This window comes from Serratia sp. CY43202 (assembly GCF_052168755.1).
Taxonomy (GTDB): domain Bacteria; phylum Pseudomonadota; class Gammaproteobacteria; order Enterobacterales; family Enterobacteriaceae; genus Serratia; species Serratia bockelmannii.
The window spans coordinates 1-113,822 of the sequence record NZ_JBJNMB010000005.1; the positions used below are offsets into that span (position 1 = coordinate 1).

Consider the following 113,822-nt stretch of genomic DNA (forward strand, 5'->3'; position numbering starts at 1 on the left):
AGCGGCGCGCTGTTCAGATCGGTGTGATACCAGTAGATATCCGCCGAGCGGCTGTCGCCCGCCTGCTCCAGCGCCGCCAGTGGGCTCCACGGGCTGGCCGGATCGTAGCTCCAGCTGCGACGGCTGCCGTCGTCGCGCTGCTCCTGCAGCAACCGGTAGCCCTGCCACAGGAAACGGGTCGTCTGTGCGGTTTTGCCCTTGTAGCGCACCGCCTTGCGGCTGCGGCGGCCCAGCGCGTCGTAATGGTACTGCGCCTCGAACTCGCCCTGCGGGCCGCGGCCGTGCGCCTGCACTAGCCGATTGTCGGCATCGTAGCGGTAGTGCTGTTCATACAGGCCGTTGCGCCGGCTGATCAGGTTGCCCCAGGCATCGTAACGGTAAAACAGTTTTTGCCAGTGCGTCAGGCGATTGTCGGCGATCGGCGCCAGCGGCAGGTGCGCGTCGATATCGCTCTGCGGGCTGCGCTCGCCCAGCAGGTTATCCGCCAGATCGTACACCAGCCGCGCGCCCGGTTTGCCCTGATTGGGTTCGCGGTGTTGCAGCAGGCGGCCTTCGGCGTCGTAACCGTAGTGCACTTCGCCGCGCAGCGCGTCGCTCACCCCGGCCAGCTCGCCGCGGCCGGTGTAGCGATAAGCGCGCCACAGCACGCCGTCTTCCGGCCGGGTCAGTTTGTCGTGGCCGAAGGCGCTGCTCTGCCAGCTGCGGCGGCCCATGGCGTCGTAACGCCGCTGCTGCTGCAGCGCGCCCTGGCTGCGGCCGGTTTCCCGGTGCAGGCGATCGCGGGTGAATTCGCTCACCACCTGCTGGTTGAATTTAATGGCGCTGGCGTGGCCGGAGCCGTAATACAGCCACTGCAGGCGATCGCCCTGCGGCAGCGTCAGCGCCTGCAGGTTGGCCAGCGCATCCCACTGGTATTGCAGCTCGCCGTTCACGCCCTGCTCGCCGAGCAGCCGCCCGGCGGCGTCATAGCGCATCTGCACGCTGTCCGGCTCGATGCCCAGCGCCGCGCCGCTCGCCGTCGGCAGGCGGTTCAGCTCACGCAGCCGCCCCATGGCGTCGAAACGGTAATGCCATTCCGCGCTGGCGTTGCCGCGCCAGACCAGCTGCCCGGCCTCGTCGAAGCGGAAGCGCTGTTCGCGCTGCGTCAGCTCACCCGCGCTGCCCGGCAGGCCGACCTCGCGGTGCTCCTCCAGCAGCCCGGCCGCGCCGTAGCGATAATAGTGGCGGGTGTCGTCCGGGCGCTCTTCGGCCAGCACTCGGCCGACCGCGTCGTAGCTGAAGCGGTATTCGCCGCCGTTGCCGTTCTCCAGCCGCGTCAGCCAGCCCTGCTGGCTGTAGTGATAGCGCCGGGTGCGGTTGATGCGGTCGGTAATGCTGACCGGCAGCCCCAGGGCGTTGTACTGCCAGCGGGTCAGGCTGCCCAGCGCGTCCTGATGTTCGGCCAGCTGGCCGTGCGCATTCCAGTTAAAACGCTCTTCGCCGCCGTCCGGGTGGATCAGGGTGTGCAGGCGCCCGCCGTTATCCCATAGGTAGCGCGTCTGGTGGCCTTCGGCATCGGTCTGCGCCGTCAGTTGCCCCAGCGCATCGTAGGTATAAGCCGTGACGCTGCCGGAACAGTCGGTGTAGCGCGTCAGCTGGCCGCGGGCGTCCCACTCCAGCTTCACTTCCCCGCCCAGCGCGTCGATCACACTGGCCGGCAGGCTCTCTTCGTCATCCGGATAGCGGTACAGCGTGGCATTGCCCAGCGCATCGACATAACGCGTCGGGCGCCCCAGCGTGTCCCAGTGCTGCGCCTCGCTGCTGCCATCCGGGTACGCGACGGCGAACAGCCGGCCGCTGTTGCGCGAATATTGATAGCGCGTCACGCGGCCGAGCGGATCGGTCTCCGACAGCAGGCGGCCATAAGGATCCCATTCGCTCTGGCGCTGCGCGCCGCCGGGCAGCAGCACGCTGCACAGCTCGCCGCGTTGGTAGATAAAACCGTAGCGGCGCTGGTCGAAATCGGTGTACTGCGCCACGTTGTCGTCGTCATCCAGCCGCCACTCCGCGCGCTTGCCGTCGCCGCGCACCGCGCTGCGGCGCCCGCCGGCGAAGTCGTAACCGAACTCAAGGGATTCTCCGGCGCTGTTGCGGTAGGCCGTCACGCGCGGCACGCCGTCGATCTCTTGCCATTGGTATTCGTTCAGCAGCCCGGCGGCGTCCTGGTGGCTGATCATCAGGCCGTCGCGCCAGCCAAAGCGGCGCGTCACCTCACCGGCGCGGTTGCTCACCGTCGTCAGTTGGCCCTGCTCATCGTAACCGTAGCGCGCCAGCGTCCGTTCGCCTTCGGCGGTTTGCAGCGCCACTTCGCGCAGGCGGCCCTGCGCATAGCGGCACATTAGGCGCTGCCCGGCGCTGTCCACCAGTTCGCTCAGCAGCCCCTCGTCGTCGTAAAACAGCGAGGTGGCGTTGCCGATGGCGTCGGTGATCATGCTGAGCCGGCTCGGCTGCTCGCCCGCCAGCGGCGGGTAGTAGAAAATCTGTTCGCCGACGTCAAACAGCTGCCAGCTGCCGTCATCGTTGTGCATCAGCCAGCATTTTTCGGCTTCGCAGTAAGTTTTGTGGCCGCGCGGCACCATAGGGAAAGCGACGAAGTCGCCGGAAGGCGCGCGCCACACCAGGCCGTCCTGATACGGCTGCAGGCTGCTCTCCCAGAACAGATTCCAGCCGCGGCCCAGTACGCTGTCGCCGGGGTTGCCGCTGCGCCAATAGCGCTGCCAGGCGACCGGCAGGCGCGATGGCAGCACGAAATCGAGATCGTCTTCGCCGTCGAGGAATTTCTGGCCGCTGACGATATCCACCGGCCGGGCGATAATGCCAACCGCGGCGGTCGCGGTCATCAGGGTGCCGGCACGGCAGGCGATGCGCGCCAGTTTGTTGATGCCGGGCAGCTTGCCCAGCAGTTTGCCGAGCGCCCCCAACTTGCCGGCGGCGCCGCCCACGCCGCCCACCAGGCCGGCGAACAGCAGCGTCAGGTCAGAGACCTTGTACAGCCAATCCGGCACTTCGGGCTTGATCGGCAAGGTGGTGACGGTGCCGCCGCCGATAAACACGTTGGGTGAGCCTTCCATCACCTGCGCGTCGCAGTTGGTTTTGTCCCCCACGCGCGAGGCGGGCTGGCCGTTGATGCTGACCTTGTCTGAGCCCTGCGCCATCTGCATGCTCGGGCCGTCGTCGCTGCAGGCCACCTGGCTATTGGTGGCGAGCGCGGCGGGTTTGCCGTTGATGAAAACGTTGGGGGAGCCGGTGACGATATTGCCTTTGGGGGTCAGGCTACCGGCACCGGCGTCGGCAATGCCGTCGCGCGCCGCGGTGGCCGCCTCCCCGGTGAGATATCCCACCGCCAGGCTGGCGCCGATGAGCAGTACGCCGACGCCGATACAGGAAGCCGCCAGGCCGGCGACGAACAGCGCCCCCGCCGCCACCGCGCCTGCGGCGGCGATCAGGCCGCCGACAAGGGTGCCGGCAATCATGCCGGCCAGGGCATGGGAATGCCCGATAATATCGCCGACGCGAGCCGCTTCGGTCATCGTAAGATCCTTTTACGTGAAGAGTTCATCGTTAGGCCGCCCGGTAGCTGCTCAGCACCTGCAACAGCAGCGCGTCGTCTTGCGGCGTCAGCTTGCGCGCCATCGCCAGGGTGAACACCAGCACCCGCCCCTCCGCCAGCGCGAACACCGCCTGGTTTTGCCAGATGCGCTTGCCGTCGCGCAGGTAGCTGGCGCGCACCCATTCACCGGCGGCCAACCCGTCACCCAGCGTCGCCGGTTCGCGGCTTTTGAACGCCCAGCCTTTCAGCCCCTGCGCCAGCGCATCGAGCTGGCGGGTGACGTAGCCTTCCAGGTTCTCCGCCGGCTGCAGCGCATCGCGGGAAATATTGACTGAGGGGGAAACATCATCGCCGGCCAACAGGACGTTGACCGTGCGATCGGCATAGCCTTCCGGCAAAGCGACGCTGCCTTCGCTGAAAGCGCAGCGGGATAAAGCGGACATGCGAGGATCCTTTTGCATAAATAATGCTTAAGCATCGCATAACTTAGCCTTGAAATAAAACCATCAGGCGCCGCCAATGTTGCGCGGCGTGACCGCGTTCACTGTGAAAAAGAGCGTGGCCGGAATCTGGCCGGGAATCAAACCGTCATATTACAGAATTATCTGAAACCACTGGCGCGCCGACGCCCTGATTGTGGCTATACTCGGCTATCGCCCTTTTCAGGAGATCAGGATGCTGAGATTCACCCGCAGCGCACTGCTGTGCGCCACGCTGGCCGCGTTCCCCGCCGCCGCCGAAACGCCGAAGTTCGGCCCGGAACTGCAGGGCTTTCACTACCCCTACCCGTTGCAGCAATTCAGCTTCACCTCACAGGGGCAGACGTTAAAGATGGGCTATATGGACGTGCCGCCGGAAGGCACCGCCAACGGCCGCACCGCGCTGTTGCTGCACGGTAAAAACTTCTGCGCCGCCACCTGGCAGGACACCATCAAGGCACTGAGCAAGGCCGGTTATCGCGTCATCGCGCCGGATCAAATCGGCTTTTGCGCCTCCACCAAGCCGGCGCATTACCAGTACAGCTTCCAGCAGCTGGCGCAAAACACCCACGGCCTGCTGCAGAACCTGAAAATCAGCCGGGCCATCGTCATCGGCCACTCCACCGGCGGCATGCTGGCCACGCGCTACAGCCTGATGTATCCGCAGGCGGTGGAACGGCTGGTGATGGTCAACCCGATCGGCCTCGAGGACTGGAAGGCGAAAGGCGTGCCGTGGCGCAGCGTCGATCAATGGTTCGCACGCGAGCTGAACACCTCCGCCGAGGGCATCCGCAACTATGAGCAGCGCACCTACTACGGCGGCCGCTGGAAGCCGGAGTACGATCGCTGGGTGGATATGCTGGCCGGGCTGAACAACGGGCCGGGCCACCGCCTGGTGGCGTGGAATTCGGCGCTGATCTACGACATGATCTTCACCCAGCCGGTGTATTACGAGTTCAAGGATCTGCAAACCCCCACCACGCTGATGATCGGCACCGCCGACACCACCGCCATCGGCAGCGATATCGCCCCGCCGGCAGTCAAGGCCAAAATCGGGCATTACGCGGTGCTGGGCAAACAGGCGGCGAAACTCATCCCGCACGCCACGCTGATCGAGTTCGCCGGGCTGGGCCATGCGCCGCAAATGGAGGAGCCGGCGCGCTTCCATCAGGCGTTGCTCAAGGCGCTGCAACCCTGAGCGGCCGGTTGGCGCGGCCGCCGCACGGCGGCTAAACTTTCAGCTGGCACTCAATTGCAGGAGACAGCCATGCGACAGATTATTGCCAGCGCGTTCGTCAGCCTCGACGGCGTGATGCAGGCGCCCGGCGGGCAGGACGAAGACCGCAGCGGCGGCTTTCGCTTCGGCGGTTGGACCGCCCCCTACTGGGATGACGCCGTCGCGGAAACGATGAGCGATCTTTTCTCTGCGCCTTTCGATCTGCTGCTCGGGCGGCGCACCTACGATATCTTCGCCGGCTACTGGCCGCATATCACCGACGAGGCCGACCCGTTTTCCGCCGACATCGCCCGCGTGTTCAATCAGGCCACCAAGTACGTCGCCACCCACCACGGCGAGACGCTGACGTGGGAGAACAGCCAGTGGCTGGGGCAAGACATCCTCGCCCGGCTGCGCGAGCTGAAGCGCACCCAGGGGCCGGTGCTGCTGGTGCAGGGCAGCAGCACGCTGATGCAACAGCTGCTGGCCAACGATCTGGTGGATGAACTGCGCTTGCTCACCTACCCGGTGCTGCTCGGCGGCGGCAAGCGGCTGTTCGATGACAACGCGGCGCCGGCGGCCTTCACGCTGACCCACTCGGTGATCTCGCCCGGCGGCGTGATCGTGGCCCACTACCGCCGCGCCGGCGAGGTGACGACCGGTTCTTTCGTAGCGGAAAGCGCGGCGGCGGCCGGGTCAGTGTAAATGAAGTAGTTGTCTTGCAACCGGCTGGCATCCTTCTCGGCGTCAAGTGTCAGACAAAGCTCAACGTCTTTGGCAAAGCCGCGTTCTATCAGCTCCCGGGCAGAACTGCACTCGAACAATATGTTAATCGGTAGCGTTCGATAGCAAGCTACGGCCGCCAAGGCTTCTGGGGACAGTGTTTTCCCCGAGAACAGAGAGGCTATGCCGCCTGCAACCACCCAGTCCTCTAGCGCCGGACGCAAACTGCCGTCCGGCCACTTCTCGCCCCCAGCAACGATCAATATTTTTTTGTACCCGTTGCAAGCATCCGCCGTCGCCGTCAGATTTCTCAAACAGCCGGCGTACACCACGGCTCCTGACTCACGAGCCTTAAACGCCAGTGCAGAGCCATTAGGTGATGGCAGCACTAATTTTGTGCCCGGATTCAACGCGGCCAGTGAAGCAGGTGAAAGAGAGTAGCCTTCTCCGGCGAAGCGTCGGTTGGCATTGGCAACTACCGCCCCGAATGTTTCGGCATACTGCTGTACCCTGTCATCTTTCCATGGATAAGGGTAAACCACCGCACCTCGAGATAATGCAACGCTCACACAGGTTGCGAAAGACATCACATCGACGATAACGACGCAATCCACATCCTGCGCCATCAATTCAACCGCCTGAATTCCCCATTCAAGACGAACATCGAATCTTGATTGTGAAAAAAAACCGCTCATGATCACGCTCCCAAAAAAGGGCCGTCAGGCCCTTGTATAATGAGACGATTTGCTCAGTTTATCAGGCAAACAAGATATCGCTCTGCTCGACCTGCCCGACCACATGGATCTTGAAGTCGGCGGCGTAGCTGTTGCTCTGGGTGTTCATCAACAGATCGGTGGTGCCGTTGAAGGCGTCGAAGTTGAGCTGGATCTCGCCTTTCTGGCCGCTGAAGGCGCTGCCGCTGTCGATAAAGCGCAGCTCGCTCAGGCTGTTGTTGAAGCGCAGGCCGGAGAGATCGATCTTGTCGATGCCGTGCTCGAAGTCTTCAATCACGTCGAACGCCGCCACCGTGGACTCTCTGGCGTTGAGATAGACGAAATAGTCGGTGAAGTTATTGGCGTCTTTGCCGCCCCACAGATGATCCGCCCCCAGGCCGCCGTACAGGATATCGGAGCCGGCGTTGCCCGCCAGCAGGTTGTCCTGATCGTTGCCGATGATCACATCGCGCCCGCTGCCGCCGATGGCGTTCTCGATGATCGCCCCGCGCGCGATGGCGACGTTCTGCGTGCCACCGCCGACGCTGGAGAACGCGCCGTCGTTCAGGTTGATCATCTGCTGCTGGCTGTAGCCGGAGAAGTCCAGCGTGTCGTTGCCGCCGGCGTCCCACACCGCGAAGTTGACCGGTTTGCCGTTGTCCGCCGTGGCGGTCAGGAAATCGCGCCCGGTGTTGGAGTTGAAGCCGTACACCGTGTCGCCGGTGCGGGTGCTCATGTTGGCGCCGTACAATTTTTGGATCGCGGCGATGTCATCCACCATCGGGCCATAGCCGTACACCCCTTTGGTGTCGGCGCCGGTGTAACCGGCGTTGAAATAGCTCATGATCGAGTATTGCAACGAATCCTGATAATAGGCGGCATCGTTCTGGTAGCTCGGGTTGCCCAGCGACGCGTCATAAGATCCCGGGTGCGCCAGCCCCAGGGCATGCCCCAGCTCGTGGGTGAAGGTCTGGCTGCTGAAGTCGCCGCTAACCGGCGCCTGATGGGTGGCAAAGTTCTTGTTGAACCACACCGTGCCCGCAAAGGCGTTATCGCTGCCCGATTTGGAACTCGGCGGGTAATAGGCGTACGCGTTGATGGCATTCGGGCCGCTGCCGGCGGCGGTGCTGCCGTCGGCGCGCTGGGTGAAGTAAGCGAAGGTGATGTCCGCGCGGTGGTTGATATCGGTGGACGCCGCCTCGGTAAAGGTCACGTTCGCCACGTCGGCCCACGCCTGCATCGATTTCAGCGCCTGAGCCTGCGCCGCCTGGGTCAATGGCTGCAGCCCCTTGTCGCCGTCACCGGTCTGGCCGATGCGGTTCAGCGCGCTCTGCGTCAGGAAGGAATAGGTCAGCGCGACCGGCTGGTGATACACCTGGTCGCCGTTGTGCGTCAGGCCCGGCCGCGTCAACTGATCGGCGGCGCGATCGAAGCTGAAGTTATCGCGGATTTTACCCAAATTATTAATCGCCGCCCCGCCGCGCTGGTTGCTGTACAGATTAGCGTTGTCCAGCGTGAACAGCGCGCCGTAGCCCAATCCGTCATAGGGGCTGCCGGGCTGGTGATAGTAAAACTGATAGTTATGATCGTTGGGGGATGTGGCGGCCAGGCTGGTGAACTCATCGTCATCTTGCAAAATGTCGTTGTGGCGACTGCGCATTGTATTCTCCTTTTACACAATAGGAACCCACTCGCTTTGTAAGACTATTCATCAGTCGTTCTAATCTAAGCCAAGGCTTAGGAATGACCAGTATAGTGACTCACCCCGCTGGCGCGAGCCCACCCGGCCTGGCCTCACCGCGCCGGGCATAGAGATGGAGATACGCATAACAATTTGTATTCTCACTATATTAATGAGAAAAATGAGCGCATTAACGGGTTAATTATTCGTCTTTTTGCGTATTTTATCGCCGATCAGATCAGAATAATCGAGGATTAAAAAACCTAATCCTTCCCTCATCATCAAGATAGGTACGTGCTAAAGTGTGAACGGACAGCCGAAAGGAGTGACCCGATGCCAACCCATTTCCTTATGCGCGCCTTGCGCCGCGCCAGCCTGACAGGAGTCGTTATGAGCATATTGTGCAGCAGTGCCCTGGGCAGTTCACTGCCGTTGCTGGAACCCGCCGCGCTGAAGGGCGACTGGCAGCTCGCCGCCATCGGCGACGGTAAAACCGTCTGCGAGGTGCAGCTGAGCGACGAAGCGGTGGCCAACACCAACGCTTTCCGTTTCAGCGCCTCCGCCCAATGCCTGCAGCCGCTGGCGCTGCACGCGCTGCCGGTCGCCTGGCGGCCGACGCCGGACGGCATGACGCTGACCGACGCCGAAGGGAGCATGGTGGCGTTTCTGGCCCTGACCGCGCCGAAGCGCTATGAGCTGATCGACCGCAACGGCCCTTCGCGCTTTGTGCTGATCCCGCGCTAACCCTTCAGGCGAACAGTAACCCGAGCAGCGCGCCGCCCGCCAGCACCCACAGCGGATGGAGGCGCTTGCTCATGCTCAACCCCGTCGCCAGCGCCACGATCGCCGCCAGCCGCCAGCTGGGCGCGGAAGCCTCGGCGATCAAGATACCGCTGGCCGCCACCAACCCCACGGTCAGCGGCACCAGTCCGGCCTGCACGATGCGGCGCCACGGGCGATCCTTAAAGCGCCGCCAGGCGCCCATCACCAATAGCGTAACGATGGAAGACGGCCCGAACTTGGCGATCGAAGACACTAACAGCCCCGCCCAGCCGGCGACGTGCCAGCCGACCAGCGGCACGATCATCATGTTCGGCCCCGGCGCGGCCTGCGCCATGGCGAACAACGCGCTGAACTCCTGGGCGCTCATCCACTGATGCACCTCAACCACCTGCCGCTGCATTTCCGGCAGAATGGTCATGCCGCCGCCGAACGCCAGCAGAGAGAGTTCGGTGAAGATCAGCGCTAACGCCATCAACACCCCGCTCATGACGGGCACCGCCACATCAGCAGAATGCTCAGCGGCGCCAGCACCAGCATGGTCGGCAGCAGCGGCAGGCGCAGCCAGGCGATAGCGATCAGCGCCAGCGCGACGATCGCCAGCGCCGGCCATTTACCGCGCAGCGGCAGCAGCATCTTGATCCCGGTCGACAGCAGCAGCCCGGCGGCGGCGGCGGCCAGCCCGGCGAACACATGCTGCACATGCGGATCGTTTTGGAAACGGGCGTAGACCATACCCAGCCCCACCACGATCGCCGTCGGCGCGCTGATGAGGCCCAGCAAGGCGCACAGCGCGCCGCGCAGCCCGCGAAACTCCATCCCCACCGCCACCGACAGATTGATCACATTGCCGCCGGGCAGGAACTGGCACAGCCCGAGCAGCTCGGTGAACTGTTCGCTGCTCAGCCAGCGCCGGCGCTCCACCAGCATACTGCGCGCCATCGGCAGCACGCCGCCGAAGCCGATCAGCCCCAGCCACAGAAAGCCCAAAAACAGCTCCGCATTACCCGGCGCTGCCGCCGGGTGCGGTTTTAACGTATTGATATCTGACATGACATTGCCGTTCCACATCGCTTGTTTTGATATCTGGTATCATGCGCGCCGCCGTGCCATGATGTCTAATGCATTCCGGAGAAACTAACAATACCTTTGAGGTATGGCTATGATCGAACTGCGTCGCCTGCGGGCATTCGTCACCGTGGTGGAAGAAGGCAACATCACCCGCGCCGCCGAGCGGCTGTTTATCCAACAGCCGCCGCTGACCCGCCTGCTGCAGGGGCTGGAAGACGAACTGGGTGTAACCTTGTTGCAGCGCCTGCCGCGCGGCGTGCGCGTCACCGAAGCAGGGGGCGTGCTGTTTGAAGAGGCCCGTGCCCTGCTGGCGCGCGCCGAACGCCTGCGCGAAGCGGTACAGCGCGCCGCCCGTGGCGAGCAGGGCCACATCGCCATCGGTTTTACCAGCTCCGCCGCGCTGCATCCGTTCGTGCCCAACCTGCTGCGCCGCTACCGCGACATCCTGCCGGGTATCACCACCCAGTTGGAAGAAGCCGGCAGCGGCGAACTGATGGAGGCGTTGCTGGAACAGCGCCTCGACGCCGCCTTCGTGCGTTCGCCGGCCAACGGCATTCCCGGCCTGAGCGTCGAGCCGGTGCTCAGCGAGCCGATGATCGTCGCCCTGCCGCTGGGCCACCGGCTGGCGCAAGAAACGCAGCAGCCGCTGCCGCTGGCCGAACTGGCCCACGAGGCGTTTATTCTCTATCGCCGCCCGGCCGGCCAGGGGCTGTACGACGCCATCCTGGCCGCCTGCCACCGCGCCGGCTTCAGCCCGCGCATCGTGCAGGAAGCGCCACGCCTGCCGGCCACCCTCAGCCTGGTCGGCGCCGGGCTGGGGTTGTCAATCGTGCCCGGCTCGATGCGGCGGCTGGGCGGCGACGGCATTGTCTACCGCACCCTCGCCGAAGAAGCGCAGCTCAGCGCCCCGCTTTACCTGGCGCTGCGCCGCAGCCCGGCCTCGCCGATCGTCGAGCGCTTTCGCGAACTGGTCGCCGAGGCGGTTCAGGCCTCGGGCTGATCGGTGATGCGCGTCAGGTGGATCATCAAATACAGCAGCTCATCGTTCGACATCTCCATTTGCAGCAGATTCTTCACGTAATCGCGGATCAAGAGCGCGCCGCGATAGGCATGCGGGTACTCGGCCATCATCTGGGCAAACAGAAAGTCGGCCTTCGAGGTCATCTGTTTGCCGTCGAGCATGCGCTGGATAAAGAACTGCATATGCACTAAAAAGCGCGCGTAGTTCAGCGAATCGGTGTCGATATTGAGGCGAAAGTGATACTTGATGATATTGAAAATATCTTTCAGCATCTTCACCGCCAGCAACGTGTGCTCCATGTTTTGCACTTCGGTCTGGCCGTTGACCAGGTGAAAGGCGATATTGCCCGCTTCCTCTTCAGGCAGTTGGATACTCAGCCGCTGGTTAATGTAGGCCAAGGCTTGCAGCCCCACCGCAAACTCTCGCGGGTAGAAACGCTTCACCTCGAACAGCAGGCGGTTTTGGATGGCGATACCCTTGTGATGACGTTCGATAGCAAAACTGACGTGATCCACCAGCGTAAAGAAAATCTGTTCATTAATGTTGCCGTTCAGTTGGCGGTTGGCCTCACTGAGGATCATCTGCACAATTTCGATGTGTTCCGTCGGGGCAGTTTCAATCAGCCGCAGGTAATCGCGCCCCTTTTGCCCCTCCTGCACCACATACACTTTCTCAATGGCGGCCGGGTTGATCTCGTCTCCGGTTTTGCTGTTAAAACCAATTCCCTTGCCCATGACGATAACCTCACGGTTATCGTCGTCCGCGGTTAACACCAGACTGTTGTTGAGCACCTTAATGACTTTCATCGTCTCGGCCGTCACCTTGCTTATTTGCCTAACCGGCCATTGGCGGCGATAAGCTGCCGATACCAGTCAAAACTGCGTTTTTTGATGCGCCGCAGATCCTTAAGATCCCGTTCTCCGCGGTTCACGTAGATAAATCCATAGCGCTTGGCGTAGCCCTGATGCGTGCTGACGACGTCAATCGCCGCCCACGGGCAATAACCGAGCAGCTCGACGCCATCGTTGATCGCCAGCCGCATCTGTTCGACATGCTGCCGCATGAATTCAATGCGATAGTCATCGTCGATGGTCTCATCCGCCCGCAATTCATCCGGCGCGCCAATGCCGTTCTCTGTGATCAGTATCGGCAGGTGATAGCGTTCGAAGGTCTTGCGCAGCGTTAAGCGCAGGCCAACCGGATCGATCACCCATCCGTAGCGCGTCTTGCCGACAAACGGGTTTTCCGCCGCACGATACACGCCCGGTTCGCCGAGCATGATTTGCTGATCGCCGGCGCGTGCGCTCACGTCTGCACCGTCGCCGCGGCTGGCGGCGATCGTGGCGGTGGAATAGTAATTGATCGCCACATAATCCGGTCGTGCCGCCAACAGCAGCGCCGCGTCCTCCGGCTTCCTGTCCGGCGCCCACCCCCGATCCTCGAGATAACGCCAGGCCAGGGCGTTGTAGCGGCCATGCACCGCCACATCGAGAAAACTCCAACAGCGTAACGTCTCCCAGTTATGAGCGGCAATGGCATCCAGCGGATTGCAGGTCTCCTGATACATCGAGGTGGTATTGATCGCCGGGCCAATTTTCCCGCCGGGACAGCGCTGATGGCATAATGCCATGACTTTGGCCTGAGCGACCAACATATGATGACTCTGCTGATACAGCGTCCGTTTGTCAGGCAACGCACCGCCTTTGGGCGTGCCGATAGCGCCGGGGTGCAGGATCATGGTGTTCTGTTCATTGATGGTGAGCCAATACTTCACCCGATCGCCGAAGGCGTCGAACAGCACGCCGGCGTAAGTGACAAAAGCCTCGATGGTGGCGCGATTGGACCAGCCGCCCTGCTGCTCCAGCACATAAGGCAGATCGAAATGATACAGCGTCACCACCGGCTCGATGCCGTGCGCCAGCAATTCGTCGATCAACTGCCGGTAAAACGCCAGCCCCGGCGCATTGACTTCGCCGACGCCATCGGGCAACACGCGCGTCCACGCAACCGAAAACCGGTAGGCCTTTAACCCCAGTTCTGCGAACAGCTTCACATCCTCGCGAAAGCGATGATAGTGATCGCTGGCCACCGTAAAATCCGCCGTGCCTGCGGGATGTTCAAGCATATCGACGATCGACGGGCTTTTGCCGTCTTCATTCCATGCGCCCTCCACCTGATAGGCGGAAGTCGACGCGCCCCAGAGAAACTCGGCGGGAAAATCGTGCAAGCGTTGATAAATCATGCCGGCTCCTTATTGGCCTTCAGCGCCATAATCGTCTCACCGGCATGAACGCCATGCGGCTTAGGTAACACCTGAACCTGAAACGCTTCGCTGTTGACGATCAATACCGGCGTCGTCAGATCGAAGCCCAATGCGGCGATCGCGCCGATGTCAAAACGCACCAGCTCGTCGCCGACCTTCACGCGATCGCCAATCTGCAGTCCGGAGTCAAAGTGTTGGCCACCCAGGTTTACCGTGTCGATGCCGATATGCAGCAACAGCTCCGCACCGTTGTCCCCCTTGATGCCGACCGCATGTTTTGACGGCAGGAAAGTCACGATCTCGCCGTCCAGCGGCGCACGCAGCACCCCTTCCGACGGTATGATCGCCATGCCCTGGCCCAACAAGCCCTGTGAGAAGACGTCATCGTTGACCTGATCCAACGTCACGGCTTTGCCAGTCAGCGGGCTGAAAACCGGCGATACCTCGTCGGCCGCCACCTGAGTCACTTCGGTCGCCTCCTCGACCGGATCGTCGAAGCCAAGGATCCAGGTCAGGGCAAAGGTCACGACGATGGCAATGGCGCAAGTGATCAGCGCATGCACGATATTCATCGGGTTCTCACCGATAAACGCCGGCAAAGCAGCCAGGCCAGGAGAAACGAAGGCATAGCGCACCAACCCGCTCAACCCGGCGTAAATGCCGGCGCAGCCACCGCCGATCATCGCTGCGATCAACGGCTTGCGCAGTTTCAGCGTCACCCCGTACAGCGAGGGTTCAGTGATCCCCAACAACGCGGTAAAACCGGCGGAGGACGCCAACTGGCGCAAATTCGTGTTCTTGGTGCGGAATGCCACACATAGCGTCGCCGCACCTTGCGCAATATTGGACGCCAACATGCCCGGCCCGTTAATCATCTCAAAACCATTCTTGGTCAATTGGCCGGTGGCGATCGGTGTCATCGCCCAGGCGGTGCCGGTGATCACCAAAAATGGCTGCAGCCCGCCCATCAACATAGGAATCAGCCAGCTAGCCCTACCATCGACGATCGCCGCACCGGCGGCCACCATGTCATTGAGGAAAATGCCGAACGGCCCGACCACCACCAATGCCAGCGGCGCGGTGACCAGCAGCACAATCATCGGTTTGGTGAAGAACTTGATCATCGTCGGCGAAACCTTCTCGGCAAACCGCTCGATATAGGACATCAGCCACACGGTAAAAATGATCGGCAACACCGAGCCGGCATAATCCGCCAGCCGCACCGGCATGCCGAGAAAATCAATCGCGGTGCCTGCCGCCAGCATCTGAGCCAGATTAGGGTGCAGCAACGCGCCGGCGAGGGTCATCGCCAGGATGGGATTGCACTCGAATTTTATCGCGGCACCGTAAGCCAACAGTACCGGCAGGAAGAAAAACGCCGCATCGGCGACGGTATCCAGCAATCGATAGGTCGTGCCGGCGGGATCTATCGCCCCGGCCAGCTTGAGGATCGCCAGCAGCGCCTTGATCATCCCCGCGCCGGTAATGGCCGGGATCACCGGGGTAAAGGTCGTGGAAATCACGCTGATAATCCGTGACACCACGCCACCTTTCGGCTGCTGCTTTTGAGCGCCGGTTTGCGGCTGGCCAATCTCCTTTTGCAGCACGCGGAACGTTTGCTGCACGTTATTGCCGACCACGATCTGAAACTGGCCGCCGCGCACCACCACGCTGATAACGCCCGGCAGGGCTTCGATCGCCTTCGAATCCACTTTAGCGTCGTCGTTGAATTCCATACGCAAACGGGTCGCGCAGTGCGTCAGCTTGCTGACGTTGCCTTTACCGCCGACCCGCGCCAATATTTCTAAGCCAAGTTTCTGATAGTCCATTGTTTTCCCCGGTAAAATGCAAAAAAAAGACCAAAATGGAAATGCGCCTCGTCACAAGGAGAAGTGCATTCCTATTTTGGTCTTGCCTGCTTTAGCAGTAACACGCCGCAATAAAAATGGTGTGCGGTCTTCTCGACCGCGCTAAAAGTATCACCATACTCGCGAATACTCGGCAATAGCCATACGTCAGCGTTGTGAAAGGCGTCACGATTTAGCGTAAATGCACTGCAATGTCGCCGCTGCACGCTTTTTGCGCACACCCATAGCGCAATCGGAAGGAAATAACCCAAAATAATGCGCTTTATTGTCACTTTGTTTATTTAATTACAGGGAAAGATTAATTCAGATTCATGACTATTCAACTTCCGGGCAATTAATTAAACCTGCACTCACTTAGTAACAAACGCAAACAAATAAGCGCCTACGCAATACATTCCAGCCGCTAGGATTTAAGGGTCACAGCCTATTCCCGCCGATGACAAAAAATCATTTCAATGGCGATCGCGCCTTCCCCGTCGCCTGCTGCTGCAGGCGCACGGTTTATATTGGAGAAAATGCTATGCTATCGCGTCGTGATATATTGAAAGTCTCCGCCGTCAGCGCGGCCGCCGCCGGCATGATCGGCGGCATCGCCAAAAATGCCGCTGCCGACGACCATCGTAATATCGTGCCTCCCAGCAGCTATCAGCCGCCTGCCGATGCGCAGCATCTCTATAAATACAAATTCACCGACAGCAAAAAACGCAGCCTGCCCAGCGGCTGGGCACGCGAAGCCACCGTCGAGCAATTCCCGATCTCCGAAGGCGTGGCGGGCGTCGACATGACGCTGGAGCCGGGCGGCGTGCGCGAACTGCATTGGCACGCCATCGCCGCCGAATGGGCATTCATGCTGGAAGGCCATGCGCGCATCACCATCCTCGATCCCGAGGGAAAATGTGAGGTGGCGGATTTCGGCCCTGGCGACGTCTGGTATTTCCCGAAAGGCTATGGCCATTCCATTCAGGCGCTGGCGGACGGCGCGCATTTTATTCTGGCATTCGATAACGGGCATTTCTCCGAATTCGGCACCTTCAGCATCACCGACTGGGTGGCGCATATGCCGAAAGAGGTATTGGAAAAAAGCGTCGACATGCCGGCGGCGGTATTTTCCAAGGCCAAACAGGGTGAAGCTTATATTGTCGGCGGCGCCGTCCCGCCCACATTACCATTGCCGAAAAACGACGGCGGATTAAATAATTCCCCGCTGACCCACCGCTATGAATTAATGAAGCAAAAGCCGTTCTTTGAAAATGATGCGGGCAGCGTCCATTTGGTGTCATCGAAAGAATTTCCTATTTCCACCACCATGACCGGCATCATCGAGATCGTGAAACCCGGCGCGATCCGGGAATTGCACTGGCACCCCAACGCTAACGAATGGCAATACTATATTGCCGGCAAAGGCCGGATGACGGTGTTCAGCTCGCACGGCCACGCGCAGACGGAAGAGTACGCCCCTTCAGACGTCGGTTACGTGCCGCAGGGCTTCGGCCATTACATCGAGAACATCGGCGATGAGGATTTGAAGGTACTGATCGTGATGGACAACGGCATTTATCAGGATATTTCGTTGTCCGACTGGCTGGCGAAAACCCCGGCTTACCTGCTGGCGGACAACTTCAATAATCAGGTTGAGGACTGGCAGGATAGACCGAAAGACAAACGGGTGATGTCGCGGCGCAGCCGCTGACGCTGCGGCGAGGGAGAGACTCCCTCGCCGCTTTCTTTACTGCTTGCGCTGCTCCGCCACCTGTTTGGCGGTGACCTTGCCCTGCTTGTCGCCAAAATGGCCGACCACGAAGTTGGCGACCGCCGCCACTTCCTCGTCGGAATAGGCGCTGCCGAACGACGGCATCATCTCATGCCGCTCGCCGACGCTGATGCTCGTCCCCTTCAGGATAGCCTGCACCACGCTGCGCCCCTGCGGATCGTTCACCGCCGTGCTGCCCACCAGCGACGCGTACTCGCTCTGGCGGCCCGGCCCGTTCCACTGGTGGCAGCCGCTGCAGTCGTTGGCGAACATCCGCCGCCCGAGCGAGCTGTCTTGCCCGCCCGGCAGGATCGGGGTGGAAGCCCCCGCGCCCTTCGGCTGCAGATTCACCGCAGCGGCGCCATCGCCGGCAATCGGTTCGATGTCGCGCAGGTATTTCACCAGCGCCAGATTATCTTCCGGCGTCAGGAACTGCAGGCTGTTTTCCACCGCTTCCGCCATCGGGCCGGCGGCGCTGCTGCGCCCCGGCGCATGGCCGGTGGCCAGATATTGCGACAGCTGCTGGTCGCTCCAGCCGCCGATGCCGGTCTGTTTGTCCGGCGTGATGTTGGCGGCGAACCAGCCCTGCACCACTTCACCGCTCAGGTGCTTGCTCTGGTTAAGACCGAACCCCAGATTGCGCGGCGTATGGCACTCGCCGCAGTGGCCGAGCGCCGTCGCCAGATAGGCGCCGCGATTCCACTGTTCATCCTTGTTGAGATCCGGCGCGAAACGCTGCTCCTGGAAGAACGCCAGGTTCCAGAATTTCATGCCCCAACGCTGGTTGAACGGGAACGACAGCTCGTTTTGCGGGTTGGCCTGTTTCACCGGCGGCAGACTGAACAGATAATCCTTGATCGCCAGCACGTCATCGCGGCTCAGTTCGGTGTACGAGGTATAAGGCATCGCCGGATACAGATTGCCCTGTGGGCCGATTCCCTCACGCACCGCGCGTACGAACTGATCGTCGCTCCAGTTGCCGATGCCGGTTTCCTTGTCGGCGGTGATGTTGGTGCCGTAAATGGTGCCGAACGGCAACTTGAAGGCGAAGCCGCCTGCATAAGGCGCGCCGCCCGGCGCGGTGTGGCACGCCACGCAGTCGGCGGCACGCGCCAGGTACTCGCCGCGCGCCAGTTTGTCGGTGATGCCGGCCGGCGCCCCGGCGATCGGCGCCGCAGGCTCAGCGCCGGTGGGCCGCAGCAGCGTATACAGCGCGTATCCTCCCGCCAACACCACCACGGCGATAATCAGCCATAACAGCCCTTTCAAGGCATTGCTCATCGCATCTCTCCCTAACCCAACGCCTTGGCGGCCTGGTGGATGGCGGCGCGAATGCGCACATAGGTGGCGCAACGGCAAACGTTGCCGCCCATCGCCGCGTCGATGTCCGCATCGCTCGGGTTCTTGCTTTGCGCCAGCAGCGCGCTGGCGCTCATGATCTGGCCGGACTGGCAGTAACCGCACTGCACCACGTCCAGATCAAGCCAGGCTTCCTGCACCGCCTTGCCTTCCGGCGTGGCGCCCACGGCTTCGATGGTGGTGATTTTTTTGCCGACGGCGGCGGAGACCGGCGTCATGCATGAACGCACCGGCACGCCGTCCAGATGCACGGTACAGGCGCCGCACATGGCGATGCCGCAGCCGAATTTGGTGCCGGTCAGGCCGGCTTCGTCACGCAAGAACCACAGCAGCGGCATGTGCGGATCGCCCTCGAAGGTCAGCGGCTGCTCGTTTACGGTTAATTGAATCATCAGGTTCTCTCCTTGTCAGACGCCGGATTCGCAGTGGGATTATGCAGCGGCAGGCTCAGCGAGGTGCGCGGCCGCCCGAGCAGCGCCAGCGCGTTGCCGACTGCCGGGGCAATGGTCGGCACCCCCAGCTCGCCCACGCCGGTCGGTTTCTCGGTCGAGGGCACAATGATCACCTCGATCTCCGGCATCTCATCGATGCGCAACGGGCGGAAGTTATTGAAGTTGGACTGTTCGACCACGCCGTCTTTCAGCGTGATATTGCCGTACAGCGCCAGGCTCAGGCCGTAACCGATGCCGCCCTCGATCTGCGCGCGGATCACGTCGGGGTTCACCGCCACGCCGCAATCCACCGCGCACCACACTTTATGCACTTTCGGGATGCCGCCTTCGCCGATCGACACCTCGGCCACCTGCGCCACATAGGTGTCGAACGCCTTGGCGACGCCCACGCCGCGCGCGCGTCCGTCTACCACTTTAGCGCCCTGCCAGTCAGCGGCTTTCGCTACCGCCCGCAGCACGCCCGCCGCGCGCGGCGCATCGCCCATCAGCGCCAGCCGCCCTTCGACCGGATCCTGGCCGGTTTCCTGCAACAGCTGATCGATAAAGCTCTCCACCGCGTGGCCGGTGTGGGTGCTGGCGACCGACCGCAGCGAGGTGGTCGGCACCTTGCCGGGCACGATATGCGCATCGCAGCGGAAGGCTTCGAAAGTGTATGAGACCTCGCTGGCGCCTTCGACCATCATCTGATCGAGGCCGTTGACCACCAGCGCATCCATCGCGCTGTGGCGCGTCCAGGAGTGACCGACCACGGTATCGGTCCAGCCCACCACCTTGCCGCCCCGAATGGCGCCGCGCAGGCGGTGCAGGATCATCGGGCGATACCAGCCGTTGCGGATGTCGTCCTCGCGCGTCCACACCACCTTCACGCCGTGGCCGGGGCCGATGCCCTTGGCCGCCGCCGCCATGTCGGCCGCCAGATCCGGCCCCAGCGTCGGGTTGCCTAAATCGATGCGCCGGCCGAAGCTGCCGCCCGCCAGAATGGTTTCAATCTGCACCTTGTCCGGCGGCAACTCGAACAGATCGCACAGCTGCTTGTGGTCGAGCGTTTGGATTTGGCAGCCGTAGCGCGCCTTGACGCTCTCGCCGTCCCAGAACAGATAGCCGTCCAGCGGCTCCATCGGCGCGTGCGCGACGTACGGGAAGGTGTATTCGGCCTCGATCACCTTGTCGGCCTTGTCGAACACCTCGTCCGGCTTGCCAAGACTCTTCGCCACCACGCCGGTTTTCTGCGCCACCTGACGGAATTCGGCGTAGATTTCCTCGGTGTTGCGCCGTTCGGCCTGCGCGTCGTCCCAGGTGACCCGCAGCCGGTCCCGCCCCTGGATCGCCGCCCAGGTATTGTTGGCGTAAACCGCCACGCCGGTGGCAACCTGTTTCACCGCCACCACACCCGGTACCGCCAGCGCGCGTTCGGCGTCAAACGTCGCCACCTTGCCGCCGAAACGCGGCGGTTTTTTGATGGTGACGGTCAACATGCCCGGCTCGTGGATATCCTGCGAGAACTGCGCGCTGCCGTTGGTTTTCGCCAGCGAATCGACGCGGTGCAAACCGCGCGTTTTGCCGATCAGGGTGAAATTGGCCGGATCCTTCAGCGTCAGGCTGGCGGGATCGGGCGGCGGCAGCGTGGCGGCCAGCGCGGCGAATTCGCCGAAGCCCGCTTCGCGCCCGCTGGCGGCATGGTGGATCTTGCCCGCCTGCACGGTGATTTCCTGCGCCGAGGTTTTCCAGCTCTGCGCGGCGGCCTGCACCAACAGCGCGCGCGCCATGGCGCCCATGCGCCGCATTTGCTCATAGGCATTGGCCACCGAGCTGGAACCGCCGGTGCCCTGGAATCCGAAGGCCAGGTTTTTGTAGACATTGGTGTCCACCGGCGCGGCCACGACCCGCACCTGTGCCCAGTCGGCATCGAGCTCTTCGGCGACCAGCGTCGCCATGCCGGTATAGACCCCCTGGCCCACTTCGGTGTGTTTACTGATGACGGTGACGACGCCGTCGGCGCCGATCTGAACGAAGGCGTTGGCGTCTAACGCCGCCGCGCCGGAGGCGATCGGGGCAGCCGAACGCGCCAGCGCGCCGGTGGATGGCAGATAGGCGCCGATCACCAACGCCCCGGCGCCGACGATAAACCGCCGCCGCGAAAGCGGAACTTGGGATATGCTCATTGCTCATGACTCCAAAAAAACCGAAGGCGTCACTGCCTTCGGCGAAACAAATCTTGTTATGGGAATGGCTTGTTGCGCCCGTCAGGTGATATAGCGCAACAGAGCAATAATTAGCGTAGCCTATTATCCAGTAGACTTAATGTTGAAGAGGGTTTTTCTATTGGAGAATCGTGCGGTGCGGGCAGGCACCCGCACCGGGGTCAACTCTGCGTCGTCGCCAGATAGGAGAAGACGCTGAGCAGGTTGATTTGCGCCGCCATGTTGTCGCTGTCGAAGGCCACGGTCAGCGCGTCCTGGCGCTGCACGCCAGGCACCAGGCTGAACAGATCCGCCAGCACCGGTTTGGCCGCCATCAGCGTCAGCCGGTAAGGCGGCATAAAACGGCGCTCCACCGGCAGTCTGGCGCCCTGGCGCACCTGTTGCATCGCCCGCTCGCGGATCTCCGCCCGCGCCCGCTGTGGGCTGAGCGATTCGGCGGCGGTTTGCGAGAGGGCGCGTTTTACGCAAACATAGCCAGATTGCGGATAACGTTCAGCGATCCAACGTTGCAGCTCGTCGTCACCGCTCACCAGCCACAACGGCACGTTCAACTCCGCCGCCATCGCCGCATACAGATCGCTTTCGCCTACCACTTCGCCGTTCAGGCTGACGCGATAAAAGGCCCGACCGTTGATGGTATGCGCCAGCACGCCGCGTTCGCCGGCGGCGCTGTGATAACCGATGCACATCAGGCCGTCGTAACGTTGATGCTGCAGCCCTTCCACCATCGACAGCCCGCGCGGTTTGCCCTGCACCAGGCGCGCCCGCGCATCAATGCGGTCGGCGCGCAGATTCTGCATCATGGCGTGGCTGTCGGCCACCGTCACCTCGGTAGCGCCGCCGGCAAAAGCGCCGTCGATGGCGGCGTTGACTTCCTGCTCCATCAGCTCGCGCGCCGCCGCATAGTCGGCGTGGGCCGGGTTGCACTGCTCCGGCCGCATCACGCCGGCAATACCCTCAATATCCGCAGAGATAAAGACTTTCACATCACACTCCCGTTATTCAATTTGCCGCCAGCCGATCGAGCAGCGGGCCCAACGCCATACGCGCGTGCTGCTGGAAACCGCTGACGCCCTCGGCGCTCAGCAACGCATCCAATACTGCGTATTCGGTGGCATCCGCGGCCGCCGCAAACAGCGGCTCCAGCCGTTCGTCCGGCAGCGTGGCCCCCAGCAACCGGGTGGAGAACGCCAGCGCGATGTCGCCGGAGCCGTGCCCCCAATGGCTGCCCACCCGCCCCAGACCCGCGCCCGCTCGGCGGGCGATGCGGTTCAGCTGCCGGCTGTCCAGCGCCCGATCGCAGGCGATGATGATGATGACCGAACCGGCGTCCACCTGTGGCGGTGGATCCGCCAACAGCTTGCCTAGCGCCGGGCCAACGCGCACGCCGCTCAGCGTCAACGAGTCGAGGGTACCGAAGTTGGCCAGCACCAGCACGCCGAGCGTGGTGCCAAGCCCCGGGCAATAACGCGAGGCGGTGCCGATGCCGCCCTTCAGGCCGAAGCTGCTCATGCCGCGCCCGGCGCCGACGCTGCCGCGCGCAAAGCGGGTGGAATGGTTATCCAGCGCGCTGAAGACGTGCTCCTCACGCACCGCCATCGCCTGAATATCGTTGAGGTAGCCGTCGTTGCACTCCAGCACCAGCGGGTTGATGGTGGCGCTGCCGCGGCCGATCTGCGGGTAGCGCAAGCAGCTGCGCCGCACCATGGCGTTGAATAGCGTGCCGACGGCGAAGGTGTTGCTCAGCAGGATCGGCGTTTGCAACTCCCCCAGCTCATTCAATTGCACCAATCCCAGCGGCTTGGCGAAGCCATTGAGCACCGCGCTGCCGCACGGCAACGGTTGGTTGAACAGATCGCCCGGCGGCACGATGGCGGTGACGCCGGTCTGGCATTCGCCGTCGGCCAAGGTGTGATGCCCGACGCTGACGCCCGGCACGTCACACAGGCTGTCTGTCGGCCCGGCCGGATAGCGCGCGCCCGGCAGGCGGCGATGGCGCCGCCAATAGCTCAGCAGATTGTCGAGGCTTTGTTGTTCAAACACCTGGCTGTCAATCATGGTTCCCTCATCCGCCGTTAGCCCATCAGAAAACCAGAATATCGCGCAATGCGCCGCGCCGTAAATTGAAAGCGGAAGCGGGCAGCAAAAATCGCCTTGCCCCATCGCCGTTCAGACCCACTCGCAGGGCATCGAAGACACCCTGCTGCGTTATCAAGATCTGGTGCTGAAAGCACGCAAACGCTGCGACGTGGCGCACGGCAAAGACATGGCTATCACCCACGGCGGGTATGAAGACTGAAGAGCGAAATCGGCAAACGCATTCTCGCCGGCATGTGGGAGACCATTTTGGGCGGCCCGCAGGCCTGAGCCTTATTGGGGTTTTAGCGGGCAATCGGATAGTATAAAAAAATGAATGATTCAAAACTGGATTATGGCTCAATTGAATAAATAAACCATGACCATAACAATGACGCAAACAGAGCAAAACAATAAATCACCGGAAAAATTTCTCAATGAGTCCAAATAGTCATTGCTGTTCTTATTTAGTTGGTTAATGGCATCATTTTCGTTCTCAGCTTCTACTTCAATATGATGCTTTCTGAACCCTTTCTGCTTCATATCTTTAATTATTTCTCGTGTAACCACTTCCTTTCTCTGCACCCTTGATTCATCGCTCTTTATAAAAACAACATATTTATTCATCATATACCCCATAAAAGCACAGAATTTTACTTCTGTGCTGGGATTGCAGCTGTTAATTAGCGTTTGGTTCTGGATTCTCTGGCCTCTCTCGGTCCAGTGCCATTGCCGCCATAACCATTTCCTGTAGAACTGCCATTCCCCAGAAACCACTGGCGCAGGAACCGCTGTCATAAGGGCTATTTTTTGACAAGAATGACTGAAGGTGTATTCTCACTGCTGAAAATAATCATATTGGAATAAAATCCAGAATAATATACCGAACCTAATTACACGCAGATGCTATCGATTCAATTAATTGAATCGCCAAATAATCTCAACGCCCAAGATTAATAACCCAATAAAGAAGAGGCGGCGGAACAGCTGCGGGCGACAATGACGACGCACCCTCTCCCCCAGCCACATGCCGGCAAGCGCCGGCAACAGCGCCAACAGCGAACCGCCGAGCAGCGTAGCGGGCAGCGCCTGATGCCAGGCTAATCCGGCGGCCAGCGCCAGCGTCGAGACGGTGAACGACAGCCCCAGCGCCTGCACCAGATCGTCACGCGCCAGGCCCAATGCGTTCAGATAGGGCACCGCCGGTATGACGAATACGCCGGTGGCGCCGGTCAGCACGCCGGTCACCAGGCCGCACAGCGGCCCCAGCCAAGGCTCTGCCGTGGCGGAAACACGCCAATCGAAACGGGTGAATCCCAACAGCGCATAGCCGATCAGGCAAACGCCCAGCGCCAGCGGCGCCAGGCGGCCGTCGGTGGCGGTGAGCGCGCCGGCGCTCAGCAACGTGCCCAGCGTGACGCACAGCATCATCGGCCAGAGTCGACGGCACAGCGCCCCCAACCTCGGCCCGCACAGCAACTGCCACAGATTGGTGATCAACGAGGGTAACAGCAGCAGCGCGGCGGCCTGCCCCGGCGGCATCATCAGGCTGAGCAGCCCCATCGAGACCGTCGGCAACCCCAGACCGATCGCCCCTTTGACCGTGCCGGCCAGCGTAAAAATGCCCGTCAGGGCGATAATCTCGAGTAACGTCAGCGACATGCGTCTATCCTTATGGCGAATCAACGGCTCGATTGTGGCCAGCGCCGCGCCGCAGCACAATGCGGCAATGGCAGAGCCTGCCTGCGGCAAAGACAGAGGAAGAACGCATGCATTTTGACTTTATCGATCTGCGGCTGTTGGTGGCGGTGCTCGAAACCGGCAGCATCACCGCCGGCGGCGAGCGCGTCGGGCTGTCGCTGGCCGCCGCCAGCGCCCGCATGCGCGGGCTGGAACAACAGGCCGGCGTGGCGCTGTTGACGCGCAATCCGCGCGGCGTCCAGGCGACGCCCGCGGGTGAGCGCCTGTTGCAACACGCGCGCGTGCTGCTGCAACAGCGCGACCGGCTGCGGGGTGATATGGCCGAGTTCGCGCCGGGCCAGCGCAGCCAGCTGCGCATCGTCGCCAATACCGTCGCCGCCGACGCTTTTCTGCCGGAGCTGTTGGCGGATTTTCTGGTGCTGCACCCGCACACCGACATCGCGCTGGAGGAGCTGCCCAGCCCGGCCATCGCGCTGGCGATCGCCGAACGGGCGGCGGATATCGGCATCGTGGCGGACCACGCCGATCTGCGTGGGCTGGCAAGCTACCCTTTTCGCCAGGATCGTCTGGTGCTGGCGCTGCCGCCGGGGCATGCGCTCAGCGGCCGCCGCTCGCTCAGCTTTGCGGACGCCCTGCCTTTTGATTTCATCGGCCTGCCGGAAGAGAGTGCGCTGCAACAGCATCTGGAACAGCTGGCGATACGCAGCGGCGGCCCGATGCGGCTGCGGGCGCGTGCGGCTAATTTCGACGCCATCTGCCGCATGGTGCTGCGCGGCGCCGGGCTGGCGGTGGTGCCGGAAGAGAGCGCCCAACGCCATCCGGAAATTCGACACGCCGCCCTGCCGCTGACGGACGAGTGGGCGACCCGGCGTTTATCGATCGTGGTACGTGAGCAGGCGCAGCTGCCGCTGCCGGCGCAGCGGCTGGTAGCGTTCCTGCGCCATGCCTGAGGCGGCTCAGTGCGTGCCAGGCTCTGCGCGCAACCGCGCCACCTGAGCCTCCACGTCGCGCCAGGCCGGTTTGTCGCCGGCATAGCGTTGGCGCAGATAATTCACCAGCGCCGTCACCTGCCGATCGGAAAAGCTGTCCTTAAAGCCCGGCATAAAGCCCAATTCGGCGGTGGCCGGCTTGGGGATCCCTTGCAGGATCACCTTGATCAGATTATCGGGGCGATCGCTGAAGATATTGGTGTTATTGGCCAGATCCGGGCTGACGCCGAACAGCTGCGGCCCGCCGACGGCGGCGCTGTGGCAGGCCTGGCAAGCGCCCTGGAACAACCGCTCGCCCGCCAGCTGACCCGCAGGCAACGCGCGGGCCGCCAACTGCGCCTGCGGTTCCACATTCAGCGTCGCCTTGGTGCTCAGCGACATCACATAATTGGCCATCGCCCGCAGATCGCTCTGCGGCAACGTCGCCAGTTCGCTGACCACCGGCCCCATCGGCCCGGCCGCCACGCCGTGCTCGGCGGAATGCCCGCTGCGGAAGTACTGAAACAGCTGTTCCTCGGTCCAGGGCTTGTCCGCATTGGCCAATTGATTCAGCGCCGGCGCTTCCCACCCGTCCACCATCCCCCCCGCCAGGAAAGCCGCGCCGCCCTTTTCCGCCCCCAGCAGATTGCGCGGCGAATGGCAGGCGGCACAGTGACCAAGGCCGTTGACCAGATAGGCGCCGCGGTTCCACTGCGCGCTTTGTTGCGGATCGGGTTGATATTCCCCCTGGCGCAGGAACAGCGCGTTCCAGCCGGCCATCAGCGGCCGCAGGTTAAACGGGAAACGCATCTGATTGGCCGGATTGCTCTGGCGCACCGCCGGTTGCGACATCAGATAAGCGTACAGCGCCTGCATGTCGCCGTCGGTCATTTTACTGAAGGCGGTGTAAGGAAATGCCGGATACAGATGGCGGCCGTCGCGGGCGATGCCCTGACGCATCGCCCGATCGAACGCGGTAAATGACCAGTTGCCGATGCCGGTTGCCACATCCGGGGTAATGTTGGTGCTGTAGAGCGTGCCGAACGGCGTCGCCATCGCCAACCCACCGGCGTTGGTCGCCCCTTCCGACGCGGTATGGCAAACCGCGCAGTCTCCGGCGGCGGCCAACTGACGGCCGCGCTCCAGCGTGGCGGCCGACCAGGTGCCGGCGCCAGGCGTCGCCACCGGCGCGATCTCCGTCCGCCATGGCAAGGCGCTGCCGGCGATGCCCAGCACCGCGCCGAACAGCCCCGCCGCGCCGCCGAACCACCATTTGCCGCGCTTCTTTTTCTTGAGCGGCGCGGCCTGCCGCTCGGCATCCGGCCCGTTCAGCGCTTCACGCAGCTTGTCCGAGGTGATCGGCAGCTCGCGAAAACGAATGCCGGTGGCGTCGAACACCGCGTTGGCGATGGCCGCCGCGCTGGGCACCGACGCCGACTCCCCGGCGCCCAGCGGCGGATCGTAAGGGCGCGGCATCATGACCACGTCCACCTCCGGCACCTCCGGGAAGGTCAGGATCGGGTAAGCCCCCCATTCTTTGGCGGAGACCGTCGATTCCTCAAAGGTCACGCGCTCTTTCAACACCCGGCTGGTCGATTGCAATACGTTGCCATGAATTTGGTGGCGCACGCCGTCCGGATTGACCATCATGCCCGCGTCGTGGCCGACCACGATGCGCGTCACCGCCACTTCGCCGCTGGCTTTGTCGATCGCCACGTCGGCCACCCAGGCGGCCCAGGCCGCGCCAAAGCCGGGAAACTTGCTGTGGATGTAACGGGCATAGGCAAAGCCGCGCCCGCGCAGCACGCCGTCTTCCGCCGGGGTCTGCATCGGTTCGGTGTGCGGCGTCCAGCCGGCGCGTTCTGCGGTGCTGCGCATCAGTTCACTGGCGCGTTCGTCATGGATATAGCGCAGCCGATATTCCAGCGGGTCGACGCCGGCGGCGTGGGCCAGCTCATCGATATAAGATTCGTGGGCGAAGGTGTTCGGCAAGGCGGAAACGCCGCGCATCCAGGAGGCGCGCACGATCGGCGCCATGTCCTCGATGCTGACGCGCAGCGCCGGATACGCATAAGGCGGCACCGAAGTGCGGTCGCCCATTTCATAGGCCACCGGCAGCGGTTCGACCCGGCCGGTCAGCAGCAGCGCCAGCGTCGGCGCGCCGTTGGAAGGGTAATAGGTGCGAAAGTCATAGGCGACCGGGTGCCCGGCGGCGTCCAGCCCGCCGTCCACCTCCATCAGCTGCGCCGTGCCCTTCGGTTCCCACACATGTTCTTGTTCGCGGGTCAGCTGCACCCGCACCGGCCTGCCCACCGCGCGCGACAGCAGCGCCGCGTCGGCGCAGACGTCATCGGCGCAATTGCGGCCATAGCAACCGGCCGCCTCCATGCGAACGATCTCGATCTGCGCTTCCGGGTATTCCAGCAGCCAGGCCAGATCGGCGCGCAGCAGGTGCGGGTTCTGGCTGCCTGACCAGACCTGCAGGCGCTCCGGCCGGTAATCCGCCAGCGCGCAGGAAGGGCCAATCGAGGCATGCAGCTGATACGGCCACAGGTAGCTGCGGGTGAAACGCCTGTCGGCCGCCGCCAGCGCCGCGTCCACATCGCCGGTATCGTGCACCACCCGGGTCGAGTGCGGATTGTCGCGCAGCGCCTGCGCCACGTCGGTCATCTGCGGCAAATTGCGGCGCCAGTCTTTCCAGCTGACCTGCAGCGCCTGCGCCGCCTTGATCGCCTGCTCTTCGCGCTCGGCGACGATGCCGATGAAATCGCCGATCACCACCAGTTTGACGATGCCGGGAATATGCGCGATCGAAGTTTCATCCACCGCCAACAGGCTGGTGCCGACAAATTCGCCGCTGTCGTACCCGGCATAGGGCGGCCGCACCACCCTGCCGTGCAGCATGTTCGGCAGGCGCATATCGTGTACGTAGGTGGTTTCGCCGGTCGCCTTGGCCGGAATATCGACGCGCGCGGCGCTGGTGCCCACCAGGCGATACTCCGCCTGCGGTTTCAGCGGCGCGTCGCCGGAAATCGACAGCTCGACATGACCGCCGGCCACCAGCTCGGCGTAGCTGAGCGCCTGCCCCTGCGGGCTGCGGATCACGCCCTCCTCCAGCGTCAGCTGTTCCACCGGCGCATCGAAGCGCTGCGCCGCCTGGCGCAACAGCCAACGGCGCGCTTCGGCGGCGGCGTTGCGCAGCGGCACGGCGGAGATCTGCAGCGTGGCGCTGGCGATGGTGGCGCCCTGATTCGGCGCGCGTTCGGTATCGCCCAACACCATTTGCACCTGATCCATGCGCAGGTACAACTCTTCGGCGACGATCTGCCCGAGCGCGGTGCGCACGCCGGTGCCAAGATCGACATGGCCGTTAAAGGCATAGATTTCGCCGCTGCCGCACAGGGCGATAAACAGCCCCTGCTCTTTGGGCTTCAGCACCGGCGTTTGCCCTTTGGGCACCAGCCCCGGCGGCGGTTGCACGCTGTCGACGATCAGCAGCACGCCGTCGCGCTGCAGCAAGTCGGCCTGGCTCGGCGATGGGGCACGGGAATCAGTCATGGGCGTGGGCGTCCTCATCGCGGCAGAGAATGATGGCGCGCTGAACCGCACGCAGGATTTCGAGATGGGTGCCGCAGCGGCACAGGTTGCCGGACAGCGCCTGACGGATCTCCGCCTCGCTCGGGGCGGGATTACGATCCAACAGGGCTTTGGTGGTCATGATCATGCCATTGAGACAGTAGCCGCATTGCGCCGCCTGCTCTTCGATAAAGGCACGCTGCACCGGGTGCGGGCGCTGGCGATCGCCAAGGCCTTCCAGGGTCACGATCGCCCGGCCGGACACGCCGAGCGCCGGGATCACGCAGGAGCGCGCCGCCACGCCGTCGATCAACACGGTACACGCACCGCATTCGCCCAGGCCGCAGCCGTACTTCGGGCCGTTGAGCGCCAGATCGTTGCGCAGTACCAGCAAGAGCGGCGTATCCGCCATCACCTGCGCATGAAGCTGTTCGCCGTTCACCGACAGCATCAGCGGATGCTCCGTCAGCGTGGTTTTCGCGCCATCCCTGAGCGATTGCACTTCAGATATCGCCATTGTTCGCGTCTCCGCCTGCACGTGATGATCTTATGGGCTGGCCTCTCGCCGCCGACCACCAGGCAACCGACGTTGCGCGGGCGAATCAGCCGGTGGGCGGATCTTCCAGCATTTTATTCAGCAGGAATATCAGCGCTATCCGTTCGGCCGGGTTGAGCGTTCCGAACGTCAGCTCTGTGATTTTCGCCGCCTGCGGCACCGTTTCCGTCAGCAGCACGGCGCCGGCGTCGGTCAGGCCGACCACCACCTTGCGCCGATCGATCGGATCCGGCGTCACCGTGATCAGATCGCGCGCCTTCAGCCGTTCGACGATACCGCGTATGGTGGCCTGATCCACCGCCGTCACCTGCACCAGCTCGGTCAGCGAGCTCGGCCCCATATCGCGCACCGCGCACAGGGTGATGAACTGCACCGCCGTCAGCTGCGAATCGCCGACGTTTTGCTGGAAAATCGCCAGGTGGCGCTGATAAACCTTGCGCAGCAGGTGCCCGACTTGCTCGGTAAAATGATAATTTTCGGGTTGGCCGCTCACGGCTGACGGGTATTCGGGGGGCGTCATTGCGTTACTCTCACCATCTATGGAATCCACGAGAATAGTACAAACCCCCGCCGTTGGCAGCAACGATTACGCCCGGCGCACGCGCGAGGCCTCCGGCGCCACCACTTCCCCGTCCGCCACCACCGTTTGCCCGTCGAGGCGGATGTCGCAGCGGCGCAGCGCGATGTCCATATGGCAAGGCGTTTTGCGCGTGCCGCCCACTTCGGTGTTCGGCCCGGTGGAGAACAGGAAGTTGCCGTAGAACGCGCGCGCGTCCATGCACATGCCGTCGTTCTTGTCGTGCAGACCCATCGCCGTCCACTGGGCGCGCGGCTGCAGGCCCCAGCCGATGTGCGAGATGCCGTACACCTCCGGATCGTCGAAGTATTTCATGTATTCGCGCAGGTATTCCGCCTCGAAGCCGCCGTGAATGCGAGTAACGAACCCTTGTTCGATCTCCAGCGTGATGCGTTCACGCGCATAGCTTTTGAACGGCAGCAAGATATCGCCGACCTCCAGCACCAGCACCCCTTCCGCCTGCTCCTCATTCGGCCAGGTGAACAGGAAACCGCTCGGCCAGTGATCCCAGCGCCCCGGTTCATCGGCATAGCCGTACTCGGTCACCGTCGGGTATTGCCCCAGCGGCGCGCGGAAATCGCTGCCGGCGGCGGAGGTCACCTGCATCAGCTTCGCCTGCTCCAGCACGGCGGCGGCGGCCAGCACCCGCGCCTTGTCCTCCGCGTTGGGCAACATGCGCGCCAGCACCTCCGGCGGCTCCACCGCCAGCAGGATGCGGGTGCCAGTTTTCAGGATCTGTTCCTGCTCCGGCGAATGCAGCAGCATCATGGTATCGACGATCAGGTCGGCGGCCTCCAGCGCACGCTGCGCCGCCAGATTGCCGGTCAGCGCGGTATCGCCGCAATAGGCGGTCATGTCGTTGCCCATCGCTCGCGGATGGTTGAACGCCGGCAGTTCGACGGCATACACCTTGGCGCCCAGCCTCAGCGCTGCGTCGGTCGCGGCGCGCACCGTGCGCGCATCGGAATAATGGCTTTTCAAAATCGCCACGCTCTGCGAAGCATCGACCTTCGACAGCGTAAGCACCTGCTCGAACAGCTGTACCAACTGGGTTTCATTGACCGCCATGGCCTGTCTCCTGTCTCGTCAAGGGTGACCGACGCCCGCAAGGCGGCGGTGTTTTTTCAAACAATTTAAAGTGAACACACTCATTTTATCTAAGTCAAAAAAGCAAAGGAAAGCAAGCTGCGAATATCCACCATAAGAAAGTCCTATTTCATCCCGCATCAATCCTGTGATTAACATGAGTTTAACAGTAATACGCCGTCAATTAGCGTGAGCAAGATCTGATTTAACACTTTTGCAACTTTGCGTTATCTAGTGCATACACTATAAATCGATCGTCCAGCCACGCGTTGGGCCTACGCTGAAAAAAGCCAACAGACAGGGGAAACATGATGAGCAAACAACCACGCATCGCCGTCGTCGGCGCCGGGCTGGGGGGCGCCGCCGCCGCCGGGCTGCTGCAAAAAGCCGGCTTTACCGTCGATCTGTATGAACAGAGCCCGGCGTTCTCACGCCTTGGCGCCGGCATTCACATGGGGCCGAACGTACTGAAGATTTTCCGCCGTCTCGGTATTGAGCAGCGGTTGGAGCAGATGGCGTCTCATCCCGATTTCTGGTTCAGCCGCGACGCCGAAAGCGGCGACTACCTGTCGCGCATCGAACTGGGCGCCTTCGCCCGCCGGGAGTACGGCGCCGCCTATGTGACGGTGCACCGCGGCGATTTGCAGGCGTTGCAGCTCTCCGCGCTGCAGCCCGGCACCCTGCACTTCGGCAAATGCCTGAGCAAAATTGAAGATCGCGGTGACGAGGTGGTGCTGAACTTCGTCGACGGCACCTCGGCCCACGCCGACATCGTGATCGGCGCAGACGGCATCAATTCGCGCATTCGTGAGCACCTGCTGGGCGCTGAAGCGCCGACCTACAGCGGCTGGGTGGCCCACCGCGCGCTGATCCGCGGCGAGAAGCTGGCGAAATACAACCTGACGTTCGAAGACTGCGTGAAGTGGTGGTCGGCGGATCGCCATCTGATGGTCTACTACACCACCCAACGGCGCGACGAGTATTACTACGTCAGCGGCGTGCCGCACCCGGCCTGGGATTTCCAGGGCAGCTTCATCGACAGCAGCCGCGAAGAAATGTTCGAGACCTTCGCCGGCTACCACCCGATCGTGCAGGCGCTGATCGAATCCAGCGAACAGGTCACCAAATGGCCATTGCTGAACCGCAAACCGCTGCCGCTGTGGAGCGAAGGCCGTCTGGTGCTGCTTGGCGACGCCTGCCACCCGATGAAACCGCACATGGCGCAGGGCGCGGCGATGGCGATCGAAGACGCCGCCATGCTGACCCGCTGCCTGCAGGAAACCGGCCTCGGCGACTACCGCACCGCCTTCCAGCTGTATGAAGCCAACCGCAAGGAGCGCGCCTCCCGGGTGCAGGCGGTGTCCAACGCCAACACCTTCCTGCGCACCCAGGAAGATCCGGCCTGGGTCTACGGCTACGACCTGTACGCGCAAGCGCTGAAATCGGAGAACGCCGCATGAGCACCTTCCTCTACGGCGCCCACGTTCACGCCAACGACATTCGCCAACACTATCTGCGCTACGGCGGCCACGGCCCGGCGCTGATCCTGGTCCCCGGCATCACCAGCCCGGCGATCACCTGGGGCTTCGTCGCCGAGCGGCTGGGGGAAAAATACGACGTCTACGTGCTCGACGTGCGCGGCCGCGGTCTGTCGTCCAGCGGCCCGGAACTGGCTTATGACGCAGAGACCTGCGCACAGGACGTCAACGCCTTCGCCGCTGCGCTGAACCTGGGCAGTTACGCCCTGCTCGGCCATTCGATGGGCGCCCGCTTCGCCCTGCGCGCCGCCGCTCTGCAGCCCGCCGGCGTGCGGCGGCTGGTGCTGGTCGATCCGCCGGTTTCCGGCCCCGGCCGCCGCGCCTATCCCGGCCAATGGCCGTGGTACGCCGACTCCATCCGGCAGTCGCTGCCGGGCATGAGCGCCGAGCAGATGCGCGCCTTTTGCCCAACCTGGAGCGAAGAGCAGCGCCGGCTGCGCGCCGAGTGGCTGCACACCTGCTACGAGCCGGCGATCCAACGCGCCTACGACGATTTTCATCAGGTGGACAGCCACCGTGACTACCCGCTGCTGACCATGCCGACGCTGCTGATGGCCGCGGGCAAAGGCGGCGTCATTCAGCCCGAAGACCGGGCAGAGATCCGCGCGCTACAGCCGGAGATCGCCATCGTCGAGGTCGAGAACGCCGGACACATGATCCCGTGGGACGATTTCGACGGCTTCTTCCGCGCCCTGGGCGATTTTCTGGATTAACTGAGGAACACCGACATGAGCAACCACTACCGCATCGGCCAGATCGTGCCCAGCTCCAACACCACGATGGAAACCGAGATCCCGGCGATGCTGGGCGCGCGCCAGCTGATACGCCCGGAGCGTTTCACCTTTCACTCCAGCCGCATGCGCATGAAACACGTCAATAAAGAAGAATTGGCGGCGATGGACGCCGAGTCCGATCGCTGCGCGCTGGAGCTGTCCGACGCGCGGGTCGACGTGCTCGGCTACGCCTGCCTGGTGGCCATCATGGCGATGGGGCTGGGCTATCACCGCGAATCGCAGGCCCGGCTGGCGCAGGTGACGAAAGACAATCAGGCCGCCGCGCCGGTTATCAGCAGCGCCGGCGCGCTGGTCAACGGCCTGAAGGTGATCGGCGCCAAACGCATCGCGCTGGTGGCACCCTACATGAAACCGCTGACCCAGCTGGTGGTGGACTACATCCAGCACGAAGGCATCGAGGTCAAGGTGTGGCGCGCGCTGGAGATCCCGGACAACCTCGAGGTCGGCCGGCACGATCCGGCCAGGCTGCCGGGGATCGTCGCCGAGATGGATTTACGCGAGGTCGATGCTATCGTGCTGTCCGCCTGCGTGCAGATGCCTTCGCTGCCGGCCGTCCCAACGGTAGAGGCCCAAACCGGCAAACCGGTGATCACCGCCGCCATCGCCACCACTTACGCGATGCTGACCGCGCTGGAGCTGGAACCGATCGTCCCCGGCGCCGGCGCCCTGCTGTCCGGCGCCTATTGAGGAGGCAGAATGAACGACACCCTCAGCGACAACTATCGCGGCGTCTGGGGCCAGCGTATCGGCTTCGGCCGGCGCCCGGCGCTGCTGGCGATCGATTTTATGCAGGCCTACACCACCGAAGGCGCGCCGCTGTTCGCGCCGGGCGTGGTGAGCGCGGTCGAGGAAAGCCGCGAGCTGCTGGCCTGCGCGCGCCGCACGGGAATTCCGGTGATCCACACCCATATCCGCTATCATGCAGGCCATTTTGCCGATGGCGGCCTGTGGGTGAAGAAAGCGCCGGTGATGAAAGACATGGTGGCGGGCAACCCGCTGGCGGCGTTCTGCCCGCCGGTGGCGCCGCTGGCCGATGAGGTGGTGCTGAGCAAGCAATACGCCAGCGCCTTCTTCGGCACCGCGCTGGCGCCGCTGCTGGTGGCGCAAGGGATCGACACGCTGCTGATGATCGGCTGCTCCACCAGCGGCTGCATCCGCGCCAGCGCGGTGGACGCGGTGCAGCACGGCTTCCGCGCCATGGTGGTGCGCGAGTGCGTCGGCGATCGTCACCCCGGCCCGCACGAAGCTAACCTGTTCGACATCGACAGCAAATACGGCGACGTGGTGCACAAACGGGAGGCGCTCGACTACCTGAACCGGTTATGAGTCAACGATTCACCTGCAACGACAATAACGAAGGCGCAGACAGCGCCTCACGCGACCGCCCGAAACAGGGCGGCGCCCATGCAACGCAAACACAACAGGCGCCTCCTGCGGAGGCCAACACGCACCACCTGGAGACAACATCATGGCCATTGTCGACACCCCGCTGGCGGGGAAAGCGGACGCAGAATCGCTGCTGCTGTACCGCAAAATCACCTGGAAACTGATCCCGTTTCTTTGCCTGTGTTACCTGGCGGCCTACCTCGATCGCATCAACGTCGGGCTGGCCAAGCTGCAGATGGCCGACGCGCTGCAGCTGAGCGAAGCGGCCTTTGGTCTGGGCGCCGGGCTGTTCTTCGTCGGCTATATTCTGTTCGAGGTGCCGAGCAACCTGATCCTGCAGCGCGTCGGCGCCAAGATGTGGATCGCCCGCATCATGATCACCTGGGGGCTGCTGTCCACCGCCACCATGTTCGTCACCACGCCGACCCAATTCTACGTCATTCGCTTTTTGCTCGGCGTGGCGGAGGCCGGTTTTCTGCCCGGCGTGCTCTTTTACCTGACGCTGTGGTTCCCGACCTATCGCCGCGGCCGCATCATCGCGCTGTTCATGATCGGCCTGCCGCTCTCCAGCGTGATCGGCGGGCCGCTCTCCGGCTGGATCATGGGCCATTTCGACATGCGCCACGGGCTGCACGGGTGGCAGTGGCTGTTTTTGCTGGAGGGCATTCCCAGCGTGCTGTTGGGCGTGTTGACCTTCTGGCTGTTGCCTAACACTTATCAACAGGCCAAGTGGCTGACGCCCGAGGAGAAACAACGCATCGCCGACGATCTGGCGCGCGACGACGCCGAGGCCGATCACGGCAAGCACAGCTTCCGCGACGGCTTCTTCAACCTGAAGGTGTGGATGCTCGGCGGCATCGACTTCGCTATTCTGCTCAGCGCCTACGCCATGGGCTTTTGGATGCCGACCTTCATCAAAACCGCCGGCGTTACCGACATCACCACCATCGGTTACCTGACGGCGATCCCCAGCGTCGCCGCCCTGCTCGGCATGCTGCTGATCGGCAGCAGTTCCGACCGGCTGCGAGAACGGCGCTGGCATATCATCGTGCCGTTTATCATCGGCGCGCTGGCGATGGCCGGCAGCACCTTCTTCACCCACAATGCGCTGGCCACGGTGCTGCTGTTCTCCATCGCCCAGGCGGCAATCATCGGCGCAGTGCCGGTGTTCTTCAGCCTGCCGGCCACCTTCCTGCGCGGCACGGCGGCGGCGACCGGCTTCGCGCTGGCCTGTTCTCTGGCCAACATCGCCGGGCTGGTAAGCAATTCGCTGATGGGGCTGGCGCTGGATCTGACCGGCAAGAGCGGTGGCGCGCTCTGGGCCTTCGCCGGCTGCCTGCTGCTCAGCTCGCTGCTGGTGGTGGCCCTGCCGGCCAAGGTGGTGAACCGCTGAATTAATGATGGGGGCGCAATATTTTGCGCTCCGACATTACCGCCCAGAATCTGAATAATAGGCGTCTATGTGTTCTTGAGCTTTCTTTCTAAGCCCGCAAGATGGGGGGAATGCAGCGATTGATATCAACAGAAATACCCCCCAGAGAACAAAAAGCGCGAATCCAAAAAGAGGATCGCTTCTGAGGTTAACAAAGGAAGCTATCAAGAAAGAAAACGAAAACAGCATCATCCAGAATGCATCTTTATATCTTCTTTTTATTTTCCCCTCATCGACAAAGACCTTCCCACTCTTCAATGACATGAAAAAATTAAATTTACTGAAGTACTTGGGGCCCAGTAACTCATGGGAGTTCATGATAATTTTAATCATTTCATTCTGTATGTGTGAATTACTGATTCCAATGATTTTTTTAATTGACGTGCGCTTTATTTCAAAATCAACAATCTCCGCATGCTCTTTTTCCGCAATGCCGTTTTTCTTCTCAGCAACCAGCCTTTTACGATAACGATCTGACATTAAACCAAAGAGTTTTATTGAGGAAATATCACGGAAAAGCCATCTAAAAATAAGAAAGATGGCGCCTAATGCCATGACATTTAAAGTCCCACTTTGGAACGTTGATAAAATCCAATTTCCAATTTTCAGTAGCTCCTGCATATCCATGTTCCTTTCATGTTTCAATCAAGATCGCCAAGTAAAAAGGCGCAATCTCCTGCGCCTTTTACTCTGCATGAACACACTCGCGGTTACTCGTCCTTCAGCCCGCGGTTGATCAGCATCGGTTCGATGCTCGGCTCTTTGCCGCGCCAGTCGATGTACAGCTTCTCCAGATCCTGGCTGTTGCCGCGCGACAGGATCATGTCGCGGAAGCGCTGGCCGTTTTCGGCGGTCAGGCCACCGTGCTCGGTGAACCACTGGAAGGCGTCGTCCGCCAGCATTTCCGTCCACAGATAGGCGTAATAGCCCGCGGCGTAGCCGTTACCCCAGATGTGCTGGAAATAGCTGGAACGGTAGCGCGGCGGCACGTAGCTGAGATCGACCTTGTCTTTTTGCAACGATTCGGCCTCGAACTTGTCCACGTCTTGCTGCGGCTGGTCGGCGGTCAGCATGTGCCAGTGCATGTCCAGCAGCGCGGCGGACAGCAGCTCGGTCATGCTGTAGCCCTTGTTGAACTTGTCGGCCTTCTTGATCTTGTCGACCAGTTCCTGCGGCATCGCCTCGCCGGTCTGATAATGCTTGGCGAAGTGGCTGAACACTTTCGGATCGCTGACCCAGTGCTCGTTGAACTGCGACGGGAACTCGACGAAATCGCGCGCGGTGTTGGTACCCGACAGGCTCGGGTATTCCTGATCGGCGAACATACCGTGCAGCGCGTGGCCGAACTCGTGGAACATGGTGATCACGTCGTCATACGACAGCAGCGCCGGCTGCCCCGGCGCCGGTTTGGTGAAGTTGGCGACGTTGTAGATCACCGGCTTGGTGCCGTTGAGCTTCGACTGATCGACGAAGTTGCTCATCCAGGCGCCGCCGCCCTTGTTGTCGCGCTTGAAGTAGTCGGTGTAGAACAGCGCCAGCGATTTGCCGTCCTTGTCGAACACTTCATACACCTTAACGTCCGGCTGGTAGACCGGAATGTCCTTGCGTTCTTTGAAACTGATGCCGTACAGCAGGTTGGCGGCGTAAAACACGCCGTTGTTCAGCACGTTGTTCAGCTCGAAGTAAGGTTTGATCTGCGATTCGTCCAGATCGTACTTGGCCTTGCGCACCTGTTCGGCGTAGAACTGCCAGTCCCAGGCCTGCACCTTGAAGTCGCCTTTCTGCTGATCGATCACCGCCTGAATGTCTTTGGCTTCACGCTCGGCGCGCGCGGTGGCCGCCGGCACGATGTTGCGCATAAAGCTCAAGGCGGCATCCGGCGTCTTGGCCATCTGGTTTTGCAGCTTCCAGGCGGCGTAGTTCGGGTAGCCCAACAGCTTGGCCTGCTCGGCGCGTACCTTGGCCAGACGGGAAAGGGCCTGGCGGGTATCGTTGCCGTCGCCCTTCTCCGCGCGCGTCCAGGAGGCGTCGAACAGCGCTTGGCGGGTGTCGCGATCTTTCAGGCTCTGCAGCAGCGGCTGCTGGGTGGTGTTCTGCAGCACCAACAGCCACTGTTTCTCCAGCTTGCGCTCGGCGGCCGCCTGCGCTGCCGCGGCCAGCTCACCTTCGGACAGACCGTCCAGTTTCGCCTGGTCAGTTATCGCCAGCGCGCCGTTTTTGCTCGCCGCCAGCAGTTTGTTGGTGAACTGGGTGCTCAGCGTCGCCGCTTCCTGGTTCAGCGTCTTCAGCTTGGCCTTGTCGGCGTCCGACAGGTTGGCGCCCGCCAGCTCGAAGTTCTTGTAGGTCACTTCCACCAGCCGGCGCGATTCCGGATCCAGCTTCAGCGCATCGCGATCCTGATAGATGGCCTTGATGCGCGCGAACAACTTGCCGTTGAGCATGATGTCGTCGTTCAGTGCCGCCAGCATCGGCGAGGTTTCTTCATCCAGCTTCTGCAGCGCATCGCTGGTGTTGGCCGAGGTCATGGCGCCGAACACGTTCATCACCCGCGTCAGCAGCGAACCGGCCTGCTCCAGCGCCACGAAGGTATTCTTGAAGTTGGGCTTGGCCGGGTTGTTGGCGATCTTCTCCACCTCTTCCCGCTTTTGCTTGATGCCCGCCTCGATCGCCGGCGCGTAGTCGCTTTCCTTGATCAGGTTGAACGGCGGCGCCTGGAACGGCAGACGGCTTTGATAGAAGAACGGGTTTTGGGTCTTTTGCTTATCGTGCTGATTGGCTTCACCGGTCACGGTAGCCTCCTTCGCCTGGCCGCTGGGCAGCGCACTATGGTCGGCGTGAGGTTGGGTTTCTGCTGCCTGTGCCTGCGAGCCCAGCGCCATGCCGATCGCCAGCACCAATGTGGATAAACGCATCAAATCGAAACTCCTCCATGTTCACGGAATAAGGTCTCGGGGAATGGCTCCCTCAGAGTCATCACCTAGCTTAGGCGCAGTTGGCAGTTTGAGCAAAAACAAGTGATTAGAAGTTAACCGCCTCGCCGACCGCGGCCAAACGCTTCTTTGACATCTTTATTTTTCATCATCGACACATAGTCACAAAAGGTAATCATTTTATGATTAATTAATTCAATACTATGATAAATAAAGAGGAATCATAAAATACCCTGTTGACTTATCAGGTTACCCAATGTAACTTGATGTAAATTTTGATTAATGGAGCTAATCAAATTGTATCTTATAACGGAAATAGTTCTTATTGTCATTTTCATCCTCATTATCAGTGCGATCTATAAAAACGCGAAGAAAAAAGGCGTGCGCACGTACCACATCGTTATGCTGTTCTTGATATTTCCCCTTGCCGTATTTTTAGACTACTGCCTGCAGCGCCAGGCGATCCTTTTGGATACGGCCGCCCTTAAAACCACGGCCAGTTATGGTTTGCCGATGGCGATTATTTTTTCGCTTGTTTTATCTATCACCTCTCGCAAGAAGGAGTTTAAATGAGAGCCTTAACGGAAGTTGAATTGTCATGTATTAACGGTTCTGACGGCAACGATTCTTATAATCCGACTTCGCTCATTGTCGGTAGCCTGAGCACAATAGCGAAATTACCCACCCCCGTATCCTTAGCCGTGGGCGTCGGGACGGAAATAGCTATTCAAGCCGCACCACACATGCCGGTTAACGTTGCTATTCCACAGGTTCCTATGGGCCCAACCTGGAATGGCAGTGGCGGTGGCCGCCCTTCACCTTCGTCTTCACTTTCAACACCGGATTCATCAAATTAAAAAAACAGTCTTATTATTCCTTGTGCAATAAGGCCGGGATTTAACTTACTCTGCACCAATAAAAATAACGATTAAAAAATGACAAAGCTCGCCATGCTTCACGAAAGCTTGATCCCTTTCGTCGCAAAAAAGACAGGTTCTCAATTACTCTGGCACAATGCATTAAGCCCTGCTGAACAAGACGAACTGAAAAAAGAGACCAGCTATCTCATCGAAGAAAATAATCGCCATGCTATTTTTGATGATGGTACGCCGCGCTTAAACGATGAAAAAGTCTTTTTCGCCGAACGTTATGGCGGCGGCGCTATTTCGCGCAACGGCGGCGGAGCACGCTGTGGCTTTGATGGGCGTTGGCAGGTTAAAGGTATTGGGGCTAATGCGTTAGTCGGTCAAGGGGCAAAGCATGTCGATGGCGAGTTGACGATGACCGGCGCAGTATTGGAGGCATTATGGGGGAACGTCATGGCCAAACTGCTGCCTTACGGTGCCGTGCCCAATAAAGCGATCTTGGTGACCGATAGCCCCTTAGCCGCCATTTCTCCTGAATCGGCGAGAAGTCCCCATAACCGTAAGGCGTTGCTGGTGCGTGAGCCCGTCGTGCGCCCTGCACATTTTTGCCGCGCACCCTACTATCATCCTCATGATGCGATGCAAAGGCAGCCTTCGGATATTCAGCGGGTCGAAAAGCTGATTGTCACCGCACCGGCTTTTCTGCCTCGTCCCCCGGAGTTTGACGCCGCAAGCTGGTTGGCATTGCCCCAGGAAGAACAAGCATTCTACGGACTCTGCGAGCTTGCCCGGCGTCTCGCGACGCAGATCGCGTACTGCCGCACCCGGCATTTGGTGATGATGACCTCACCCTCCAATTGCGATATGGCCGGTAGGCTGCTGGACTTTCATGGTGTTCGCAGTGTTTTTCCCGCAGAACGTCGCGAGCCCGGGCGCAGCTACATTCAACACAACAAGCTCAATGAAGACGCCCCTTTGTTGCTGAGAGGCTTGCAAGATCTCGCTTTTTATTTAGCCAAGCATCAATTCGGCCCGGCATTTCTCGCGGCAGCGCACCAAGGCATCGGTGCGGCCTTCAACATGGCCTATAAACGAGCCTGCCTGCTGGATAATCTCGGTATGGCGGGTTTTGACCCTGCATTTTTACAACGCCTGCCTCTCACCGCCGAGTGGTTCGCCTTAGGCGAACGCTTGCAAAAAATGTTCGATTTGGCTCCCGGCGTCTTTACCCGTCGACAAGGTCTTGGCCTGGGGAATGCTCATCCGGCGATTGCCCTATTGCACCGGCTCATCGACGCACCCGTAAGGGTTCCCGCCGAACAACAGGGTACGACCGCGGAGGAGAGATTTTCTCTGGCGTTCCGTCGGTTATACGCGCAATACCTTCAGGAAACATCAGCAGCTCAAACCTCCGCCGGATTACAACTGGCGATGAAGCAGACCGTCACCAGAAGGTTGGGTTCCCGCACGTTCATGCGCCGTGAAGTGATTTTTCAAGAAATTTCTGGCTGGCGCGGCGAAGTCAGCGAGATCACCGAACAATTGCAAACCTATCTCGACCGTTTCGAGCGCCAGGCGATCAACGTATTACAATAACAACGCTGAGGATATTTCGTGAGTTTTATCAAAGAAAACCAGCAGGGTAAAAGTAGGTTCAGTCAATACGAGAGCCTGGGCTTCGCCGTTAACTGTATGTTGATGAATAAAAATTACAGTTTGTACCATATAAAAACGTTGCAGCTATGGACTCAGGAAGCGATTAATCAAAACCAATTTAAAATATTATTCGACCATTTGGATAACCCGATAGGGTATATAACCTGGGCCTACCTGAAAGATGAGACGCTGAGTCGATTTATTAACGATCCGCAGTTTCTTCTCCATAACTCAGAATGGGATGAGGGCGGTACGCTGTGTATTTTAGATTTTTGCTGCAAGCCAGGCAGCGCGCATTTATGTTTGGAACACCTTAAAAGAGTTCACCCCATCGTAGAACGCCGCACGGTTGTGTGGCGCTCCCGCCGAACGGGCAGACTGATGACTGTAAAAAATAAAGAAAAATAATTGTCAGGGATGAGGCAATGAGCAAACATCAATTACTGGATTCACAGGCAGGATTTTACTATGGCACCAAGATCGGCGATGATAAATCGAGCTATAATATCGCGGAATATGTCGAAATAAATCACACTCTCGATATCGCAAGAATGAAACGTGCTATTCATCGTGTCATCAGCCAAACCCCTACGCTGCACGTTCTGTTTGATGAGAATAACGGCACGCCTTATCAATATTCCGTCACCGCCAATATCTCAGTGGAATGGGTAGATATTTCGCAGAGCGCCAACGATATGGCCACCGCTATCGAATTAATGGAAGCGGATGCTAAGCGCCCCTTCTCGCTGAACGCGGCGCCGTTATTCAGACAAAAAATCATCAGGCTGGGTGAGAAACGCTTTCTGTGGTATTTCTGCAGCCACCATCTGCTGCTTGATGGTTACGGCACTTATTTGCTGATCCATCAAGTGGCGCAGGCCTACCGAGACCAGACACAACAACCGCAAGACGTACCGGCGATCGATGCCTTGCTCAGGGCTGAATCTGAGTATAAACAGTCAGCCGCCTATCAAGCAGACCGACATTTTTGGCAAGCGGCCAGCGCCTCACTGCCAGACCCGATGACATTAGCCTGCGCCAATATTCCCTCGGGACAGACCATCCGCCATGTGACGTCGTTGCCCTATCCTGCCGAGCGCCTTGCGCTGCAAACCGAACATCCTTCCTGGCTGGCGCGCACTTTTGTAGCGGTGATGGCGTATTTGTACCTATGTACCGGCGAGAAGCAGCAAACGATCGGCGTCCCTATGATGGCGCGAACAGACGCCCTGTCGAGGCAGGCGCTAACCTGCAAGACCAACGTTGTTCCTTTGACTCTCGATATTGAGGACACCGCTTCATGCCGACAGTTGGCGCAAACCATTGAACACGCGCTCAAGCAACTCAAGAAACATCAAGCGTTTCGTTACGAAGAGATAAAAAGTCTGAGGAGCGTCGCCAGCCGCTCGCCGTTGTTCAACATCGTGGTCAATATCATTCCCTTTGAAGCGGCAGCCTCATTCTCTCCCGCTCAGCGTAGTGAAATCCGTAACTTACGCTCAGGAGGCGCGCAGGATCTGGTCTTCAACATGCGTCCCGATCTCGATAACCAAACGCTGCGGCTGGAGATCGATGCCGACTCAGGGCTTTACGATGCGGCCAGTCTGGTGCGGCACAGCCAGGGGATACAGACCTTGTGCACCTTGCTGTACGACGATCCGGAAAATCTTTCCGTCGCGGCATTGCGACAACGTTTCCCGCTCTCGCTGCTGGGTAAAACAGCCAACGACAACGTGGTCGATATCATGCAGCGTATCGATCGTGCCGTCGTTCAAGCGCCGCAACGCACGGCGATCCTCACGCCTGAACACGCTTCGTCATCGCTCAGAACGCTGTCTTATGCCGTTTTGCAGCAGCAGTGGCGTGCGCTGGCCGATGTCCTGGCTCCCGTTCGCGCCGCACATACCGTACTGTTGCTCGACTTGCCGCAAGGGCCGGAGGCCATCATCTGCATGCTTGCTGCGTTGCAATTGAAAATGCCCTTCGTCAACCTGAATGCCAAAGGGGATGGAGCGGCTTACCGTCAACTGCTTGAACAGTTTAGCGACGCTATCCTGATTACCGATCGCACGCGTCCCTCCGTTCATTCCGAGCCTGGCGCATTGGCGCATTGGCGCGCATCGACACTCAATATGCCGACGGATTTCGCACACTTCACCGTGTTTCGCCGGCAAACATCGACTGAGGCGCCGGCGTTCCCGGTCGGTACCAGCTATATCATGTTTACCTCCGGTTCGACGGGAATGCCTAAAGGCGTGATAGGCGCCCGACATGCTCTCAACGTTTTTGTCGATGCGGCGATAAAATGCTATGGCATTCAACCGCACGAACGCGTGTTGCAATTTGCGCCCTTGCATTTCGATGCCTGCATCGAAGAAATTTTCATGACGCTGGGGGCCGGCGCCCACCTGTGTATCGCCCCCGAGACCGTCAAGCACAGCTTTGCCGCTTTCTTCACATTCTGCGACGATCATCAAATCAGCCTGTTGGATCTGCCGACCGCCTACTTTAATGAAATGCTGTTCGCCTCCGGCGGTGAACAGACGCTACCGCCGGCCGTCACTACCGTTATCATCGGCGGCGAAAGCCTTTCACCGCGAGCCAAAGAACGCTGGTTCGCGCACTACCCCAAAGGCAGGAAGTTATTCAACTCCTACGGCCCAACCGAAACAACCGTGGTGGCGACGGCCGCAGAAATCAAAAACGATGGCGCCGCCGTGACGATAGGCACACCGCTGGATGGTATATACACGGCGATCGTCGGCGAGGATCTCAGGCCGTTGCCGCTCGGCTGCAGCGGCGAATTACTGATAGCCGGAGCGACCGTCGGCCTGGGATATTGGCATCAGCCAACGCTGAGCGCGGAAAAGTTCGTCACCCTTGAGGCCAACGGCCATCTCATGCCCGCCTTTCGTACCGGCGATATCGCCTGCCAGCGCCAAGATGGGCAGTTGGTGTTCCTTGGCCGCAAAATTCGTGAAGCGAAAATCGCCGGGCAGCGCGTCAATATGGGTGAGATAGAAAGCTGTCTGGCCCGCTTGCCCTCCATTGTCGAGATTGCCGTACTGGCCAAAAGCGGCGACGCGGGAACGGAACTGTACGCGCATTATCACAGCCGGCAGCCGCTCAGTGAGGCAATGCGCCGCACACTGTACGGCGAACTGCCCAATGCCCATATTCCTCAGCGCTTCGTGCATCATCCAACGCCGCTGGTCAAACTGGCTAACGGCAAGATTGATTATCGCACCCTGGAGAGACAATCCCGGATGCCTGAACCCACACGGGAGTTGCGTTCGACGACATTCAACACCCTGGTGCATGAAGTTTGGCTGGCGACGCTGGGCAGTGACGATGGTGACTTCTTCACGCTCGGCGGCGAGTCCCTGCAGGCCATAAAAATCATTAACGTGCTTAACGCCCACTGTCGGTTGGATCTGAACCTGAGCGACATTCTTGAACATCCAAGACTCGCCGATTTCTGCCGACACCTGACGCAGTTGGCCCATGCACGCTATGGTCTGGATCCGCAGCATCTGGACATCCGTTGCGCTATCGGCCGCTGTCTATCAACCGAGGCGCCGACCAGCAGCAGGCTGTTTATTCAATCTCCCGAAGGCACAGATGAACGGCTTTTATTGGCCGCCCTCGCCGACAAACGCGGTGTGGACATTCTGTCACCGCAGGCGCTGCCGTTGCCTGCTGAATGGTCGCTGAACGCGGCCATATTCAACGTACCGAACGAGGCCACTCAATATGCCAGTTGGCTCGATGCACTTTCGGCCCTGCTGCACACCCTGCCCGGCCGAGTTAACCACATGATCTTTATGCATGATACGGCCGGCGGAGCCAAACTCACGCAAGGCCTGCTACGCGATTTCCGGCATGAGCGACTACTGTTGCTGCATAAAGTCGATGCGCGCCGCCAAGCCGTCGACGCCGGTGTTACAGAGTTGATAGCCCTCTCTGCGCGGCTGGGTTATTTCCCGCACATTCGGTTCGATACGGCCAATGAGCGATTGAACGGCTGCGTACTGAGGATCTTCGGTTTCGATGATGGCGAGAATATCGACCATCGCGCCGCCTTCACAATGGCGCAGCGGAGAAACCCGGGAGTGCAGTTGTGTAGCTTAGCGCATTGGCTGAATTTGATTTCCGCCCACAGCGGCAAACGCCCGAATAAAAGCGGTCGAACAGCGAAAACTATCGACGTCAACATGGAAGGAGCGCACTGATGAGCGTCATCGGCTTGATCAATCTGATGGAAATGGCGAAACAGGGAGCAAAATTCGGCGAGCTGTCGCCTCGACGCCAAACCATCGAGCATGTTGACGCCGCCGCACTCAGTGCGGTGCAGGAAGACATTACCGCATTTTTATCTGTCTGTACGCCAGACAATTCAGAGCGGCACACCGGCGAGAAGCCTTGTTACACCGTCAATCACTACGCGGGCCAATACCTGTGGCTGTATGAAAACTTCACCAAGAACAGCCCGCTGTATAACATTCCGATCGCTAAAGAGATCCTGGGGCCCTTTGAACCCGAGCGTTTGCTCGCCGCGTTGAAAAAACTGCTCAAGCGGCACGGTGCGCTTTGCGGCCGCTACCGGCTAGACGGTGAAGCCATCACCGTTGACATCGTGCATCCTGATGAAACCATTTTCGAACACAGCCTCGAGGACATCAGCAGGCTGAACAGTGAAGAGCAGCAAGAAAATATGCTGGCGGCGCTTAACGCCCAGTGTACCATTCCGTTTGACCTCGCGGCTGAGTATCCCCTGCGCTGCCGGATCTTGAGAAAGAGCGCGCAGCACCACTATCTGTTCTTGACCTTCCACCATTGCGTGGTCGACGGCTGGACGGCCAATTTGCTGGTGGATGAACTGAGCCGTGACTATCAAGCGTACGAAGAGCATTGGCATTATGACAACGGTCAGGCGTTTTTCCGCTATCTTGAAGACCCTTTCCTCGCCGTCGCCAATGTCGATGACAGCATGGCGTTTTGGCGCGATGAACTGGATGGTGCGCCGGAAAAACACGCGCTTGAATACGATATCGCCATCACCGCGGCAGGCAAAACACAGAATATCGTCAGAACATCGCTGACGAACGAACTGCAGCCGGCCCTGGCCCAGTTAGCCAAACATAACGGTACGACGCTGTTTACGCTGTTGCACTCCGCCTTCGCATTACTGATTGCCAGAGAATCGGCGACGGATCGCGTGGTCATTGGTAGCCCGATCGCCAACAGGAACGAGCCGACGTTAAACGACGCCGTTGGCAGCTTCGTCAACACGATCGCTCACCAATTTATCATCACTGGCGACGACAGTTTCACCGCGCTGCTGCAAAAGAACGCCAATAAATTTGCGCGCGCTTTCAAACATCAGGGATTGCCCTTCTCTTACCTGGTTGAACAACTCAAGCCCACGCGCGGCAAGTTCCACCCCATTTTTCAAATCATGTTCGTCTGCCAACATCGCAAAAGCAACGAGCTAAATCTTGGCAGTGCGCAGGTTAACACCCTGCCAAGACGCTATGCGCCGCCCAAGTTTGATCTGGTTCTGGAAGTAATTTCTGGCGCAGAGGGCATTCAGTTGGAGTGGCAATACAACGCCAAGCTGTTTACGCCGGAGCGTATTAACGGATTGGCGCAAGCTTACGCATTGCTGTTGCAGCAAATTGCCTGCGATCCTTCGCGGGCCGTCGACCACTATTCGCTGGCGCCAATGGCCGATAACCGGCAATTGCGGCAGCTCTCCGTCGGGCAGGCGATGCCGGTATGCTTGCGGCAACCTCTTTCCGATCGGCTGTTACGCGCTGCCCACCAGCATGGGGATCGCCCGGCGTTGTTCGAGGGAGATCAGGTGTGGCATTACGATCGGCTATTGCGGCACGCCGGCCTCGTGGCGCATTGGCTGAACGCCCATACCGCCCCTGGCACACTCATCGCCATCGATCTTCCACGCGGCGCTCATCAAGCTATTGCGGCGCTCGGCGTGATCCTCGCCGGACGCGCCTACTTGCCGTTGGCCGAAGGATTACCGGATGCCCGCGTAGCGGCCATTATGCGAATATCGGGTTGCGCCTGGGTTTTGAGCAATCGGGCTCACCATCGCGCCCGCTATCCGCAGACAACCCGCGTTCAGGATCTGGAGGCGCTGTTTTCTCCCTCTGCCACAGGCACAGCAACCTTCCCATCAGGCGAAGCGGAAGCACTCGCCTATGTCATTTATACATCGGGGACGACAGGCTCGCCAAAAGGCGTGGCGATGGAACACGGCGCCGTCACCAATACCTTGCTGACCATGAATCAACTGTTTAACGTTTCACATCGTGACAACGTATTGGCGCTCGCCGACCTGGCCTTCGATTTATCGGTCTATGACCTGTTCGGCAGTTGGCTAGCCGGCGCATCGGTAACCGTGTTATCGCCGCACGACGCTAAAGAGCCGTCAGCATGGCTACATGCGATACGCCAGCGGAAAATCAGCATCTGGAACTCGGTTCCCGCCATCTTGCAAATGCTGGTGCAATACTGCGCACAAGAAAACATCCTGTCGCTGCCTCAACTGCGGCATATCTGGCTGAGCGGCGATCGTATCTCTCCGCGGCTGATCGCCGAAGCACATCGGCTTTGCCCCAACGCCACCATCACCAGCCTTGGCGGTGCCACCGAAGGGGCAATATGGTCAATTTATCATCCACTTACACGAGATACGCACTACAGAAACGCCATCCCCTATGGAACCGCATTGCCGAATCAAAGCATGTGGGTGTTGAATGAAAAACTCGAGCCGTGCGGTTTCGGCGTTACCGGCGACATTTATATCGGTGGCGTTGGCGTTGCCCGCGAGTATTGGCGCGATAGGCAAACCACCGCCGGCAGCTTTATTCTTCTCCCAACCACCGGAGAACGCGTGTACCGCACCGGCGATCGTGGCCGTTGGCATCGCAGCGGTTACATCGAATTTCTCGGCCGCGAAGACCAACAGGTGAAACTGCAGGGTTTTCGCGTCGAATTGGGTGACGTCGAATTCGCGCTCAAAAGCAGCGAACTGGTCGCTGAAGCGTGCGTCGTCTGTCGCGATGAAACCAGGAACGGTACACCGTATCTGGAAGCCTATATCACATTGACCGAGGCGGGGAAAGCCAGCGTCCAGGCGGAGCAAAGAATACGCGAGCAGGTTACGGCCGCATTGCCCGCGTATATGGCGCCATCCCACTATCATCTTATTGAACGTTTCCCGCTTTCACGCAACGGCAAATTGGATCGCACCTTGCTATCGCCAGGCACCGAACGGAGCCAGGCCAGCGATGCTGTTCCCGCCGCGTCCGCGGAACTCATGCTGCTACGTGAGTTGTTGGCGGATACGTTAGGCTGTGCTCCAGACAAGATCGACCCCTATGCCAGCTTCTTCAGCAATGGCGGCAGCTCGCTTTCCGGCATTACGTTTTTGGGTAACATCAAGCGCGCCCTTAATGTGGAATTAACCCTGGCGGAAATCCTTGGCTACTCACAGCTCGATAAACTTGCCGAGCGTCTGCGCGATAACGCGCCCCTGCCGTTATCGATGTTGTCCGGCGCAGCCGATCGCCCCTCTCTGCCCACCTTGTATTTGGTGCATGGTGCCGGTGGCCAGGTACATCAATATGCAAAGTGGATAAAACAACTTTACGCCTGCGCCAACATCATCACCATCGCCAGCCCGGGGTTGGCCGCGCCAGGCGCAGACGACACACTCACCCTGCAGCGATTGGCCGCCTCCCATTTGGCGGCCATACCGCGTGCCAAACGCGACACTGCCGTTATCGCCGGCTGGTCATTGGGCGGCCAATTAGCTGTCCATATGGCGGCGCAGGCTACGGAACAAGGCGCGCCCTTTGCGCATGCGGTGCTTGTCGACAGCGGTTTGCCCGCCCAGCACCCCTCAGTGAATCGAGGTTTCAGCGTGGCGCAAAGTTACCTCAGCCTGTTCGACTCTCTCGGTATTGCGCGCCATTTGTGTCGGCATCAAGAAACGGACGCGATAGACAGCTTCGCCAACGAGATAAAAATGCACTATGCGCTGAATCAGAGCGTGCTTGCGGAGAAGATCACGCTGGAACATGCCGAAGCCTTTTGTTGGGCGCTGAAAAAATCCTTTGATCTGACGAATAACGCCGGCCCTCTGCCACAGATAGCGATACCGCTGACGCTTTGGCTCAGCCAGCAACGTCAGCGTAAACACCCCAATCTTGCACAACGCTGGGAGAGGCAATCCTCTCATGACGTTCAACTCAATTATTGTGCAGAAACGCATTACAGCATTTTAAACAACGCTCAACTTCTTCGAGCGCTGACGCGGATGCTGCGCGCGTTGTCCACATCATTGGAATAACGCGAGAAGATACCCCTGGCCAATCAAACCTATCGAGGCACTGATGACATTACCCAGCAGTTGGATTTTTTTGTTCTGCTTTTACTACACATTCATGGATATTTTTTATTCGTTATTTTTTTCCGAAGACAGGAGGTTTACCAGCACAATCATTCAATCCTTTATCTTTTCAACCTTGCTAGTGGCATTTTTCTGGTATCGGAAAACTGCAAAAACCAAAAACCAATAATATAAGGAAGTCGTTATGAGAGAACTTACGATTAATGAAGTGAACTTTATCGCAGCCGCTGGGGATTTCAGCTATGCGGAACTGGGCGGGGCCGTCGCGGCCGGCGCGGTTGGTGGCGCGATGACCGGCGCCATGGCTGGCGGTGTCGGTGCCGGCCCAGGCGCTGTTGCCGGTGCCGTTATCGGTGGTGCCGCCTATACCGCAGGCAAAATGGTGGAATCCATGTTGGGTGGCAATAAACAAACATCGACGAACAATCCTGCCGACAGTAACTAATACAGGAAGATTCGTGTTCATCATATGAAAAAGTCACTTATTGTATTGTTCGCCATTTTAATTGGGCTTGTTGCTGGCACGATTGCGGATTATTTCACCCTCAATCGCTTCTTGAAATACGCCCTTATCGCCGTTGCCGTTATCGGCACGCATAAATTGCTCAATAGCGATCGCGGGCAACGCTCGGCATGATAAACGTGGCTTATTTTAAAATTTAATGATTAAGGAGCAAATATGCGCAATCTTACCTCTGAAGAATGTTCAATCATTTCCGGTGCAGGAGATCGCAGCGGTACATTGACGGTTTCCGCGGAAACGGTCGGCGCAGCGATCGGCGGTGGCATCGGCTCTATCGGTGGCGTGGCGGGCGGCGTTGTCGGCACCATTGTCGGCGGTGCTGTCGGTAACTATGTCACCGGCGATCGTGCCCCCGGCTCTGTTGGCCCATCAGGCATTCCCTGGGGCGGGAGCAACGGCGGCGGTACCATGTGGGGGAACAACAACAATACCGATTCGAACTGATCGGGGCCCTGCCAGCCACACGGCTGACCTCCCCGGTTAACGTTGGCTTCAGCGCCTAAAGCGTCATTTCATGCCAGGGTTATCGTTATGATAACCCTTTTTGTCATGGGCCCACCACAGGGTGAGCAGCGCGGTTGGCGTAGCGAAAATGTCGAGATGAAGAAGCCAGGTGAAGCGAAGCTGACGTTACCCGAGTTGAATGACTCTATCCGCAGAGGCAATCGTCGATGGACGGTGCGCAATAATCACGCGGGTAATGTTCAGTTGTGAAATAGCGCGGTTAATATGTGTTTCATTATCGAGATCCAGGTGGCTGGTCGCTTCGTCCATAAACAGAATGCTGGGGCGACGATAGAGCGCACGGGCTATCAATAAACGCTGTTTCTGTCCGCCAGAAAGGCTTCCCCCCAATTCGCCGATCAATGTTTCGTAGCCCATCGGCATGTTTTGAATATCATCATGCATATTGCAACGCCGTGCGCACGCCTCAATACGTTTCAGATCCATTTCGGCGTCAAATCCTGAAATATTTTCAGCGATAGATCCCGCCAGCAGCTTGTCATCTTGCAGCACGCAAGCGATACATTGGCGATAATTATTAACGCCAATGTTGCTGATATCCATACCATCGACCAGCACGGCCCCTTCATCCGGCGACAGCAACCCACACATTAACTTCATCAATGTGGTTTTACCCACGCCGGAGGGGCCGACAATCGCCACGCTTTCTCCCGCGGCAATGCTGAGATTCAAATCCGTGATAATGGGTTTCGCCAAACGATCATACTGGTAGCGCAGATTCCGCACCTGAAGCTCTGCGGCGTTGCCTTTTGTGAAGAGCTGACGCGCGGGCATTTGCGGTTCCGGTGACGAAAGCACAATGTCCGCCACCCTTTCATTGTGCAAGCTTAACATTCGCAGCTGAAGCATCATGTCGATCAAGCTGCTGGCACGCTCCGAGAACTGCCCACGGTAGGCGTTAAACGCGATAAACATGCCGATCGTCATTTGATTGTCTATGACCAATGCCGCGCCGAGCCAAAGGATGATCACCTGATCGCAGGTGGCAATAAACGCCCCCAAACCGCCAAACATCATGTTTAACTTGGTCAGTTTGATACCCGCATTGATCGTTTCTACGTTTAGATTCAGCCAATACTGTGAACGGGTTTCAGATAACCCCAACGCCTTTAACGTACTGATGCTATATAACGTCTCCATGAAATGAGACCCGGCCCGCGCGCCCTTCACCAACTGCTCTTCCGACAGCTGCCGATAATGTTGATAAGTCGACAGCCTGAGAATGACGTATATCGCCGTAAAGCCGAGCACCACCCAAACTAACCAGCCGCCATAGAGCAGCATCATGACAAATACCCCGACAGACATGATGCCATCAATAATGCTGCTGACGATGCTGGTAGTGAAAGTCGCTCTTATCGTATCCAATGAGCCGAAACGGGATTGAATATCACCCAACTTGCGCTTCTCAAAGAAGGAAAGCGGCAATTTCATCAGATGATCAAACACTCCCGCCTTCCATTGCACGTCTATCAACGCGCCCATGACGATAGAGATCCACGAGCGCAACATGGATACGCCGGTGCGGAATAAAATAAAGAACAGCAATCCTATACATATCAGCGCTAAAAGATCATGATCGCCGGCCAAAATCACATGGTCCATGACCAACTGCGTACCAACGGGCAACAGCAGATTAACCGCTTCAATCACGATCGACAGACAGAAGATCTTTAGCAAGGCTCCCTTAAGGCCGCGCACATTGCTCATCAGCTTACGAAAGCGCAATCTGCTTTGCTGTTTGATCGGCTGAAATTCACTGTCTGGCCATAGCTCAAGCGCTACGCCGGTAAAATGCCGCGACAGTTCATGCAACTCCAGCACTTTACGGCCAAAGGCAGGATCATGGATCACCGCCCGCCCTCGGCTGACACTGACAAGCACCACGAAATGCTTCATGTCCCAATGCAGAATACAGGGCATTTTCAACGCTTTGAGCTCATCGATATTCAGCGATAACGCTCTGGATTGCAGCTTCAGGGCGCTCGCGATGTCAATCAACGCGGAGAGCGTCGCCCCGCGTGAAGAAAAGCCGTAGCGGCTGCGCAGATTAAACAGATCGATTTGCAAACCATGGTAATGGCATACCATCGCTAAACTGGCCAGCCCGCATTCCGAGGCTTCAGTTTGCAGGATCTGCGGCACTTTGCGGCGCAGCGACAAATTGAGTTTGCCCTTTAGCGCGTCTAAATAAGATTCAGTCATTGATTGGCCCCATCAGGCTGTTTTTCATATCGTAGAAAGGTGAGAACATCCATTGATATAGAGGCCTTTCTTCCAGAAACAGCGTGGATTGAGCCCGCATGCCGTTAGTGAGCTGCAACGCTTTGCCCTGGTAACTGACATGCGTTTTATCCAGGGAAACGGTCACCTTGTAAAAAGATGCCGTTTGCGCGCTGGGTTGATGCACGGGAGAACTGCTGTAAGTTGACATTTCTTGAATGGAGGCCGGTACATAAGCGATGCTTTCTATTCTGCCGGGAAACTGACCGAACTTCTCATAAGGGAAAGCGTCATAGCGAATGTTAATGCCGTCCCCCGCTGAAACATAAGGCACACTGGTGTTCGGCAACCATAAAACTAGCTGATAAATCGCGCCATTACGTGGAATAATCTGTACCAAGCTGTCACCGCTATTGACCATCTGACCCGGCGTAACGCTGAGAGACTCAATGCGGCCATCGCTTGGGGCGTTCACGATCAATGCGCCGCTGGCATCGGCTTCCGCTAACTGCCGTTGCAAATCATTGCGCTGAAACTGGTACTGCGAAATTTGGTTATCAAAATCTGCCGCGCGCGTAACGATGTCACTTTCCAAATTCGTAATTTGCAACGACTCCTGAATGTGTTGACTATGCAAGTTTTGGAACAGACTTTGTTGTTGATAAAATGAATAGGTTTGCCCGCTAAGCTGATCCTTGGTAATCAGACCGCGTTGCTGATATTCCTTATAGGAACGCATGTTGTCCTGAGCAAATGCCACCCCCTCTCGTGCATTATCCAACAGCTGTTTGGACTGCATATGCGCCAATTCATACTGTTTTTTTTGCGCGCGTAGATTTTCCAGCGTCATACGCTTGTTGTCTTGCAACTTAAGAATGATGCTGTCGACATGTTTTAACTGGTTTTCAAGCGCCAGGCGCGTATTGGCGCTCACTTTCCCGTTATCCGTCACTCGGCTGACATCAATCTGATAAAGACGCTGGCCTTTTTTAACCACATCCCCCACTTCGACGAAGCGTTCCGAGATAAAACCCTGTTGGGGCGCAAACACGTTGACTGAGCGGGGGAAGGTGGTGATTTCACCATAAACATTAATGCGGCGTGTATAATGACTGAATATAAGAAAAGAGAGGAAAACAAGAATAAATAAAAACGATAAAAGACCAAAGCACCAGGCAGGCAAGCCGTTTATCAATAAAGCCTTACCCGCCCATTTCGCCCGCTGATGATCCGTGGCTTCCTGTCGAAACAAATCACGCATGACATCCCTTTCCAGAAATAAAATTCAAGCCAGCCTTGGCTCGTAAAATGCGGAAGCATATCGAAAAACAGCAGCAGAGATTAAAACAGATCTGTTGTTTTTAATTAGCGATATCGTAAAGATAATTATTCTCATTATGATATCGGGCGTTCCGAAGAAATGCAATTTTTTTTACGCACTTACCCAGCCACATAGCCGTATATCACTATGCATATCGATAAAAAACCAATAAAGAGCCTCCTAATCAAATAACTCTATTCATTCTATCTCTCGCCATATGTAATAGGCAGCGGCGTGACCGCCGGATCGAGCAGCAATGTGGATAAACGTATCAAATCGAAACGCCTCCATGTCCACGGAATAAGGTCTCGGGGAATGGCTCCCTCTGAGTCACCTCCTAGCTTAGGGCAGTTTGAGCAAAAACAAGTGATTAGACGTGAGCCGCCTCGCCGACCTGCTGTATCAGAAAGGTCAGCAGCGCGCGCGTTTTGGCCGGCAGATAGCGGCGACCGGGGTAAACGGCATACAGCTGCAGCGGCGCCGGCGGCAGTGCCAGCGGCACCTCAACCAAACGGCCATCGGCCAGAAACGGCCGGCAGCCGAGCTCGGAGAGCATGGCGAACCCCACGCCGGCCAAGGCCGCCTTCAGCGCCATCTCCCCGCTATTGACGCGATAGCGCGCATTGACCGGGACGGTAACGAAGGTTCCGTCCGGGCGGACGAACTGCCACGGCATGCCCTTCAGCGCATCCACCGTGCTGATGCAGGGCAATTGCGTGAATTGTTCAATCTCCGACGACGGCGACCACTGCGCCAGCAACGCCGGAGCGGCCACCACGATGCAGGGGAAAGACGCCAGCGGCTGCGCGACATAGTCGCTGTCGTCCAGCATGCCCCGGCTGATCATCACCGCCAGATCGACATCGTCGAGCAGCGACGCCATACCCGCCAGGTTGGTCACGCAGCTGATTTCGATCTGCGGATGCTGCAGGGCGAACGCCGCCAGCGGCTCGCCCAACAGGTATGGCCCCACTTCATTGGGCACGCACAGGCGCAGCGGCCCACGCAGCTGTTGCTGCCGTTCGCTGAGGGTTTGCGCGGTGTGTTCCAGCGACGCCAGCAGCGGCTGGGTGCGTTCATGCAACAGCTGGCCGTTCGGCGTCAGCCGCATCGAGCGAGTGCTGCGTTCGAGCAATCGCTGCTCGAGCTGGCGCTCCAGCTGAGAGATATAGCGGCTGACGTTGGAGGTCGGCATCGCCAGCGCCCGCGCCGCCCCGACGAAGCTGCCTTGCTCCACCACCGCCACGAAGATGCGTAACAGGTTTAAATCCAATTTATCGCGCATGATTATCCCTGATTTGATAACAAACCATGCCATTTCTACCATCTAATCCCGATCAACGCCAAGCGCTACACTGCCGGCCTGACTCTGCAACCGATAGATGCTTATGACACCCACGAGAAAGCTGACGGCGATAGCGCTGGTCATCGCCTTTATTCAGTTCACCAACGCACTGGAATACATGGTATTCAACCCGATATTCTTCTACATGGCCGCCGACTTTTCCGTGCCCGTCAGCTACGCCGGCTATGTCAGCGCGGCCTATACGCTGGCGGCGGTGATTTCCGGCATCGGCGCATTTTTCTGGATCGGCGGCGTTGAGAAGCAGCGCTTTCTGATGCTCAATGTCACGCTACTGGGCGTGACCACCTTATTGATCGCCACAACCCAGCAGTTTTACTGGCTGTTAGCGCTGCGGCTGCTGGCCGGGCTGTTGGGCGGCACCACGATGGGCGTCGGGATCGGCTTGCTGCTCAACGCCGCGCCGGCCGCGCTGCACGGCAGAATGCTGGCGACGGTGATCGCGTCTTTTTCGCTGGTGAGCATTGTCGGCATGCCGGGCATGCTGTACCTGTGCGAAGTGGCAAGCTGGCGCGTTGCGCTGGCGGCTATCGGCGGGCTGTGTCTGCTGGCGGCGGTGTTGGTGGCGCTGTTCGTTCCCAGGGATGCGCCGCAGCCACAGGCTGCCGCGCCCGTCACGCTCGATCGCCGGTTGTTGCCGTTCGCCGCCGCCGCCGGCCTGACGCAGTTCAGCCCAATGCTGCTGATCCCGGTGCTGGCGCCGCTGCTCACCCAGCGGTTACAGGTGGTAGACGCGCATTTGTCCTGGCTATTTTTCATCGGCGGCGTGGCCGGTTATCTGGCGACCGTGCTGGCAGGCCGCTGGCTGCAACGCTTTGGTGCCGTGACGCTGACGGTGGGCGCCACGCTGTTGCTGCTGGGCAGCCTGTGGCTGGCGGCACGCGGTGGCGATCGCGGTGAACTGTTCATGGTCGCGTTTCTCGCGGCGGCCTATGCGCGGCTGGTGGCGATCTCTTCCCTGAGCATGCGCTGGCCGGACAATCGGCAACGCGCCGCCTTCGGCGTACTGCAAACCGCCCTGATACACCTGAGCGCCACGGTGGCCTTCTTGCTCTCCTCCACGCTGCTGAGCGGCGGCCTCACCCCGCTCAGTTTGCAACGTCTGTTATGGCTGTGCGCGCTGAGTGCCGTCGCCGTCGCACCGCTCAGCGTTTGGCTGCAGGCGCGGCTGTGTCAGCGCGACGCCTCATAAACCACCTTACCATTCACATAGGTGCGATAAATGTTGCGATCGTCTCCCAGGGTCATCAGCACGAACCCTTGCTCCGCCGACGTGGCGCTGTTGGCGTAGCGCAACTGCTGCAGCGGCGTGACCGCCGGATCGAGCACCACGAAATCCGCCTCTTTGCCGACGTTGAAGTTGCCGATTTTGTCGTCCAGCGACAGCGCGCGGGCGCCGCCCAGGGTGGCGTGATAGAACGCTTCTACGGCAGAGAGCCGGTAATGCTGCAGCTGGCCGACCTTGTATGCCTCGCCCAGCGTGCGCAGCATATTGAAAGTGGTGCCGGCCCCCACGTCGGTGCCGATGCCGAGCTTCACCCGCTTGCGCCAGGCCTGCTGCAGATCGAACAGCCCGCTGCCGAGGAACAGGTTGGAGGTGGGGCAAAAGGCGATTGCCGAGCGGGTCTCGCACAGGCAGTCCCATTCCTGCTCCTCCAGGTGCAGGCAGTGGGCGAACACGCTTTTACCGCCGGTCATGCCGTAGCGATGGTAAACGTCCAGATAGCTTTGGTTCTGCGGGAACAGCGATTTTACCCAGGCCACTTCCTGCGGATTCTCGCTCAGGTGCGTCTGCAGCCAAACGTCGGGGAATTCTTCGCGCAGCCGCTGCACCTGCGCCAGCAGCGCCGGCGTACTGGTAGGCGCAAAGCGCGGCGTAATGGCGTAACCGAGGCGGCCTTTGCCGTGCCAGCGTTCGATCAGCTCACGCGTCTGGCGATAACTTTGCTCAGGCGTTTCCAGCAGCGCCTCCGGCGCATGGCGATCCATCATCACCTTACCGGCGATCAGGCGCATATTCAGCGTTTGCGCCTGGGTGAACAGCGCATCGACCGACTGCGGATGCACACTGCCGAACACCAGCGCGGTGGTGGTACCGTTGCTCAGCAACTCCCGCAGAAAGAAGGCCGACATCTCGTCGGCGTGCTGCTCGCAGCCATAACGGCTTTCGGTCGGGAAGGTGTAATTGTTTAACCAGCCCAGCAACTGGTCGCCATAGGCACCAATCATTTCGGTTTGCGGGTAGTGGATATGGGTGTCAATAAACCCCGGTACGATCGGTTTGTCGCGATACTCCGTGACCGCGAAGCCCGGTGGCAGCAGCGCCTCGCCCTGCTGCCAGCTGCCGAACCAGACGATGGTGCCCTCGTTGAGCAGCAGCAAACCGTCGGGAATGTGCCGCAGGCGTTCCTCAAGCTGTTGCGGCGCCTCCACACAGGCGGCGATATCAAAAAAATTGCCACGAATAGCCGTGGTGAATTGCAGTGCCATTATTTTCTTCCTTGTGACGACCGGCCAAGCCCACCCGCGTAATAACTTGCGATGATGAAACAAGGCCTTTTTTACCCAAACATAAAGACCGGATTAAGCATAGCAAGCCGTGTGCCAATAGGCGGTCATAAAATATATTTTTATTCAAAAACAGAGTGATACTAATTCAACCAAAGAAAACCAACCGATAAAAAAGAATAAAACGCGTGGCGGTCTTCAACGGCAGACGAATAGCAACCGTTTGCTTGCCGAAATAACACCGCGCCGCTGCACCTTTATTGGGCAAGCGGATAATTTCGCGGCCGTGACGTTTATTCCAACACGATGCAAAGCGGTCTGGCCCATTCCGCAGGCCACCCGACAAACTTGAAACGATAACCATTCTCAATTATCATCCGCGCATCTTTTTGACCAGCAATGCGAAAACCATGTCCGCCACCGCTTCCGCCCCGCACACCGCGCTGTCGCGCCTTTACGCCACCCATCATGCCTGGTTGCAGGGATGGTTGCGCAGGCGGCTGGGCTGTGCGTTCGACGCGGACGATGTGGCGCAGGACACCTTCATGCGCCTGCTGAAAAGCGACGCCGCGGCGACCCTGCGCGAGCCGAAAGATTTTCTGGTCACCGTCGCCAAGCGGGTGATGGTCGATCTGTTCCGCCGCAGAACGCTGGAACGCGCCTATCTGGAGATGCTGGCGCTGATCCCGGAAGGCTACGCCCCGTCGCCGGAGCAGCGCCAGAGCCTGCTGGAAAGCCTGCAGCAGATCGACGCCATGCTCGATGGCCTGGGGCCGAAGGTAAAACAGGCCTTTCTGTTGTCGCAGCTCGAAGGTCTGGGCTATGCGGACATCGCCGCGCGCCTCGGCGTGTCGGTCAGTTCGGTTAAAAAATACATGGCCAAGGCCACCGAGCATTGCCTGCTGTTCAGCCTCGAAAACGACATTTATTCATGAGCAACGCCATCACCCCCGAGCAGCGCCAGGCGCTGAAAATGGCCGCACACTGGTATGCCCTGCTGTGCGATGAGCACGTCACCGAACGCCAGCGCCAACAATGGCAAGCCTGGCACCAGCAGCATGACGATCACCGCTGGGCCTGGCAGCGCGTCGAAGCGCTGCAGAGTCAGTTGCAGGGCGTGCCGGGCAAGTTCAGCTACCGTGCGCTCGATCGCGCCGACCGCCAGTCGGCGATCGATCGCCGCACCCTGCTGAAGAGTCTGCTGTTGCTGCTCGGCGTGGGCGGCGGCGGATTCTTCTACCAGTCGCCGCTCGGCCGGGAGCTGCGCGCCGACTACCGCACCGCCACCGGCGAAATCAAACCCATTGTGTTAAGCGACGGCACCCAACTGGTGTTGAACACCGCCAGCGCGGTAGACGTGCATTACGACGATCGCCAACGGTTGATCCGCTTGCACGCCGGAGAAATCAGCCTGGTGACCGGACGCGATCCCCGGCCGCTGTGGGTACAAAGTCCGCAGGGGGCGATGCGCGCGCTCGGCACCCGCTTTTTGGTGCGTGAGAGCGGCGGCGAGACGCGCCTGACGGTGCTGGAACACGCGGTCGAGGCGCAGCTGGCGCAAAACGCGCAACAAAAGCGCCGGGTGAACGCCGGAGAACAGATCAGCTTCAGCACCACGGCCTTCAGCGACAAACAACCGGCCACGACGGAGGACGGCTGGCTGCGCGGCGTGTTGAGCGTCAGCCAGTGGCGGCTGGACCGGGTGATCGCCGAACTGGCGCGCTACCGGCGCGGCCACCTGAGCTGCGATCCGGCCATCGCCGGCCTGCGCGTCAGCGGCAGTTTCCCGCTCAACGATACCGATCGCGCCCTCGCCCTGCTCAGCCAGACCCTGCCGGTGCGCCTGCAGAGCTTTACCCGCTATTGGCTGCAAATCGTCCCCGCCTGAATCTTTTTAAATAAAAATGATAAAAAATCGCATTCTTGATTGTCCCTTTTGCTTCGCTCATCCGACTCCCAGGAAAACACTGCAGCAATAAATAAAAAATGATTCAGGAGAAGGTATGAACAACGCTTGGGGAAAGGTCGCTCCGGCTTCGCTTTGGGGAAAACGGGCCACGCCGCTGGCCGTGGCCATTGGCCTGGTCTTCGCTGCACCGCAGATGGCGAGCGCCGCCAGCGCCGCTGCCGCCTATCACATTCCGGCCGGTGAGCTGGACGGCGCGCTGAATGCGTTCGCCGCGCGCGCCGGCATCGCGCTCTCGGTGGACGGCGCACTGACCGCCGGTAAACGTTCGCCGGGCCTGAGCGGCAGCTACGGCGTCGATGACGGCCTGAACGCCCTGCTGGCGGGCAGCGGCCTGCAGGCTAAAGCGCTCGGCAACAACGGCTACACGCTGGCCAAACTGCCGCAGCCGCAGAAAGAAGAGGACATCACCGTGGTCGGCGACTGGTTGGCGGAAGGCCGCCAGATCGACGTGTTCGAACATCCCGGTGCACGCGACGTAGTGCGCCGCGAAGACTTCGTCAAAACCGGCACCACCACCGTGCGTGAAGCGTTGAACCGCGTGCCGGGCGTAGTGGCGCCGGAGAACAACGGCACCGGCAGCCATGACATGGCGCTGAACTTCGGCATTCGCGGCCTCAATCCGCGCCTCGCCAGCCGCTCCACCGTGCTGATGGACGGCATCCCAGTGCCCTTCGCCCCTTACGGCCAGCCGCAGCTGTCGCTGGCGCCGGTCTCGCTCGGCAATATGGATGCGATTGACGTGGTGCGCGGCGGCGGCGCGGTGCGCTACGGGCCGCAGAGCGTCGGCGGCGTGGTTAACTTCGTCACCCGCGCCATCCCGAAAACCTTCGGCATGGAGGCCGGCATGCAGGGGCAGCTCAGCCCGACCTCGCGCCAGGATCACCCGAAAGGCACCGGCAACCTGATGATCGGCGGCACCGCCGACAACGGCTTCGGCGCGGCGCTGCTCTACTCCGGCACCCGCGGCAGCGACTGGCGCGAGCACAGCGCGACCAAGATTGACGACGTGATGCTGAAAAGCCGCTACGCCCCGAACGAGGTGCACACCTTCAACAGCCTGCTGCAATACTACGAAGGCGAAGCGGACATGCCGGGCGGCCTGAGCCGGGCGGACTACAACGCCAACCCATTCCAGTCGACGCGCCCGTACGACAAGTTCTGGGGCCGCCGCCAGTTGGCCAACTTCGGCTATCAGTATCAGCCGGATCAACAGCATAAGTTCGACGTGCAGAGCTTTTACACCTACACCCTGCGCAGCGGCTATCTGGATCAGGGCAAAAACCTGACGCTGTCGCCGCGCGAATACTGGGTGCGCGGCGTGGAACCGCGCTACAGCCAGAGCTTCCGCTGGGGCGATTCGGCGCATGAGGTCGGCGTCGGCTACCGCTACGTCAGCGAATCCACCCACGAGCTACGCTACACCAGCAAGGCCAGCACCGGCAGGCTGCCGTCCACCGCCAGCCCGTACGATCGCGACACCCAGTCCGGCACCGAGGCGCACGCCTTCTATATCGACGATCGCATCGACATCGGCGACTGGACTATCACGCCGGGCATGCGCTACGAGTACATCAAGTCGTATCAGAACAACTACATCAAGAACAACCGCCTCGACGTTAGCTATAACGCGCCGCTGCCGGCGTTGAACGTGATGTATCACCTGAACGAATACTGGAACCTGTACGCCAACACCGAAGGCTCCTTCGGCACCGTGCAGTACAGCCAGATGGGCAAAGCGGTCGACAGCGGCAAGATTGAACCGGAGAAGGCGCGCACCTGGGAGCTGGGCACCCGCTACGCCGGCGATGCGCTGACCGGCGAGATCGGGCTATTCCTGATCAACTTCAACAACCAGTACGACTCCAACCAGGTGACCGACAGCGTGACCGCGCGCGGCAAAACCCGCCACGCCGGGCTGGAAGGCAGCCTGCGTTACGATCTGTCGCAGCTGACGCCGAAACTGGACGACCTGACCGCCTACGCCAGCTACGCCTACGTCAACGCCACCATCCGCGAAGACGGCGGCTACAAGGGCAACCAGGTGCCGTTCTCGCCGAAGCATAAAGGCACGCTGGGGCTGGACTACACGCCGGGCAACTGGGCGTTTAATCTTAACGGCGAGTTCCAGTCCAGCCAGTTCGCCGACAACGCCAACACCGTGGCGGAAAGCGCCGACGGCAGCACCGGCCGCATTCCCGGCTATATGCTGTGGGGCGTGCGCGCCGCCTATGATTTCGGCCCGGAAATGGCCGGTCTGAATCTGGGCGTCGGGGTGAAAAACCTGTTCAACCACGAGTATTTCACCCGCGCCTATGACGACAACAACAAAGGTCTGTACATCGGCCAGCCGCGCACGATCTATCTGCAAGGTTCGGTGAAGTTCTGATCTTCAGCGGCGGGTGCGGTTAACCGTGCCCGCCGCCTTTCCCATCAACGTGACGATGTCACATAAAACCACTCCTCCGCGCCGCCGCAACGGCGAAAAATAAGTCGCTTCTGACGCCAATACGCGTAGTATCGACGATCCGCCCCGATTTATGGGCGCGGATTTTTTGCCGTTCTGGCCTGAAAAGCGAGGGAATAAGATGAATCATAATGACCTTTCTCAGTGCCGCGTGGACACCGACCGTTTGTTGATTGCCCCCTTTACCGCAGCAGACGCCGACGATGTTTACCAGGCGATCACCCCCACTCTGACGCGCTTTATGACCTTTGAGCCGGAAGCGTCACCGGAAGATTTCGCCAACGTCTGGCAAGGCTGGCTGCCGCTGATGCGCGAAGGCGAAGAAGTGATCTTCGTCGCCCGCCGGCGCGAAGACCGAGAGTTCGTCGGCGTCGGCGGCGCACACAACCTGCGCAGCCACACCCCGGAGCTGGGCATCTGGGTCAAAGAGAGCCTGCATGGCCAGGGTTACGGCCGCGAAATCGTTGAGAGCATCGCGCGCTGGGTCAGCGAACGCTTTCAGCCGCAGCACCTTATCTACCCGGTGGCCGAACAGAATACCGCCAGCCGCCGCCTCGTCGAGTCGCTGGGCGGCGTGCTGGCCGGCCGTTGCGAACGCGTCAAGTATGACGCCGTAGTGTACCACTTACCGCCTCAGCGCTAATCTGCATCGGGCCGCCGGCCCGGTGTGACCTTTTTTGCTTTCCGCCGTGATAACCGCTGCCACTGCCTGCGGGTTTGTGCTAATGATAGAGGCATGTAGGGTAAAAACAGTTGAGGAACAGCAACATGATTATTTTTGTTACCGGCGCCACCTCCGGTTTCGGCGAAGCCATTGCGCGCCGTTTTATCCGTGAAGGCCACCAGGTGATCGCCGCCGGGCGCCGCCTTGAGCGTCTCGAAGAGCTGCAGGACGAATTAGGGCAAGCGCTGCACATCGTGCGGCTCGACGTGCGCAACCGCGCCGCCATTCAACAGGCGATCGAGGCACTGCCGGCCGAGCTGCGTCAGATCGACGTGCTGGTGAACAACGCCGGGCTGGCGCTGGGGCTGGAGCCGGCGCACAAGGCCAACGCCGATGACTGGGAAACCATGATTGACACCAACGCCAAAGGGCTGGTAAACATGACGCGCGCGCTGCTGCCGGCCATGGTCGAACGCAACGTCGGCCACGTGATCAACATCGGCTCCACCGCCGCCAACTGGCCTTACGCCGGCGGCAACGTGTACGGCGCCACCAAGGCGTTCGTCAAACAGTTCAGCCTGGGCCTGCGTGCCGATCTGCACGGCACGCGCATCCGCGTGACCGATATCGAGCCGGGCCTGGTGGGCGGCACCGAGTTTTCCAACGTGCGCTTCAAGGGCGATGACGGCAAGGTCAATAAAACCTACGAAGGCGCCGATGCGCTGACGCCGGAAGACATCGCCGAGTCGGTGTTCTGGGTCGCCACGTTGCCGGCGCGCGTCAACATCAACACGCTGGAAATGATGCCGGTCAGCCAGTCCTTCGCCGGGCTGAACATCCATCGCGGCGCCTGATCCCTGGCGGCGGGAGGCGACTCCCGCCCTGTTTCCTCAGGCCGCGCGCCAGCCGGAAACGATGATCAGCATGCCCACCAGCGCCACCCCGGCGCCCACCCAGTCCAGCGCAGACAGCTTCACACCATCCACCACCCGCAGCCACAGCAGCGCCGTCGCCACATACACGCCGCCATAGGCCGCGTAGACTCGCCCGCTGGCCGCCGGATGCAGTGTCAACAGCCAGACAAACAGCATCAGGCTTAATGCCGCCGGCAGCAGCAGCCAGGCGCTGCCCTGCTTCTTGAGCCACAGGTAAGGCAGGAAACAGCCGATAATTTCGGCGAGTGCAGTGGCGAAAAACAACAGCGTGGTTTTTAACATCGGTCGCAGTTTTCTCTCGATAAAGTAAACGAATCGGCGCTTGGCTGGTGAATTCCAGGAACGCAGTGGTATATTTGTCACCACGCCTGCGGGCGAGGTAACGCCAGTGCCGCCATCATCAGGCGCACTCACTCATAAGGATGAAACGATGAAAACATTTTCGACCCAACGACTGCTGCGCGGGATGCTGCCGGTCGCCATGCTGGCCGTTATGGGCGCCTGGCAGGCGCCGGCGCTGGCCGCCACCTGCACTCAGGGCAGCACCTGCGTCACCGTCGATGGCAAAGGCAGCGGCGCGATGAGCACCGAAGAAGCGCGCCAGAGCAAAGAGCAGTGGAATGATACCAAAACCCTGCGCCACAAGGTTAACACTCGCGTCGAGAAAGAGTTCGACAAGGCCGATCGCGCCGCGGATGACGAAGACCGTTGCAACGACAGCAACAACGTCAACGCCTACTGGGAACCGGACACCCGTAAATGCCTGGATCGCCAGACCGGCCGTCGGATTAATCCTTAATCCGCCTGCGGCGGGCGGGCAAGCGTGAAACCCGGTCGCCGTTGCTGCTATCCTGTTACAGGAAGTCCATTGTCTAAAAGGATGACGTGATGAAAAAAACGCTGATATTAACCGCTGTGTTGCTGGCCGGCGCCCCGCTGGCGGCACTGGCCTCCTGCGAAAGCGTGAAAGCGGACATTTCGCAAAAAATCGTCAATAACGGCGTGCCGGAGTCCGGCTTCAAACTGGAGATCGTGCCCAACGATCAGGCCGATCAAGCGGGTGGCCAGGTGGTCGGCCACTGCGAAAACGACACCCAGAAGATCGTCTATACCCGCCTGAACAACGGCGACGATCGCGGTGACGCGGCGCAGACCGGCACCAGCCAGGATACCTCCAACACGCAGTAAGCCACACCGGCTATCCCGGGCGCTCTGCAGCAGCGCCCTTTCCTTCTCCCTTACGCCTGCTCCGCCTCTTCTTCTTCGCCCTGCGGCCGACAACGCGCCGGGATCAGCATCGCCGCCGCCAGCGCCAGCAACGACACCAGCGCCGACACCAGAAATACCCAATGCAGCGAAGCCGCCACCTGCTGGGTCAGCTGCGCCAACGCCTCGCTCCCCATGCTCTGGCGCACCGCCGGTTCCATCAGACGCTGCACCGGATCGTCAATCTCCGGCAAACGCCACTGCAAGTTGAGATTCAGCGTCGCGCCCAGAATAGCGGTGCCGATGGCCGACCCCACCATGCGGGTAAACACCGTACAGGCGGTGGCGATGCCGCGAATGCTGTAATGCGCCGCGTTCTGCACCGAAACCAGAAACGTGGTGTTGCACAACCCCATACCGGCGCCGACCATAAACGCCGCCACCCGGCCCCACAGCAGGCCGCCCGCCGGCTGCAACAGCAGCAATATCAGGCCGCCCGCCACCAACAGCAGCGCCCCCAGCAGCGCCGTGGCGCGATACGAGGTCATCAGCATCAAACGGCCGCTCAGCGTGCTGGCCAGCGGCCAACCGATCGACATCAGGGCCAGCGTGGTGCCCGCCTCCAGCGGCGAGCCGCCCATCACGCCCTGAATGAAGGTGGGCAGGAAAGCGCTGATGCCCATCATCGCCGCACCGATCACCAGCCCGCCGATGTTGCCGGCGATGATCACCCGGCTTTGCCACAGCGCCAGCGGGAACAACGGTTCGACCGCACGCCGCTCCTGGCGGACAAGCAGCGCCAGCGACGCCGCCGCCAGCGCAAACAGCGGCGCCACCCACCATCCCAGACTTTCCATCTGCAACAGCGCCAATAGCAGCGCCGAAACGAACAGCGTCAGCCAGGCGGTGCCCGCCAGATCCAGCGCGTGCCGCCGCAGCTGCTGATGCGCCGGCAGATAGCGCCAGAGGAAGAACATCGCCAGCAGGCCGATCGGCAGGTTAACCCAGAACACCAGCGCCCACGGCAGATGCTGGACGATAAACGCCCCCAACAGCGGGCCGATGATCGCCGACACGCCCCATACGCTCGACAGGTAGCCCATCACCTTCGGCCGCTCGGTGGCGCTGTAGATGTCGCCGATGATGGTGGACGCGATCGGCATGATGGCGCCGGCGCCCAACCCCTGCAGCAGACGAAAGCCGATCAGCCAATACATGTCGGGGGCGAAGCCGCACAGCACCGATCCCAGCAGGAACAGCGTGGCGCCGAAGAAGAACACCCGCTTGCGGCCGTAGAGATCCGCCAGCCGCCCGTAGATGGGGATGGTGATCGCCTGCGCCAGCAAATAGACCGCGAATACCCACCCCAGCAGCGAGAAGCCGCCGAGATCGCCGATAATGGTGGGCATGGCGGTGGCGACAATGGTGGCTTCGATTGCCGACATGAACATCGCCAGCATACAGGCGATCAGAATCAGCGGCCGGTGGGCGATGGGTGCGGGTGAAACGTTATTTGTCATGGCGTTATGCAGCTTTCCTGGCGTTTTTATTTTCTCTGAGTATATCAGCAAGCGCCTGCGCCGAGTCTATCCGCCCTCACATCCTGTCTTTGCCGGCGGCGAATCGCACCATTTGCGACTCATTGTTACGGCGTAACGTTATGCGGCGGATTTTTTTCACTTTCCATGAATCCCAGCGCTGACGCGGGCTGAGGCGCAGATCGGCGTAAACTCAATCACCTGATTTTGTTCATAAAACTTGGCACGACCAACGACAGGGTGCTATACCTTCCCTAGCCGACGCCTTTGGGCTTCGTGCTTTCTTGGGTTTAAATATCAGTATCTTATGCTGATTAACTCACGTATTGAGCCTACGTTCAGCACGCTGTGCCGAACGCACCCTTCGCTCAATGTCGCTAACCTCATGCGAAACGCCCGTTTTGTACCGCCACGCCCGCCGGGCCGTGGGTAACAATCAGAGCGGAATGCGCCGTCTCGTCGGCCGCTCCGCGCAACGGAGGACGCAACATCATGCACAAGTCAGCGCCATACCGGCGCCTGCTCCTCGGGAGCCTGCTGTTTATCGCCGTCATCGCGCTGCTGGTTTACGGCATCGGTTGGGACACCCTCAAGTCGCGCCGGGAAGATTTGATCTATCTCGGCCAGCAACACATGTTCCTGGTGGCCTGCTCCATGCTGCTGTCGCTGCTGGTCGGCATTCCCAGCGGCATCCTGCTGAGCCGCCCCTTTGCCCGCCGCTGGGCGGAACACGTGATGCAGATCTTCAACGTCGGCAACACCCTGCCGCCGCTGGCGGTGCTGGCGCTGGCGATGGTAATCATCGGCATCGGCGATCGGCCGGCGGTGGTGGCACTGTTCCTCGCCTCGCTGCTGCCCATCGTGCGCAATACCTATGCCGGCCTGCGTTCGGTGCCACCGGCGCTGGTCGAGGCCGCCAACGGTATTGGCATGACCGCCGGGCAGCGACTGCGGCAGGTTGAACTCCCTAACGCGCTACCGGTGATCTTCGCCGGGGTGCGCATCGCGATGGCGATTAACGTCGGCACCGCGCCGCTGGCGTTTTTAATCGGTGCCAGCAGCTACGGCGAGCTGATCTTCCCCGGCATCTACCTGAACGACTTCCCGACGCTGATCCTCGGCGCCGCCGCCACCGCGCTGATCGCCCTGCTGCTCGATCTGGCGCTGGCCGGTCTCGGCCGCCGGCTCAGCCCTCATACCGCATCTTGACGGGAGAAACGCGATGACTCGATGGTTACAACCACTCCGCCACGCGCTGCTGTTCTCCTTGCTGATGACCGGCGCGGCCGCCTGGGCCGCCCCGCTGACGCTGGCGAGCAAGAACTTTACCGAACAGCGCATTCTGTCGGCAATCACCGTGCAATACCTGCGGGCCAAAGGTTTTCAGGTCGAACCCAAGACCAATCTGGCCACGGTGATCACCCGCAACGCGATGATCAACAAACAGATCGACATGACCTGGGAATACACCGGCACCTCGCTGATCATCTTTAACCACATCAATAAGCGCATGTCGCCGCAGGAAACCTACGACACGGTGAAAAAGCTCGACGCCAAACTCGGGCTGGTTTGGCTGCAGCCGGCGGACATGAACAACACCTACGCCTTCGCCATGCAGCGACAGCGCGCGGAAAAAGAGCAGATCCGCACGATGTCGCAGCTGGTGGCCAAAGTGGAGCAGGTGCGTAAAACCGACCCTAAACACAACTGGCTGCTGGGGCTGGATCTGGAGTTCGCCGGCCGCTCGGACGGCCTGAAGCCGATGCAGGCGCTGTACGACATGCCGCTCGATCGCCCGCAAATCCGCCAGATGGACCCCGGCCTGGTCTACAACGCCATTCGCGACGGCTTCGTCGACGCCGGGCTGGTGTACACCACCGACGGTCGGGTGAAAGGGTTCGATCTGCAGGTGCTGGAAGACGACAAAGGCTATTTCCCGAGTTATGCGGTCACGCCGGTGGTGCGCGCCGACGTGTTGCAAAACACGCCGGGGCTGGAAGCGGCGCTGAACACGCTGTCGAAACAGTTCAATAACCAGGTCATCACCGAGCTTAACGCCAAGGTAGATATCGACTACCAGACGCCGCAACAGGTCGCCGACGCGTTCCTCAAGCAGCGCGGCCTGATTTAGGAGACATGATGAATACCTTACTTTACGCCTGGCAAAACTGGGCCTATATCGCCGGCTTGACGCTGGAACACCTGCTGCTGGTCGGCGTCGCCGTCGGCCTGGCGATCCTGATCGGCGTACCGCTCGGCGTGCTGATTGTCCGCCACAAATGGTTGGCGACGCCGGTGCTGAGCCTGGCCACGCTGGTGCTGACCGTGCCCTCCATCGCCCTGTTCGGGCTGATGATCCCGCTGTTTTCCTTAATCGGCCACGGCATTGGCTACGTACCGGCGATCACCGCGGTGTTCCTCTACTCGCTGCTGCCGATCGTGCGCAATACCCACACCGCGCTCGACAACCTGCCCGGCGGGCTGCGCGAAGCCGGCCGCGGCATCGGCATGACGTTCTGGCAACGCCTGCGCTGGGTAGAGATCCCGGTGGCACTGCCGGTGATTTTCGGCGGCATTCGCACCGCCGTGGTGATGAATATCGGCGTGATGGCGATAGCCGCAGTGATCGGCGCCGGCGGCCTTGGCCTGCTGCTGCTCAACGGCATCAGCAGCAGCGACATCCGCCAGTTGATTACCGGCGCCGTGATGATCAGCCTGCTGGCGATCGTTCTCGATTGGTTATTGCACCGCTTGCAAATTGCGCTAACGCCCAAGGGGATCCGCTCATGATTAAATTGGAAAATCTGACCAAACAGTTCATGCAGAAGAACGGCACACCGTTCAACGCCGTCGACAACATCAATCTGGACGTGCCGGAAGGCGAAATCTGCGTGCTGCTCGGCCCTTCCGGCTGCGGCAAAACCACCACGCTGAAGATGATCAACCGCCTGATCGAACCCACCGGCGGCACCATTCTGATCAACGGCGAGGACACCAGCGCGCTGGATACCGTCAGCCTGCGCCGCAAAATCGGCTACGTCATCCAGCAGATCGGTCTGTTCCCCAACATGACCATCGAGGAGAACATCACCGTAGTGCCGCGCATGCTGGGTTGGGACAAAAAACGCTGCCACGATCGCGCCGAGGAGCTGATGAGCATGGTGGCGCTGGATCCCAAGCGCTTTTTGCACCGCTACCCGAAAGAGATGTCCGGCGGGCAGCAACAGCGCATCGGCGTGATCCGCGCGCTGGCCGCCGATCCGCCGGTGCTGCTGATGGATGAGCCCTTCGGCGCGGTAGACCCGATCAACCGCGAAACCATCCAGAACGAGTTTCTCGACATGCAGCGCCAGCTGAAAAAGACCGTGATGCTGGTCAGCCACGACATCGACGAAGCGCTGAAGCTCGGCGATCGCATCGCGGTGTTCCGCCAGGGCAAAATCGTGCAGAACGCCAGCGCCGATGAGCTGCTGGCGCGGCCGGCGAACGACTTCGTCGCGTCCTTTGTCGGCCAGGATCGCACGCTGAAGCGCCTGCTGTTGGTGCAGGCCGGCGACGTGGCCGATCAACAGGAAACGGTGACGGTGCGCCGGGAGACGCCGCTAGTGGAAGCGTTCGGTCTGATGGACGATATCGACGCCCGCTCGGTGACGGTGGTGGATGCCGACGGCAAACCGTTGGGATACGTCAAACGCCGTGAGGCGCGCGGCGCGCCCGGGGTCTGCGCCGACAGCCTGCACCGTTTCCGCGTCACCGCCCGTGCGGAGGAGAACCTGCGCGTGGTGCTGTCGAAACTGTACGAGCACAACACCTCCTGGATGCCGATCGTCGATGAAGACGGCCGCTACAGCGGCGAAATCTCGCAGGATTATATCGCCGACTACCTCAGCTCCGGCCGCACGCGCCGGGTGTTGACGCCGCAATAACCCCCGCCGGGGCGCTCGCCGCCCCGCCTATGCCGCAGTTTGCTAAAGATTCACTGGTCATCGGCCGGAGCGCCAAGCACAATGCGCTGATGACCCTTTGATTTTTCTCACGACGCCGCCCACGCATGAAAAGATTGGTCCACCTGCACCACTATCGCGCCCTGCTGCGCAGCCTGCTTATCGCCGTGTTTATCGGCGTCGCCGCCGCCCTGGCGGTGTGGCTGTTCCACCGTTCGATGATTGGCCTCGAGTGGCTGCTGCTCGGCAATGCCGACGGCAGCCTGGTGGCCGCCGCCGCCGCGCTGCCCGGCTGGCGACGCGCGCTGACGCCCGCGCTGGGCGGTCTGGCGGCGGGCCTGCTGCTGTATATTCACCAGCGCTACCGCCACCAGCGTCCGGCTGCGCCCACCGACTATATGGAAGCGATTGAGACCGGCAACGGCAAGCTGGATACCGGCGCCAGTCTGGTGAAGTGTCTGGCGTCGCTGCTGGTGGTGTCGAGCGGCAGCGCCATCGGCCGCGAAGGCGCGATGATCCTGCTGGCGGCGCTGGTGGGCTCGTTGTTTGCCCAGCGCTTTACGCACGAGAAAGAATGGAAACTGTGGGTGGCCTGCGCTGCCGCCGCCGGGATGGCCAGCGCCTATCATGCGCCGCTGGCGGGCAGCCTGTTTATCGCCGAGATCCTGTTCGGCACCCTGATGCTGGCCTCGCTCGGCCCGGTGGTGATCGCCGCAGTGAGCGCCCTGCTGATGACCAACCTGCTCAACGGCGGCCAGGCGCCGCTCTACCTGGTGACGCCGCTATCCGCCCCTCTGCCGACACAATACCTGCTGATGGCGCTGGTCGGCGTGGTGGCCGGCGCCGGCGGGCCGCTGTTTTTATGGCTGATGACCGCCACCGGCCGCGCGTTCCGATCGCTGCGTTTGAAGCCGCCGTTGCAGCTGGCGTTGGGCGGCCTGATCGTCGGGCTGCTTTCGCTGCTGTTCCCACAGGTGTGGGGCAACGGTTACAGCGTGGTACAGGCGCTGCTGATTGCGCCACCGGGGGTGTTGCTGCTGGGGGCGATCCTGGTATGTAAACTGTTGGCAATCCTTGCCAGCAGCGGGTCGGGAGCACCCGGCGGGGTCTTCACCCCGACGCTGTTCGTCGGCGCCGCGCTCGGCTCGATCATCGGTCAGCTGTTTGGCCTGTGGCCGGGCATGGATGCGGCGGTGCCGCTGCTGCTGGCGCTGACCGGCATGGCTACCCTGCTGGCCGCTACCACCCATGCGCCGATCATGGCGGCGCTGATGGTGTTTGAAATGACCGGCGAATACGCGCTGCTGCCCGGCATTCTGCTGGCCTGCGTGATCGCCACCACCGTGTCGCGCGGCCTGCGACCGGTGTCGGTGTACCACACGGCGCCGCCGCCCAAACGCGAGGCTTAGAACTCACCCTGCTGCAATATTTTCCTGAACTGCGGGCACTGCAGGTGCTCGGGTTCAGGACAATCGACCATGTGCCGCAGCCCATCGCGCACCTGCATCAGGCGCTGGATATGGCGATCCAGCTCATCCGCCCGCGCCGCCAGCAGCCCGCGATCGATCGCGATTTGGCCCCGTTCGTCAAACAAGGCACTCATCTCATCCAACGTAAAGCCGGCCAGGCGCGCGAGCGCAATCAGCCGCAGTTGATCGAGCACCCCGGCGGCGTATTGACGGCGCAAACCGTGGCGACCTATCGACGCGATCAGCCCCTTTTTCTCGTAATGCCGCAGCGCAGAAGGCGCGACTCCGCTCAGGCGCGCCACCGCGCCGATATCCAGTTCTTTTGCCATTGACTTGAAGCCGACTTTAAGTTGCACACTGTGCGCACATTATCACGTCACTGAGTTAAGGACACCCGTATGACCCCCGATATGTTAGTGCGCATCCTGTTAACCGGCGCCGGCGCCACCCTCTGCATGGATTTGTGGGCGTTGCTGCTGAAGCGGCGCTTCGGCATCCCTTCCCTCGATTACGCGCTGGTGGGCCGCTGGTTTCTCGGCATGTTCGACGGCCGCTGGTTTCACGCCACCATCGTCACGGCGCCGCCGCGCCAGGGTGAGAGAAAAATCGGCTGGATACTGCACTACGCCATCGGCTTGGCGTTCGCCTTTATCCCGCTCGGTTTGGCGGGCATCGAGTGGTATGCGGCGCCGGAACCGCGCATCGCGCTGTTGAGCGGCTGGCTAAGCCTGGCGGCGCCGTTTCTGGTGATGCAGCCCGCGCTGGGCTTTGGCGTGGCGGCGGCGAAAACCGCCAATCCGCGCAGAGCGCGGCTCCTCAGCCTGCTCACCCACACGGTGTATGGGCTGGGCCTGCTGATCGCCGCCCGATTGTTGGCGACGTTCTGTGCCTGAATGGGCTACAGCAACGTGGAAATATCGAGGTAGTGCGCCAGTTCGCGCTGCTCCGCGCGCGGCAGATACGGAATTTCACCCAGCAGCGGCGCGGAAATGCGCTGTTGCAGCGCCGTGATGGTTTCGGCGTAGTGCGCCAACCCCGGATTGATGCGGTTGGCCACCCAGCCCAGCAGCGGCAGGCCGTCGTTGATGATCGACTGCGCGGTCAGCAGCGCGTGGCTGACGCAGCCCAGCTTGATGCCCACCACCAGCACCACCGGCAGTTGCTCCTGCACCACCCATTCGGCGTACGGCCGCAGATCGTTCATCAGCACGCGCCAGCCGCCGCTGCCCTCCACCACCACCGTATCGGCTTTGGCGGACAGATCCCGCAGGCCGCTGCTCATCAGGCCATAGTTGATATCCTCGGTCGCATGCGCGTGAAACACCTCATCCAGACAAGTGATGGGGTTGATCTCCTCGTAGGACAGCGGCAAGGTTGAAGATGCCTGCAACACCAAAGCGTCTTTATTGCGGATGCCCTCGCTGGTTTCCTGGCAGCGCGCGGCGATCGGCTTGTAGCCGGCCACTGAACGGCCTTCGGCGGCCAGCGCCTGCATCAACCCGCGGGAAACCACGGTTTTACCGACGTCGGTATCCGTGCCTGTCACAAATAAACGCTTCAACATGAATAAAATGCCCCAGAATGCCCCGTTAACAATGTGTCGCCGCATCGGCGGCGAAGAAGTCTTTCGGAAAAATTCTAGGGGATGCTGCCACGTAGGGGCTTGAGGTAGCTCAATCTTTTGCGGGATTAATAAGAAGTTCTGATGTTAGCCTTGCAGCAATTGCACCAGCAGCGAACCGTTGTACAGCGCCTCTTTCACCAGCGCGGCGCCGGGCATGGTGCCCTTATTGAAGAACTGCGTGGATTCGACCTTGACCTGCTCGCTGTAGGCCGGCAGCGCCTGCTGGCGAATGCAGGACGCGATGGCCGGGTGCAGGATCTCCGCCGCGCGGTTGAGCGGCGAGCCCACCAGGATCTTCTCCGGATTGAACAGGTTGACCATGATCGCCAGAATGCGCCCCACGCTGTGGCCGACGCCGAGAATGATGTCCCGCGCCAGCTGATCGCCCGCCAGCGCGGCGTCGCACAGCGATTCAACGGTCAGCGGCGCGCCGTGCAGGCTGGAGCTCATCGAACCGCTCAGCCGCTGCTGGGCGATCTCCAGGATGTTCTCGATGCTGGCTACGGTTTCAAGGCAGCCGTGGTTGCCGCAATAGCAGCGTTTGCCGTACGGATCGACCTGGGTGTGGCCGATCTCCACCACGCTGTGGCTGCCGGCGTGCAGCACGTGGCCGCCGGTGATCACCCCGGCGCCGACGTTGTGGTCGATCACCACCTGAATCACGTTCTGGCTGCCGCGCGAGGCGCCATACAGCGCCTCGGCCATGGTCCAGGCGCTGATGTCATGCTGCAGGTAAACCGGCAGGCCGGTGCGGGTTTCCAGCGCCGGGCCGAGCGGCATCTCCAGCACGTCGTAAAACGGCATGCGGTGCACCACGCCGGACTGCACGTCGATCATGCCCGGCAGCGTGATGGCGATCGCCGTCAGCCGCTCCAGCTTGCTTTGGTGGCGGATAAAGAATTGGTCGACTTCGGTCAGGATGCGTTTCAGCAGCGGTTCAGGGGGTTCGGCCGCCAGCGGCAGCAACTCCTCCACCACCAGTTTGCTGCTGAGATCGCGTAGCGCCAGCGTGATGCTGCCGCGGCTGATACGGGCGGAAAGGTAATGCCAAGCCTCGGTGTCCAGCACCAGCCCCACCGCCGGGCGGCCCCGGCTGCCGATTTCCTGGTACTCGGTTTCCTTGACCAGATGGGCTTCCAGCAGTTCGCGCACGATCTTGGTGATGCTGGCGGGCGCCAGCTGTGCGCGTTTTGACAGTTCGATACGCGAAATCGGACCCAGCTGATCGATTAGCCGATAAACCGCCCCCGCATTGGTCTGCTTGATTTGATCGATATGCCCAGGCTGCCCAACCGCAATCACAAACCGGCTCCTACTATTTTTCGCGCTTCTAAATAAAGACTAGGGGTTATGGTGGGGCTTTTGTCATACAGCGTCAACTATTTGATTCGTTATGTGATTTGCTGCACAAATTCCTCGCAATTTCAGCGCGAATTGATTTTTATTTGCCCAACCTCAACGTCATTTCAGCATCAACGCCATCAGCGCCTGCGCCGCGGCGGTCAGCGGCCGGCGGCGGTGATGAACCAGCCAAACTTCGGTGGTGGCGTCCGGCTCCGCCAGCGGCAAATAGCGCACGCCGTCCACCCGCACTCGGGCGAATGACGCTGGCAAAATCGACACCCCCAACCCGGCGGAGACCAGCCCGATGATGGTCATCGCTTCCCCCACTTCCTGGGTGATATAGGGAGTAATGCCGGCCTTGCCGAGCAGCAGCAGAATTTCGTCATACAGCGCGGTGCCCACTTCGCGCGAGAAGAACACGAACGGCTCCTGCGCCAGGTGTTGAAAACGCAGCGCGCCGCCGGGCGTTTCCGCCAGCGGATGCCCCTCCGGCACCACCGCCACCAGCGGTTCGCGCAGCAACAGCTGATAGTGCAGCACTTCCGGCAGCCGCGTGTTGCGCATCACCCCCAGATCCAGCTCACCGTTCAGCAGCGGTTCGATCTGCTGTTTGGTGTTGATTTCGCGCATTTTGATATGCACCTGCGGGGACTGCTGACGAAAGGTGCGCAGGCTGCGCGCCACCACGCCGATAAAGGGCGCGGAAGAGGTAAAGCCGATGGTCATTTCCCCCAGTTCGCCACGATCCAGACGCGCCGCCTTTTCCGCCGCGCGCCCGACCTGATCGAGCACCTGGTAGGCTTCTTTGAGGAACATTTCCCCGGCCTGGGTCAAACTGACGTTGCGGTTGTTGCGCGCCAGCAGCCGCGCGCCGACCATCTCTTCCAGCGCCTGGATTTGCTGGCTGAGCGGTGGCTGGGAGATCCGCAACCGCTCGGCGGCACGGCCAAAATGCAGCTCTTCCGCCACGGCAATAAAGTAACGCAGGTGTCTCAGTTCGATATTCATATTTAAAACATCTTAATTTGAATTATTAATATATTAGACAAAAAATTCGCCACTCCCTATCATTTTGTTATCTGCAAAGTGTCTGTTTATCTCCCCGAAGTTCGGTAAGGAAACGCTGTGACAACCCCTGTGCGTTCTGCGGCCGTGATGCCGTCGACGCTGGCCGCCAACGATGACGCGGCCGCTGCGCCAAAAGTAAAACGCTCCACCCTCAACAACAAACTCCCCTATATCGAACGCGGCACGCCGCAGTTTATGCGCGTAACGCTGGCGCTGTTTTCCGCCGGGCTGGCGACCTTCGCGCTGCTCTACTGCGTGCAGCCGATCCTGCCGGTGCTGTCGCAAGACTTCGGCGTATCGCCGGCGGAAAGCAGCCTGTCGCTTTCGGTCTCTACCGGCCTGCTGGCGATCGGCCTGATGTTCACCGGGCCGCTGTCAGACGCCATCGGCCGTAAATCGGTGATGGTGGTAGCGCTGCTGCTGGCGGCGGTCTGCACGCTGATCTGCGCCTTTATGACCAGTTGGCACGGCATTTTGCTGATGCGCGCGCTGATCGGCCTGTCGCTGAGCGGCGTGGCGGCGGTCGGCATGACCTATCTCAGCGAAGAGATCCATCCCAGCTTCGTCGCCTTCTCGATGGGGCTATACATCAGCGGCAACTCGATCGGCGGCATGAGCGGTCGCCTGGTGACCGGGGTATTGACCGACTTCTTCTCCTGGCGCGTATCGCTCGGGGTCATCGGCCTGTTCGCCCTCGCCGCCGCCTGCATGTTCTGGCGTATCCTGCCTGCCTCGCGGCATTTTCGCGCCAGCTCGCTGCGCCCGCGCACCCTGCTGATCAACTTCAAGCTGCATTGGCACGATAAGGGCCTGCCGCTGCTGTTCGCGGAAGGTTTCCTGCTGATGGGCAGCTTCGTCACCCTGTTCAACTATATCGGCTATCGCCTGCTGGCGGATCCTTACCACCTGAGCCAGGCGATTGTCGGCCTGCTGTCGGTGGTGTACCTCACCGGTTCCTACAGCTCGCCCAAGGCCGGCGCGCTCACCTCGCGCTTAGGACGTGGCCCGGTGCTGCTGGCGTCAATCGTGATTATGCTGATCGGGATCCTGATTACCGCGCTGCCGCAGGTGCCGGCGATCTTTATCGGCATGATGCTGTTCACCGCCGGTTTCTTCGCCGCCCACTCGGTGGCCAGCAGCTGGATTGGCCGCCGTGCGCGCCGCGCCAAAGGCCAGGCGTCGTCGCTGTATCTGTTCTGCTATTACGTCGGCTCCAGCGTGGCCGGCACCCTCGGCGGCGTGTTCTGGCACAGCTTCGGCTGGAATGGCGTAGCGGCGTTTATCAGCCTGATGCTGTTGCTGGCGCTGCTGGTGGTGCATTACCTGAAACGCCTGCCGGAAGCCGCTCGTCTTTGAAAAGAAAAAGCCGCGGCGATTTGCCGCGGCTCGTCCTGCCAGTGCCTGTGATTATTGACCGGTTTTCCAGCGGGTGCGCAGGTACTCCACGGCCTTATCCGTTTGCGGCTCGGTCAGATAGCGTTGCCGGAACAGGATGGTTCCCCCCATCCCCGGCAGGCTCTCGTTGAGATCCAACTGCCTTTTCAGCTCGGGAACGCCGCCATCGACGGTCCAGGCCGGCTCGCTGGCCGATGGCGTGCCCACTTTATACAGCGCCACCCCGGCATAGAGCCGAACCGGCGTGCCTTTCACCACCTCGGCCCACCAGTTGGCCAGCACGTCGTAGCGGACAATTTCACGATCAAAAGGCCAATACAGCTGTGGTGCGATATAGTCGAGCAGCCCCAGTTTTACCCACTGGCGCGTATCGGCATAGGCCGTATCGTACGATGGCGCCCCTGCCCGCGTCGCCGAGCCGGCAGGATCGTCCGCTTGGTTTCGCCATACGCCCGCCGGGCTGACGCCAAACGCAACCGCGGGTTTCAACGCTTTGACGGTGGCTGAAACCTGTTTTATCAATTGCAGCGTGTTGTCCCTGCGCCAGGCGGCTTTGTCTGCAAACCCTTTGCCGTAGGCGCGATACGTCTTCCCATCATCCAGCGGCGATTGCGGCGTTTCATAATAGAAATAATCGTCAAATTGAATGCCATCGACATCATAGTTTTTGACTATTTCAGCCACTACGCCAGTGATCCAGTTGCGCACGTCGGGTAAGCCAGGATCGAGCACGAAGCGGTCGTTGGCCGTGCGGATCCAGTCAGGATGCAGCGCATAGACGCTGGCCGGTGGGGACTGCAACGTCTGATTAAGTGCATCAATCGTTTGCTGTCGGGTATTCATGGAAACCCGATAAGGGTTCAGCCAGGCGTGGACCTTGATACCGCGCCGGTGCGCTTCTTGCAGCATAAAGGCCAGCGGATCATAACCCGGATCCTGGCCCACGGTGCCGGTCAAGACCTCAGACCAAGGCAAGATGTCAGAACGCCACAGGGCCGTTCCGTCCGGTTTAACCTGAAAATACACTGTGTTAATCCCGGTTTTCACCATGTCGTCCAGCGCATCCGTCAGCCCCTGCTGCTGCAGGCGCACCCGCTCTTGCGCCGTTTCCGCTTTCAGGGAGGCCGCCGGCGGCCAGTCCAAGCCAATGACCGTGGCCAGCCAGATGCCCCGCATCGGTGTAACCGGCGGTGTCGGCTGTGCAGGTTTCTCCGGTTCGGGGGGCTTGGCGCATCCGCTCACGCCCAGCATGGCGGCCATCAACAGCCATCCGCCTAGTTTTGTTGCGCCTGTCGGCATAAATATTCTCCTTCCGTGAGTGACGGTTATCCCATGTCGTTTCGTGCAGAGCAAGAAACCGCCCGCTTTCTCAACGCGAGCAAGCTGCCGGCGTCGCCCTTTCTGACGACGCCGGTACTTGTCCCATTACCAGCTCAGCCCGGTCCCGCGAGGGAATGCGATCTTGCCCGTGTTGGTCTCCACATCGTAGTCATGCCAGGTGTTGACCGGCAGTTTTCCGTGCGGTGTGATTTTTCCCGTCAGCACCTGTGCCAGAGATATCATCGAGGGACCGCGCCACACGCCGCTGTCATACCCGTAGTAAGAATAGGTGGCGACGGCCGCCTCCACGTCTGCGGCATAGTTCACGATATCGTAAGGTGCGCGCAGTGAGAGGTGAACGCGCTTTTTCCCCTGTTCGGCGGCGTATTTCAACCAGCCCAGATAAGGGCTGCTGTCATTACTCGCTCCGGTTGCGGAGGTAATGACCCCATCCTGTTCAGCAGGCGTAAAGCGGGTCGAAAGCGTGCCGAGCAGGAACACGTCGCAATCGGCAATGTGCGCCCTGACCTGAGCATCGCTCAGTTCCGTTTCCTTCGCGGCAACGACGTTCTGGTAGCCTTCCTGTGCCATCACGTTAGCGATGCCTTTGGCCTGCTCACCCCACGGGGTCAGGATAAAATAGCGCAGCGCTTTGTCTTTCAACGGCAGCAGGCTGTGACGGTTGATAACCACGGTAATGGAGCGATCGGCAATGCGCTTTTCCAGCTTGTGCGCTGACAACGCGACGTCGTTGGAACAAGGTTTATCGCTATGCCCCATCAGGCCATGGCGTAATTTCAGGCGCAAAATGCGCTCGACCGAGGCATCGATATCAGCCTCGCTGAGATGCCCCGTTTTCACCCTTTCCGCAAGATAACGAATCAGGTCCGGCAGCAGGTTAGCCTGGGCCGGCGAAGCGATGCTGACAGGCATCAGGGCGATATCCACCCCGGCGGCAAAGACGTTTTCAGCCGCCCCCTGTTGGGTGAAGTGCTCAGCAATCGCGCCCATATCCAGCGCGTCTGAAATCGTTACGCCGGCATACCCCAACTCATTGCGCAGAATCTGTGTCTGAATTTCATGCGACATGGTGGCCGGCACCGTGATTTTATCACCGTTGCGGGTGTCGATCTGGCGGTTGTCCAGAGCCGGATACTGAATATGCGCGGTCATGACCATGTCCGGCGCCGCGCAGCGATCGATAGCTTGCTTATAGGGGGCGATATCGATGGCAAAAGCCTCTTCCCGCGTGCGATCGACGCGCGGCAAACCGGTATGCGAGTCGGTGGAGGTGCTGCCATGGCCAGGGAAGTGTTTGTAAGCGGTGATCAGCCCTTGCTGCTTCATCCCCGCCACTATTTTCTCGGCCAGGCGGGACACGGTGTTCTTATCATCGCTGAAGGCGCGAACGTTAATCACCGGGTTGAACGGGTTGGTGTTGACGTCCACGACCGGGGCAAAGTTGGTATTGATATGCAACGCGCGCATATCCTGGGCCATCAGCTTGCCCTGTTCAACGGCGAGCTGTTTATCCGCACCGTCCTCAATCGCCGCCGCCAGCGCCATATTGCCGGGGAATGAGGCATAGTCGCCGCGCGGCAGCCGGAAAACGTTACCGCCCTCATTATCCGTGCCGATAAACAGGCGAATGCCGGCGTGCGTTTTCATCGCGGCATACCAGGCCGTCAACGTTTTGATCTGCTGCTTGTCTTTAAGATTATTGGCGAACAGGATCACCCCGCCCACGTGGTTATCGGCGATCAGCTTGCCAATGGCTTCATCGGGAACGGTCATATCCTGATTGCTGCTACCGTTCCGATCCCAGTAGCGAAAATCCAGCATGATTTTTTGCCCGATCTTCTCTTCCAGCGTCATGTTTTTGACTTTCTGTTTAATATCCACAGTAAACCTCCTGTTAAAGCACCCGTTAATGACAGAAGAAAAGATAACCCCAAGGGCTCATAGCGTCCTGCCATTCTGTTTGTTCCAGCGATTGGACAACGGCAAACAAGAAATGGATTAAACAGAAGACAAACGAACAGCAAAAAATCCATCAATGAATCAAAACTATAAGAAGACCAGGTTTATTTTCGACAATCACGCTTACCCGCATGTGTGGCAGACGAGCGAGAGAATTCCCCCTGCTGCCCGCCCTATTTCCCCCTGGTAAGCCGGGCGGGCAGTTAAGCCGAGTATTTCCCCATCGCCGATGTTGCCCCCAGCCTGCTACTCTCCTATAGTATGTTGTAACTAAAATAGGAGCGTACGATGAGCAGATACGATGTGATTGGCCGAATGAATGCCTGCTTTGTCGAGCTAGAGCAGGCGCTGGGCGCATTGCAGCAGCAGATCACCCCGCTGCGCTTGCTGGCAGCGCGGGTGTTCAGCCTGCCGGAGGTTGAAAAAGGCCAGGAACATCAGGCTATCTCGCATATCGCGGTCGAACAGCATGTGGGACAAGCGGCGCGCGATCTGGCGCTGGAGCATTATCAGCGGCTGTTCATCCACCATAACCGGGAGAATGTCAGCAGCAAGGCCGCCGTGCGCCTGCCCGGCGTTATCTGTCTGGCGGTGGAGCAGCCGGAATATCTGACGCTGCAGGCGCAGCTGGCGCTGATCAACCGCCTGAAGGGCGAACTGGAGCAGATTATCACCGTCGATTCCGGTCTGGCGCCGGAGCAGCGTTTCGAATTCGTGCACACCCATTTGCACGGGCTGATTACCCTCAGCGCCTACCGCACCCTCACCGCCCTGACCAACCCCGACTCGGTGCGCTTCGGCTGGGCCAACAAGCACATCATCAAAAACGTCAAGCGGGACGACATCCTGGCGCAGCTGGAGAAAAGCCTGAAAGCCGGCCGCGCGGTGCCGCCGCACAGCCGTGAACAGTGGGCCGCCCTGGTCAGCCGCGAAATAGACGATGTCAGCCGTCTGCCGCAGCACGCGACGCTGAAAATCAAGCGGCCGGTCAAAGTACAACCTATCGCCCGCGTGTGGTATCAGCAGCAGCAAAAGCAGGTGCAGCACCCCTGCCCGCTGCCGCTGATCGCCCTGTGTCAGGTAGAGAGCGGCGCCGCAGTGCCAAAGATTGGCGAGCTGCTCAACTACGACGTCGACGCGGTGAAACACCGTTACAAACCCGACGCCCGACCGCTGCGGCTGCTGGTGCCGCGCTTGCACCTGTATGCCGATGACGCTACTCGTTGAGGGCATATACTCGCAGGCGATGGCCGTCCGGATCCCGTGCGACGAAGGTGTAACCGAATTCCATCTCGGTCGGCGTTTGCTCGATAGGCAGCCCGAGTTCGCGCCACTGGTTATAGCGCGCTTCGACCTCATGCGGATCCTGGCACAAGAAGCCCAGCTCACCGCCGCCGCCGGTCAACGTGGCAGCGGGTTTTACCCCCTGTTTGGCCCACATCCCCAGCTTGAAGCCGTTGTTGAGCACAAACAGGGCGAAGCCGGGAGAAAGCTCTACCGGCGCCTGTCCCAGTAAACGTTGATAAAAGGCGGCACTGTTCAGCGGATTGTCGACGTAAAGCAGGGTCATGCTGGGAAGGGTCATCGGTCTGTCCTCTGGATGATGGGAACCGGCCGGTTCCCGATAGGCACAGACTAAGGCGCGCGACTGACAGTTTATGGCAGCAGCGTGCCGCTATTGCTCCGCAATGCCCTCGCTGAGGCGCCACTCTTTCAGCAGCCGCCGCCGTCCGCGCGGATAGCGCGGTTCCAACGGCGTGGCGGCCTGGATGCGATCGAGGCGAAAATGACGAAAGGCCTGGCGTAGCTCGCACCAGGCGACCAACATCTGGAACTGGTCGAAAAAGCCCAGTGCAAAGGGCCACAGCAGGCGTTCGCTGCGCTGCCCCGCCAGGTCAAGATAGTCGATATGCAGCTTGCGCTCGCGGCGGATGGTGTCACGGATCAGCACCCGCAGCTCATCCGCCACCGGCGGCGCCTGAACCGGCGCTATCAACAACGTGTTGGCCTCAAGCTCCTCCCGCAGTGCCGGCGGCAGCACGTCGGCGATCTTGGCCAGCGCCTGGCCCGCCGCACTCGCCAGCTGACTGTCGCCGTGGCGGCTGACCCAGCGCATCCCCAGCACCAGTGCTTCTGTCTCCGCCTGCGAGAACATCAGCGGCGGTAGCATGAAGCCGGGGCGCAGCACATAACCGACGCCCGCCTCGCCGGCGATCTCCGCCCCCTGCTGCTGCAGCGTGGCGATATCGCGGTACAGCGTGCGCATGCTGATGCCCAGCGTCTGCGCCAGCGCATGGCCCGCTACAGGATAACGGTGGCTACGCAACAGCTGCATCAGATCGAGTAAACGTTGTGCGCGCGACATATCACGGCTCCCTGCATAACGCGGTTTGGACAAAATCGGCAAAGGCCCGCGCCTTGGCCGAAACGAAATGGCCGCCGGGGAACACCGCCCACAGCGCCAGCGGCGGCAGTTGCCAGTCCGCTAAGGCCGCAATCGCCGCCCCGCTTTGCAGCTCGTTGCGAAACATGCCTTCGCTGGCGACGGTAGCACCGAAGTCCGCCATCACCAGCTCGCGCACGCACTCCGCCGCGTTGACCCGCATGCGCCCTGGCAGCCGCAGCGTGCGCTGTTCCTCTCCACGGCTGAAGCGCCACTGCTCGCCGCCGCCACGGTGATGGTAAATCACCATCTCATGCTGCAACAGATCTTCCGGCCGCTGCGGCATACCGGCAGCGGCAAAATAGCCGGGCGTGCCGATCACGCATTGCTTTACCTCACCCAGCTTGCGGGCGGTAAAGCCGGAATCCTCCAATTCGCCAATACACAGGGCAATATCGATGCCCTCTTCAATCAGCGACAAATTGCCGTCATCCAGCAGCAGATCGACGTTCAACCGCGGATTGGCGCGCATAAACGCCGTCAAATCAGGCAAGGGAACGATGCGGGCGAACACTGCCGCCGAAGCGACCCGAAGCCGGCCGCTCAGGGTCTCGCCAGCGCTCTGCACCAGCGCTTCGGTCTCCGCCAGCTCGTTAAGGATACGTCGGGTGCGTTGATACAGCTGCTGTCCCGCATCCGTCGGCTGCAGGCCGTGGGTCGAGCGCAGCATCAGGCGCGTGCCGAGCTGCTGTTCCAGCCGCGCCACCGCTTTTGAGACCGCCGGCTGCCCCACATGCAGCCGCCGCGCTGCCGCGGTAAAGGAACCGCTCTCGTAAACGCAGGCATAGGTTTCGTAATCGGCAAATTTACCCATGACATTCCTTGATGGAATAACGGTTAGCATTATTGCAGTCTACACGCGCCATTTAGGAATGGGCAAGATGAGCGCTCCCCCTCATTCCCATCAGGAGAACGCATGACACTGCAAGACAAACTCGATGCCTTCAAAGTGGCATTCGAAACCGACCAACTGCCGTTCAAACTCGCGGCGCAAGATCACGCGCTGATGCGTGAGGCGACCCAGGCGCAGATCGCGTCGGGCATTACCGAATGCGCGCTGACGGTCGGCGACGCCGCGCCCGGCTTTATCCTACCGGACAGCGAAAACCGGCCATGCTCTTCCGCGGCGCTGTTGGCGCAGGGCCCACTGGTCATCAGTTTCTATCGCGGGGTCTGGTGCCCTTACTGTACGCTCGATCTGCAGGCGCTGCAGGCCGCACTCCCCGCCATCACGCATCATGGCGCGCAGCTCGTGGCCATTTCACCGCAGAGCGCGGTGCATAACCGCCAGGCCGCGCGCGATCACGATCTCACCTTTCCGCTGCTCAGCGATGCAGGCAATCGCCTGGCGGCTCAATTCGGCCTGCGTTACCGCCTGCCGGACGCGCTGATCGCCCTGTATCAACAGCGGCTCGGCCTCGATCTGGCGCAGTTCAACCAGGATGACAGCTGGACGCTGCCGCTGCCGGCGCGGTTCGTCATTACTCCCGATGGCCGTATTGTCTACGCCGAAGCGCACGCCGATTACACCCGGCGGCCGGAGCCGCAGGCGCTGTTGTCGGTGCTGGAAGGATTGGCCTGATAAAGACGGGGCGCAAACGCGCCCCGTTAAGAGATGGTGATGAACGCGGTTACTTCTGCATGCTGCCGACCATCGCCTCCGGGCGTACCCATTCATCGAACTGCGCTTCGGTCAGATAGCCGAGCTTCAGCGCTGCGGCTTTCAACGTCAGCCCTTCCTTGTGCGCTTTCTTGGCGATTTCCGCCGCTTTGTCATAACCGATATGGGTGTTGAGCGCCGTCACCAACATCAGCGATTCATTCAGCAACTGGGTGATGCGATCGCGGTTCGGTTCGATGCCCACCGCGCAGTGCTCGTTAAAGCCCTGCATGCCGTCGGCCAGCAGGCGAATCGACTGCAGGTAGTTGTGGATCACCATCGGGCGAAACACGTTCAGCTCGAAGTTGCCGGAAGCCCCGCCGATGTTCACCGCCACGTCGTTGCCCAGCACCTGCGCGCACAGCATGGTCATCGCTTCGCACTGGGTCGGGTTGACCTTGCCCGGCATGATGGAGCTGCCCGGCTCGTTCTCCGGGATCGAGATCTCGCCGATGCCGCAGCGCGGGCCAGACGCCAGCCAGCGCACGTCGTTGGCGATCTTCATCAGCGAAGCCGCCAGCCCTTTCAGCGCGCCATGCCCTTGCACCAGCGCATCGCAGGTCGCCAGCGCTTCGAACTTGTTCGGCGCGGTGACGAACGGCTGATGGGTCAATTCCGCCAGCGCTTTAGCGACGCGCACCGCGTACTCCGGATGGGTATTCAGGCCGGTGCCGACCGCCGTGCCGCCCAGCGCCAGCTCGGCGATGTGCGGAATACTGTCCTCGATGTGTTTCAGATTGTGCGCCAGCATCGCCGCCCAACCAGAGATTTCCTGCCCCAGGGTCAGCGGCGTGGCGTCCTGCAGGTGGGTGCGGCCGATTTTAACGATGTCGCGGTAGGCTTCGGCCTTGTCGCTCAGCGTCTTGTGCAGCACTTTCAGCTCGGGGATCAGGTGCTCGCGCAGCGCAATCACCGCCGCCACGTGCATCGCGGTGGGAAACACGTCGTTGGAGCTCTGGCTTTTATTGACGTCGTCGTTCGGATGCACCTTGCGCTCTTCACCGCGCACGCCGCCCAGCAGCTCGCTGGCGCGATTGGCCAACACTTCGTTCATGTTCATGTTGGTCTGGGTACCGGAGCCGGTTTGCCAGATGGACAGCGGGAACTGGTCAGCATGACGATCCGCCAGCACTTCGTCGGCGGCGTTGATGATGGCGGCACCCCGCTCGGCCGGCAGCAGCCCCAGATCCACGTTCACCTGCGCGGCGGCGCGCTTGGTCAACGCCAGCGCGTGGATCAGCGCGGTCGGCATCTTTTCGGAGGAAATACGGAAATGCGCCAACGAACGCTGGGTTTGCGCGCCCCACAGCTTGTCGGCCGCGACTTCGATGGGGCCCATAGAGTCTTTTTCGATACGAACGCCTGCCATCATGATCTCCTTAGCATAATTCCTAAAATTGTAGGGTTAGGCCGACGCGCTACCCCCCCGTCGGCATGCACTCCCAGTATAGTGACATAATAACTATTCGCATTAAGAGAGTTATCTCACAGCACGTTTCATCTCTTTTACCCATCAATGACGCGGTTATTTTCCGCCGGTTAACCCGCGCCGAAATAAACGGCCGGAAATGAGTCCGGAGAATAAAAATGTGGGTAGCCATTAACGCGGATGACGCGAATTAAAATTATTGATGCGTTGCGCCTGTAAATGATTGAGCTCATCGATACGTTGTTGCTGCAGATGATTGATCTCGTCATAGGCGCCCTGCCGTTCATTATGCCGATACGCCCCGGTCGCCACCGCGCCGGCGGTAAGTGCCAGCGGGTGCGCCACGGGTGCGATCGCGGTGGGAACTGCTACCGGCGCGGGTGCAACGACGATCGGTGCCGGCGCGATCACCACGGCGCGCGGAGCCGCGTAGGGATAGGCGACAATCACCGCCGCCTGAGCTGCGCCGGTGCAAAAGCCCAACAACAACAACAGTTTTTTCATGCAACAGACCTCTTGTTTCGTTAAATCGACTCGTTGGCCGTTACGGTAAAGGGGTCTGACGCGCCGGTTTAAGCTCGGCGTGTGATCGCCCGGCGCAGCGCGAAAATAATAATAAGGGAATGGCTCAGACGGTAAAAAATAAATTCAGCCGACATAGTTTGACATGCTGAAGAATAAATAATGACGCAGGATAAGCGGGCTATCGGCAATAACCCATTCTCCCAAAGAATAATCTTGCGACGGATTTTCTGGGCCGCGTTGAGACCTGCGCACCAATTGAGACGCCGATCGTTATCACGCTATACTTTGGCCCCGTTGCCGGGCGCGACGTTATCCGGCGATGTTTTGATCGCGCCCATGATTTTTCCTGCCGACGCGAGGGTATGATGGTCGTCGGCATAGATTGAGTTAACCGTATAAAATCAGAAGGTTAATTGCCAATAGTGCGGCAATGACGCAGAAGGACGTTTATCGACATGCAAAAAATGACCAACGCGGTACAGAATTACGCTTGGGGCAGCCACGACGCGCTGACCCGTCTTTACGGCATCGCCAACCCGGATAATCAGCCGATGGCCGAACTGTGGATGGGCGCCCATCCCAAGAGCCCTTCCCGCGTGCCGGGCGCCGACGGTGAACTGCGTTCGCTGCGCGATCTGATCGACGAAGACCAGCCAAAACAGCTGGGCGCCAACGTCGCCAGCCGTTTTGGCGAGTTGCCGTTCCTGTTTAAAGTGCTGTGCGCCGATCAGCCGCTGTCGATCCAGGTCCACCCGAGCAAAGCGGCGGCCGAGGTCGGCTTCGCGAAAGAGAACGCCGCCGGCATCCCGCTGAGCGCCGCCGAACGCAACTACAAAGATCCCAATCACAAGCCCGAGCTGGTGTTCGCGCTGACGCCGTTCCTGGCGATGAACGGTTTTCGTGAATTGGCCGATATCGTTTCCCTGCTGCAACCTATCGCCGGCGCGCACCACGATATCGCCGCCTTCCTGCAGCAGCCGGACACCGCCCATCTGTCTACCCTGTTCGCCAGCCTGTTGACGATGAGCGGCGAGCAGAAGTCGCTGGCACTCGGCGTGCTGAAAGCCGCGCTCAACAACCAGCAGGGTGAACCCTGGGATACCGTGCGGTTCATCGCCGGTTTCTATCCGGACGACAGCGGCCTGTTCTCACCGCTGCTGCTGAACGTGGTGCAGCTCGCGCCGGGCGAAGCGATGTTCCTGTATGCCGAAACGCCGCACGCCTACCTGAAAGGCGTGGCGCTGGAAGTGATGGCCAACTCGGATAACGTGCTGCGTGCCGGCCTGACGCCGAAATTTATCGACGTGCCCGAGCTGCTGGCCAACCTGCAGTTTCGCCCGCAGCCGGCTTCCGGCCTGCTGACCCAACCGGAGCGGCGCGGCAACGAGCTGTTCTTCCCGATCCCGGTGGAAGATTTCGCCTTCTCACTGCACGATTTGACCGCCGCGCCGCAGGCGCTGGCACAGCGGAGCGCGGCTATCGTGTTCTGCGTCAGCGGCGAAGCAACGCTGGAAAAATCCGGGCAGCGCCTGACGCTCAAACCGGGTGAATCCTGCTTTATCGGCGCCTTCGAATCCCCGGTCAACGTCAGCGGCAGCGGCCGCATCGCCCGGGTTTATAACCAACTGGCCTAACCGTTGATAAATTTCAGCAAATTGCTTGCTGAAAGCGAGAGCTGCCCCCACAATTGAACGCCTGCGGGCGTTTTTTGGCGGCCCCTATTTGCCCCTCCCACGCAACGGAGGGTGATAAGAAAAAAGGATGAAACAGAGCTATGAAAAAATCGTTAGTCGCTGTCAGCGTCATTGTCGTTCTTGGCGCAGCATGGACCGGGGCATCCTGGTACACCGGGAAACAGATCGAGCAGCACATGGGCGAAGTCGTCGACAACGCCAACGGCCAACTGAAAGCCTACCTGCCGAAAGCCGGCGTCAAGCTGAGCTATGAAAATTACCAGCGCGGCCTGTTCAGCAGTAAAGTGCGTTATGTGCTGCGTTCCGACGGCACGGATACCAGTGAAAACGCGGCGCTGAAAGCCGGTGAAGAAGTGGCGTTCCTGGAAACCATCGATCACGGTCCGTTCCCGTTCGCGCAGCTGAAAAAATTCAACCTGCTGCCGAGCATGGCGTCGGTGCATACCGAGCTGGAAAACACCCCGGCGGTGAAAGGCCTGTTTGAAACCACCAAAGGCAAATCGCTGTTTACCGCCGATTCGCGCATCTCGTACAGCGGCGATACCGCGTCCACCATCGACTTTATCCCACTGGACTACCAGAAGGATAAATCTTCGTTGAAATTCAGCGGCGCCACCATTGACGCCGACGTGTCCCGCGATCTGAAAAAATTCGCGCTGGACGCCAATAGCGACACTATCGTGTTCGCCAGCCCGAACGAATTCGGCCAAAACGAGCAGATCACCTTCCAGGGCTTCAACCTGAAAGGCAACAGCAACGAAAGCAAGTTCGGCGTGAAGCTCGGCGATCAGACGATGACCCTGAAACAGTTCAAACTGACGATCGACGGTAAAGACACCGTGGCGTTGGACGGTTTCAATCTGGTGAGCAAGTTCGGCGAGCAAGGCAGCAGCAACATCGGCGGCCAGATCGATTACACCATGGACGCGCTCAAGGTGCAGGGCAACGACTTCGGCGCCGGTAAACTGACGCTGAAAATCGACAACGTCGACGGCAAGGCGCTGAAAGACTTCTCCGACAGCTACAACCGCCAAACCATGGCGCTGCTGCAGCAGGGCGAGAACCTGGATCCGGACGTCTACGAACAGCAGACCTCCGAGATGCTGCAAAAGAACCTGCCGATGCTGCTGAAAGGCAACCCAAGCCTCAGCATCGCCCCGCTGAGCTGGAAAAACAGCAAGGGTGAGAGCCTCTTCACGCTGGATCTGGCGATGACCGATCCGAGCAAGGCCGCCTCCCCGGCACAGTCGCCGGATCAAGTGATCGCTCAGGCGGTCAAAAAGCTGGATCTCAGCCTGACCATTCCGGAAGCGATGGCCACCGAAGTGACCGCGAAGACCGCTCTGTTGCAGGGTTACAATGAGGAAGACGCGCAGAAACTGGCGCAGCAGCAAGTGCAGGGCCTGGCGGCCATGGGCCAGATGTTCAAGCTGACCACCCAGAAAGACGGCGTGATCGCGAGCAAGTTCCACTACGCTGACAATCAGGTTGACCTGAACGGCAACAAGATGTCGCTGCAGGAGTTCATCGGCCAGTTCGCCATGCTGGGCGCCCCGGCGGAAGACGCTGAACCGGCGCAGGAAGCGGAACCCGCTCCGGCACCGGCGCAGTAATCGCCTGAAAGCCTGACAAGGGCCCCCTGCGGGGCCCTTTTTATTTACCCCTGCAGCGCCGCATACACCGCATCGCGGATCTGCTGCGGATAGCGGCCGCACATGCCCTCAAACGCGGTGTTGGTCAGTATCACCACGCTCAGCTGCGCCTGTGGATCAAAGAACCAGCTGTGGCCATAAACGCCGCCCCAGGTCAGCGTGCCGACATGCTGCGGCGTCTGCGCCGCTTCTGCGTCCACCAGCAGCGCGCCGCCGAAACCAAATCCCCAGCCCGGCCCTTGCGTTTGCGCCTGCGCCCCCACATGCGGACTGCGCAGCAACGCCACCGTGTCCGGCTGCAAGATGCCCTGCCCGCCGCTGCGCAACGCTTCCACCAGCTGCAGCACATCGTCGGCATCGCCGACCATGCCCGCGCCGCCGGAAGGATAAGCCTCCGCGTTAAGCGCCCGCGCGGGTGAAAACAGCACCTCGCCCCCCGCCATCTCCTCCGGCAGCGCCACCCGCAGGCCTTCATGCATGCGCTGCGGCCCTTGCGGCGTGTTGTAATACGGCGTCGCCAGATTCGCGGCGTCCGTCGTATAAAACGCGGTATTGCCGAGCCCTAGCGGCCGCGCCACCCATTCGACAAACAGCTGCGGCAGCGGCATGCCCGTCACCCGCTCCAACACCGCGCCAAGCACGTCGATAGCCAGCGAATAATTGAAGCGCTCTCCCGGTTGCGACAGCAACGGTGCCTGCGCCAACAGCCGCAGGTTTTGCTCCAGCGTCAGCGTCGACAGCTCCACGCCGTCCTGGATCCCCAACTGATGGTAAACGCCTGCCGGCGGTTGGTTCAGCCGATAGTCCAGCCCGGCGGTATGACTCAGCAAATGACGGATCTTGATCGTCGGGCGCCGGCCATCCGCCAGCGCCGGGGTAAACCACGGCAGCCAGTCGCTGACCGCATCGTCCAGGCTCAGCTTGCCCCGTTCAATCAGGCGCAGCGCCGCCAGCGTGGTATAGGGTTTGGAAACCGACGACAGCCGAAACTGCGTTTCTCGCCGCATCGGCCGCCGCGCTTCGCGATCGGCATAACCGGCCGCGCCGGCGTAACAAATCTCGCCCTGCCGCGCCACCAGCACCACGCTGCCCACGATGCGCCCTTCGGCCATCGCCTGTTGATCGATCGCCGCGATCCGTTCTGTTAACGCCCGTTGTGTTGCCGACATGATTTTTATCTCGCTGAGGGAAAGTAAAACCAGTCTAAAACGTTCGTCATAAATTAAAATAAGACATAATTTAATGAATCATTAAGCACAGGTTATTAATAGATGAGTTCACTCCTGCAACTGCTGCCCTATTTCGAAGCCGTCGCACGCCTGGGCAACTTTACCCGCGCAGCCAACCAACTGGGCGTCACGCCGCCGGCGGTGTCACAAAACATTCAGGCGCTGGAGAATCAGCTGGGGGTGCGCTTATTTCACCGCACCAGCCGCTCGGTGCGCCTCAGCGACGAGGGCCGGTTGTTCTATCAGAAGGTCTCGCCGGCCATGAGCCAGATCGACGTAGCGGCAGACGACGTGCGCACCCTGGGCGCACAGCCGGCGGGCCTGCTGCGCATCACGCTGCCGCAACTGGCCGCTTCGCTGCTGGTGATGCCGCATCTGGCGGAATTTCAACGGCGCTATCCCGAAGTACAGCTTGAGCTGTTTACCGAAGACCGCTTTTCCGATCTGGTGCTGGGCAGTTTCGATGCCGGCATTCGCATGCACGCGATGCTGCAAAAGGACATGATCGCCGTGCCAATCGACAACGGCCAGCGCCGGGTGCTGGTCGCCTCGCCCGACTATCTGACGCGCTGCGGCGTACCGGCCACGCCGGACGATCTGCCAGCTCACCACTGCCTGCGCTACCGCTTTCCCGGCAGCGGAAAAATGGAGCCCTGGTATTTCAGCCTGGGCGACGATGAACGCGCGCTGGACGTCAGCGGCAGTTTGATCTTTAACGAGGATCGGTTGATCAAGGATGCGGCATTGGCGGGCCTGGGTATCGCACAGCGTTTTCAGGGCACGGTGGTGCAAGAACTGGCGCAGGGGCAACTGGTGGAAGTGCTGCCGGAGTATGCCAGCGAGGCATCGGGATTTTTCATCTACTTTCCCGCCGGCAGGCATCTGCCGCTCAAGCTGCGCGCCTTTATCGATTACATGCGCGAGCGGCGTGAACGGCAGCATCGGTGGTAGGGGCGCCTCGCCGTCGCCCCTGAGCGTCAGTGCTTCTCCAGCGCCTGGATGATGTGGTAAGCCGCCTCGACGCGATCGTCATTCGGGAACCACTTGTTGGCCAACATCACCACGGCGATATTCTTCGCCGGGATAAACACCGCGTAGGTGGAGAAACCGCCGGTAGAGCCGGTTTTGTTATACCAGCCGGCGCGCAATTCCGGCTGCGGCGGCGTGATGGCGGTGGCCGGCGTGCCGTTCATGATCATCCCGGCGTTGTTGCCTTCAACCAAACGCGACAGCTTCACCGGATACGGGTAGTTCTCCCACATCAGATCCTGCGTGAACGCACCCGCCTTGTAATAACCGACGTGCGTGGCGGCCAGCGCCTCGCGCCACGGCTGCGCCACCTTCACCTGCTGCAGGTTGGCGTCCAGATAGCGAATCAGATCGCGGGCGTTGGACTTGATGCCGTAAGACTCGGCGTCCAGCGGGCCGGGATTGACCCGCACCGGTTTATCGTCCTTGCTGTAGCCCTGCGCATAGTTGGCCATCTGCGCCGCCGGCACCTGAACGTAGGTGTGGCTCATGCCCAACGCCGGCAGCATCCCCTGTTCCATCGCCTGGATAAACGGCTGGTCGAGGCTCTTGGCGGCGATCATGCCCAGCATGCCGATGCCGAGGTTGGAATAGACGCGGTAGCTGCCCGCCGGGTGTTTCGGCTTCCAGGCCCGGTAGTACGCCATCAGTTGGGCGTTGTCGGTTACGTCGTCCGGCACGAACAGCGGCAAACCGGAGGTATGCGTCACCAGATTCAGCAGGCTGACGCCGTCGAAGGCGCTGCCGCGCAGCTCGGGCAGGTAGCGGCTGGCCGGGTCTTTAAACGACAGTTTGCCCTGCTGCTGCGCATAGACCGCCAGCGTCGCGGTGAAGGTTTTGCTCAGCGAGCCCACTTCGAACAGCGTCTGCTCGGTGATCGGTTTGCCGGTCTGCTTCGAGGCAACGCCATACGGGTAAATCTGCTGTTTGCCGTCGACCGACACGGCGATCGCCATGCCCGGCACGCCATATTTTTTCATCAGCGGCTGAATAACGGCGTCGATATCCTGCTGCTGCGCGGCGTGCGCGGTCGGCAGGATCAGTGCGGCGATCAGCGCGGCCGCCAGGCGGTTCATTTTCGTCATGATAGAAGCTCTTAGGTTGCAGGGCATCGGCCGCGGCCAAAAGTTTTTGTTGGCGTTATACACGGCGCTTTCCCTGATTGATGATGTCATTCCTTTACGGCTGCCGCGACGTTCTCAGCAGCCGCGCCAAATATCGGATTTTGCCGCCGGGTTGACAAGCGATAATAATTTCAGCCAGCATAAAGAAAAACTTATGGCTATCGACAATGCGCAATCGACTTCCCCTCAACGCCCTGCGGGCGTTCGAATCCTCCGCCCGCCACCTGAACTTCACCCGCGCCGGCCTGGAGCTGCGGGTGACCCAGGCCGCCATCAGCCAACAGGTGCGCATGCTGGAAGAACAGCTGGGCATCCAGCTGTTCCGCCGCCTGCCGCGCGGGCTCGATTTGACCGAAGAGGGTCAGGCGCTGCTGCCGGTGTTGAGCGACGCCTTCGACAGCATTGAGGCGGTGCTGCAGCAGTTCGAAGGCGGGCATTTCCACGAGGTGCTGACGGTGGCGGTGGTCGGCACCTTCGCCGTCGGCTGGCTGATGCCGAGGCTGGCGGCGTTCCGCACGGCGCACCCGTTTATCGATCTGCGGGTGCTAACCCACAACAATCTGGTCAATCTGTCGGCCGACGGTATGGATTTCGCCATCCGCTTCGGCGAAGGCCTCTGGCCCGCCACCTGCAATATTAAGCTGTTCGACGCGCCGCTGACGGTGCTCTGCCCGCCGACGGTCGCCGCGCGCCTGAGCACGCCGCAGGATCTGCAGCACGAGCAGCTGATGCGCACCTACCGCAAGGATGAATGGGAGCGCTGGTTCACGGCGGCGCAGGTGACGCCGTGGCGGATCAACGGCCCGGTGTTCGACTCGTCAAGGCTGATGGTGGAAGGCGCGATCCAGTGCGATGGCGTGGCGCTGGCGCCGGTCAGCATGTTCCGCCGCGAACTGGCCGCCGGCGCGCTGCAAAGGCCGTTTGCCACCGAGGCCGCGCTCGGCGCCTATTGGCTGACCCATTTGAAGTCGCGGGATCTGACGCCGGCGATGAAAACCTTTATCGGTTGGATCCGCCGGGAGGCGGAAGAGGAGCAGCGGCGGGACTAGGCGGAGCCGCGCCGGATCAGCGTCGGCGGCAGAATGACGTTCTGCGCCGGCAGGTCGGCGTCACCGATACGCTGCAGCAGGCGCGCAGCGGCGCTGCGCCCCACTTCCCGCGCCGAGCTGGAGACGAAGGTCAGCGGCGGTTCGGTCAGCTCGGCCTCCGGCACGTCGCCGAAACCGATCAGCGCTACCTGCCGACCGTAGTAGGCGTCGACCCCGTCCGAGCCGATGCTGCGGCCGCTGCGCGTCAGGCCAAAATAGGCGCCGAGCGCGACCGACGCCTTGTGGCAAACGATGGCGGTAATGTTCGGGTAGTGGCGCAGCAGCTGTTCCGCCGCTTCCGCCGCCTCACGCTGCCGGCAATCACACTCGACGATCCATTCGCTGCGAAACGGCAGACCGTACTGTACCAGCGTGGCGCAAAATCCGCCCAGCCGCTCGGCGCGCGTCAATGAGTCGCTCTGGCCGCCGAGGTAAGCAATTTGGCTGTGGCCGCGTTTGATCAAAAATTCGGTGGCCAGCTTGGCGGCCTGCATATTGTCCGGCCGCACCACGTCCACGCCCTCGAGACCGCTGGAGCGCGCCACGCACACCAGCGGCACGCTCTGCTCGGCCGCCTTTTCCTTCAGGCCCGCCGCCGCGCGGATGCCGCCCGCCAGCACGATGCCGTCAACGCCCTGCGCCAGCAGCGCGTCAAACGCCCGCTGCAAGCCTTGGCCATCGCGCCCGCTCTGGGTTAAAAACAGCAGCTTGTCGTGCGCCTCCAGCGCCTCGCTCAGCCCGGCGGTCATTTCGGCATAGAAGGGTTCGCAGATGTCGCGCAGAATAAGGCCAATCACTCCGGACTCCGCGCCGCGCAGCGTCGCCGCCTGGCGATTGCGCACATAACCCAGCTGCTCTATCGCCTGATTGACCTTCTCGACGGTGGTCGGCGAAATGCGCCCCTTGCCGCTCAACACCAGGGAAACCGTGGTGACCGACACGCCCGCCTGCTGCGCCACATCGGTGATGGTGATTTTTTTGATGCTCATAGTCTCTGCGAACCCGTTCCTGGGCAACCCGCGCCGTAATGATCAAGGGTATACCGAATCCGTTAGCTCAGTAAAACGTTTTACTGCCTGCCGCATTGTCGCCAAAAACCGGGCGGCAGATTTGTGATTGGCGGCGCATTTTTGCTAGGTAAAACGTTTTATCTTCTTTTTACCTAATCAGAAGTCCCCTTTTTGCTCGTCTTTTCGCCAGGAGAAGTCGGTTATGTCAGCAGCCAACAAACCCAAAATCACCCTCTGGGAGTTCTTCCAGAGCCTGGGCAAAACCTTCATGTTGCCCGTCGCCTTGCTCTCTTTCTGCGGCATCATGCTGGGGATCGGCAGCTCGCTGAGCAGCCGCGACGTGATCACCCTGATGCCGTTTATCGGCCACCCGATCTTCCAGCTGATCTTTACCTGGATGAGCAAGGTAGGCTCCTTCGCCTTCAGCTTCCTGCCGGTGATGTTCGCCATCGCCATTCCGCTGGGCATGGCGCGTGAGAACAAAGGCGTCGCCGCTTTCTCCGGCTTCGTCGGCTTCGCCGTGCTGAATCTGGGCACCAACTTCTACCTGACCGCCGCCGGCGTGCTGCCCACCAGCGATCCGCTGGTGCTGAAAGCCAACAATATCCAGAACATCCTCGGCATTCAGTCGATCGATACCGGTATCCTCGGCGCGGTGATCGTCGGCATCATCGTCTATCGCCTGCATGAACGCTTCCACACCATCCGCCTGCCGGACGCACTGGCGTTCTTCGGCGGCACGCGCTTCGTACCGATCGTCACCACCGTGGTGCTGGGCCTGTGCGGCCTGGTGATCCCGCTGATCTGGCCGTGGTTCGCCGCCGGCATCACCGGGCTGGGCTGGGTGATCAACAGCGCCGGCGCCTTTGGCCCGATGCTGTTCGGCACCGGCGAACGCTTGCTGCTGCCGTTCGGCCTGCAGCACATTCTGGTGGCGCTAATCCGCTTTACCGAGGCGGGCGGTACCATGGAGGTGTGCGGCCACAGCGTCAGCGGTGCCCTGACCATCTTCCAGGCGCAGCTCTCCTGCCCAACCACCACCGGCTTCGCCGAGAGCGCCACCCGCTTCCTGTCGCAGGGTAAAATGCCGGCGTTTCTCGGCGGCCTGCCGGGCGCGGCGCTGGCGATGTACCACTGCGCCAAGCCGGAGAACCGTCATAAAATCAAAGGGCTGTTGATTTCCGGCGTGGTGGCCTGCGTGGTTGGTGGCACCACCGAGCCGATCGAGTTCCTGTTCCTGTTCGTCGCGCCGTTCCTGTATCTGATCCACGCGCTGCTCACCGGGTTGGGCTTTACCGTGATGGCGCTGCTGGGCGTGACCATCGGCAACACCGACGGCAACATCATCGACTTCGTGGTGTTCGGCATTTTGCACGGCACCGCCACCAAGTGGTATCTGGTGCCGGTGGTGGCCGCCGTCTGGTTCGTCGGCTATTACGCCATTTTCCGCTTCGCCATCCAGCGTTTTAACATCAAAACGCCGGGCCGTGAGAGCGACAGCGCCGTCAGCCAAAGCGCGCCGAGCGGCGCGGTGGGCAAATCCGGCTACAACGTGCCGGCGATTCTGGCGGCGCTCGGCGGCCCGGGCAACATTATCACGCTGGACAACTGCATCACCCGCCTGCGCCTGTCGGTCAACGACATGAGTCAGGTGGACGACGCGGCGCTGAAGGCCCACCGCGCTATCGGCGTGGTGCATCTCAACGACCATAATCTGCAGGTGGTGATCGGTCCGCAGGTGCAATCGGTGAAGGATGAATTAGACTCACTGATAGCCACGGCGCAACCTGCCGCGGCGCTGCAGGGAGCCACCCATGTTTGATTTCTCCACCCCGATCGACCGCCACGGCACCTGGTGCACCCAGTGGGACTATATCGCCGATCGTTTCGGCAGCGACGACCTGCTGCCGTTCACCATCTCCGATATGGATTTCGCCACCGCGCCGTGCATTCTCGAGGCGTTGCAGCAACGCCTGCAGCACGGCGTGCTGGGCTACAGCCGCTGGCAGCATGAGGATTTTCTCGGCGCGCTGCGCCACTGGTATCAGCAACGCTTCAACACCGCTATCGACACCGCAACGGCGGTGTACGGCCCTTCCGTTATCTACATGGCGGCGCAGCTGATCCGCCAATGGTCCATACCGGGCGACTATGTGGTGACCCATACCCCGGCCTATGACGCCTTCTACAAGGTGATCCTCGCCAACCAGCGCCAGCTGCTGGCCTGCCCGCTGCACAAGGCCGGCGACGACTGGCGCTGCGACATGGCGCATCTCGAAGCGTTGCTGGCGCGGCCGCAAACCAAGATCCTGCTGCTGTGCAGCCCGCATAACCCCACCGGCAAAGTGTGGCGCCGCGACGAGCTGCAGCAGATGGCCGAACTGTGCGAGCGCCATGACGTGCGCGTGATCAGCGATGAAATCCACATGGACATGGTCTGGGGTGAACACCGCCATACGCCGTGGAGCCAGGTGGCGAGCGGCGCCTGGGCCTTGCTGACCTCCGGCTCCAAGAGTTTCAACATTCCGGCACTGACCGGCGCCTACGGCTTTATCAGTGACGACGCCAGCCGCGAAGCCTATTTCCAGCAGCTCAAAGCCCGCGATGGCCTCTCCTCGCCGGCGGTGCTGGCGGTGGCGGCGCACGTGGCCGCCTACCGCCACGGCGAACCCTGGCTGGACGCCCTGCGCGACTACCTGCAGGATAATCTGACCTACGTCGCCGAGCGGCTGGAGCAGGCGTTTCCCGCGCTGGGCTGGCGCCCGCCGCAGGCCACCTACCTGGCCTGGATCGATCTGCGGCCGCTGGCCGTGGACGATCGGGCGCTGCAGCAGGTGCTGATCGAGCGTGAAAAGGTGGCGATCATGCCGGGCTTTACCTACGGCGAGGAAGGCCGCGGGTTCCTGCGTCTCAACGTCGGCTGCCCGCGCAGCAAGCTGGAGGCCGGCATGGACAAGCTGATCGCCGGATTGAGGTTGGTGCTGGACGAGCAATAACGCGAGGGGGCGAGCCTCTGCCCGCCCCGGCGTTACGACTGAACAGACGGGATCTCCTCCAGATGATGATAAACCGTCAATCCCCACTCGTTGGCCAGCCGCACGTCGTTATCGGCCCCCGCAGACGCCCCTTCGATGCGATACACCGCCTGACACTGTGCAATCAGCCGATGCGCCACCGGGTAAAGAAACGCCTCGCTCACCGCATCGCCAACCTGAGTGGAACCTGCCGCCGCCGCCAAAGGCAGCGCCAGCCACTCGCCGATCACCGGCACGTGCCCCCGCTGGTAAACCGCCAGCGCGGCCTGTTCCAGGCGCGCCAGATTGGCGGCGATACGCTGCGGATCGCCATCGGTGCCGCTGCGATAAGGGCCGGCAATCAAGATTTGTTGTGCTTTCATCGTTCTTCCTCCAACGTCCGGTTCAAGGCGACAAACTGCAGCAGCATGATGGTCTTGGCGTCAACGATCGTGCCCTGGCGAATCGCCTGCAGGGCTTGCGCCAGCGGCAGCTCGAGCACCTCCAGATCTTCCCCCTCCGCCGCCAACCCGCCGCCCTCGTTGATGCGGTCGCCCGCCTGATATTCGCCGACGAAAAAGTGCAGCTTCTCGGTGACCGAGCCTGGGCTCATATAGGCTTCGAATACTTTCTCCACGCTCTGCACGAAATAGCCGGTTTCCTCTTCCGCTTCGGCGCGGATGCGTGCCTCCGGCGACGCGTTGTCCAGCAACCCGGCGGCAGCCTCAATCAACATGCCGTCATGGCCGTTGACGAAGGCCGGAAAGCGGAACTGGCGCGTCAGGATCACCGTTTGCGCCTGCCGGTTGAACAGCAAAATGACCGCGCCATCACCGCGATCGTAGGTCTCGCGACTTTGCCGCTGCCAGACGCCGTCGCGCCGCAGAAAATCAAAGGTGGTTTTTTTCAGCAGGTACCAGTCATCGGACAACACCCGGGTTTCGACAATGCGAACCCTGTCTTTAGTGGCTATCATCGGTTTACTCCGCCAGAGGAAGGAAATTGATACTATCGTGCGGTTTCGTGTATGATCAAGATATTTCGTGCAAACCAAATTTGAGAGGAACATGGCCATGTTGACCAGCCAACGCAAGAAAATCATCCTGGAAAAACTGGCTCAGGACGGCCAGGTGTTAGCCAAGCAGCTCAGCGAAATGTTCGGGCTGTCGGAAGATACGGTCCGGCGCGATCTGCGCGAATTGGACGCCGAAGGGTTGCTACAGCGGGTGCATGGCGGCGCCCTGCCGGTTTCTTCCGCCATTGCCAGCTTTGCCGAACGCAATCAGTTGGAATCCGGCGCCAAACGCGCGATCGCCAAAGCGGCAGCGGCGCTGATCGCCCCCGGCCAGGTAGTGATTATCGACGGAGGCACCACCTCTGCAGAGCTGGTCAGGCAACTGCCGGCCAACCTCAACGCCACCATCGTCACCCACAGCCCCAGCGTCGCCGTGGGCCTGGTCGATCACCCCACGGTCGAGGTGATTCTGATCGGTGGCCGGCTGTACAAGCATTCGATCGTCAGCGTCGGCGCCGCCGCGGTGGAAGCAATGTCGCATATTCGCGCCGATCTCTATTTTATGGGCGTGACCGGCGTACACCCCACTGCGGGGCTGAGCACCGGCGATCTGGAGGAGGCTTACATCAAACGCGCGCTGGCGGCCCGCGCGGCGGAAACCGTGGTGCTGGCTTCCGCCGCCAAGCTTAACGCCGCCTCGCAGTATGCGATCGGCGATATTACGCTGGCGCACACCATCATCGTTGAGCGGGCTACCGATGACGCGCTGATCGCGCCGTTGCAGCAGGCGGGCGTCAGCGTGTTGAAAGCCTGATTCACGACGATAATGCGATATATCTCGCATTATTTGTGATTCACGTCACTTTTTTATGCAACGCGATGGCAAGTTTCATCCATTTGTTTTTATACTGTTCTGCACTTTACCTACGATAATTAGCGAGTGCCCAGCATGATCGATCCCCGCCTACCGCTTACCGATATTCACCGCCATCTCGACGGCAACATCCGCGCGCAGACCATTCTCGACCTCGGCCGCCAGTTCAATCTCGCCCTGCCGGCCAACGATTTGGAGAGCCTGCGCCCGCACGTGCAGATCACCCATGCCGAACCGGATCTGGTCAGCTTCCTGCAGAAACTGGACTGGGGCGTGGCGGTGCTGGGCGATCTGGACGCCTGCCGCCGGGTGGCATACGAAAACGTCGAGGACGCCGCCAACGCCGGCCTGCACTATGCCGAGCTGCGTTTCTCCCCTTACTACATGGCGATGAAGCATCAACTGCCGGTCGCCGGCGTGGTGGAAGCGGTGATCGACGGGATCCGCTCGGGCTGCCGCGATCGTGACATCGACATTCGCCTGATCGGCATCATGAGCCGCACCTTCGGCGAGGCCGCCTGTCTGCAGGAACTGGAAGGATTACTGGCGCACCGCGACGGCATTACCGCGCTGGATTTGGCGGGCGATGAGCTGGGCTTCCCCGGCAGCCTGTTCCTCAGCCACTTCAACCGCGCCCGCGACGCCGGCCTGCGCATCACCGTGCACGCGGGCGAAGCCGCCGGCCCGGAAAGCATCTGGCAGGCGATCCGCGAGCTGGGCGCCGAACGTATCGGCCACGGGGTGAAAGCGGTCGAAGACCCGGCGCTGATGGACTTCCTGGCGGAACACGGCATCGGTATCGAATCCTGCCTGACCTCCAACATCCAGACCAGCACCGTGCCGTCGCTGGCGCAGCATCCGCTGGCCACCTTCCTGCGCCACGGCGTGCTGGCGTCGATCAACACCGACGATCCGGCGGTTCAGGGCATCGAGATCGAGCATGAATACCGCGTCGCCGCGCCGCAGGCCGGGCTAACGCCGGAAGAAATCCGCACCGCGCAGGAAAATGGCCTGAAGCTGGCCTTCCTCAGCGAGCAGGAAAAACAGGCGCTGCGCGCCAAAGTTCAGGGCTAAATCCCCCCAGGCGCCAAACGGCGCCTTCTTCTCATCCCTCTCCCCGCCGTCTTCTTCCGACTGCTCGTCTTTATCGCTGTGTTACCCCATGACTCTGCCGCAAGAGAGGAATTTCGCATGTCTGACAAAACACGCCGCATCGTGCTGACCGGCGGCCCGGGTTCGGGTAAAAGCACGCTCATCGACGTTCTTCATCGCCGCGGCTTTCCGCACTCGCAGGAAGCCGGCCGGGCGATTATTCAGGATCAGGTGAGTATCGGCGGCCATGCGCTGCCGTGGGGCGATCGCCAGGCCTTCGCCGAGCGGATGCTCGATTGGGAACTGCGCTCATGGCGCGAAGCAACGGGGGAAACATGCTGGTTCTTCGATCGCGGGCTGCCGGATATCGCCGGGTATCTCACGCTGTGCGGGCTGCCGATCCCCGCGCATTTGACGGCGGCGATCGGCACCTTCCGCTATGCCGAAAGGGTGTTCATCGCCCCGCCGTGGCAAGCGATCTATGCGCAGGACAGCGAAAGAAAGCAATCTTTCGCCGAAGCCGAGCTGACCTACCGGGCGATGGTGGCCGTCTATCGCCGCTATGGCTATCAGCTGCAAGAACTGCCGCGCGCCTCACCGGACGAGCGCGCCGACTTTCTGCTCGACGCGCTGGGCCGCCGTTAGCGGTCTGCGGCCTATTTGGCCGCCAGCGCCTCCGCCTCGGCCCGCTGTTTGGCGGTTTTACGCGCATAGCGCTGCGCCAGCACCGCGCACACCATCAGTTGCACCTGGTGGAAAATCATCAGCGGCAGCACCATCGCGCCCACCGCCGCGGCCGGGAACAGCACGTTGGCCATCGGGATGCCGTTCGCCAGGCTCTTTTTCGAGCCGCAGAAGACGATGGTGATTTCATCGGCGGTGTTGAAGCCCAGCCAGCGCGCCGCATAGGTGTTGATCACCAGCACCACCGTCAGCAGCACCAGCGACATCACCAGGATGGTCAGCAGCGACCAACCGTCGATACGGTGCCAAATCCCTTCCACCACCGCCGCGCTGAATGCGGTATACACCACCAGCAGGATCGATGAACGGTCGGTCAGGTTGATCAACTTGCGATGGCGATCGACCCACTTGCCGATCAATGGCCGCGCCAGGTGACCGACCACAAATGGCACCATCAATTGCAGAATGATCGAACCGATGGCGTGCAATACGTCGGTATTGCCGCCCTGGGTATGCATCAACGCCCCCACCAGCAGCGGCGACAGGAACACGCCGAGAATGCTCGATGCCGAGGCGCTGCAGATCGCCGCCGCCACGTTGCCGCCCGCCGCCGACGTAAAGGCGATGGCCGATTGCACCGTGGCCGGCAGCGCGCACAGGTAGAGGAAGCCGAGATAGACCGTCGGCGTCATGATGCCCGGCACCAGCAAGTTCATCGCCAGCCCGAGCAGCGGGAACAGCGCAAAGGTGCTGAGGAACACCAGCAGATGCAGCTTCCAGTGACTCATGCCGGCGATGATCGCCTCACGCGACAGCTTGGCGCCGTGCATAAAGAACAGCAGCGCGATGGCGGCGGTAGTCAGGTGTTCAAAGAAGGTTTTCCAGATGCCTTCGCAGGGGAACAGCGAGGCGACGATCACCACAAAAATCAGAACCAGCAAAAATTTATCAATGCGCAAACGCTGCAACCAGGACATGAAACGGATTTCCTTGCACGTAAAGTCGTAAAAAGGCCCGACGTTGCGCCGGGCACAGAGGAATGAACGGGATCAGACCACCGGCAGCGCCTGCTGCAGCCGGGCCGATTCCAACCCCAGTTCGATCAATGCCATTACCGCGATGGCGTCGGCGGCCGGCACCGGATTTTCGCCTATGCCGGCAATCGCGTCGCGCACCGCCGCGTAATAAGCCGGGTAATTGCCGGGAATATTGAGCAGCGGTTTCTCAGCCAGCAGATCGTCACGTGACAGCGTCACTACACCATCGCGCATGTCATAGCCCCAATCGGCCTGTGGCAGGCGCTCACCGGCCTTCAGTCGGTCTTCCTGCGGATCCAGGCCATATTTGACATAGCTGCCACGGGTGCCGTGCACCACGTAGCGCGGGCTCTCTGCCGCAGCCAGCATGCTGGCGTGCAGCACCACACGGCGATCGCCATAGCTCAGCAGCGCGTGGAAATAGTCCACCGCCTGCGCCCCCGGCCGCAGCTCACCCAGATCGACAAACAGCCGTTCGGGTTTGCCGAAGAGTTGCAGCGCCTGATCGAGCAGATGCGGCCCCAAATCGAACCAGATGCCGCTGCCGACGCCGCCCTGTTCGCGCCAACGCTGGCGCACCTGCGGCCGGTAGCGATCGAAATGCGACTCGAAATAGACCACCTCGCCCAGCGAACCGTCGTTCAGCAATGCTTTAAGGGTGAGGAAATCACTGTCCCAGCGGCGATTGTGGAACACCGACAGCAGTAAACCACTCTGCTGCGCCTGCTGTTGCAGCGCCTGTGCTTGTGACAATGTCACGGTAAACGGTTTATCCACCACCACGTGCTTGCCGGCGGCCAACGCCTGCTGCGCCAGCGGGAAATGGGTATCGTTGGGGGTAGGAATGACGATCAGATCGAGGGCCGGATCGGCGAACAGCGCCTGCGCATCACCCACCACCGTCATCGACGGCCAATCGGCGTGCACTTTGCCGGCATCGCTGCTGGAGACGGCGGCCAGCTCCAGCCCCGGCGTACCGGCGATCAGCGGCGCATGAAAGGTTTTGCCGGCGTAGCCGTAACCGACCAGCCCGACACGAATTTTCTCAGCCATGGGATTTCCTCTTGCTGGCTCACGACAGACCCTTTCGATTTGACACCATGCGGCCGGATGGAACAAGAAGTAAATAAGATGTTAATTCGACGCAGGGCCGGCGTAGCCAAACGTGCGGCCCAGCGTCGCGATGCCGAGCTATCCGCTTGATAGGGATGACGAAGCCTATATTACCCGCTAAGCTATGCCGCCTGTGATCCCCGTTTCAATCAGGAAGCCTTTATGTCTCAAGCTGAATACACTCGTATCGGCGGTTGGTTGCTGGCCCCGTTGGCCTATCTGATCGTCACCCTGCTCAGCGCCAGCCTGATGCTGCTCCTGTACGCCATGGCGATCTTCATGCCCGAGTCGCGCGACTATCTGTTGACCAACGCCCAGGCATTTACCCTGCAGTGGTACTTTTCGGTGCTGACCACGCTCTTGATGTGGTGCTTCACCCTGTGGCTGGTGTTTTTGTTTTGCCAGCGTTCGCAGCGCTTCCCCAAGCTGTTCTTGTTATGGCTGCTGATCACGGTAATTCTGGCGGTGAAAGCCTTCGCCTTCGCGCCGGTGCCGGATGAAGTGGCGGTGCGCAGCCTCGGCTGGCCGCTGCTGATGGCGGCGCTGCTGGTGCCTTACATCAAGCGTTCGCAGCGGGTCAAAGGGACCTTTACCGAACGTTAAAGGGAGTTGCAGCACGTTTTATTGGGTGATTTGTGTAAATTTTCACCAAAAAAGGCAATACCCCTGCGATTCATATGTTGTCGTCCGGCCGCCGATTCCCGATAATAGGCGGCTTTTATTTTTTTAGGCATCGCAATGACCGAATACCTGCTCCTGTTTGTCGGCACCGTACTGGTGAACAACTTCGTTCTGGTGAAGTTTCTTGGCCTGTGCCCGTTCCTCGGCGTTTCCAAGAAGCTGGAAAGCGCCATCGGCATGGGAATGGCCACCACCTTCGTTATGACGCTGGCCTCCGTCAGCGCCTGGGTGATCAACACCTTTATTCTGGTTCCGCTGGATCTGGTGTATCTACGCACGCTCTCCTTCATTCTGGTGATCGCCGTCGTCGTTCAGTTCACCGAGATGGTGGTGCGCAAGACCAGCCCGGCACTCTACCGCCTGCTGGGCATCTTCCTGCCGCTGATCACCACCAACTGTGCGGTGCTGGGCGTAGCGTTGCTTAACGTCAACCTCGGCTATAACTTCCTGCAGTCCGCCGTTTACGGCTTCAGCGCCGCCGCCGGTTTCTCGCTGGTTATGGTGCTGTTCGCCGCCATTCGCGAACGTCTGGCGGTCGCCGACGTCCCAGCGCCGTTCCGCGGCTCCTCGATCGCGCTGATCACCGCCGGGCTGATGTCGCTGGCCTTTATGGGCTTTACCGGGCTGGTGAAATTCTAATGACTGCGTTGTGGATAGCTATCGCGGCTTTAAGCGCGCTCGGGCTGCTGTTCGGACTGGTGCTGGGTTACGCCGCGCGCCGTTTTGAGGTGGAAGAGGATCCGGTCGCCGAGCAGGTCGACGCAATCCTGCCGCAGAGCCAGTGCGGCCAGTGCGGCTACCCCGGCTGTCGCCCCTATGCCGAGGCAGTGGCCAACGGCGAGATGATCAACAAATGCGCGCCAGGCGGCGAACAGGTGATGCTGAAACTGGCGGAGCTGCTCAACGTCGAGCCACAGCCGCTGGGTAGCGAAGCCGCCGCCGAGCCGGAGCGTAAGGTGGCCTATATCGACGAGGCCAACTGCATCGGTTGCACCAAGTGCATTCAGGCCTGCCCGGTGGACGCCATCGTCGGCGCCACCCGCGCCATGCATACCGTCATTACCGACCTCTGTACCGGCTGCGATCTGTGCGTCGCCCCTTGCCCTACCGACTGTATTGAAATGAGACCGGTCGCTACCACCACCGCCAACTGGAAGTGGGACATGAAGACGATCCCGGTGCAAGTGATCCACGTGGAGCAACATGCTTAATCTGTTCGCCGCCTTTAAAAAAGACCGGATCTGGGATTTCGACGGCGGGATCCATCCACCGGAAATGAAGACTCAGTCCAGCGGTGCGCCGCTGCGTATCGCTCCCCTGCCCAAGACCTTTATCATTCCGCTGCAGCAGCATCTGGGGCCGGAAGGCGAGCTGTGCGTCAACGCCGGCGATCGGGTGTTGAAAGGCCAACCGCTGACCGTCGGCCGCGGCCGCACCGTGCCGGTGCATGCCCCGACCTCGGGCACCGTCAGCGCCATTACGCCGCACATCACCGCTCACCCGTCCGGGCTGACGGAGCTGTGCGTGATTATCGAGGCAGACGGGGAAGACCGCTGGTGCGAGCGCGATCCGGTGGCGGACTACCGTCAATCCCCCGTCGCGGAACTGATTCAACGTATTCATCAGGCCGGCATCGCCGGTCTGGGCGGCGCTGGCTTCCCGACCGCCAGCAAACTGCAAGGCGGCATGAGCGGCGTGGAAACGCTGATCCTCAACGCCGCCGAGTGTGAGCCTTACATCACCGCTGACGACCGCCTGATGCAGGAACATGCCGATCAGATCATTGAAGGCACGCAGATCCTGCAACACATTCTGCAACCCAAGCTCACGCTGATCGGCATCGAAGACAACAAACCGGAGGCGATCGCGGCGCTGAAACAGGCGCTGCGCGGCCAAACCGGCATTGCGCTGCGCGTCATCCCGACCAAATACCCGTCCGGCGGCGCCAAGCAGCTGACCAAAATTTTGACCGGCAAGGAAGTGCCGCACGGCAAGCACTCCTCAGCTATTGGCGTATTGATGCAAAACGTCGGCACTGCCTTCGCCATCAAGCGAGCGATCGTCGACGGCGAACCGCTGATTGAGCGCGTAGTAACCCTGACCGGCGACGCTATCGAGCGCCCCGGCAACCTGTGGGCGCGCATCGGCACGCCGGTGCAGCACCTGCTTGACTTCGCCGGTTTCCGCCCGCAGGCGCAGCAGATGGTGGTCATGGGCGGCCCGCTGATGGGCTTCACCCTGCCCGCGCTGAACGTGCCAATCGTCAAGATCAGCAACTGCATTCTGGCGCCGACGGTCGATGAAATGACGCCGCAGGAACCCGAGCAATCCTGCATCCGCTGCGGCCTGTGCGTGGACGCTTGCCCCGCCGGGCTGCTGCCGCAACAGCTGTACTGGTTCAGCCGCGGGCAGGAGCACGACAAGGCACGTAACCACAACCTGTTCGATTGCATCGAATGCGGCGCCTGCGCGTTCGTCTGCCCCAGCAACATTCCGCTGGTGCAGTACTACCGTCAGGAAAAGGCCGAAATCAAGGCTATCGATCTGGAGGCGGCGCGCACCGCCGAGGCCAAGGCCCGTTTCGAAGCCAAGCAGGCCCGTCTGGAGCGCGAGAAACTGGCGCGCGAAGAGCGACATAAAAAGGCCGCCGTGAAACTGACCGACGACGATCAGGGCGCGGTGCAGGCCGCGCTGGCGCGCGTACGCAGCAAGAATGCCGAAGCGGCGGTTACGCCGGTCGACGGCCAGCAGCCGGACAACAGCGAGATGATCGCTGCCCGCGAAGCACGTAAAGCGCAGGCGCGCGAACGACGTGCCCAGCTGGCTGCCGAGGTGGAAACGAAAGCACCGCCGGCGGCCACCGGCGACGACGCGCGTAAAGCCGCCGTGGCCGCGGCGCTGGCCCGCGTGAAAGCGCGTAAAGAAGCGCCGGCCGCAACAGAGGACGATCCGCGGAAAGCGGCCGTTGCTGCCGCCTTGGCGCGCGTGAAGGCCAAAAAAGCGGAGCAACAATCTGACGCCCCTGCAGCGGCGGAACCGGCTCCGGCAACCGCCGAGGAAGATCCGCGCAAGGCCGCGGTGGCAGCGGCTATCGCCCGCGCCAAAGCCAAAAAAGCCGCGCAGCAGGCCGATGCCCCTGCAGCGGCGGAACCGGCTCCGGCTGCCGCCGAGGAAGACCCGCGCAAAGCCGCGGTTGCCGCGGCACTGGCACGTCTAAAAGCCAAGAAAGCCGCGCAACACGCGGATGCTCCTGCAGCGGCGGAACCGGCTCCGGCTGCCGTCGAGGAAGACCCGCGCAAGGCCGCGGTTGCCGCGGCACTGGCACGTGTAAAAGCCAAGAAAGCCGCGCAACAGGCGGATGCTCCTGCAGCGGCGGAACCGGCTCCGGCTGCCGTCGAGGAAGACCCGCGCAAAGCCGCGGTTGCCGCGGCACTGGCACGTGTAAAAGCCAAGAAAGCCGCGCAGCAGGCGGATGCTCCTGCAGCGGCGGAACCGGCTCCGGCTGCCGCCGAGGAAGACCCGCGCAAGGCGGCGGTGGCAGCGGCTATCGCCCGCGCCAAAGCCAAAAAAGCCGCCAGGGAATCGCTGACGGCGGAAACGGAAGACAAATGATGACAGCGGCGCCTGGCCACAGCCCGGCGCCGTTTAATCGATAGAAATCAGGTAGGTGTAATCCACTTCAATCTGGCGCAGTTTGGACTCGGGGTTCCACTCTTTGGTTTGAATGATCTCCATTTCCATACTGCCGCGCACCTCATCCTTCAGCCCCGGCATCACATGCGACATCAGGTAGCCGAAAAACTGCAGACACTCTTTCGCCGTGCCCTTATGGTTGATGGAGATAAACTCGCGGCTCGGCAGATGGAAGGTGTCGATCTGATGGTTGGAAAGAATATCCTTTTTGTGTTCAGGATCGACCGCCATCACCAACGTGGACGAGAGCTCGTCGCCCTCCCCGGCATGAGGAGAATAAATGCTGTAAATTCGCCGACAGTCAACGTGCAACCCCTTGAAGAAGTCGTTGAAAATCTCGTCCTTCATCGCCATGCAGGAAGAATATTCCAGCTCCTGTTCGGAGGCGAAATCCAACCGGCGCGTGAAACCGACCAACTGCATGTCGGGCAGCGTCAACCGCTTCACTTCCGGATAATAACCGGCACCGTAGCTGGCTTCGAAGTTAAAGCGCGGCATCAGGTTTTTCACGTCCCAGTGCGCCATCGAGCGGTAGCGATTGGGCGTGGTGCCGAAGCGCTGCTTGAACATGCGGGTGAAGGTCTGCTGTGAATCGAAGCCCAGCTCATCGGAAATGTCGATGATGGAGCGGCGAGTAATGCGCAGCGCCACCGCGGCGCGCGTCAGGATGCGCGAACGGATATAGGTGGCGAGTTGAATGCCGGTAATACGCTTGAATTTACGCTGCAGATGCCACTTGGAATAGCCCGAAATACGCGCGACTTCATCCAGGTTTGGCCGTTTCTCCAGATGTATCTCCACCCACTCAATTAGCTCTTCAATAAAAAAAATGTCTTCATTTGTCATTATTATGGATTCACTGACTCAATAATGTTCGCGATAGTAACCTACACGGATTATGTGAAAGTTGTTATTTTGTGCGGAAATCTGGAGAAAAATGATATCTCATTCAGACGCTTAACCCATTTCCCGCGGTCGATGGCGGCACAAGTTCCACTGACAATTCCTCACGTTAGCCCATTTACCGGCCAAAAAAAAATCAAATCGCGCCGTCCCGATCGCCAGATGTGCGGAAAGCCGAATACCCCTACCATTAAGGCGTATTACCCTCGCATCGAATCAGGTAGAATGCTCGGCTATTATTTTTTGCCGCGCCCGCAATTCGGCGCATCGAAACTGCCGCAGGCGCGGCGCAGAAGGTATCGTTACTCTATGAAGTTCAGGCCGGTATCACCCACAGCCGCCAAAGGCTTACACATCGCCAGCTCGCCTTTCACCCACAACCAGCAAAGCACCAGCCGCATTATGCTGTGGGTGATGTTGGCGTGCATTCCCGGCATCGCGGCGCAGATTTGGTTTTTCGGCTACGGCGTGCTGATCCAGGTGGCGCTGGCGGCGATCGTCGCGCTGGCCGCGGAAGGCGCGATCCTCAGGCTGCGCAAGCTGCCGGTGCGCAGCCGGCTGGCGGATAACTCCGCCCTGCTGACCGCGCTGCTGCTCGGCATCAGCCTGCCGCCGCTCGCGCCGTGGTGGATGATCGTCATCGGCACCTTCTTCGCCATCGTTATCGCCAAACAGCTGTATGGCGGCCTTGGGCAAAACCCGTTCAACCCGGCGATGGTCGGTTACGTGGTGCTGCTGATCTCCTTCCCGGTGCAGATGACCAGCTGGCTGCCGCCGGATGAGCTGCGCGCCACTGCGCTGTCGCTCCACGACACGCTGCTGACCATTTTCAGTGGCCATACCTCGCAAGGCGCGACGCTGCACGAACTGCAGATGGGCGTGGACGGCATCAGCCAGGCCACGCCGCTCGACGGCTTCAAAACCGGCCTGCGCAGCGGCCACAGCGTGGAACAGGTGTTGCAGCAGCCGCTGTTCGGCGGCGCCCTGGCCGGCATCGGCTGGCAGTGGGTCAACCTCGGCTTCCTGGCCGGCGGCCTGTTTATGCTGGCGCGCCGCCTGATCCACTGGCAGATCCCGTTCAGCATGTTGGCCGCCATCGCCTTCTGTTCCGGCCTGGCCTGGTGGATCGATCCGGCGCATCAGGCTTCGCCGCTGATCCACCTGTTCTCCGGCGCCAGCATGCTGGGCGCGTTCTTTATCGCCACCGATCCGGTCAGCGCCTCGACCACGCCGAAGGGCCGTTTGATCTACGGCGCGCTGATCGGCGTGCTGGTGTGGCTGATCCGCGTCTATGGCGGCTACCCTGACGGCGTGGCCTTCGCCGTGCTGCTCGCCAACATCACCGTCCCGTTAATCGACCACTACACGCAGCCGCGCGTGTACGGCCATCGCTAAGGAGCCGCCATGCTGAATTCCATGAGAAAGCACGGCACCACGCTGGCGGTGTTTGCGGCGGTCACCACCGGCCTGACCGCCGTGGTCTACGCCCTGACGAAAACCACCATCGCCCATCAGGCGGCGCTGCAGCAAAAAGCGCTGCTCGATCAGGTGGTGCCACCGGAAAACTACGACAACATCATGCAGAACGAATGCTTCCTGGTCAGCGATCCGGCGCTGGGCGACGGCGCGCCGCACCGTTTGTACCTGGCGCGCAAAAACGGGCAGCCGACCGCCGCCGCGCTGGAAACCACCGCGCCGGACGGCTACTCCGGCGCTATCAAACTGCTGGTCGGCGCCGATTTCAACGGCACGGTGCTCGGCACCCGGGTGATTGAACACCACGAAACCCCGGGGCTGGGTGACAAAATTGAACTGCGCATTTCCGACTGGATTTCTTTCTTCAGCGGCAAGAAAATCGAAGGCCCGGACGATAAGCGCTGGGCGGTGAAGAAAGACGGCGGTATGTTCGACCAGTTCACCGGCGCGACCATCACCCCGCGTGCGGTGGTCAATGCGGTGCGCCGCACGGCGTTGTATATGGAAACGCTGCCGCCTAAACTTGAAAGCTTACCTGCGTGTGGAGCCAGCGAATGAGTGAAGCCAAAGAATTGATCGTCCAGGGGTTGTGGAAAAATAACTCCGCCCTGGTGCAGCTGCTGGGCATGTGTCCGTTGCTGGCGGTGACGTCCACCGTCACCAACGCGCTGGGCCTGGGGCTGGCCACCACGCTGGTGCTGACGTTGACCAACGCCTCCATCTCCGCGGTGCGCCGCTGGGTACCGAGCGAGGTGCGTATTCCTATCTACGTGATGATCATCGCCGCGGTGGTGAGCATCGTGCAGATGCTGATCAACGCCTATGCCTTCGGGCTGTATCAGTCGCTGGGCATCTTTATTCCATTGATCGTGACCAACTGCATCGTGGTGGGCCGCGCCGAAGCGGTGGCCGCCAAGAAGCCAGTCGGCCTCTCGGCGCTGGACGGCATGGCTATCGGTCTCGGCGCTACTGGCGTGATGGTGACGCTGGGCTCGATGCGCGAACTGCTGGGCAACGGCACGCTGTTCGACGGTGCCGACCTACTGCTGGGCAGTTGGGCCAAGTCGCTGCGCATCGAAGTGGTGCACTTCGACAGCCCGTTCCTGCTGGCGATGCTGCCGCCGGGTGCCTTTATCGGCCTGGGGCTGCTGCTGGCGGTCAAATATCTGATCGACGAAAGAATGAAGGCGCGCAAAGCCCGCGCCGTGGCAGTGGAACCGCTATTGGAA

101 protein-coding genes and 1 pseudogene (1 of these 102 running past the window's edge) are annotated in these 113,822 nt (G+C 60.7%); 54 read left to right on the plus strand and 48 right to left on the minus strand.

Annotated elements, in window-relative coordinates:
- Positions 1-3,569, minus strand: a 3,569-nt coding sequence (locus tag ACJ8J5_RS11390) for a PAAR domain-containing protein (protein WP_442520479.1), incomplete at its 3' end; no start/stop codon positions are given.
- A 31-nt stretch (positions 3,570-3,600) separates the two neighbouring features.
- A complete protein-coding gene (locus ACJ8J5_RS11395) occupies positions 3,601-4,032 on the minus strand; it encodes a DcrB-related protein (protein WP_096242224.1) in 432 nt (143 codons plus the stop codon).
- A 232-nt stretch (positions 4,033-4,264) separates the two neighbouring features.
- On the opposite strand from ACJ8J5_RS11395, the gene ACJ8J5_RS11400 reads away from it, so the two are divergent.
- Both ACJ8J5_RS11400 and ACJ8J5_RS11405 read left to right on the plus strand, forming a co-directional pair.
- Positions 4,265-5,266 carry an alpha/beta fold hydrolase gene (locus tag ACJ8J5_RS11400; protein WP_202669462.1) on the plus strand — a complete coding sequence of 334 codons (1,002 nt, stop codon included), beginning with the start codon at positions 4,265-4,267 and terminating at the stop codon, positions 5,264-5,266.
- Between the two features lie 69 nt (positions 5,267-5,335).
- Positions 5,336-5,989 (plus strand): dihydrofolate reductase family protein, encoded by a 654-nt coding sequence (locus ACJ8J5_RS11405; protein WP_414104515.1) that lies wholly within the window; start codon positions 5,336-5,338, stop codon positions 5,987-5,989.
- Here ACJ8J5_RS11405 and ACJ8J5_RS11410 read toward each other — a convergent pair.
- Complete coding sequence (locus tag ACJ8J5_RS11410; RefSeq protein ID WP_414104516.1) at positions 5,917-6,702, minus strand: 2-phosphosulfolactate phosphatase; 786 nt, start codon at positions 6,700-6,702, stop codon at positions 5,917-5,919. The genes ACJ8J5_RS11405 and ACJ8J5_RS11410 overlap by 73 nt on opposite strands.
- Before the next feature lie 61 nt (positions 6,703-6,763).
- A complete protein-coding gene (locus tag ACJ8J5_RS11415) occupies positions 6,764-8,380 on the minus strand; it encodes a serralysin family metalloprotease (RefSeq protein WP_173888943.1) in 1,617 nt (538 codons plus the stop codon).
- A gap of 411 nt (positions 8,381-8,791) precedes the next feature.
- Between ACJ8J5_RS11415 and ACJ8J5_RS11420 the strand changes: the two genes are divergently transcribed.
- Positions 8,792-9,145, plus strand: coding sequence for a protease inhibitor Inh/omp19 family protein (locus ACJ8J5_RS11420; RefSeq protein WP_016927814.1), 354 nt, complete (start codon positions 8,792-8,794; stop codon positions 9,143-9,145).
- Positions 9,146-9,149: 4 nt separating this feature from the next.
- Here the strand turns inward: ACJ8J5_RS11420 and ACJ8J5_RS11425 are convergent, their stop codons facing one another.
- Together ACJ8J5_RS11425 and ACJ8J5_RS11430 are read right to left on the minus strand one after the other, a co-directional pair.
- Positions 9,150-9,671 (minus strand): chromate transporter, encoded by a 522-nt coding sequence (locus tag ACJ8J5_RS11425; protein ID WP_028127817.1) that lies wholly within the window; start codon positions 9,669-9,671, stop codon positions 9,150-9,152.
- Positions 9,668-10,234, minus strand: a complete 567-nt coding sequence (locus ACJ8J5_RS11430; RefSeq protein ID WP_197842574.1) for a chromate transporter — start codon at positions 10,232-10,234, stop codon at positions 9,668-9,670. The genes ACJ8J5_RS11425 and ACJ8J5_RS11430 overlap by 4 nt, the downstream gene beginning before the upstream one ends.
- 103 nt (positions 10,235-10,337) lie before the next feature.
- Here ACJ8J5_RS11430 and ACJ8J5_RS11435 point away from each other — a divergent pair, with 103 nt between their 5' ends.
- A complete protein-coding gene (locus ACJ8J5_RS11435; protein WP_060433011.1) occupies positions 10,338-11,252 on the plus strand; it encodes a LysR family transcriptional regulator in 915 nt (304 codons plus the stop codon).
- Here ACJ8J5_RS11435 and licT read toward each other — a convergent pair.
- The 3 genes from licT to ACJ8J5_RS11450 are packed head-to-tail and all read right to left on the minus strand — an operon-like array spanning position 11,237 to position 15,365.
- Positions 11,237-12,079 (minus strand): BglG family transcription antiterminator LicT, encoded by an 843-nt coding sequence (gene licT / locus ACJ8J5_RS11440; RefSeq protein WP_060433010.1) that lies wholly within the window; start codon positions 12,077-12,079, stop codon positions 11,237-11,239. The two genes, ACJ8J5_RS11435 and licT, sit on opposite strands and share 16 nt — an antisense overlap.
- A gap of 20 nt (positions 12,080-12,099) precedes the next feature.
- A complete protein-coding gene (locus ACJ8J5_RS11445; protein WP_197827675.1) occupies positions 12,100-13,515 on the minus strand; it encodes a glycoside hydrolase family 1 protein in 1,416 nt (471 codons plus the stop codon).
- The gene (locus tag ACJ8J5_RS11450) at positions 13,512-15,365 is read right to left on the minus strand and encodes a beta-glucoside-specific PTS transporter subunit IIABC (RefSeq protein WP_043143225.1); all 1,854 of its coding nucleotides are present in this window, start codon (positions 15,363-15,365) and stop codon (positions 13,512-13,514) included. Before ACJ8J5_RS11450 ends, ACJ8J5_RS11445 begins: the two co-directional genes overlap by 4 nt.
- A gap of 559 nt (positions 15,366-15,924) precedes the next feature.
- Between ACJ8J5_RS11450 and ACJ8J5_RS11455 the strand changes: the two genes are divergently transcribed.
- Complete coding sequence (locus ACJ8J5_RS11455) at positions 15,925-17,094, plus strand: cupin domain-containing protein (protein ID WP_197810988.1); 1,170 nt, start codon at positions 15,925-15,927, stop codon at positions 17,092-17,094.
- 36 nt (positions 17,095-17,130) lie between these two features.
- On the opposite strand, the gene ACJ8J5_RS11460 is transcribed toward ACJ8J5_RS11455, so the two are convergent.
- The 5 genes from ACJ8J5_RS11460 to ACJ8J5_RS11480 form a co-directional block, all read right to left on the minus strand.
- Complete coding sequence (locus ACJ8J5_RS11460) at positions 17,131-18,435, minus strand: c-type cytochrome (protein ID WP_025302753.1); 1,305 nt, start codon at positions 18,433-18,435, stop codon at positions 17,131-17,133.
- A gap of 11 nt (positions 18,436-18,446) precedes the next feature.
- Complete coding sequence (locus tag ACJ8J5_RS11465; protein WP_025302752.1) at positions 18,447-18,905, minus strand: (2Fe-2S)-binding protein; 459 nt, start codon at positions 18,903-18,905, stop codon at positions 18,447-18,449.
- Positions 18,905-21,127 (minus strand): xanthine dehydrogenase family protein molybdopterin-binding subunit, encoded by a 2,223-nt coding sequence (locus tag ACJ8J5_RS11470; RefSeq protein WP_414104517.1) that lies wholly within the window; start codon positions 21,125-21,127, stop codon positions 18,905-18,907. Before ACJ8J5_RS11470 ends, ACJ8J5_RS11465 begins: the two co-directional genes overlap by 1 nt.
- A 200-nt stretch (positions 21,128-21,327) precedes the next feature.
- Positions 21,328-22,152 carry a M55 family metallopeptidase gene (locus ACJ8J5_RS11475; protein ID WP_060433005.1) on the minus strand — a complete coding sequence of 275 codons (825 nt, stop codon included), beginning with the start codon at positions 22,150-22,152 and terminating at the stop codon, positions 21,328-21,330.
- A 16-nt stretch (positions 22,153-22,168) separates the two neighbouring features.
- A complete protein-coding gene (locus ACJ8J5_RS11480) occupies positions 22,169-23,224 on the minus strand; it encodes a P1 family peptidase (RefSeq protein ID WP_025302749.1) in 1,056 nt (351 codons plus the stop codon).
- 109 nt (positions 23,225-23,333) lie between these two features.
- Here ACJ8J5_RS11480 and ACJ8J5_RS11485 point away from each other — a divergent pair.
- A pseudogene (locus ACJ8J5_RS11485) lies at positions 23,334-23,533 on the plus strand (FAD-dependent urate hydroxylase HpxO); the annotation flags it as partial.
- A 69-nt stretch (positions 23,534-23,602) separates the two neighbouring features.
- On the opposite strand, the gene ACJ8J5_RS11490 reads toward ACJ8J5_RS11485, so the two are convergent.
- The gene (locus ACJ8J5_RS11490) at positions 23,603-23,869 is read right to left on the minus strand and encodes a hypothetical protein (RefSeq protein WP_043143311.1); all 267 of its coding nucleotides are present in this window, start codon (positions 23,867-23,869) and stop codon (positions 23,603-23,605) included.
- A gap of 291 nt (positions 23,870-24,160) precedes the next feature.
- A complete protein-coding gene (locus tag ACJ8J5_RS11495) occupies positions 24,161-24,904 on the minus strand; it encodes a sulfite exporter TauE/SafE family protein (RefSeq protein WP_197770234.1) in 744 nt (247 codons plus the stop codon).
- A gap of 107 nt (positions 24,905-25,011) precedes the next feature.
- Here ACJ8J5_RS11495 and ACJ8J5_RS11500 point away from each other — a divergent pair, with 107 nt between their 5' ends.
- Positions 25,012-25,893, plus strand: coding sequence for a LysR substrate-binding domain-containing protein (locus ACJ8J5_RS11500; protein ID WP_197770232.1), 882 nt, complete (start codon positions 25,012-25,014; stop codon positions 25,891-25,893).
- Positions 25,894-25,899: 6 nt separating this feature from the next.
- On the opposite strand, the gene ACJ8J5_RS11505 is transcribed toward ACJ8J5_RS11500, so the two are convergent.
- The 4 genes from ACJ8J5_RS11505 to ACJ8J5_RS11520 all read right to left on the minus strand — a co-directional run bounded on the left by ACJ8J5_RS11505 (position 25,900) and on the right by ACJ8J5_RS11520 (position 31,688).
- On the minus strand, positions 25,900-29,469 hold the full coding sequence (locus ACJ8J5_RS11505; RefSeq protein ID WP_414104650.1) for a molybdopterin cofactor-binding domain-containing protein: 3,570 nt from the start codon (positions 29,467-29,469) through the stop codon (positions 25,900-25,902).
- On the minus strand, positions 29,462-30,004 hold the full coding sequence (locus ACJ8J5_RS11510; protein ID WP_025302744.1) for a (2Fe-2S)-binding protein: 543 nt from the start codon (positions 30,002-30,004) through the stop codon (positions 29,462-29,464). Before ACJ8J5_RS11510 ends, ACJ8J5_RS11505 begins: the two co-directional genes overlap by 8 nt.
- Positions 30,005-30,089: 85 nt before the next feature.
- On the minus strand, positions 30,090-30,563 hold the full coding sequence (locus ACJ8J5_RS11515; RefSeq protein ID WP_049207179.1) for a MarR family winged helix-turn-helix transcriptional regulator: 474 nt from the start codon (positions 30,561-30,563) through the stop codon (positions 30,090-30,092).
- A 66-nt stretch (positions 30,564-30,629) separates the two neighbouring features.
- Complete coding sequence (locus tag ACJ8J5_RS11520; RefSeq protein ID WP_025302742.1) at positions 30,630-31,688, minus strand: 2,5-dihydroxypyridine 5,6-dioxygenase; 1,059 nt, start codon at positions 31,686-31,688, stop codon at positions 30,630-30,632.
- A gap of 326 nt (positions 31,689-32,014) precedes the next feature.
- Between ACJ8J5_RS11520 and ACJ8J5_RS11525 the strand changes: the two genes are divergently transcribed.
- The 5 genes from ACJ8J5_RS11525 to ACJ8J5_RS11545 all read left to right on the plus strand — a co-directional run bounded on the left by ACJ8J5_RS11525 (position 32,015) and on the right by ACJ8J5_RS11545 (position 36,817).
- Positions 32,015-33,166 (plus strand): FAD-dependent monooxygenase, encoded by a 1,152-nt coding sequence (locus tag ACJ8J5_RS11525; protein WP_033645813.1) that lies wholly within the window; start codon positions 32,015-32,017, stop codon positions 33,164-33,166.
- Positions 33,163-33,957 carry an alpha/beta fold hydrolase gene (locus tag ACJ8J5_RS11530; protein ID WP_025302741.1) on the plus strand — a complete coding sequence of 265 codons (795 nt, stop codon included), beginning with the start codon at positions 33,163-33,165 and terminating at the stop codon, positions 33,955-33,957. The genes ACJ8J5_RS11525 and ACJ8J5_RS11530 overlap by 4 nt, the downstream gene beginning before the upstream one ends.
- A gap of 15 nt (positions 33,958-33,972) precedes the next feature.
- Complete coding sequence (locus ACJ8J5_RS11535) at positions 33,973-34,725, plus strand: maleate cis-trans isomerase family protein (RefSeq protein ID WP_015377793.1); 753 nt, start codon at positions 33,973-33,975, stop codon at positions 34,723-34,725.
- A gap of 9 nt (positions 34,726-34,734) precedes the next feature.
- Entirely contained in the window at positions 34,735-35,364 is a 630-nt protein-coding gene (locus ACJ8J5_RS11540; protein WP_033634448.1) for an N-carbamoylsarcosine amidohydrolase, read from the plus strand.
- A gap of 142 nt (positions 35,365-35,506) precedes the next feature.
- Positions 35,507-36,817 (plus strand): MFS transporter, encoded by a 1,311-nt coding sequence (locus ACJ8J5_RS11545; protein ID WP_016927840.1) that lies wholly within the window; start codon positions 35,507-35,509, stop codon positions 36,815-36,817.
- Positions 36,818-36,853: 36 nt separating this feature from the next.
- Here ACJ8J5_RS11545 and ACJ8J5_RS11550 read toward each other — a convergent pair whose 3' ends face one another.
- Positions 36,854-37,477, minus strand: a complete 624-nt coding sequence (locus tag ACJ8J5_RS11550; RefSeq protein ID WP_043143238.1) for a hypothetical protein — start codon at positions 37,475-37,477, stop codon at positions 36,854-36,856.
- 89 nt (positions 37,478-37,566) lie between these two features.
- Entirely contained in the window at positions 37,567-39,768 is a 2,202-nt protein-coding gene (dcp, locus tag ACJ8J5_RS11555) for a peptidyl-dipeptidase Dcp (protein ID WP_414104651.1), read from the minus strand.
- Between the two features lie 399 nt (positions 39,769-40,167).
- Between dcp and ACJ8J5_RS11560 the strand changes: the two genes are divergently transcribed.
- The 9 genes from ACJ8J5_RS11560 (at position 40,168) to ACJ8J5_RS11600 (ending at position 51,712) form a co-directional block, all read left to right on the plus strand.
- Positions 40,168-40,359, plus strand: coding sequence for a hypothetical protein (locus ACJ8J5_RS11560; protein WP_146220574.1), 192 nt, complete (start codon positions 40,168-40,170; stop codon positions 40,357-40,359).
- Entirely contained in the window at positions 40,356-40,643 is a 288-nt protein-coding gene (locus tag ACJ8J5_RS11565) for an E492 group microcin (protein WP_125460888.1), read from the plus strand. The genes ACJ8J5_RS11560 and ACJ8J5_RS11565 overlap by 4 nt, the downstream gene beginning before the upstream one ends.
- 78 nt (positions 40,644-40,721) lie before the next feature.
- Positions 40,722-42,248 carry a hypothetical protein gene (locus ACJ8J5_RS11570; RefSeq protein WP_414104652.1) on the plus strand — a complete coding sequence of 509 codons (1,527 nt, stop codon included), beginning with the start codon at positions 40,722-40,724 and terminating at the stop codon, positions 42,246-42,248.
- Between the two features lie 18 nt (positions 42,249-42,266).
- The gene (locus tag ACJ8J5_RS11575; protein ID WP_043143242.1) at positions 42,267-42,716 is read left to right on the plus strand and encodes a toxin-activating lysine-acyltransferase; all 450 of its coding nucleotides are present in this window, start codon (positions 42,267-42,269) and stop codon (positions 42,714-42,716) included.
- Between the two features lie 17 nt (positions 42,717-42,733).
- Positions 42,734-46,540: an AMP-binding protein gene (locus ACJ8J5_RS11580; RefSeq protein WP_414104653.1), complete on the plus strand. Its 3,807-nt coding sequence runs from the start codon at positions 42,734-42,736 to the stop codon at positions 46,538-46,540.
- Positions 46,540-50,685: a non-ribosomal peptide synthetase gene (locus ACJ8J5_RS11585; RefSeq protein ID WP_414104654.1), complete on the plus strand. Its 4,146-nt coding sequence runs from the start codon at positions 46,540-46,542 to the stop codon at positions 50,683-50,685. The genes ACJ8J5_RS11580 and ACJ8J5_RS11585 overlap by 1 nt, the downstream gene beginning before the upstream one ends.
- A 244-nt stretch (positions 50,686-50,929) precedes the next feature.
- Positions 50,930-51,190: a hypothetical protein gene (locus ACJ8J5_RS11590; protein WP_016927848.1), complete on the plus strand. Its 261-nt coding sequence runs from the start codon at positions 50,930-50,932 to the stop codon at positions 51,188-51,190.
- Between the two features lie 24 nt (positions 51,191-51,214).
- Positions 51,215-51,382, plus strand: a complete 168-nt coding sequence (locus tag ACJ8J5_RS11595) for a hypothetical protein (RefSeq protein ID WP_016927849.1) — start codon at positions 51,215-51,217, stop codon at positions 51,380-51,382.
- A gap of 42 nt (positions 51,383-51,424) precedes the next feature.
- On the plus strand, positions 51,425-51,712 hold the full coding sequence (locus ACJ8J5_RS11600; protein WP_025302730.1) for a hypothetical protein: 288 nt from the start codon (positions 51,425-51,427) through the stop codon (positions 51,710-51,712).
- Between the two features lie 186 nt (positions 51,713-51,898).
- On the opposite strand, the gene ACJ8J5_RS11605 is transcribed toward ACJ8J5_RS11600, so the two are convergent.
- The 3 genes from ACJ8J5_RS11605 to ACJ8J5_RS11615 form a co-directional block, all read right to left on the minus strand.
- Complete coding sequence (locus ACJ8J5_RS11605) at positions 51,899-53,998, minus strand: peptidase domain-containing ABC transporter (protein WP_016927850.1); 2,100 nt, start codon at positions 53,996-53,998, stop codon at positions 51,899-51,901.
- Complete coding sequence (locus ACJ8J5_RS11610) at positions 53,991-55,277, minus strand: HlyD family secretion protein (protein ID WP_049295529.1); 1,287 nt, start codon at positions 55,275-55,277, stop codon at positions 53,991-53,993. The genes ACJ8J5_RS11605 and ACJ8J5_RS11610 overlap by 8 nt, the downstream gene beginning before the upstream one ends.
- Before the next feature lie 430 nt (positions 55,278-55,707).
- Entirely contained in the window at positions 55,708-56,622 is a 915-nt protein-coding gene (locus ACJ8J5_RS11615; protein WP_414104655.1) for a LysR family transcriptional regulator, read from the minus strand.
- A gap of 103 nt (positions 56,623-56,725) precedes the next feature.
- Here ACJ8J5_RS11615 and ACJ8J5_RS11620 point away from each other — a divergent pair, with 103 nt between their 5' ends.
- Positions 56,726-57,892 carry an MFS transporter gene (locus ACJ8J5_RS11620; protein ID WP_197811007.1) on the plus strand — a complete coding sequence of 389 codons (1,167 nt, stop codon included), beginning with the start codon at positions 56,726-56,728 and terminating at the stop codon, positions 57,890-57,892.
- On the opposite strand, the gene guaD is transcribed toward ACJ8J5_RS11620, so the two are convergent.
- Positions 57,874-59,190: a guanine deaminase gene (gene guaD, locus ACJ8J5_RS11625; protein ID WP_414104656.1), complete on the minus strand. Its 1,317-nt coding sequence runs from the start codon at positions 59,188-59,190 to the stop codon at positions 57,874-57,876. The two genes, ACJ8J5_RS11620 and guaD, sit on opposite strands and share 19 nt — an antisense overlap.
- Positions 59,191-59,356: 166 nt before the next feature.
- Positions 59,357-59,572 (minus strand): hypothetical protein, encoded by a 216-nt coding sequence (locus ACJ8J5_RS11630; protein WP_141997976.1) that lies wholly within the window; start codon positions 59,570-59,572, stop codon positions 59,357-59,359.
- A 46-nt stretch (positions 59,573-59,618) separates the two neighbouring features.
- Between ACJ8J5_RS11630 and fecI the strand changes: the two genes are divergently transcribed.
- The 5 genes from fecI to ydfG all read left to right on the plus strand — a co-directional run bounded on the left by fecI (position 59,619) and on the right by ydfG (position 65,159).
- The gene (fecI, locus tag ACJ8J5_RS11635) at positions 59,619-60,143 is read left to right on the plus strand and encodes a ferric citrate uptake sigma factor FecI (RefSeq protein WP_141997974.1); all 525 of its coding nucleotides are present in this window, start codon (positions 59,619-59,621) and stop codon (positions 60,141-60,143) included.
- Positions 60,140-61,096 carry a ferric citrate uptake sigma factor regulator FecR gene (fecR, locus tag ACJ8J5_RS11640; RefSeq protein ID WP_141997972.1) on the plus strand — a complete coding sequence of 319 codons (957 nt, stop codon included), beginning with the start codon at positions 60,140-60,142 and terminating at the stop codon, positions 61,094-61,096. Before fecI ends, fecR begins: the two co-directional genes overlap by 4 nt.
- Before the next feature lie 115 nt (positions 61,097-61,211).
- Positions 61,212-63,563, plus strand: a complete 2,352-nt coding sequence (gene fecA / locus ACJ8J5_RS11645) for a TonB-dependent Fe(3+) dicitrate receptor FecA (RefSeq protein ID WP_141997970.1) — start codon at positions 61,212-61,214, stop codon at positions 63,561-63,563.
- A gap of 199 nt (positions 63,564-63,762) precedes the next feature.
- Positions 63,763-64,284, plus strand: a complete 522-nt coding sequence (locus ACJ8J5_RS11650) for a GNAT family N-acetyltransferase (protein WP_025302723.1) — start codon at positions 63,763-63,765, stop codon at positions 64,282-64,284.
- A gap of 125 nt (positions 64,285-64,409) precedes the next feature.
- A complete protein-coding gene (ydfG, locus tag ACJ8J5_RS11655; RefSeq protein WP_025302722.1) occupies positions 64,410-65,159 on the plus strand; it encodes a bifunctional NADP-dependent 3-hydroxy acid dehydrogenase/3-hydroxypropionate dehydrogenase YdfG in 750 nt (249 codons plus the stop codon).
- Between the two features lie 36 nt (positions 65,160-65,195).
- On the opposite strand, the gene ACJ8J5_RS11660 is transcribed toward ydfG, so the two are convergent.
- On the minus strand, positions 65,196-65,522 hold the full coding sequence (locus ACJ8J5_RS11660; protein ID WP_025302721.1) for a YnfA family protein: 327 nt from the start codon (positions 65,520-65,522) through the stop codon (positions 65,196-65,198).
- A gap of 148 nt (positions 65,523-65,670) precedes the next feature.
- Between ACJ8J5_RS11660 and ACJ8J5_RS11665 the strand changes: the two genes are divergently transcribed.
- Both ACJ8J5_RS11665 and ACJ8J5_RS11670 read left to right on the plus strand, forming a co-directional pair.
- On the plus strand, positions 65,671-66,039 hold the full coding sequence (locus ACJ8J5_RS11665; protein ID WP_019455910.1) for a DUF1283 family protein: 369 nt from the start codon (positions 65,671-65,673) through the stop codon (positions 66,037-66,039).
- Positions 66,040-66,128: 89 nt separating this feature from the next.
- A complete protein-coding gene (locus ACJ8J5_RS11670; RefSeq protein ID WP_019455911.1) occupies positions 66,129-66,428 on the plus strand; it encodes a DUF1161 domain-containing protein in 300 nt (99 codons plus the stop codon).
- Between the two features lie 50 nt (positions 66,429-66,478).
- On the opposite strand, the gene ACJ8J5_RS11675 is transcribed toward ACJ8J5_RS11670, so the two are convergent.
- Complete coding sequence (locus ACJ8J5_RS11675) at positions 66,479-67,966, minus strand: MDR family MFS transporter (RefSeq protein WP_089195843.1); 1,488 nt, start codon at positions 67,964-67,966, stop codon at positions 66,479-66,481.
- 510 nt (positions 67,967-68,476) lie between these two features.
- Here ACJ8J5_RS11675 and ACJ8J5_RS11680 point away from each other — a divergent pair.
- The 5 genes from ACJ8J5_RS11680 (at position 68,477) to clcB (ending at position 73,337) form a co-directional block, all read left to right on the plus strand.
- Entirely contained in the window at positions 68,477-69,193 is a 717-nt protein-coding gene (locus tag ACJ8J5_RS11680) for an ABC transporter permease (RefSeq protein ID WP_043143261.1), read from the plus strand.
- A 64-nt stretch (positions 69,194-69,257) separates the two neighbouring features.
- The gene (locus tag ACJ8J5_RS11685; protein ID WP_173888958.1) at positions 69,258-70,115 is read left to right on the plus strand and encodes a glycine betaine ABC transporter substrate-binding protein; all 858 of its coding nucleotides are present in this window, start codon (positions 69,258-69,260) and stop codon (positions 70,113-70,115) included.
- A gap of 8 nt (positions 70,116-70,123) precedes the next feature.
- The gene (gene osmW, locus ACJ8J5_RS11690) at positions 70,124-70,774 is read left to right on the plus strand and encodes an osmoprotectant ABC transporter permease OsmW (RefSeq protein ID WP_015377782.1); all 651 of its coding nucleotides are present in this window, start codon (positions 70,124-70,126) and stop codon (positions 70,772-70,774) included.
- Positions 70,771-71,910 carry an osmoprotectant ABC transporter ATP-binding protein OsmV gene (gene osmV / locus ACJ8J5_RS11695; RefSeq protein ID WP_016927861.1) on the plus strand — a complete coding sequence of 380 codons (1,140 nt, stop codon included), beginning with the start codon at positions 70,771-70,773 and terminating at the stop codon, positions 71,908-71,910. Before osmW ends, osmV begins: the two co-directional genes overlap by 4 nt.
- 125 nt (positions 71,911-72,035) lie before the next feature.
- Positions 72,036-73,337, plus strand: a complete 1,302-nt coding sequence (gene clcB / locus ACJ8J5_RS11700) for a voltage-gated ClC-type chloride channel ClcB (RefSeq protein ID WP_025302717.1) — start codon at positions 72,036-72,038, stop codon at positions 73,335-73,337.
- On the opposite strand, the gene ACJ8J5_RS11705 is transcribed toward clcB, so the two are convergent.
- Positions 73,334-73,726, minus strand: a complete 393-nt coding sequence (locus ACJ8J5_RS11705; protein ID WP_043143268.1) for a helix-turn-helix domain-containing protein — start codon at positions 73,724-73,726, stop codon at positions 73,334-73,336. The genes clcB and ACJ8J5_RS11705 overlap by 4 nt on opposite strands.
- Positions 73,727-73,795: 69 nt before the next feature.
- On the opposite strand from ACJ8J5_RS11705, the gene ACJ8J5_RS11710 reads away from it, so the two are divergent.
- On the plus strand, positions 73,796-74,290 hold the full coding sequence (locus tag ACJ8J5_RS11710; RefSeq protein ID WP_043143271.1) for a DUF2938 family protein: 495 nt from the start codon (positions 73,796-73,798) through the stop codon (positions 74,288-74,290).
- Positions 74,291-74,295: 5 nt separating this feature from the next.
- Here the strand turns inward: ACJ8J5_RS11710 and bioD are convergent, their stop codons facing one another.
- From bioD to ACJ8J5_RS11725, 3 genes are all read right to left on the minus strand, one after another.
- Complete coding sequence (bioD, locus tag ACJ8J5_RS11715; protein WP_025302714.1) at positions 74,296-74,961, minus strand: dethiobiotin synthase; 666 nt, start codon at positions 74,959-74,961, stop codon at positions 74,296-74,298.
- Positions 74,962-75,105: 144 nt separating this feature from the next.
- Positions 75,106-76,323, minus strand: a complete 1,218-nt coding sequence (gene mlc, locus ACJ8J5_RS11720) for a sugar metabolism global transcriptional regulator Mlc (RefSeq protein WP_414104657.1) — start codon at positions 76,321-76,323, stop codon at positions 75,106-75,108.
- Between the two features lie 159 nt (positions 76,324-76,482).
- Positions 76,483-77,373 carry a LysR substrate-binding domain-containing protein gene (locus ACJ8J5_RS11725; protein ID WP_414104658.1) on the minus strand — a complete coding sequence of 297 codons (891 nt, stop codon included), beginning with the start codon at positions 77,371-77,373 and terminating at the stop codon, positions 76,483-76,485.
- Between the two features lie 147 nt (positions 77,374-77,520).
- Between ACJ8J5_RS11725 and ACJ8J5_RS11730 the strand changes: the two genes are divergently transcribed.
- Complete coding sequence (locus ACJ8J5_RS11730; RefSeq protein WP_414104699.1) at positions 77,521-78,789, plus strand: MFS transporter; 1,269 nt, start codon at positions 77,521-77,523, stop codon at positions 78,787-78,789.
- Positions 78,790-78,840: 51 nt separating this feature from the next.
- Here ACJ8J5_RS11730 and ACJ8J5_RS11735 read toward each other — a convergent pair whose 3' ends face one another.
- Together ACJ8J5_RS11735 and ACJ8J5_RS11740 are read right to left on the minus strand one after the other, a co-directional pair.
- Complete coding sequence (locus tag ACJ8J5_RS11735; RefSeq protein ID WP_187181957.1) at positions 78,841-80,127, minus strand: glycoside hydrolase family 10 protein; 1,287 nt, start codon at positions 80,125-80,127, stop codon at positions 78,841-78,843.
- Positions 80,128-80,253: 126 nt separating this feature from the next.
- A complete protein-coding gene (locus ACJ8J5_RS11740; protein WP_442520480.1) occupies positions 80,254-82,050 on the minus strand; it encodes a glycoside hydrolase family 3 N-terminal domain-containing protein in 1,797 nt (598 codons plus the stop codon).
- Positions 82,051-82,416: 366 nt separating this feature from the next.
- Here ACJ8J5_RS11740 and tus point away from each other — a divergent pair, with 366 nt between their 5' ends.
- Positions 82,417-83,355 (plus strand): DNA replication terminus site-binding protein, encoded by a 939-nt coding sequence (tus, locus tag ACJ8J5_RS11745; RefSeq protein ID WP_049295509.1) that lies wholly within the window; start codon positions 82,417-82,419, stop codon positions 83,353-83,355.
- Here tus and ACJ8J5_RS11750 read toward each other — a convergent pair.
- The 3 genes from ACJ8J5_RS11750 to ACJ8J5_RS11760 all read right to left on the minus strand — a co-directional run bounded on the left by ACJ8J5_RS11750 (position 83,345) and on the right by ACJ8J5_RS11760 (position 85,385).
- Positions 83,345-83,713, minus strand: a complete 369-nt coding sequence (locus ACJ8J5_RS11750; RefSeq protein ID WP_141997958.1) for a VOC family protein — start codon at positions 83,711-83,713, stop codon at positions 83,345-83,347. The two genes, tus and ACJ8J5_RS11750, sit on opposite strands and share 11 nt — an antisense overlap.
- A gap of 90 nt (positions 83,714-83,803) precedes the next feature.
- Positions 83,804-84,493 (minus strand): helix-turn-helix transcriptional regulator, encoded by a 690-nt coding sequence (locus ACJ8J5_RS11755; RefSeq protein ID WP_025302706.1) that lies wholly within the window; start codon positions 84,491-84,493, stop codon positions 83,804-83,806.
- A 1-nt stretch (position 84,494) separates the two neighbouring features.
- Entirely contained in the window at positions 84,495-85,385 is an 891-nt protein-coding gene (locus tag ACJ8J5_RS11760; protein WP_025302705.1) for a LysR family transcriptional regulator, read from the minus strand.
- A 102-nt stretch (positions 85,386-85,487) separates the two neighbouring features.
- Here ACJ8J5_RS11760 and ACJ8J5_RS11765 point away from each other — a divergent pair, with 102 nt between their 5' ends.
- The gene (locus ACJ8J5_RS11765) at positions 85,488-86,153 is read left to right on the plus strand and encodes a peroxiredoxin-like family protein (RefSeq protein ID WP_414104660.1); all 666 of its coding nucleotides are present in this window, start codon (positions 85,488-85,490) and stop codon (positions 86,151-86,153) included.
- A 49-nt stretch (positions 86,154-86,202) separates the two neighbouring features.
- Here ACJ8J5_RS11765 and fumC read toward each other — a convergent pair whose 3' ends face one another.
- Positions 86,203-87,600, minus strand: coding sequence for a class II fumarate hydratase (fumC, locus tag ACJ8J5_RS11770; RefSeq protein ID WP_025302703.1), 1,398 nt, complete (start codon positions 87,598-87,600; stop codon positions 86,203-86,205).
- A gap of 231 nt (positions 87,601-87,831) precedes the next feature.
- Positions 87,832-88,164 carry a hypothetical protein gene (locus tag ACJ8J5_RS11775; protein WP_414104661.1) on the minus strand — a complete coding sequence of 111 codons (333 nt, stop codon included), beginning with the start codon at positions 88,162-88,164 and terminating at the stop codon, positions 87,832-87,834.
- A gap of 476 nt (positions 88,165-88,640) precedes the next feature.
- Between ACJ8J5_RS11775 and manA the strand changes: the two genes are divergently transcribed.
- Both manA and ACJ8J5_RS11785 read left to right on the plus strand, forming a co-directional pair.
- Complete coding sequence (manA, locus tag ACJ8J5_RS11780; RefSeq protein WP_025302701.1) at positions 88,641-89,819, plus strand: mannose-6-phosphate isomerase; 1,179 nt, start codon at positions 88,641-88,643, stop codon at positions 89,817-89,819.
- 140 nt (positions 89,820-89,959) lie between these two features.
- Entirely contained in the window at positions 89,960-91,492 is a 1,533-nt protein-coding gene (locus ACJ8J5_RS11785; RefSeq protein WP_025302700.1) for a YdgA family protein, read from the plus strand.
- 44 nt (positions 91,493-91,536) lie between these two features.
- Here the strand turns inward: ACJ8J5_RS11785 and ACJ8J5_RS11790 are convergent, their stop codons facing one another.
- On the minus strand, positions 91,537-92,700 hold the full coding sequence (locus ACJ8J5_RS11790) for a serine hydrolase domain-containing protein (RefSeq protein WP_049208133.1): 1,164 nt from the start codon (positions 92,698-92,700) through the stop codon (positions 91,537-91,539).
- 102 nt (positions 92,701-92,802) lie between these two features.
- On the opposite strand from ACJ8J5_RS11790, the gene ACJ8J5_RS11795 reads away from it, so the two are divergent.
- Positions 92,803-93,711, plus strand: coding sequence for a LysR family transcriptional regulator (locus ACJ8J5_RS11795; protein WP_089180855.1), 909 nt, complete (start codon positions 92,803-92,805; stop codon positions 93,709-93,711).
- Between the two features lie 26 nt (positions 93,712-93,737).
- On the opposite strand, the gene blaSRT is transcribed toward ACJ8J5_RS11795, so the two are convergent.
- Complete coding sequence (gene blaSRT, locus ACJ8J5_RS11800) at positions 93,738-94,874, minus strand: SRT/SST family class C beta-lactamase (protein ID WP_197769407.1); 1,137 nt, start codon at positions 94,872-94,874, stop codon at positions 93,738-93,740.
- Positions 94,875-95,080: 206 nt separating this feature from the next.
- Here blaSRT and ACJ8J5_RS11805 point away from each other — a divergent pair, with 206 nt between their 5' ends.
- A complete protein-coding gene (locus tag ACJ8J5_RS11805) occupies positions 95,081-95,962 on the plus strand; it encodes a LysR family transcriptional regulator (RefSeq protein ID WP_043143290.1) in 882 nt (293 codons plus the stop codon).
- Here the strand turns inward: ACJ8J5_RS11805 and ACJ8J5_RS11810 are convergent.
- Complete coding sequence (locus ACJ8J5_RS11810; protein WP_147823743.1) at positions 95,959-96,990, minus strand: Mal regulon transcriptional regulator MalI; 1,032 nt, start codon at positions 96,988-96,990, stop codon at positions 95,959-95,961. The two genes, ACJ8J5_RS11805 and ACJ8J5_RS11810, sit on opposite strands and share 4 nt — an antisense overlap.
- Positions 96,991-97,213: 223 nt before the next feature.
- Between ACJ8J5_RS11810 and malX the strand changes: the two genes are divergently transcribed.
- Both malX and ACJ8J5_RS11820 read left to right on the plus strand, forming a co-directional pair.
- A complete protein-coding gene (gene malX, locus ACJ8J5_RS11815) occupies positions 97,214-98,833 on the plus strand; it encodes a maltose/glucose-specific PTS transporter subunit IIBC (RefSeq protein WP_025302694.1) in 1,620 nt (539 codons plus the stop codon).
- Positions 98,826-100,007 carry a MalY/PatB family protein gene (locus ACJ8J5_RS11820; protein ID WP_025302693.1) on the plus strand — a complete coding sequence of 394 codons (1,182 nt, stop codon included), beginning with the start codon at positions 98,826-98,828 and terminating at the stop codon, positions 100,005-100,007. Before malX ends, ACJ8J5_RS11820 begins: the two co-directional genes overlap by 8 nt.
- Positions 100,008-100,039: 32 nt before the next feature.
- Here the strand turns inward: ACJ8J5_RS11820 and ACJ8J5_RS11825 are convergent, their stop codons facing one another.
- Positions 100,040-100,408, minus strand: a complete 369-nt coding sequence (locus ACJ8J5_RS11825) for a hypothetical protein (RefSeq protein WP_049210140.1) — start codon at positions 100,406-100,408, stop codon at positions 100,040-100,042.
- Positions 100,405-101,001, minus strand: a complete 597-nt coding sequence (locus ACJ8J5_RS11830; protein WP_025302691.1) for an NUDIX domain-containing protein — start codon at positions 100,999-101,001, stop codon at positions 100,405-100,407. The genes ACJ8J5_RS11825 and ACJ8J5_RS11830 overlap by 4 nt, the downstream gene beginning before the upstream one ends.
- Before the next feature lie 97 nt (positions 101,002-101,098).
- On the opposite strand from ACJ8J5_RS11830, the gene ACJ8J5_RS11835 reads away from it, so the two are divergent.
- The 3 genes from ACJ8J5_RS11835 (at position 101,099) to ACJ8J5_RS11845 (ending at position 103,651) form a co-directional block, all read left to right on the plus strand.
- Entirely contained in the window at positions 101,099-101,854 is a 756-nt protein-coding gene (locus tag ACJ8J5_RS11835) for a DeoR/GlpR family DNA-binding transcription regulator (RefSeq protein ID WP_025302690.1), read from the plus strand.
- A 135-nt stretch (positions 101,855-101,989) separates the two neighbouring features.
- Positions 101,990-102,988, plus strand: coding sequence for an adenosine deaminase (gene add, locus ACJ8J5_RS11840; RefSeq protein ID WP_016927887.1), 999 nt, complete (start codon positions 101,990-101,992; stop codon positions 102,986-102,988).
- A 117-nt stretch (positions 102,989-103,105) separates the two neighbouring features.
- Positions 103,106-103,651 carry an AAA family ATPase gene (locus tag ACJ8J5_RS11845; protein ID WP_046686979.1) on the plus strand — a complete coding sequence of 182 codons (546 nt, stop codon included), beginning with the start codon at positions 103,106-103,108 and terminating at the stop codon, positions 103,649-103,651.
- Positions 103,652-103,662: 11 nt separating this feature from the next.
- Here ACJ8J5_RS11845 and ACJ8J5_RS11850 read toward each other — a convergent pair whose 3' ends face one another.
- Together ACJ8J5_RS11850 and ACJ8J5_RS11855 are read right to left on the minus strand one after the other, a co-directional pair.
- On the minus strand, positions 103,663-104,667 hold the full coding sequence (locus tag ACJ8J5_RS11850) for a bile acid:sodium symporter family protein (RefSeq protein WP_142590431.1): 1,005 nt from the start codon (positions 104,665-104,667) through the stop codon (positions 103,663-103,665).
- 72 nt (positions 104,668-104,739) lie between these two features.
- A complete protein-coding gene (locus ACJ8J5_RS11855; RefSeq protein ID WP_414104663.1) occupies positions 104,740-105,780 on the minus strand; it encodes an oxidoreductase in 1,041 nt (346 codons plus the stop codon).
- 222 nt (positions 105,781-106,002) lie between these two features.
- On the opposite strand from ACJ8J5_RS11855, the gene ACJ8J5_RS11860 reads away from it, so the two are divergent.
- The 4 genes from ACJ8J5_RS11860 (at position 106,003) to rsxC (ending at position 110,133) form a co-directional block, all read left to right on the plus strand.
- A complete protein-coding gene (locus tag ACJ8J5_RS11860; protein WP_089180846.1) occupies positions 106,003-106,443 on the plus strand; it encodes a DUF2569 domain-containing protein in 441 nt (146 codons plus the stop codon).
- 135 nt (positions 106,444-106,578) lie between these two features.
- The gene (gene rsxA, locus ACJ8J5_RS11865; RefSeq protein WP_004938443.1) at positions 106,579-107,160 is read left to right on the plus strand and encodes an electron transport complex subunit RsxA; all 582 of its coding nucleotides are present in this window, start codon (positions 106,579-106,581) and stop codon (positions 107,158-107,160) included.
- Positions 107,160-107,732 (plus strand): electron transport complex subunit RsxB, encoded by a 573-nt coding sequence (rsxB, locus tag ACJ8J5_RS11870; protein ID WP_004938428.1) that lies wholly within the window; start codon positions 107,160-107,162, stop codon positions 107,730-107,732. The genes rsxA and rsxB overlap by 1 nt, the downstream gene beginning before the upstream one ends.
- A complete protein-coding gene (gene rsxC / locus ACJ8J5_RS11875) occupies positions 107,725-110,133 on the plus strand; it encodes an electron transport complex subunit RsxC (protein ID WP_414104664.1) in 2,409 nt (802 codons plus the stop codon). Before rsxB ends, rsxC begins: the two co-directional genes overlap by 8 nt.
- Positions 110,134-110,166: 33 nt before the next feature.
- On the opposite strand, the gene ACJ8J5_RS11880 is transcribed toward rsxC, so the two are convergent.
- On the minus strand, positions 110,167-111,060 hold the full coding sequence (locus tag ACJ8J5_RS11880; protein WP_025302685.1) for a helix-turn-helix domain-containing protein: 894 nt from the start codon (positions 111,058-111,060) through the stop codon (positions 110,167-110,169).
- A gap of 366 nt (positions 111,061-111,426) precedes the next feature.
- Between ACJ8J5_RS11880 and rsxD the strand changes: the two genes are divergently transcribed.
- The 3 genes in view from rsxD to ACJ8J5_RS11895 are tightly spaced (at most 9 nt apart) and all read left to right on the plus strand, a layout consistent with a single transcriptional unit that may run on beyond the window.
- The gene (rsxD, locus tag ACJ8J5_RS11885) at positions 111,427-112,512 is read left to right on the plus strand and encodes an electron transport complex subunit RsxD (RefSeq protein ID WP_197831952.1); all 1,086 of its coding nucleotides are present in this window, start codon (positions 111,427-111,429) and stop codon (positions 112,510-112,512) included.
- A 9-nt stretch (positions 112,513-112,521) separates the two neighbouring features.
- Positions 112,522-113,151: an electron transport complex subunit RsxG gene (rsxG, locus tag ACJ8J5_RS11890; protein ID WP_025302683.1), complete on the plus strand. Its 630-nt coding sequence runs from the start codon at positions 112,522-112,524 to the stop codon at positions 113,149-113,151.
- Positions 113,148-113,822 carry the 5' portion of an electron transport complex subunit E gene (locus ACJ8J5_RS11895; protein WP_025302682.1) on the plus strand. It continues 24 nt past the right edge of the window, so 675 of the gene's 699 nt are visible here — the first part of the coding sequence; its start codon is at positions 113,148-113,150; the stop codon falls past the right edge of the window. Before rsxG ends, ACJ8J5_RS11895 begins: the two co-directional genes overlap by 4 nt.

Bases quoted from the DNA above. Each gene is read 5' to 3' on its own strand.
- tus (WP_049295509.1), top strand. From the start codon at position 82,417: ATGAGCAGATACGATGTGATTGGCCGAATGAATGCCTGCTTTGTCGAG.
- ACJ8J5_RS11710 (WP_043143271.1), top strand. From the start codon at position 73,796: ATGACCCCCGATATGTTAGTGCGCATCCTGTTAACCGGCGCCGGCGCC.
- dcp (WP_414104651.1), bottom strand. From the start codon at position 39,768: ATGCGTTTATCCACATTGGTGCTGGCGATCGGCATGGCGCTGGGCTCG.
- rsxA (WP_004938443.1), top strand. From the start codon at position 106,579: ATGACCGAATACCTGCTCCTGTTTGTCGGCACCGTACTGGTGAACAAC.
- ACJ8J5_RS11465 (WP_025302752.1), bottom strand. From the start codon at position 18,905: ATGATTCAATTAACCGTAAACGAGCAGCCGCTGACCTTCGAGGGCGAT.
- ACJ8J5_RS11400 (WP_202669462.1), top strand. From the start codon at position 4,265: ATGCTGAGATTCACCCGCAGCGCACTGCTGTGCGCCACGCTGGCCGCG.
- ACJ8J5_RS11660 (WP_025302721.1), bottom strand. From the start codon at position 65,522: ATGTTAAAAACCACGCTGTTGTTTTTCGCCACTGCACTCGCCGAAATT.
- blaSRT (WP_197769407.1), bottom strand. From the start codon at position 94,874: ATGACGAAAATGAACCGCCTGGCGGCCGCGCTGATCGCCGCACTGATC.
- ACJ8J5_RS11425 (WP_028127817.1), bottom strand. From the start codon at position 9,671: ATGAGCGGGGTGTTGATGGCGTTAGCGCTGATCTTCACCGAACTCTCT.
- rsxD (WP_197831952.1), top strand. From the start codon at position 111,427: ATGAAGTTCAGGCCGGTATCACCCACAGCCGCCAAAGGCTTACACATC.
- ACJ8J5_RS11445 (WP_197827675.1), bottom strand. From the start codon at position 13,515: ATGATTTATCAACGCTTGCACGATTTTCCCGCCGAGTTTCTCTGGGGC.
- ACJ8J5_RS11455 (WP_197810988.1), top strand. From the start codon at position 15,925: ATGCTATCGCGTCGTGATATATTGAAAGTCTCCGCCGTCAGCGCGGCC.
- ACJ8J5_RS11785 (WP_025302700.1), top strand. From the start codon at position 89,960: ATGAAAAAATCGTTAGTCGCTGTCAGCGTCATTGTCGTTCTTGGCGCA.
- ACJ8J5_RS11420 (WP_016927814.1), top strand. From the start codon at position 8,792: ATGAGCATATTGTGCAGCAGTGCCCTGGGCAGTTCACTGCCGTTGCTG.
- ACJ8J5_RS11395 (WP_096242224.1), bottom strand. From the start codon at position 4,032: ATGTCCGCTTTATCCCGCTGCGCTTTCAGCGAAGGCAGCGTCGCTTTG.
- ACJ8J5_RS11685 (WP_173888958.1), top strand. From the start codon at position 69,258: ATGACCGGCGCGGCCGCCTGGGCCGCCCCGCTGACGCTGGCGAGCAAG.
- ACJ8J5_RS11610 (WP_049295529.1), bottom strand. From the start codon at position 55,277: ATGCGTGATTTGTTTCGACAGGAAGCCACGGATCATCAGCGGGCGAAA.
- ACJ8J5_RS11680 (WP_043143261.1), top strand. From the start codon at position 68,477: ATGCACAAGTCAGCGCCATACCGGCGCCTGCTCCTCGGGAGCCTGCTG.
- ACJ8J5_RS11755 (WP_025302706.1), bottom strand. From the start codon at position 84,493: ATGTCGCGCGCACAACGTTTACTCGATCTGATGCAGCTGTTGCGTAGC.
- ACJ8J5_RS11805 (WP_043143290.1), top strand. From the start codon at position 95,081: ATGCGCAATCGACTTCCCCTCAACGCCCTGCGGGCGTTCGAATCCTCC.
- ACJ8J5_RS11430 (WP_197842574.1), bottom strand. From the start codon at position 10,234: ATGTCAGATATCAATACGTTAAAACCGCACCCGGCGGCAGCGCCGGGT.
- rsxG (WP_025302683.1), top strand. From the start codon at position 112,522: ATGCTGAATTCCATGAGAAAGCACGGCACCACGCTGGCGGTGTTTGCG.
- ACJ8J5_RS11505 (WP_414104650.1), bottom strand. From the start codon at position 29,469: ATGACTGATTCCCGTGCCCCATCGCCGAGCCAGGCCGACTTGCTGCAG.
- ACJ8J5_RS11565 (WP_125460888.1), top strand. From the start codon at position 40,356: ATGAGAGCCTTAACGGAAGTTGAATTGTCATGTATTAACGGTTCTGAC.
- ACJ8J5_RS11705 (WP_043143268.1), bottom strand. From the start codon at position 73,726: ATGGCAAAAGAACTGGATATCGGCGCGGTGGCGCGCCTGAGCGGAGTC.
- ACJ8J5_RS11600 (WP_025302730.1), top strand. From the start codon at position 51,425: ATGCGCAATCTTACCTCTGAAGAATGTTCAATCATTTCCGGTGCAGGA.
- ACJ8J5_RS11750 (WP_141997958.1), bottom strand. From the start codon at position 83,713: ATGACCCTTCCCAGCATGACCCTGCTTTACGTCGACAATCCGCTGAAC.
- ACJ8J5_RS11470 (WP_414104517.1), bottom strand. From the start codon at position 21,127: ATGAGCATATCCCAAGTTCCGCTTTCGCGGCGGCGGTTTATCGTCGGC.
- ACJ8J5_RS11590 (WP_016927848.1), top strand. From the start codon at position 50,930: ATGAGAGAACTTACGATTAATGAAGTGAACTTTATCGCAGCCGCTGGG.
- ACJ8J5_RS11670 (WP_019455911.1), top strand. From the start codon at position 66,129: ATGAAAAAAACGCTGATATTAACCGCTGTGTTGCTGGCCGGCGCCCCG.
- ACJ8J5_RS11540 (WP_033634448.1), top strand. From the start codon at position 34,735: ATGAACGACACCCTCAGCGACAACTATCGCGGCGTCTGGGGCCAGCGT.
- ACJ8J5_RS11595 (WP_016927849.1), top strand. From the start codon at position 51,215: ATGAAAAAGTCACTTATTGTATTGTTCGCCATTTTAATTGGGCTTGTT.
- ACJ8J5_RS11605 (WP_016927850.1), bottom strand. From the start codon at position 53,998: ATGACTGAATCTTATTTAGACGCGCTAAAGGGCAAACTCAATTTGTCG.
- ACJ8J5_RS11415 (WP_173888943.1), bottom strand. From the start codon at position 8,380: ATGCGCAGTCGCCACAACGACATTTTGCAAGATGACGATGAGTTCACC.
- licT (WP_060433010.1), bottom strand. From the start codon at position 12,079: ATGAAAGTCATTAAGGTGCTCAACAACAGTCTGGTGTTAACCGCGGAC.
- ACJ8J5_RS11835 (WP_025302690.1), top strand. From the start codon at position 101,099: ATGTTGACCAGCCAACGCAAGAAAATCATCCTGGAAAAACTGGCTCAG.
- ACJ8J5_RS11405 (WP_414104515.1), top strand. From the start codon at position 5,336: ATGCGACAGATTATTGCCAGCGCGTTCGTCAGCCTCGACGGCGTGATG.
- ACJ8J5_RS11510 (WP_025302744.1), bottom strand. From the start codon at position 30,004: ATGGCGATATCTGAAGTGCAATCGCTCAGGGATGGCGCGAAAACCACG.
- ACJ8J5_RS11530 (WP_025302741.1), top strand. From the start codon at position 33,163: ATGAGCACCTTCCTCTACGGCGCCCACGTTCACGCCAACGACATTCGC.
- ACJ8J5_RS11460 (WP_025302753.1), bottom strand. From the start codon at position 18,435: ATGAGCAATGCCTTGAAAGGGCTGTTATGGCTGATTATCGCCGTGGTG.
- rsxC (WP_414104664.1), top strand. From the start codon at position 107,725: ATGCTTAATCTGTTCGCCGCCTTTAAAAAAGACCGGATCTGGGATTTC.
- fecA (WP_141997970.1), top strand. From the start codon at position 61,212: ATGAACAACGCTTGGGGAAAGGTCGCTCCGGCTTCGCTTTGGGGAAAA.
- osmV (WP_016927861.1), top strand. From the start codon at position 70,771: ATGATTAAATTGGAAAATCTGACCAAACAGTTCATGCAGAAGAACGGC.
- malX (WP_025302694.1), top strand. From the start codon at position 97,214: ATGTCAGCAGCCAACAAACCCAAAATCACCCTCTGGGAGTTCTTCCAG.
- ACJ8J5_RS11830 (WP_025302691.1), bottom strand. From the start codon at position 101,001: ATGATAGCCACTAAAGACAGGGTTCGCATTGTCGAAACCCGGGTGTTG.
- ACJ8J5_RS11435 (WP_060433011.1), top strand. From the start codon at position 10,338: ATGGCTATGATCGAACTGCGTCGCCTGCGGGCATTCGTCACCGTGGTG.
- ACJ8J5_RS11825 (WP_049210140.1), bottom strand. From the start codon at position 100,408: ATGAAAGCACAACAAATCTTGATTGCCGGCCCTTATCGCAGCGGCACC.
- ACJ8J5_RS11580 (WP_414104653.1), top strand. From the start codon at position 42,734: ATGAGCAAACATCAATTACTGGATTCACAGGCAGGATTTTACTATGGC.
- bioD (WP_025302714.1), bottom strand. From the start codon at position 74,961: ATGTTGAAGCGTTTATTTGTGACAGGCACGGATACCGACGTCGGTAAA.
- ACJ8J5_RS11515 (WP_049207179.1), bottom strand. From the start codon at position 30,563: ATGACGCCCCCCGAATACCCGTCAGCCGTGAGCGGCCAACCCGAAAAT.
- ACJ8J5_RS11450 (WP_043143225.1), bottom strand. From the start codon at position 15,365: ATGGACTATCAGAAACTTGGCTTAGAAATATTGGCGCGGGTCGGCGGT.
- ACJ8J5_RS11520 (WP_025302742.1), bottom strand. From the start codon at position 31,688: ATGGCGGTCAATGAAACCCAGTTGGTACAGCTGTTCGAGCAGGTGCTT.
- ACJ8J5_RS11855 (WP_414104663.1), bottom strand. From the start codon at position 105,780: ATGGCTGAGAAAATTCGTGTCGGGCTGGTCGGTTACGGCTACGCCGGC.
- ACJ8J5_RS11545 (WP_016927840.1), top strand. From the start codon at position 35,507: ATGGCCATTGTCGACACCCCGCTGGCGGGGAAAGCGGACGCAGAATCG.
- ACJ8J5_RS11760 (WP_025302705.1), bottom strand. From the start codon at position 85,385: ATGGGTAAATTTGCCGATTACGAAACCTATGCCTGCGTTTACGAGAGC.
- ydfG (WP_025302722.1), top strand. From the start codon at position 64,410: ATGATTATTTTTGTTACCGGCGCCACCTCCGGTTTCGGCGAAGCCATT.
- manA (WP_025302701.1), top strand. From the start codon at position 88,641: ATGCAAAAAATGACCAACGCGGTACAGAATTACGCTTGGGGCAGCCAC.
- fumC (WP_025302703.1), bottom strand. From the start codon at position 87,600: ATGGCAGGCGTTCGTATCGAAAAAGACTCTATGGGCCCCATCGAAGTC.
- ACJ8J5_RS11725 (WP_414104658.1), bottom strand. From the start codon at position 77,373: ATGAATATCGAACTGAGACACCTGCGTTACTTTATTGCCGTGGCGGAA.
- ACJ8J5_RS11585 (WP_414104654.1), top strand. From the start codon at position 46,540: ATGAGCGTCATCGGCTTGATCAATCTGATGGAAATGGCGAAACAGGGA.
- ACJ8J5_RS11550 (WP_043143238.1), bottom strand. From the start codon at position 37,477: ATGCAGGAGCTACTGAAAATTGGAAATTGGATTTTATCAACGTTCCAA.
- ACJ8J5_RS11790 (WP_049208133.1), bottom strand. From the start codon at position 92,700: ATGTCGGCAACACAACGGGCGTTAACAGAACGGATCGCGGCGATCGAT.
- rsxB (WP_004938428.1), top strand. From the start codon at position 107,160: ATGACTGCGTTGTGGATAGCTATCGCGGCTTTAAGCGCGCTCGGGCTG.
- ACJ8J5_RS11535 (WP_015377793.1), top strand. From the start codon at position 33,973: ATGAGCAACCACTACCGCATCGGCCAGATCGTGCCCAGCTCCAACACC.
- ACJ8J5_RS11620 (WP_197811007.1), top strand. From the start codon at position 56,726: ATGACACCCACGAGAAAGCTGACGGCGATAGCGCTGGTCATCGCCTTT.
- ACJ8J5_RS11730 (WP_414104699.1), top strand. From the start codon at position 77,521: ATGCCGTCGACGCTGGCCGCCAACGATGACGCGGCCGCTGCGCCAAAA.
- ACJ8J5_RS11860 (WP_089180846.1), top strand. From the start codon at position 106,003: ATGTCTCAAGCTGAATACACTCGTATCGGCGGTTGGTTGCTGGCCCCG.
- ACJ8J5_RS11525 (WP_033645813.1), top strand. From the start codon at position 32,015: ATGATGAGCAAACAACCACGCATCGCCGTCGTCGGCGCCGGGCTGGGG.
- ACJ8J5_RS11675 (WP_089195843.1), bottom strand. From the start codon at position 67,966: ATGACAAATAACGTTTCACCCGCACCCATCGCCCACCGGCCGCTGATT.
- ACJ8J5_RS11735 (WP_187181957.1), bottom strand. From the start codon at position 80,127: ATGCCGACAGGCGCAACAAAACTAGGCGGATGGCTGTTGATGGCCGCC.
- guaD (WP_414104656.1), bottom strand. From the start codon at position 59,190: ATGGCACTGCAATTCACCACGGCTATTCGTGGCAATTTTTTTGATATC.
- ACJ8J5_RS11410 (WP_414104516.1), bottom strand. From the start codon at position 6,702: ATGAGCGGTTTTTTTTCACAATCAAGATTCGATGTTCGTCTTGAATGG.
- fecI (WP_141997974.1), top strand. From the start codon at position 59,619: ATGTCCGCCACCGCTTCCGCCCCGCACACCGCGCTGTCGCGCCTTTAC.
- fecR (WP_141997972.1), top strand. From the start codon at position 60,140: ATGAGCAACGCCATCACCCCCGAGCAGCGCCAGGCGCTGAAAATGGCC.
- ACJ8J5_RS11795 (WP_089180855.1), top strand. From the start codon at position 92,803: ATGAGTTCACTCCTGCAACTGCTGCCCTATTTCGAAGCCGTCGCACGC.
- add (WP_016927887.1), top strand. From the start codon at position 101,990: ATGATCGATCCCCGCCTACCGCTTACCGATATTCACCGCCATCTCGAC.
- ACJ8J5_RS11845 (WP_046686979.1), top strand. From the start codon at position 103,106: ATGTCTGACAAAACACGCCGCATCGTGCTGACCGGCGGCCCGGGTTCG.
- ACJ8J5_RS11810 (WP_147823743.1), bottom strand. From the start codon at position 96,990: ATGAGCATCAAAAAAATCACCATCACCGATGTGGCGCAGCAGGCGGGC.
- ACJ8J5_RS11665 (WP_019455910.1), top strand. From the start codon at position 65,671: ATGAAAACATTTTCGACCCAACGACTGCTGCGCGGGATGCTGCCGGTC.
- ACJ8J5_RS11500 (WP_197770232.1), top strand. From the start codon at position 25,012: ATGCATTTTGACTTTATCGATCTGCGGCTGTTGGTGGCGGTGCTCGAA.
- ACJ8J5_RS11820 (WP_025302693.1), top strand. From the start codon at position 98,826: ATGTTTGATTTCTCCACCCCGATCGACCGCCACGGCACCTGGTGCACC.
- ACJ8J5_RS11480 (WP_025302749.1), bottom strand. From the start codon at position 23,224: ATGATTGACAGCCAGGTGTTTGAACAACAAAGCCTCGACAATCTGCTG.
- ACJ8J5_RS11850 (WP_142590431.1), bottom strand. From the start codon at position 104,667: ATGTCCTGGTTGCAGCGTTTGCGCATTGATAAATTTTTGCTGGTTCTG.
- ACJ8J5_RS11765 (WP_414104660.1), top strand. From the start codon at position 85,488: ATGACACTGCAAGACAAACTCGATGCCTTCAAAGTGGCATTCGAAACC.
- ACJ8J5_RS11615 (WP_414104655.1), bottom strand. From the start codon at position 56,622: ATGCGCGATAAATTGGATTTAAACCTGTTACGCATCTTCGTGGCGGTG.
- ACJ8J5_RS11630 (WP_141997976.1), bottom strand. From the start codon at position 59,572: ATGGTTATCGTTTCAAGTTTGTCGGGTGGCCTGCGGAATGGGCCAGAC.
- ACJ8J5_RS11650 (WP_025302723.1), top strand. From the start codon at position 63,763: ATGAATCATAATGACCTTTCTCAGTGCCGCGTGGACACCGACCGTTTG.
- ACJ8J5_RS11775 (WP_414104661.1), bottom strand. From the start codon at position 88,164: ATGAAAAAACTGTTGTTGTTGTTGGGCTTTTGCACCGGCGCAGCTCAG.
- ACJ8J5_RS11880 (WP_025302685.1), bottom strand. From the start codon at position 111,060: ATGACAAATGAAGACATTTTTTTTATTGAAGAGCTAATTGAGTGGGTG.
- ACJ8J5_RS11490 (WP_043143311.1), bottom strand. From the start codon at position 23,869: ATGAATAAATATGTTGTTTTTATAAAGAGCGATGAATCAAGGGTGCAG.
- ACJ8J5_RS11495 (WP_197770234.1), bottom strand. From the start codon at position 24,904: ATGTCGCTGACGTTACTCGAGATTATCGCCCTGACGGGCATTTTTACG.
- ACJ8J5_RS11570 (WP_414104652.1), top strand. From the start codon at position 40,722: ATGACAAAGCTCGCCATGCTTCACGAAAGCTTGATCCCTTTCGTCGCA.
- clcB (WP_025302717.1), top strand. From the start codon at position 72,036: ATGAAAAGATTGGTCCACCTGCACCACTATCGCGCCCTGCTGCGCAGC.
- osmW (WP_015377782.1), top strand. From the start codon at position 70,124: ATGAATACCTTACTTTACGCCTGGCAAAACTGGGCCTATATCGCCGGC.